Source organism: Mesorhizobium comanense, from assembly GCF_005503535.1.
Taxonomy (GTDB): Bacteria; Pseudomonadota; Alphaproteobacteria; order Rhizobiales; family Rhizobiaceae; genus Mesorhizobium; species Mesorhizobium comanense.
The window spans coordinates 511,320-624,238 of the sequence record NZ_SCNN01000001.1; the positions used below are offsets into that span (position 1 = coordinate 511,320).

107 protein-coding genes, 1 tRNA gene and 1 other RNA gene (2 of these 109 cut by a window edge) are annotated in these 112,919 nt (G+C 64.2%); 61 read left to right on the forward strand and 48 right to left on the reverse strand.

Annotated features, from left to right (window positions below):
• A protein-coding gene (locus tag FFS37_RS02410; RefSeq protein ID WP_137929325.1) for an HpcH/HpaI aldolase family protein crosses the window boundary here: on the reverse strand, window positions 1-530 show its 5' portion. It extends 247 nt beyond the left edge of the window; 530 of the gene's 777 nt are visible here — the first part of the coding sequence; its start codon is at window positions 528-530; its stop codon lies beyond the left edge, outside the window.
• A 122-nt stretch (window positions 531-652) separates the two neighbouring features.
• Between FFS37_RS02410 and FFS37_RS02415 the strand changes: the two genes are divergently transcribed.
• Window positions 653-1,765 carry an LLM class flavin-dependent oxidoreductase gene (locus FFS37_RS02415; RefSeq protein WP_137929326.1) on the forward strand — a complete coding sequence of 371 codons (1,113 nt, stop codon included), beginning with the start codon at window positions 653-655 and terminating at the stop codon, window positions 1,763-1,765.
• Here the strand turns inward: FFS37_RS02415 and FFS37_RS02420 are convergent.
• The 13 genes from FFS37_RS02420 to FFS37_RS02480 form a co-directional block, all read right to left on the reverse strand.
• A complete protein-coding gene (locus FFS37_RS02420; RefSeq protein WP_137929327.1) occupies window positions 1,752-2,147 on the reverse strand; it encodes a RidA family protein in 396 nt (131 codons plus the stop codon). The two genes, FFS37_RS02415 and FFS37_RS02420, sit on opposite strands and share 14 nt — an antisense overlap.
• Window positions 2,148-2,210: 63 nt before the next feature.
• Window positions 2,211-3,359, reverse strand: a complete 1,149-nt coding sequence (locus FFS37_RS02425) for an acyl-CoA dehydrogenase family protein (protein ID WP_137929328.1) — start codon at window positions 3,357-3,359, stop codon at window positions 2,211-2,213.
• Window positions 3,360-3,404: 45 nt separating this feature from the next.
• On the reverse strand, window positions 3,405-4,217 hold the full coding sequence (locus FFS37_RS02430; protein ID WP_137929329.1) for an enoyl-CoA hydratase family protein: 813 nt from the start codon (window positions 4,215-4,217) through the stop codon (window positions 3,405-3,407).
• Window positions 4,214-4,684, reverse strand: coding sequence for a MarR family winged helix-turn-helix transcriptional regulator (locus tag FFS37_RS02435; RefSeq protein WP_137929330.1), 471 nt, complete (start codon window positions 4,682-4,684; stop codon window positions 4,214-4,216). The genes FFS37_RS02430 and FFS37_RS02435 overlap by 4 nt, the downstream gene beginning before the upstream one ends.
• Complete coding sequence (locus FFS37_RS02440) at window positions 4,678-5,436, reverse strand: SDR family NAD(P)-dependent oxidoreductase (RefSeq protein WP_137929331.1); 759 nt, start codon at window positions 5,434-5,436, stop codon at window positions 4,678-4,680. The genes FFS37_RS02435 and FFS37_RS02440 overlap by 7 nt, the downstream gene beginning before the upstream one ends.
• 316 nt (window positions 5,437-5,752) lie before the next feature.
• On the reverse strand, window positions 5,753-8,047 hold the full coding sequence (locus FFS37_RS02445) for a bifunctional salicylyl-CoA 5-hydroxylase/oxidoreductase (protein WP_137929332.1): 2,295 nt from the start codon (window positions 8,045-8,047) through the stop codon (window positions 5,753-5,755).
• Window positions 8,048-8,191: 144 nt separating this feature from the next.
• Complete coding sequence (locus FFS37_RS02450; RefSeq protein WP_137929333.1) at window positions 8,192-8,791, reverse strand: VOC family protein; 600 nt, start codon at window positions 8,789-8,791, stop codon at window positions 8,192-8,194.
• Window positions 8,792-8,867: 76 nt separating this feature from the next.
• Entirely contained in the window at window positions 8,868-9,704 is an 837-nt protein-coding gene (locus tag FFS37_RS02455; RefSeq protein ID WP_137929334.1) for an ATP-binding cassette domain-containing protein, read from the reverse strand.
• A complete protein-coding gene (locus tag FFS37_RS02460) occupies window positions 9,697-10,575 on the reverse strand; it encodes an ABC transporter ATP-binding protein (protein WP_137929335.1) in 879 nt (292 codons plus the stop codon). Before FFS37_RS02460 ends, FFS37_RS02455 begins: the two co-directional genes overlap by 8 nt.
• Window positions 10,572-11,420, reverse strand: coding sequence for an ABC transporter permease (locus FFS37_RS02465; RefSeq protein ID WP_137929336.1), 849 nt, complete (start codon window positions 11,418-11,420; stop codon window positions 10,572-10,574). The genes FFS37_RS02460 and FFS37_RS02465 overlap by 4 nt, the downstream gene beginning before the upstream one ends.
• A complete protein-coding gene (locus tag FFS37_RS02470; protein WP_137929337.1) occupies window positions 11,413-12,420 on the reverse strand; it encodes an ABC transporter permease in 1,008 nt (335 codons plus the stop codon). Before FFS37_RS02470 ends, FFS37_RS02465 begins: the two co-directional genes overlap by 8 nt.
• Window positions 12,421-12,510: 90 nt before the next feature.
• Entirely contained in the window at window positions 12,511-14,040 is a 1,530-nt protein-coding gene (locus FFS37_RS02475) for an ABC transporter substrate-binding protein (protein WP_137929338.1), read from the reverse strand.
• 110 nt (window positions 14,041-14,150) lie between these two features.
• A complete protein-coding gene (locus tag FFS37_RS02480; RefSeq protein WP_137929339.1) occupies window positions 14,151-15,725 on the reverse strand; it encodes a phytoene desaturase family protein in 1,575 nt (524 codons plus the stop codon).
• 119 nt (window positions 15,726-15,844) lie between these two features.
• Here FFS37_RS02480 and FFS37_RS02485 point away from each other — a divergent pair, with 119 nt between their 5' ends.
• The 7 genes from FFS37_RS02485 (at window position 15,845) to FFS37_RS02520 (ending at window position 27,139) form a co-directional block, all read left to right on the forward strand.
• Window positions 15,845-16,636, forward strand: coding sequence for a cyclase family protein (locus tag FFS37_RS02485; RefSeq protein ID WP_137929340.1), 792 nt, complete (start codon window positions 15,845-15,847; stop codon window positions 16,634-16,636).
• Window positions 16,637-16,926: 290 nt separating this feature from the next.
• Window positions 16,927-18,498 carry a phytoene desaturase family protein gene (locus FFS37_RS02495; protein ID WP_137929341.1) on the forward strand — a complete coding sequence of 524 codons (1,572 nt, stop codon included), beginning with the start codon at window positions 16,927-16,929 and terminating at the stop codon, window positions 18,496-18,498.
• A complete protein-coding gene (locus FFS37_RS02500; RefSeq protein WP_137929342.1) occupies window positions 18,498-18,980 on the forward strand; it encodes a MarR family winged helix-turn-helix transcriptional regulator in 483 nt (160 codons plus the stop codon). Before FFS37_RS02495 ends, FFS37_RS02500 begins: the two co-directional genes overlap by 1 nt.
• Before the next feature lie 53 nt (window positions 18,981-19,033).
• Entirely contained in the window at window positions 19,034-21,187 is a 2,154-nt protein-coding gene (locus tag FFS37_RS02505; RefSeq protein WP_137929343.1) for a thiamine pyrophosphate-dependent enzyme, read from the forward strand.
• Window positions 21,180-22,760 (forward strand): indolepyruvate oxidoreductase subunit beta family protein, encoded by a 1,581-nt coding sequence (locus tag FFS37_RS02510; protein WP_137929344.1) that lies wholly within the window; start codon window positions 21,180-21,182, stop codon window positions 22,758-22,760. Before FFS37_RS02505 ends, FFS37_RS02510 begins: the two co-directional genes overlap by 8 nt.
• Window positions 22,761-22,844: 84 nt before the next feature.
• Window positions 22,845-23,111: a GCG_CRPN prefix-to-repeats domain-containing protein gene (locus FFS37_RS02515; protein ID WP_137929345.1), complete on the forward strand. Its 267-nt coding sequence runs from the start codon at window positions 22,845-22,847 to the stop codon at window positions 23,109-23,111.
• Window positions 23,112-23,734: 623 nt separating this feature from the next.
• Window positions 23,735-27,139 (forward strand): acyl-[ACP]--phospholipid O-acyltransferase, encoded by a 3,405-nt coding sequence (locus FFS37_RS02520; RefSeq protein ID WP_137929346.1) that lies wholly within the window; start codon window positions 23,735-23,737, stop codon window positions 27,137-27,139.
• A gap of 145 nt (window positions 27,140-27,284) precedes the next feature.
• Here the strand turns inward: FFS37_RS02520 and FFS37_RS02525 are convergent, their stop codons facing one another.
• The 9 genes from FFS37_RS02525 to FFS37_RS02565 form a co-directional block, all read right to left on the reverse strand.
• A complete protein-coding gene (locus FFS37_RS02525; protein ID WP_137929347.1) occupies window positions 27,285-28,523 on the reverse strand; it encodes a DUF1501 domain-containing protein in 1,239 nt (412 codons plus the stop codon).
• 49 nt (window positions 28,524-28,572) lie between these two features.
• Window positions 28,573-30,099, reverse strand: coding sequence for a DUF1800 domain-containing protein (locus tag FFS37_RS02530; protein ID WP_137929348.1), 1,527 nt, complete (start codon window positions 30,097-30,099; stop codon window positions 28,573-28,575).
• 117 nt (window positions 30,100-30,216) lie between these two features.
• A complete protein-coding gene (locus FFS37_RS02535; RefSeq protein ID WP_137929349.1) occupies window positions 30,217-30,504 on the reverse strand; it encodes a GCG_CRPN prefix-to-repeats domain-containing protein in 288 nt (95 codons plus the stop codon).
• A 110-nt stretch (window positions 30,505-30,614) separates the two neighbouring features.
• Entirely contained in the window at window positions 30,615-31,076 is a 462-nt protein-coding gene (locus FFS37_RS02540) for a periplasmic heavy metal sensor (RefSeq protein WP_137929350.1), read from the reverse strand.
• Complete coding sequence (locus FFS37_RS02545; protein ID WP_137929351.1) at window positions 31,073-31,525, reverse strand: hypothetical protein; 453 nt, start codon at window positions 31,523-31,525, stop codon at window positions 31,073-31,075. Before FFS37_RS02545 ends, FFS37_RS02540 begins: the two co-directional genes overlap by 4 nt.
• A gap of 119 nt (window positions 31,526-31,644) precedes the next feature.
• Window positions 31,645-32,181, reverse strand: coding sequence for an RNA polymerase sigma factor (locus FFS37_RS02550; protein ID WP_137929352.1), 537 nt, complete (start codon window positions 32,179-32,181; stop codon window positions 31,645-31,647).
• Window positions 32,182-32,226: 45 nt separating this feature from the next.
• On the reverse strand, window positions 32,227-32,664 hold the full coding sequence (locus tag FFS37_RS02555) for an acid-shock protein (RefSeq protein ID WP_137929353.1): 438 nt from the start codon (window positions 32,662-32,664) through the stop codon (window positions 32,227-32,229).
• Between the two features lie 229 nt (window positions 32,665-32,893).
• Window positions 32,894-33,073: a YodC family protein gene (locus FFS37_RS02560; RefSeq protein WP_137929354.1), complete on the reverse strand. Its 180-nt coding sequence runs from the start codon at window positions 33,071-33,073 to the stop codon at window positions 32,894-32,896.
• A gap of 145 nt (window positions 33,074-33,218) precedes the next feature.
• Window positions 33,219-33,294 (reverse strand) — tRNA-Thr (locus FFS37_RS02565).
• A 337-nt stretch (window positions 33,295-33,631) separates the two neighbouring features.
• On the opposite strand from FFS37_RS02565, the gene FFS37_RS02570 reads away from it, so the two are divergent.
• Window positions 33,632-34,771, forward strand: a complete 1,140-nt coding sequence (locus tag FFS37_RS02570; RefSeq protein ID WP_171026144.1) for a hypothetical protein — start codon at window positions 33,632-33,634, stop codon at window positions 34,769-34,771.
• A 27-nt stretch (window positions 34,772-34,798) separates the two neighbouring features.
• Entirely contained in the window at window positions 34,799-35,203 is a 405-nt protein-coding gene (locus FFS37_RS02575; RefSeq protein WP_137929356.1) for a YybH family protein, read from the forward strand.
• A gap of 144 nt (window positions 35,204-35,347) precedes the next feature.
• On the opposite strand, the gene FFS37_RS02580 is transcribed toward FFS37_RS02575, so the two are convergent.
• Window positions 35,348-36,952: a cisplatin damage response ATP-dependent DNA ligase gene (locus FFS37_RS02580; protein ID WP_137929357.1), complete on the reverse strand. Its 1,605-nt coding sequence runs from the start codon at window positions 36,950-36,952 to the stop codon at window positions 35,348-35,350.
• An 85-nt stretch (window positions 36,953-37,037) separates the two neighbouring features.
• A complete protein-coding gene (locus tag FFS37_RS02585) occupies window positions 37,038-38,048 on the reverse strand; it encodes a ligase-associated DNA damage response exonuclease (protein ID WP_137929358.1) in 1,011 nt (336 codons plus the stop codon).
• 150 nt (window positions 38,049-38,198) lie between these two features.
• Here FFS37_RS02585 and FFS37_RS02590 point away from each other — a divergent pair, with 150 nt between their 5' ends.
• From FFS37_RS02590 to FFS37_RS02605, 4 genes are all read left to right on the forward strand, one after another.
• The gene (locus tag FFS37_RS02590; RefSeq protein WP_137929359.1) at window positions 38,199-39,116 is read left to right on the forward strand and encodes a methyltransferase domain-containing protein; all 918 of its coding nucleotides are present in this window, start codon (window positions 38,199-38,201) and stop codon (window positions 39,114-39,116) included.
• A 112-nt stretch (window positions 39,117-39,228) separates the two neighbouring features.
• On the forward strand, window positions 39,229-39,588 hold the full coding sequence (locus FFS37_RS02595) for a hypothetical protein (protein ID WP_137929360.1): 360 nt from the start codon (window positions 39,229-39,231) through the stop codon (window positions 39,586-39,588).
• A gap of 360 nt (window positions 39,589-39,948) precedes the next feature.
• Window positions 39,949-40,575: a transglutaminase-like cysteine peptidase gene (locus tag FFS37_RS02600; protein WP_137929361.1), complete on the forward strand. Its 627-nt coding sequence runs from the start codon at window positions 39,949-39,951 to the stop codon at window positions 40,573-40,575.
• 100 nt (window positions 40,576-40,675) lie between these two features.
• Complete coding sequence (locus tag FFS37_RS02605; protein ID WP_137929362.1) at window positions 40,676-41,203, forward strand: P-loop NTPase family protein; 528 nt, start codon at window positions 40,676-40,678, stop codon at window positions 41,201-41,203.
• 1 nt (window position 41,204) lies between these two features.
• Here FFS37_RS02605 and FFS37_RS02610 read toward each other — a convergent pair whose 3' ends face one another.
• The 7 genes from FFS37_RS02610 to FFS37_RS02640 form a co-directional block, all read right to left on the reverse strand.
• Window positions 41,205-42,146 carry a 2-hydroxyacid dehydrogenase gene (locus tag FFS37_RS02610; RefSeq protein WP_137929363.1) on the reverse strand — a complete coding sequence of 314 codons (942 nt, stop codon included), beginning with the start codon at window positions 42,144-42,146 and terminating at the stop codon, window positions 41,205-41,207.
• A 28-nt stretch (window positions 42,147-42,174) separates the two neighbouring features.
• Entirely contained in the window at window positions 42,175-43,806 is a 1,632-nt protein-coding gene (locus FFS37_RS02615; RefSeq protein ID WP_137929364.1) for an ABC transporter ATP-binding protein, read from the reverse strand.
• Complete coding sequence (locus FFS37_RS02620) at window positions 43,803-44,948, reverse strand: ABC transporter permease (protein ID WP_137929365.1); 1,146 nt, start codon at window positions 44,946-44,948, stop codon at window positions 43,803-43,805. Before FFS37_RS02620 ends, FFS37_RS02615 begins: the two co-directional genes overlap by 4 nt.
• Complete coding sequence (locus FFS37_RS02625; RefSeq protein ID WP_137929366.1) at window positions 44,948-46,042, reverse strand: microcin C ABC transporter permease YejB; 1,095 nt, start codon at window positions 46,040-46,042, stop codon at window positions 44,948-44,950. Before FFS37_RS02625 ends, FFS37_RS02620 begins: the two co-directional genes overlap by 1 nt.
• A 30-nt stretch (window positions 46,043-46,072) precedes the next feature.
• Window positions 46,073-47,950 carry an extracellular solute-binding protein gene (locus tag FFS37_RS02630; RefSeq protein ID WP_137929367.1) on the reverse strand — a complete coding sequence of 626 codons (1,878 nt, stop codon included), beginning with the start codon at window positions 47,948-47,950 and terminating at the stop codon, window positions 46,073-46,075.
• Window positions 47,950-49,827: an extracellular solute-binding protein gene (locus tag FFS37_RS02635; RefSeq protein ID WP_137929368.1), complete on the reverse strand. Its 1,878-nt coding sequence runs from the start codon at window positions 49,825-49,827 to the stop codon at window positions 47,950-47,952. Before FFS37_RS02635 ends, FFS37_RS02630 begins: the two co-directional genes overlap by 1 nt.
• A 169-nt stretch (window positions 49,828-49,996) precedes the next feature.
• Entirely contained in the window at window positions 49,997-50,665 is a 669-nt protein-coding gene (locus FFS37_RS02640) for a c-type cytochrome (protein ID WP_137929369.1), read from the reverse strand.
• Window positions 50,666-50,858: 193 nt separating this feature from the next.
• Here FFS37_RS02640 and FFS37_RS02645 point away from each other — a divergent pair, with 193 nt between their 5' ends.
• The gene (locus FFS37_RS02645; protein ID WP_137929370.1) at window positions 50,859-51,587 is read left to right on the forward strand and encodes a 3-deoxy-manno-octulosonate cytidylyltransferase; all 729 of its coding nucleotides are present in this window, start codon (window positions 50,859-50,861) and stop codon (window positions 51,585-51,587) included.
• 9 nt (window positions 51,588-51,596) lie between these two features.
• A complete protein-coding gene (locus tag FFS37_RS02650; protein WP_137929371.1) occupies window positions 51,597-52,460 on the forward strand; it encodes a prephenate dehydratase in 864 nt (287 codons plus the stop codon).
• A gap of 36 nt (window positions 52,461-52,496) precedes the next feature.
• On the opposite strand, the gene FFS37_RS02655 is transcribed toward FFS37_RS02650, so the two are convergent.
• From FFS37_RS02655 to FFS37_RS02665, 3 genes are read right to left on the reverse strand one after another with little or no spacing between them, the layout of a single operon-like run.
• Window positions 52,497-52,799 (reverse strand): Dabb family protein, encoded by a 303-nt coding sequence (locus tag FFS37_RS02655; RefSeq protein ID WP_137929372.1) that lies wholly within the window; start codon window positions 52,797-52,799, stop codon window positions 52,497-52,499.
• 9 nt (window positions 52,800-52,808) lie between these two features.
• Complete coding sequence (nudC, locus tag FFS37_RS02660; protein WP_137929373.1) at window positions 52,809-53,750, reverse strand: NAD(+) diphosphatase; 942 nt, start codon at window positions 53,748-53,750, stop codon at window positions 52,809-52,811.
• Between the two features lie 51 nt (window positions 53,751-53,801).
• Entirely contained in the window at window positions 53,802-54,221 is a 420-nt protein-coding gene (locus FFS37_RS02665; protein WP_137929374.1) for an HIT domain-containing protein, read from the reverse strand.
• Window positions 54,222-54,366: 145 nt separating this feature from the next.
• On the opposite strand from FFS37_RS02665, the gene ffs reads away from it, so the two are divergent.
• The 13 genes from ffs to FFS37_RS02730 all read left to right on the forward strand — a co-directional run bounded on the left by ffs (window position 54,367) and on the right by FFS37_RS02730 (window position 66,268).
• Window positions 54,367-54,463, forward strand: an RNA gene (ffs, locus tag FFS37_RS02670) — signal recognition particle sRNA small type.
• Between the two features lie 104 nt (window positions 54,464-54,567).
• The gene (locus tag FFS37_RS02675) at window positions 54,568-56,400 is read left to right on the forward strand and encodes a DNA polymerase III subunit gamma/tau (protein WP_137929375.1); all 1,833 of its coding nucleotides are present in this window, start codon (window positions 54,568-54,570) and stop codon (window positions 56,398-56,400) included.
• A 31-nt stretch (window positions 56,401-56,431) separates the two neighbouring features.
• Window positions 56,432-56,755, forward strand: coding sequence for a YbaB/EbfC family nucleoid-associated protein (locus tag FFS37_RS02680; protein ID WP_137929376.1), 324 nt, complete (start codon window positions 56,432-56,434; stop codon window positions 56,753-56,755).
• Window positions 56,756-56,775: 20 nt separating this feature from the next.
• A complete protein-coding gene (locus FFS37_RS02685) occupies window positions 56,776-57,183 on the forward strand; it encodes a hypothetical protein (protein WP_137929377.1) in 408 nt (135 codons plus the stop codon).
• Window positions 57,184-57,404: 221 nt separating this feature from the next.
• On the forward strand, window positions 57,405-58,403 hold the full coding sequence (locus FFS37_RS02690; protein ID WP_137929378.1) for a cell wall hydrolase: 999 nt from the start codon (window positions 57,405-57,407) through the stop codon (window positions 58,401-58,403).
• Between the two features lie 90 nt (window positions 58,404-58,493).
• On the forward strand, window positions 58,494-59,099 hold the full coding sequence (gene recR, locus FFS37_RS02695; protein ID WP_137929379.1) for a recombination mediator RecR: 606 nt from the start codon (window positions 58,494-58,496) through the stop codon (window positions 59,097-59,099).
• Window positions 59,100-59,181: 82 nt separating this feature from the next.
• Complete coding sequence (locus FFS37_RS02700) at window positions 59,182-60,411, forward strand: lytic murein transglycosylase (RefSeq protein WP_137929380.1); 1,230 nt, start codon at window positions 59,182-59,184, stop codon at window positions 60,409-60,411.
• Between the two features lie 254 nt (window positions 60,412-60,665).
• Window positions 60,666-62,309: an ABC transporter substrate-binding protein gene (locus tag FFS37_RS02705; protein ID WP_137929381.1), complete on the forward strand. Its 1,644-nt coding sequence runs from the start codon at window positions 60,666-60,668 to the stop codon at window positions 62,307-62,309.
• Between the two features lie 18 nt (window positions 62,310-62,327).
• Entirely contained in the window at window positions 62,328-63,395 is a 1,068-nt protein-coding gene (locus FFS37_RS02710; protein ID WP_137929382.1) for an ABC transporter permease, read from the forward strand.
• The gene (gene nikC, locus FFS37_RS02715; RefSeq protein WP_137929383.1) at window positions 63,392-64,312 is read left to right on the forward strand and encodes a nickel transporter permease; all 921 of its coding nucleotides are present in this window, start codon (window positions 63,392-63,394) and stop codon (window positions 64,310-64,312) included. Before FFS37_RS02710 ends, nikC begins: the two co-directional genes overlap by 4 nt.
• Before the next feature lie 10 nt (window positions 64,313-64,322).
• Window positions 64,323-65,156 (forward strand): ABC transporter ATP-binding protein, encoded by an 834-nt coding sequence (locus FFS37_RS02720; protein ID WP_137929384.1) that lies wholly within the window; start codon window positions 64,323-64,325, stop codon window positions 65,154-65,156.
• Entirely contained in the window at window positions 65,153-65,902 is a 750-nt protein-coding gene (locus tag FFS37_RS02725) for an ABC transporter ATP-binding protein (RefSeq protein WP_137929385.1), read from the forward strand. The genes FFS37_RS02720 and FFS37_RS02725 overlap by 4 nt, the downstream gene beginning before the upstream one ends.
• Before the next feature lie 51 nt (window positions 65,903-65,953).
• Complete coding sequence (locus FFS37_RS02730; RefSeq protein WP_210240428.1) at window positions 65,954-66,268, forward strand: hypothetical protein; 315 nt, start codon at window positions 65,954-65,956, stop codon at window positions 66,266-66,268.
• 12 nt (window positions 66,269-66,280) lie between these two features.
• On the opposite strand, the gene FFS37_RS02735 is transcribed toward FFS37_RS02730, so the two are convergent.
• Genes FFS37_RS02735 through FFS37_RS02745 form a run of 3 tightly spaced genes read right to left on the reverse strand, consistent with a single transcriptional unit; the run spans window position 66,281 to window position 71,585 of the window.
• Window positions 66,281-69,379, reverse strand: a complete 3,099-nt coding sequence (locus FFS37_RS02735) for an efflux RND transporter permease subunit (RefSeq protein ID WP_137929387.1) — start codon at window positions 69,377-69,379, stop codon at window positions 66,281-66,283.
• Window positions 69,376-70,455, reverse strand: a complete 1,080-nt coding sequence (locus FFS37_RS02740; RefSeq protein WP_137929388.1) for an efflux RND transporter periplasmic adaptor subunit — start codon at window positions 70,453-70,455, stop codon at window positions 69,376-69,378. Before FFS37_RS02740 ends, FFS37_RS02735 begins: the two co-directional genes overlap by 4 nt.
• A complete protein-coding gene (locus tag FFS37_RS02745; protein ID WP_137929389.1) occupies window positions 70,452-71,585 on the reverse strand; it encodes an efflux RND transporter periplasmic adaptor subunit in 1,134 nt (377 codons plus the stop codon). The genes FFS37_RS02740 and FFS37_RS02745 overlap by 4 nt, the downstream gene beginning before the upstream one ends.
• 241 nt (window positions 71,586-71,826) lie before the next feature.
• Between FFS37_RS02745 and FFS37_RS02750 the strand changes: the two genes are divergently transcribed.
• Complete coding sequence (locus tag FFS37_RS02750; RefSeq protein ID WP_137929390.1) at window positions 71,827-73,104, forward strand: 4-aminobutyrate--2-oxoglutarate transaminase; 1,278 nt, start codon at window positions 71,827-71,829, stop codon at window positions 73,102-73,104.
• A 48-nt stretch (window positions 73,105-73,152) separates the two neighbouring features.
• On the opposite strand, the gene FFS37_RS02755 is transcribed toward FFS37_RS02750, so the two are convergent.
• The 3 genes from FFS37_RS02755 to FFS37_RS02765 are packed head-to-tail and all read right to left on the reverse strand — an operon-like array spanning window position 73,153 to window position 75,006.
• A complete protein-coding gene (locus tag FFS37_RS02755) occupies window positions 73,153-73,479 on the reverse strand; it encodes a type II toxin-antitoxin system RelE/ParE family toxin (RefSeq protein WP_137929391.1) in 327 nt (108 codons plus the stop codon).
• Between the two features lie 5 nt (window positions 73,480-73,484).
• A complete protein-coding gene (locus tag FFS37_RS02760) occupies window positions 73,485-73,715 on the reverse strand; it encodes a type II toxin-antitoxin system ParD family antitoxin (RefSeq protein ID WP_137929392.1) in 231 nt (76 codons plus the stop codon).
• 37 nt (window positions 73,716-73,752) lie between these two features.
• The gene (locus tag FFS37_RS02765; protein WP_137929393.1) at window positions 73,753-75,006 is read right to left on the reverse strand and encodes an NAD(P)/FAD-dependent oxidoreductase; all 1,254 of its coding nucleotides are present in this window, start codon (window positions 75,004-75,006) and stop codon (window positions 73,753-73,755) included.
• Between the two features lie 544 nt (window positions 75,007-75,550).
• Between FFS37_RS02765 and FFS37_RS02770 the strand changes: the two genes are divergently transcribed.
• From FFS37_RS02770 to FFS37_RS02835, 14 genes are all read left to right on the forward strand, one after another.
• Window positions 75,551-76,840 (forward strand): imelysin family protein, encoded by a 1,290-nt coding sequence (locus FFS37_RS02770; RefSeq protein ID WP_137929394.1) that lies wholly within the window; start codon window positions 75,551-75,553, stop codon window positions 76,838-76,840.
• Between the two features lie 60 nt (window positions 76,841-76,900).
• Window positions 76,901-77,212, forward strand: coding sequence for a (2Fe-2S)-binding protein (locus FFS37_RS02775; protein WP_137929395.1), 312 nt, complete (start codon window positions 76,901-76,903; stop codon window positions 77,210-77,212).
• Window positions 77,178-77,663, forward strand: a complete 486-nt coding sequence (gene bfr / locus FFS37_RS02780; RefSeq protein WP_137929396.1) for a bacterioferritin — start codon at window positions 77,178-77,180, stop codon at window positions 77,661-77,663. The genes FFS37_RS02775 and bfr overlap by 35 nt, the downstream gene beginning before the upstream one ends.
• A 12-nt stretch (window positions 77,664-77,675) precedes the next feature.
• A complete protein-coding gene (locus FFS37_RS02785; RefSeq protein WP_137929397.1) occupies window positions 77,676-79,277 on the forward strand; it encodes a di-heme oxidoreductase family protein in 1,602 nt (533 codons plus the stop codon).
• Complete coding sequence (locus tag FFS37_RS02790) at window positions 79,277-80,356, forward strand: imelysin family protein (protein WP_137929398.1); 1,080 nt, start codon at window positions 79,277-79,279, stop codon at window positions 80,354-80,356. Before FFS37_RS02785 ends, FFS37_RS02790 begins: the two co-directional genes overlap by 1 nt.
• Before the next feature lie 3 nt (window positions 80,357-80,359).
• Window positions 80,360-81,463: a DUF1513 domain-containing protein gene (locus FFS37_RS02795; RefSeq protein WP_137929399.1), complete on the forward strand. Its 1,104-nt coding sequence runs from the start codon at window positions 80,360-80,362 to the stop codon at window positions 81,461-81,463.
• Window positions 81,464-81,561: 98 nt separating this feature from the next.
• The gene (gene tsaB / locus FFS37_RS02800; RefSeq protein ID WP_137929400.1) at window positions 81,562-82,239 is read left to right on the forward strand and encodes a tRNA (adenosine(37)-N6)-threonylcarbamoyltransferase complex dimerization subunit type 1 TsaB; all 678 of its coding nucleotides are present in this window, start codon (window positions 81,562-81,564) and stop codon (window positions 82,237-82,239) included.
• Window positions 82,240-82,734 carry a GNAT family N-acetyltransferase gene (locus FFS37_RS02805; protein ID WP_137929401.1) on the forward strand — a complete coding sequence of 165 codons (495 nt, stop codon included), beginning with the start codon at window positions 82,240-82,242 and terminating at the stop codon, window positions 82,732-82,734.
• Between the two features lie 30 nt (window positions 82,735-82,764).
• Window positions 82,765-83,565, forward strand: a complete 801-nt coding sequence (locus FFS37_RS02810) for a lysophospholipid acyltransferase family protein (protein ID WP_137929402.1) — start codon at window positions 82,765-82,767, stop codon at window positions 83,563-83,565.
• 120 nt (window positions 83,566-83,685) lie between these two features.
• Complete coding sequence (gene miaB / locus FFS37_RS02815) at window positions 83,686-85,050, forward strand: tRNA (N6-isopentenyl adenosine(37)-C2)-methylthiotransferase MiaB (RefSeq protein ID WP_232375570.1); 1,365 nt, start codon at window positions 83,686-83,688, stop codon at window positions 85,048-85,050.
• Window positions 85,051-85,186: 136 nt separating this feature from the next.
• Window positions 85,187-86,179, forward strand: coding sequence for a PhoH family protein (locus FFS37_RS02820; RefSeq protein WP_232375571.1), 993 nt, complete (start codon window positions 85,187-85,189; stop codon window positions 86,177-86,179).
• 17 nt (window positions 86,180-86,196) lie between these two features.
• Window positions 86,197-86,700, forward strand: coding sequence for an rRNA maturation RNase YbeY (ybeY, locus tag FFS37_RS02825; protein WP_137929405.1), 504 nt, complete (start codon window positions 86,197-86,199; stop codon window positions 86,698-86,700).
• Between the two features lie 27 nt (window positions 86,701-86,727).
• Window positions 86,728-87,822, forward strand: a complete 1,095-nt coding sequence (locus FFS37_RS02830) for a hemolysin family protein (protein WP_137929406.1) — start codon at window positions 86,728-86,730, stop codon at window positions 87,820-87,822.
• 10 nt (window positions 87,823-87,832) lie between these two features.
• Window positions 87,833-88,303 (forward strand): VOC family protein, encoded by a 471-nt coding sequence (locus FFS37_RS02835; RefSeq protein ID WP_137929407.1) that lies wholly within the window; start codon window positions 87,833-87,835, stop codon window positions 88,301-88,303.
• A 28-nt stretch (window positions 88,304-88,331) separates the two neighbouring features.
• Here FFS37_RS02835 and FFS37_RS02840 read toward each other — a convergent pair whose 3' ends face one another.
• Entirely contained in the window at window positions 88,332-88,916 is a 585-nt protein-coding gene (locus FFS37_RS02840; RefSeq protein ID WP_137929408.1) for a hypothetical protein, read from the reverse strand.
• Between FFS37_RS02840 and lnt the strand changes: the two genes are divergently transcribed.
• The 4 genes from lnt to trmB all read left to right on the forward strand — a co-directional run bounded on the left by lnt (window position 88,915) and on the right by trmB (window position 93,229).
• Window positions 88,915-90,507 carry an apolipoprotein N-acyltransferase gene (gene lnt, locus FFS37_RS02845; RefSeq protein WP_137929409.1) on the forward strand — a complete coding sequence of 531 codons (1,593 nt, stop codon included), beginning with the start codon at window positions 88,915-88,917 and terminating at the stop codon, window positions 90,505-90,507. The two genes, FFS37_RS02840 and lnt, sit on opposite strands and share 2 nt — an antisense overlap.
• Window positions 90,508-90,645: 138 nt before the next feature.
• Window positions 90,646-91,065, forward strand: coding sequence for a helix-turn-helix domain-containing protein (locus tag FFS37_RS02850; protein ID WP_137929410.1), 420 nt, complete (start codon window positions 90,646-90,648; stop codon window positions 91,063-91,065).
• A 169-nt stretch (window positions 91,066-91,234) separates the two neighbouring features.
• Window positions 91,235-92,500: a methionine adenosyltransferase gene (gene metK, locus FFS37_RS02855; RefSeq protein WP_137929411.1), complete on the forward strand. Its 1,266-nt coding sequence runs from the start codon at window positions 91,235-91,237 to the stop codon at window positions 92,498-92,500.
• A gap of 27 nt (window positions 92,501-92,527) precedes the next feature.
• Entirely contained in the window at window positions 92,528-93,229 is a 702-nt protein-coding gene (gene trmB / locus FFS37_RS02860) for a tRNA (guanine(46)-N(7))-methyltransferase TrmB (protein ID WP_137929412.1), read from the forward strand.
• A gap of 37 nt (window positions 93,230-93,266) precedes the next feature.
• Here trmB and FFS37_RS02865 read toward each other — a convergent pair whose 3' ends face one another.
• Window positions 93,267-93,431, reverse strand: coding sequence for a hypothetical protein (locus tag FFS37_RS02865; RefSeq protein ID WP_137929413.1), 165 nt, complete (start codon window positions 93,429-93,431; stop codon window positions 93,267-93,269).
• A 341-nt stretch (window positions 93,432-93,772) separates the two neighbouring features.
• On the opposite strand from FFS37_RS02865, the gene rimP reads away from it, so the two are divergent.
• The 10 genes from rimP to FFS37_RS02915 all read left to right on the forward strand — a co-directional run bounded on the left by rimP (window position 93,773) and on the right by FFS37_RS02915 (window position 106,120).
• Window positions 93,773-94,420, forward strand: coding sequence for a ribosome maturation factor RimP (rimP, locus tag FFS37_RS02870; RefSeq protein WP_137929414.1), 648 nt, complete (start codon window positions 93,773-93,775; stop codon window positions 94,418-94,420).
• A 49-nt stretch (window positions 94,421-94,469) separates the two neighbouring features.
• Window positions 94,470-96,065: a transcription termination factor NusA gene (gene nusA, locus FFS37_RS02875; RefSeq protein ID WP_137929415.1), complete on the forward strand. Its 1,596-nt coding sequence runs from the start codon at window positions 94,470-94,472 to the stop codon at window positions 96,063-96,065.
• Between the two features lie 38 nt (window positions 96,066-96,103).
• Window positions 96,104-96,754, forward strand: a complete 651-nt coding sequence (locus FFS37_RS02880) for an RNA-binding protein (RefSeq protein ID WP_137929712.1) — start codon at window positions 96,104-96,106, stop codon at window positions 96,752-96,754.
• On the forward strand, window positions 96,751-99,342 hold the full coding sequence (gene infB / locus FFS37_RS02885; protein ID WP_137929416.1) for a translation initiation factor IF-2: 2,592 nt from the start codon (window positions 96,751-96,753) through the stop codon (window positions 99,340-99,342). The genes FFS37_RS02880 and infB overlap by 4 nt, the downstream gene beginning before the upstream one ends.
• 126 nt (window positions 99,343-99,468) lie before the next feature.
• On the forward strand, window positions 99,469-99,879 hold the full coding sequence (rbfA, locus tag FFS37_RS02890; protein WP_137929417.1) for a 30S ribosome-binding factor RbfA: 411 nt from the start codon (window positions 99,469-99,471) through the stop codon (window positions 99,877-99,879).
• Entirely contained in the window at window positions 99,879-100,892 is a 1,014-nt protein-coding gene (gene truB / locus FFS37_RS02895; protein WP_137929418.1) for a tRNA pseudouridine(55) synthase TruB, read from the forward strand. Before rbfA ends, truB begins: the two co-directional genes overlap by 1 nt.
• 46 nt (window positions 100,893-100,938) lie before the next feature.
• Window positions 100,939-102,033, forward strand: coding sequence for a magnesium/cobalt transporter CorA (corA, locus tag FFS37_RS02900; protein ID WP_137929419.1), 1,095 nt, complete (start codon window positions 100,939-100,941; stop codon window positions 102,031-102,033).
• Window positions 102,034-102,111: 78 nt separating this feature from the next.
• Entirely contained in the window at window positions 102,112-102,486 is a 375-nt protein-coding gene (rpsO, locus tag FFS37_RS02905) for a 30S ribosomal protein S15 (protein WP_269750770.1), read from the forward strand.
• A gap of 409 nt (window positions 102,487-102,895) precedes the next feature.
• Window positions 102,896-105,043 (forward strand): polyribonucleotide nucleotidyltransferase, encoded by a 2,148-nt coding sequence (gene pnp / locus FFS37_RS02910; protein WP_137929420.1) that lies wholly within the window; start codon window positions 102,896-102,898, stop codon window positions 105,041-105,043.
• Window positions 105,044-105,109: 66 nt separating this feature from the next.
• Complete coding sequence (locus tag FFS37_RS02915; protein WP_137929421.1) at window positions 105,110-106,120, forward strand: class I SAM-dependent methyltransferase; 1,011 nt, start codon at window positions 105,110-105,112, stop codon at window positions 106,118-106,120.
• A gap of 17 nt (window positions 106,121-106,137) precedes the next feature.
• Here the strand turns inward: FFS37_RS02915 and FFS37_RS02920 are convergent, their stop codons facing one another.
• The 4 genes from FFS37_RS02920 to fabA all read right to left on the reverse strand — a co-directional run bounded on the left by FFS37_RS02920 (window position 106,138) and on the right by fabA (window position 110,460).
• Window positions 106,138-107,682: a putative bifunctional diguanylate cyclase/phosphodiesterase gene (locus tag FFS37_RS02920; protein ID WP_137929422.1), complete on the reverse strand. Its 1,545-nt coding sequence runs from the start codon at window positions 107,680-107,682 to the stop codon at window positions 106,138-106,140.
• A gap of 146 nt (window positions 107,683-107,828) precedes the next feature.
• Window positions 107,829-108,641: an enoyl-ACP reductase FabI gene (gene fabI / locus FFS37_RS02925; protein ID WP_137929423.1), complete on the reverse strand. Its 813-nt coding sequence runs from the start codon at window positions 108,639-108,641 to the stop codon at window positions 107,829-107,831.
• Window positions 108,642-108,671: 30 nt separating this feature from the next.
• Window positions 108,672-109,892: a beta-ketoacyl-ACP synthase I gene (fabB, locus tag FFS37_RS02930; RefSeq protein WP_137929424.1), complete on the reverse strand. Its 1,221-nt coding sequence runs from the start codon at window positions 109,890-109,892 to the stop codon at window positions 108,672-108,674.
• 49 nt (window positions 109,893-109,941) lie between these two features.
• Window positions 109,942-110,460, reverse strand: coding sequence for a 3-hydroxyacyl-[acyl-carrier-protein] dehydratase FabA (fabA, locus tag FFS37_RS02935; protein WP_137929425.1), 519 nt, complete (start codon window positions 110,458-110,460; stop codon window positions 109,942-109,944).
• 242 nt (window positions 110,461-110,702) lie between these two features.
• Between fabA and irrA the strand changes: the two genes are divergently transcribed.
• Together irrA and FFS37_RS02945 are read left to right on the forward strand one after the other, a co-directional pair.
• A complete protein-coding gene (gene irrA, locus FFS37_RS02940) occupies window positions 110,703-111,134 on the forward strand; it encodes an iron response transcriptional regulator IrrA (RefSeq protein WP_171026165.1) in 432 nt (143 codons plus the stop codon).
• Window positions 111,135-111,198: 64 nt separating this feature from the next.
• Complete coding sequence (locus FFS37_RS02945; protein ID WP_137929427.1) at window positions 111,199-111,558, forward strand: DUF4260 domain-containing protein; 360 nt, start codon at window positions 111,199-111,201, stop codon at window positions 111,556-111,558.
• A gap of 54 nt (window positions 111,559-111,612) precedes the next feature.
• Here the strand turns inward: FFS37_RS02945 and FFS37_RS02950 are convergent, their stop codons facing one another.
• Complete coding sequence (locus FFS37_RS02950; protein WP_137929428.1) at window positions 111,613-112,173, reverse strand: SH3 domain-containing protein; 561 nt, start codon at window positions 112,171-112,173, stop codon at window positions 111,613-111,615.
• A 148-nt stretch (window positions 112,174-112,321) separates the two neighbouring features.
• Between FFS37_RS02950 and FFS37_RS02955 the strand changes: the two genes are divergently transcribed.
• Window positions 112,322-112,919, forward strand: partial view of a 2-hydroxyacid dehydrogenase gene (locus FFS37_RS02955; protein ID WP_137929429.1) — the 5' portion only. It continues 404 nt past the right edge of the window; 598 of the gene's 1,002 nt are visible here — the first part of the coding sequence; the start codon lies at window positions 112,322-112,324; the stop codon falls past the right edge of the window.

Genomic DNA, 112,919 nt, shown 5'->3' on the forward strand with positions numbered 1-112,919 from the left:
GATACGGAAAGGTCGCCGGGGCCGACGAAGATCACGTCGATGCCTTGGACTGCGGCGATTGCCTCGATATTGGCCAGGCCCTCCGCGGTCTCGACCTGGACCGCCACGACGACCCTGTCATTGGCGCCGGCAAGATATTCGGGAATGCGATAGCCATAGCCCGCCGCCCGGCCCGGTCCGACGCCGCGCTCGCCCAGCGGCGGATAGCGTGATGCCTTGACGGCCATGGCCGCCTGGGCGGCGGTCGAGACGCGCGGCACGAGCACCCCTTGCGCGCCGCTGTCGAGCGCCGCCTGGATGGCTTCGGGCGCGTGGCCGGGAACGCGCACCATCGCCGGAACGCGATGGACGTCGGCCGCCCGCACCATGGCCTCGATCGTGTCGCGCGAAATCTGGGCGTGTTCCCAGTCGATGCAGAGGAAGTCGAGGCCGGCGAGCGCCATCACCTCGACCGCGACCGGGTGAGGAATGGCTGCGAAGGAGCCGACGAGGCTGGTCTTGCCGATGCATTTCTGACGGAATTCGCTCATGCCGGTCCTCTTTGCGTCTGGTCGCAATTCATATCCGCAATCGGCGACGGGGCGAAGCTATTTCAGGCTTGAAATATTTTTGGGCGAGCCTAGCGTGCGAGTATCCCGCCGCGAGTTCCCAAATGATCAAAGCCCACCCCCTGCACGGCCCCAACAAACTGAAGCTCGGCGTCTTTTCCACCAACGCCGATGGCGGCCTTGCCATAACGGATGTGCCGGAGCGCTGGACGGCAGGTTGGCAGGATAATCTGACAGCCGCCCAGATCGCCGATCGCGCCGGGCTGGAGTTCATGTTGCCGATCGCCCGCTGGCGCGGCTTTGGCGGCCGCAACAAGGTGCGCGAATGGTCGTTCGAGACCTTCACCTGGGCGGCGGCGCTCAGCGTGGCGACGCAGCGGATCGGCCTGTTCATGACCGTGCATGTGCCACTCGTGCATCCGCTCTACGCCGCCAAGGCGCTGGCCACGGTGGATCACATAAGCCAGGGGCGCGCCGGCCTCAACATCGTCTGCGGCTGGAACCCGAAGGAATTCGGCATGTTCGGCACGCCGCTGGTCGAAAAGGGCTACGAGCAGGCGGCCGAATGGATCGAAATCCTCGAACGGCTTTACGCGTCGAGCGAACCCCTCGACTACGAGGGCATCTATTATCGCCTGAAGGAAGCGGTCAGCCGGCCGGCCAGCCTGCAGGTCCCGCGTCCGGTGACGATGAACGCCGCCTTCGGCGGCCCGGGCCGCGATTTCGCCGCTGCCCATTGCGACTACCTGTTCACGACTTTTTCCGAGATGGGCGATGCCGGCAAGCACGTCGCCGATATCGGCGAGCGCGCCGACAAGGCTGGTCGCAAGGTCGGTGTCTACACCGTGGCACATGTCGTTTGCCGCCCGACCATGGAAGAGGCGCAGACTTACTACAAACGCTATGCCGTCGATCTGGCCGATCACGAGGCGGTCGATGCCCACATGGCCGGCAAGAAGGAATTTTCGCAGTCGCATGACGCGCATGCCTATGATCGCTATCGACAACGTTTCGCCGGTGGCGCCGGCACCTATCCGCTGATCGGAACCCCGGAGACGATCGCCGCCGACATGGCCGCCATATCAGGGCATGGCTATCAGGGCATCGCGCTGTCCTTCGTCAACTACACGCAGGAGCTGCCCTATTTCTGCGATCATGTGCTGCCGCTGCTCAGGCAGGCGGGGCTTCGAGGTAGCGGGCCGCCTATTCCGGTATAACCGCGGTGGCCTGGATCTCGATCTTGGCGCGATCCTCCACCAACGCCACCACCTGCAAGGCGGCCATGGCCGGAAAGTGCCGGCCGATCACCTCGCGATAGGCTTCGCCTATACCCTTGAGGTTACCGAGATATTCGGCCTTGTCGGTGAAGTACCAGGTCATCGATGTGATGTGCTGGGGCTTGGCGCCCGCTTCGGCAAGGATCGCCACGACGTTCTGAAGCGTCTGCCGTACCTGGCCGACGAAATCATCGGTCTCGAACTTGCATTGCCCGTTCCAGCCGACCTGGCCGCCGACGAACACCAGCCTGCCATGCGCCGCGACGCCGTTGGCGTAGCCGACCGGTTTTGCCCAGCCTTCCGGCTGCAGGATCTCGTGCATGTCACTCTCCAATATCGGTCCGCAATATCCGCGTTCGAAACAGTTCAACCTTCAAGTGGCCGATCAGGCCGCGCCCATCACCTGCCGTGCGATTACGACCTTCTGCACGTCCGATGCGCCCTCATAGATGCGCAGCGCGCGGATCTCGCGATACAGGCTCTCGACGATGTGCCCCTTGCGGACGCCGTCGCCGCCATGCAGCTGGACGGCCTTGTCGATGACCTCCTGCGCCTTGTCGGTGGCGAACAGCTTGGCCATCGCCGCCTCGCGCGTCACCCGCGCGGCGCCCATGTCCTTGGTCCAGGCGGCGCGGTAGACCAGCAAGGCCGCGGCATCGACATCCAGCGCCATATCGGCGACATGGCCTTGCACCATTTGCAATTCGCTCATCGGCGCCCCGAACAGCCTGCGCTCGGCAACCCTCTTGATGCTTTCATCGAGCGCGCGCCGGGCAAAGCCGAGGGCGGCGGCACCGACCGTCGAGCGGAACACGTCGAGCACCGACATGGCGATGCGAAAACCGTCGCCGGGCTTGCCGATCAGCGCAGAGGCCGGCAGGCGCACCTTGTCGAAGGAAAGCCGCGCCAGCGGATGCGGCGCGATCACTTCAAGGCGTTCGGCAATGCCAAGTCCCGTAGCGTCCCCGGGCACGATGAAGGCGGAAAGCCCCTTGGCGCCCGGCGCCTCGCCGGTGCGGGCGAAAACGATATAGAGATCGGCGATGCCGCCATTGGAAATCCAGGTCTTCTCGCCCGTCAGAACGTAGTCGTCGCCGTCGCGCATGGCCGCCATTTCCATATTGGCGACGTCGGACCCCGAGCGCGGCTCCGAGAGCGCAAAGGCCGAGATCGCCTTGCCGGCCCGCGTCCTTGCCAGCCATTGCTGCTGCGCCGGCGTGCCGAACAGGCTGAGCGCGCCGGTACCCAGCCCCTGCATGGCAAAGGCGAAGTCGGCGAGCCCGTCATGGCGCGCCAGCGTTTCGCGCGTGATGCACAAAGCGCGCACGTCGAGGGGGCCGGGATTGTCGGCGTCAACGGCGGTCGGTTTCAGCCAGCCGTCGCGGCCGAGTTTCTGCACCAACTCGCGGCAGGCAGCATCGACGTCGTGGTGATCGACGGGGAGGTTTTGGGCGCACCAGGTTTCGAGCTGGTCGGCGAGTTCGCGGTGGCGGTTCTCGAAGAAGGGCCAGTTGAGGAAGGAACGGTCAGGCATGGAGGCAACCTCCCGCATGCTGGTGCGAGCAAAAACCAACCATCCTCAATTCCCCTCGAACACCGGCTTCTCCTTGGCCACGAACGCCTTGTAGGCGCGCTCGAAATCGCGCGTCTGCATGCAGATCGCCTGCGCCTGCGCTTCTGCCTCGATTGCCTGGTCCAGCCCCATCGACCATTCCTGGTTGAGCTGGGTCTTGGTGATGCCATGCGCGAAGGTCGGCCCCGAAACGATGCGCGCCGCCATGTCGAGCGCGTCGGCCTCGAGGGCCGCCGCATCGACCAGCCTGTTATAAAAACCCCAGCGCTCGCCTTCGGCGGCCGTCATGGTGCGGCCGGTGTAGAGCAGTTCCGCGGCGCGACCCTGGCCGATGATGCGCGGCAGGATCGCGCAGGCGCCCATGTCGCATCCGGCAAGGCCGACGCGTGTGAACAGGAACGCCGTCTTGGCCTCCGGCGTCGCGATGCGGATGTCGGCGCTCATGGCGATGATGGCACCGGCGCCCACCGCCACGCCGTCGACCGCCGCGATGATCGGCTTGCCACAATTCAGCATTGCCTTGACGAAGTCGCCGGTCATGCGGGTGAAGGCGAGCAGTTCCTTCATGTCCATCCTGACCAGTGGCCCGATGATATCGTGGACATCGCCGCCGGAGCAGAAATTGCCGCCATTGGACAGGAACACCACGGCGTCGATATCGTCGGCGTAGACCAGGTCGCGAAACGTGTCGCGCAACTCCGCATAGCTGTCGAAGGTCAGCGGATTCTTGCGCTCCGGCCGGTCGAGCCGGACCTTGGCGATCCTGCCTTCAACTTCCCAGAGAAAATGCTTCGGCTTGAGGCCGGCCATTTTTGTCATTCGCGTCCCTCCCAGTTGCTGCGGAACGAGGTCAGCATGCCGGTCAGCCGGCGGGCGTCCTCCTCGCTGACCTTGCCCAGCAATTCACCGATCCAGCCCTCATGCGCGGCGGCGATCGTGGCAAAGGACTGGGAGCCTTCCTCGGTCAGCCGCACCATCGAGGTGCGGCGGTCGCCATTGCGCCGGGCGCGCGTTACCAGCCCTTCCGAAACCAGCCGGTCGACGATCCCGGTGACGTTGCCGTTGGACACAAGCAGGAAGCGGGAAAGGTCGCTCATCAGCATGCCTTCGGGCGCGCGGTAGAGCGCGGCCATCACGTCGAAGCGCGGCAGCGTCGTGTCGAATTCCTTCTTCAGGCGCTCGCGCAGTTCGGCCTCGATCGTGCGCGAGGCGCGCAGCAGCCTGATCCACAGACGCAGCCGGTCCTTGCCGGGTCCTGAAGGGGCGGGCAGGGGGCCGGCTACCATGTCTCGCCTCCCGAGATCGAAATTGCCTGTCCGGTGATCGATGAAGCGGTGTCGCCGCAAAGCCACAGCACGGCGGCGGCTACTTCCACCGGCTGGATGAAGCGGCCTTGCGGATTGGTGGAGGCCAGGCTTGCCCGTGCCTCGCCGGAAGAGCGGCCTGTCTTTTCGACGATGCGCTGAATGGATTCCTCCAGCATTTCCGTTTCCACGAACCCAGGGCACACCGCATTGACGGTGACGCCTGACTTCGCCGTCTCGGCCGCAAGCGCCCGCATCAGCCCGACGACGCCATGCTTGGCGGCGACATAAGGCGCGACATAGGCATAGCCCTTCAATCCCGCCGTGGAAGCGATGAACACGATGCGGCCCGCCTTGCGCGCGGCCATGCCGGCCAGCGCCGGCTTCACCGTCAGGAACGCACCGGTCAGGTTGACGTCGAGCGTCCGCTGCCAGTCGGCCAGCGAGGTCTTGTGCGCCGGCGTGCTGCCCGCCATGCCGGCATTCGCGACGACGATATCGAAAGGCCCGCGCGCGGCCTGCGCGGTCTCGTAAAGGCCGGTCATCGCCGCCTCGTCGGTGACATCGGCGACCATGGCGAAGATGCGATCACTTTCGCCGGTTACTTTGGCAAGCTCCGCCTCACGGCGGCCACAGATAGTCACTTCGACGCCGGCCTCGGCCAGCGCCAACCCAATGGCCCGGCCAACGCCTGAGCCGCCGCCGGTGACCAGCGCATGCTTGCCCGCGATCATGCGGGAACCCTCGAAGCATTGTCTTGCGCCGCGCCGGTCGACCCCCACTCCGTCTCGGCTTCGCCGAGCCACCTCTCCCCCGATCGACGGGGGAGAGGAAGGGCGCGAACGTCTTGGCGGCAAGGCTCACCGAACGAGGCTCCTTTCCTTTCCCTCCGGAGGGGGGAAAGGTGGCGCTGCGAAGCAGTGACGGATTGGGGGAACCACCTCGAAATCATGCCCAGGGCTAATCCACCCATTCCAGTCCCAAACATCTCTGCACACCGGGAGGAGACAGGGGTGGGACTACAGTGCCGACGTGAAAAACGGGACGCGCTCATACTTTCAGCCCCGCAGCCGCATCGCGTTCGGCCAGCCTGTAGAGCTGGTCGCGTCCAGGCAGATAGGGATCGGGCCATCTGACGCCGCGGTCGCCAAGTGTCACCGCCGCATGCAGCGTCCAATAGGGATCGGCGAGGTGCGGCCTTGCCAAGGCCACCAGGTCGGCGCGGCCGGCCATCAGGATCGAATTGACATGATCCGGCTCGTAGATGTTGCCGACCGCCATCGTCGCCATGCCGACCTCGTTGCGGATGCGGTCGGAAAACGGCGTCTGGAACATGCGGCCATAGACCGGCTTGGCGGCGATCGAGGTCTGACCGGCCGAGACGTCGCATATGTCGACGCCGGCCTCGTGCAGCATGCGCGCGATCTCGACCGCGTCGGCCGGCGTCACACCTTCGATGCCGACCCAGTCATTGGCCGAAATGCGTACAGAGATCGGCTTGCGCGCCGGCCACACCGCGCGCACCGCATGGAAGATTTCCAGGGGATAGCGCATGCGGTTCTCGAGCGAACCGCCATAGGCGTCCGTGCGCCGGTTCGTCACCGGCGTGATGAAGGACGACAGCAGATAGCCATGCGCGGCGTGGATCTCCAGCATGTCGAAGCCGCAGCGGTCGGCCATCTCGGCGGAAGCGACGAACTGGTCGCGGACCAGATCCATGTCTGCACGGTCCATGGCCTTCGGCACCTGGTTCTGCGGCGACCACGCGACGGCAGACGCCGCCATGATGGGCCAGTTTCCCGAGGAGAGCGGCACGTCGGTGCCTTCCCAGCCGACACGGGTCGAACCCTTGGCGCCGGAATGACCGATCTGGGCGCAGAGTTTCGCCTCGGTCTCGGCATGGACGAAATCGACCAGCCGCTTCCACGCCACCTCATGTTCGGGTGCGTAGAAGCCGGGGCAGCCGGGAGTGATGCGTCCTTCGGGACTGACGCAGGTCATCTCGATATAGACGAGCCCCGCGCCGCCCTTGGCGCGTTCGGCATAGTGGGTGAAGTGCCAGTCGGTGGGGCAGCCGTCGACAGCCTTGTACTGCGCCATCGGCGAGACGACGACGCGGTTGGCAAGCTGCATGTCGCGCAGCCTGAACGGCGCGAACATCGGCGCCCGGCGCAGCCTGTTGCCGCCGGCGCCGGCCTGGCGCTGGAACCATTCTTCTGCGCCGCCCAGCCACTCGGCATCGCGCAGCCGCAGATTCTCATGGCTGATGCGCTGCGACCGCGTCAGCAGCGAATAGTTGAACTGCACGGGATCGAGACCAAGATAGCGCTCGACCTCCTCGAACCATTCCAGCGAATTGCGCGCCGCCGATTGCAGCTTCAGCACCTCGGTGCGTCTGGCGTCCTCGTATTTGCGGAAGGCTGCATCGAGATCCGGCTCGGTCTCGACATACTCGGCCAGCGCCACCGCGCTTTCCAGCGCAAGCTTGGTGCCCGAGCCGATCGAGAAATGCGCCGAGGCGGCGGCGTCGCCCATCAGCGCCAGATTCTCATACGACCAGCGTTCGCACAGCACGCGCGGAAAATTGATCCAGGCCGACCCCCTGATGTGGTTGGCGTTTGTCATCAGCGCATGGCCGCCGAGATGTTTCTGGAAGATGCGTTCGCAGACGGCGATGGAGTCCTGCTGCGACATCGCCCCGAAGCCGAACGCTTGCCAGGTCTGTTCGCTGCACTCGACGATGAAGGTCGCGGTCTCGCTGTCGAACTGGTAGGCGTGCGCCCACACCCAGCCATGCTCGGTCTTCTCGAAGATGAAGGTGAAGGCGTCGTCGAATTTCTGGTTGGTGCCGAGCCAGACGAATTTGCATTTGCGGGTGTCGATGTCGGGCTTGAAGATGTCGACGAAAGTGTTGCGCGCCCTGGAGTTCAACCCGTCGGCGGCGACGACCAGATCGTGCGTCTCCATATAGGGGCGAGGGTCGGCGATGTCGGTCTCGAACATCAGCTTGACGCCAAGCTCTCGCGCGCGCCGCTGCAGCAGGATCAGCAGCCGCTTGCGGCCGATGCCGCAAAAGCCATGCCCGGACGAGACCGTGCGCACGCCATCATGGATGACGGCGATGTCGTCCCAATAGGCGAAATGCTTCTTGATCCAGACGGCGCTGACCGGATCATTCTTCGCGAGATTGTCGAGCGTTTCGGCTGACAGCACCACGCCCCAGCCGAACGTGTCGTCCGGGCGGTTGCGTTCGAACACCGTCACCTCGTGCGCGGCGTCCCTCAGCTTCATCGAAATGGCAAAGTAGAGGCCGGCTGGTCCGCCGCCGAGAACCGCAACCTTCATCCGTGCGATCTCCTCTTCGCTTGCTGCATCTTCGAGTATCGCGCCGGAAGCAAGATATTTCAAGCTTAAAGTTTTATGCCGGAATGATCGCAGCGGGTCGGTGCGGCGCGCTTGCGTGTCCGTCCGCGAGCGCGCCTGAAACACTTACTTGTCAGGGTTCTTCGGGCTCCACAGCACCGTCTCGGCGCCCTTCTCATAAGCCATGCCCTGGGGATAGCTGATCGCCTCCAGTTGCAGCCCCCACGGCGCCTGGAAATAGAGGATGGTCTGGCCGCCGGCGGGACCTTCCTTGACCGGCAGCGGCCCCATCCGGGTCTTCACGCCCTTGCCGTCGAGATAGGCTTTCGCGGCGGCCACGTCGTCGACATAGAAGGCAATATGAAAGCCGCCAATGTCACTGTTCTTGGGCGTCAGATCCTTCTGGTCAGGAGCGGTGTATTTGAACAGCTCAATGTTCGATCCGTAGCCGCAGCGCACCATGGTGATCTGCTCGATGACAGCCTTCGGGTCGACGCCAAGCACGTCCTGCATGAATGTGCCCTTGTCGTCGGCGAAGGGGCCGAACGACATCGCCTTCTTGCAGCCGACGACCTCTGTGAAGAAGTCGACCGCCTGTTTCATGTCAGGCACGGTGATGCCGGTGTGGTCGTGGCCGCGCATGCCGGGGATCGAATCCGCCGAAGCCATGCCGGCGCTGCCAAGCACAGCGGCGGCAAGCGTTGCAAGTGCGATTGTGGTCTTCATCTCAGTTCTCCTCCTTGGCGGGGCCTGGTCATTTGCCGGTCGCACGTCCGAGGCCCGCTTCGGCGTGCGTATGCATTCATGGTGCCGGCTTGCCGGCGGAAGGGATGTCCAGCCAACCGGCATCGATTTCTGGCAGCGGAATGGCTGCGATGAGGTCGCGCGTGTAGTCCTGTCGCGGGTTGTCGAACAGCGCATCGGTCGCGCTGGCCTCGACGATCCTGCCCTCGCGCATGACAATCACCTGCTGGCAGAGTCGCCGGATGACCGACAGGTCGTGACTGATGAAGGCGACGGTGAGGCCCATCTCGGCCGCCAGTCTCTCCAGAAGGGTAAGGATCTGCGCCTGGGTCGACACGTCGAGGCCGGAGACGATCTCGTCGGCCAGCACGAATTTCGGCGACAGTGCCAGCGCGCGCGCAATGCCGACGCGCTGGCGCTGGCCGCCCGACAGCTGGTGCCGGTAGCGGCCGGCAAAGCTTTGCGGAAGGCCGACCCTTTGCAAGGCTTCGGCGACGCGGTCCCTGAGATTGTCGCCGAGTCCGTTCTGCTTGAGCGGCGCGGCGATGATGCTGGCGATGGTGCGGCGCGGGTTGAGCGACGACATCGGATCCTGAAAGATCATCTGCAGGTCGCGGCGCAGCGGCCGCAACTGCGCCTCCGCCAGATAGGTGATGTCGCGGCCCGCGAAGCTGATGCTGCCGACGCTCGGCTCCAGCAGCCTGACCAGCGCGCGGCCAAGCGTCGATTTCCCGGATCCGGATTCGCCGACAATGCCGGTCACCGAGCCCCTGGGCAGGTCGAAATCCAGGCCTTTCAAGATCTCGGCCAAGGGCGCGCGGCCGATCAGCGGCTTGCGCGTCATATCGGGCAGCGCCACCTTCAACCCGCGTACGGAAAACAGCGGCTCAGCCATGGGGTCGGCTCCAGGCCTGGTCCGCAGCCGCGATCTCCGCCGCAAGTCCTGCCAGTACGGTTTCGTCAACGGGCTTCAGCGAAGCGAAAGGATCGGTGTAACGCGGCGTCGCTGCCATCAGCGCGCGTGTATACGGATGCTGAGGAGAGGCAAACAGTGTCGCAGTATCGGCCTCCTCCACCACTTTGCCGGCATAGAGAACGGAGACTTTCTGGCTGATCTTGGCCACGACGCCGAGATCATGGGTGACGAACAGGATTGCCGTGCCATGTTCGCGCTGCAGTTCGGCGATCAGCCGCAGGATCTGCTTTTGCACGGTTACGTCGAGCGCCGTGGTCGGTTCGTCGGCGACGATCAGCCGGGGCTCGGCGGCAAAGGCGGCGGCGATCAGCACGCGCTGGCGCATGCCGCCGGACAATTCATGCGGATAGCTTCTCAGCACCCTGTCGGGCTCGCGAATCTGGACCTCGTCGAGCAACTGCCTGACGCGCTTGTCCGCCTTGTCGCCGCTCCAGCCCAGGATGCGCACCAGCCGGTCGGTCATCTGCGGGCCGATGCGGCGCGAGGGATTGAGCGCGGTCAGCGGATCCTGCGGGATCAGCGCCGTGCGGGCGCCGATCAGCGTGCGCCGCGCCTTGGGTTGCAGCCTGCCGAGGTCTTCGCCTTCGAGCCTCATATCGCCTTCGACGATGCGAACGCTCGACGGCAGCACGCCAAGCACGGCCTTGCCGATCATCGTCTTGCCGGCACCGCTTTCACCGACCAGCGCGCGGACCTCGCCGGGCTGAACGGTGAGCGACACCGAGCGCAGCACGCGCTGGCCGTTCGCCAGCACGGCGCTGAGATCGATGATGTCGAGGCAGGCGCTCATCGCAGCACCGGATCGAAGCGCGTCTTCAGCGCCTCGCCGAACTGACTGAAGGAGAGCACGGTGAGGATCAGCGTGATCAGCGGAAAAACCAGCACCCACCAGGCCTGATGGATCGACAGCCGGCCCTCGGCGATGATGCCGCCCCAGGTCGGATCGTCGGTCGAGATCGACAGGTTGACGAAGGACAGGATCGCCTCGACGATGACGGCGATGCCCATCTCCAGCGACAGCAGCGCCACGATCGACGGCAGCACATTGGGCAGCACCTCGCGCAGCATGATGCCGATGCGGCCATAGCCTGCGATGCGGGCGTTCTCGACATAGTCCATGCGCGACTGCCCCATCGCTTCGGCGCGGATCACCCTGCAGAAGCGCGTCCAGTCGATGATGGCGATGGCTAGGATGACGGAACTCAGGCCCGTGCCGAGCACGGCGACCAGAAGGATGGCGAACAGCACCGGCGGAAACGCCATCCAGATATCGACGATGCGCGAGATGATGCGATCGGCCCAGCCGCCGAAATAGCCTGCGATCAGCCCCAGCGTCGAGCCGACGAGGCAGGCTGCGATCGCCGCGGCGAAGGCGACGATGAAGGCGATGCGGCCGCCGAAGATCAGCCGCGAAAGCAGGTCGCGCCCCAGGCTGTCCGTGCCCAGCCAGTAGCCGGGCTCGGCGCCATCGAGCCAGAAAGGCGGCAGCCGCTCCAGCATCAAATCCTGCGCAAGCGGATCCTGCGGCGCGACCAGCGGCGCGAAGATCGCCGCCAGCAACACCAGCAGCAGCCAGCCGCCGGCCAGCCAGAGGCGCGGGCCCGCGCCGCGCCTGACGATGCGCGCCTCATCCATGGCGCAGCCTCGGATTGAGCAGCGCATACATCATGTCCACCGCAAGGTTGATCAGCACGAACAGCAGCGCGAAGACCAGAACGATGCCCTGGATCAACGGCAGGTCGCGGTTGATGACGGCATCGATCGCCATATTGCCGAGGCCCTCGTAGGAAAACAGCCGCTCGACAATGACCGTGCCACCGATGAGGAAAGTGAACTGCACGCCGACCAGGGTCAGCGTCGGTAGCGCCGCGTTCTTCAGCGCCTCGCGCAGGATGACCTGCGTCTCGGAAAAACCCTTCACCCGCGCCTGCACGACATAGTCGAGGTCGAGCACTTCCTTCAGCGACTGTTTCAGCAGCTGCGCGATGATCGCCGCCAGCGGCAGCGCCAGCGCGACCGCCGGCATGAGCATATGTTTCAACAGATCCCAGGTCAGGTCGAAGCGCAGCCGCAGCACGCTCTCGAACAGATAGAACTGGGTGACGAAGGGCAGGTCGAGCTGCGGCGACACACGTCCGGAAATGTCGAAGATCGGCACCAGCACGCCGAACAGCAGGATCAGCACCAGGCCCCACAGGAAGTCGGGAATGGAAAGTGCTGCCCCGCTGGCGATGTCGATACCGGCCTCCACCGCGGTGCCGCGCTCCCGGGCGCCGAGGATCGCCATCGTGCCGCCGAGCAGCACCGCCATGATCAGTGCGACGATGGCCAGTTCCAGCGTCGCCGGCAGCCGGTTGAAAACGAGGCCGAGCACGTCTTGCCGCAGTGAGATCGAAGTGCCGAAATCGCCCCTGACGACGCCGGACAGCCAGATGAAGAATTGCTGCACGATGGTCTTGTCCAGTCCGTAGAGCGCGCGCAGCCGCGCGATGTCGTCATCGGTCGCGCCGGGCGGCAGCATCATGGCGATCGGATCGCCGGGCGCGACGCGGATCACGACGAAGACGACGACGGCCACGCCGAACAGCGTGATCAGCATCGTCAAAAGACGGATCAGGAATCGTTGCAGGAGCATGTAAATCTTCGCAGGAGCCCGTGGGCTCGTATGCCCGATGGAAAATGCGCGCCGTCATTGGCGACGGCGCGCGGCAATTCCAGGCCGATATCAGGCCGGGGTCATCAGGGCCGGCAGCAGCGCGCCGGAAATATGCTGCACCACCTTGACGCCCTTGGCGTGCACGATCGGCTGGGCGAACTGCATCAGCGGCAGCACATAGGCCTGCTCGGCGATGTACTTGTCGACTTCTTTCCAGCCGGCAATGCGCTTGGCCTCGTCCTTCTCGCCCCACAGCGGGCCGATCTTGGCGTCGAGGTCGTCGGTCTTCCAGGACGAGTGCGGCGAAGGGCCGAACATGGCGAAGCCGGTCGACGTCGTCGGATCGCCGATGGCGTTGCCCCAATTGTAGAAGGCCGCCGGCGCCAGCTTGTGCGCGGCGCGCAGTTCGTAGTGCTTGGCGATTTCGTAGACCTCGATGGTCGCTTCGATGCCGACCTTGCGCCACATGCCGACGATCGCCTGCACCATCTCGTAGTCCTTGGGCTTGAAGCCCTTGGTGGTCTGGATGGTGATCTTGGCCGGCTTTTCGGGCGAGTAGCCGGAAGCCTTGAGCAGTTCCTTGGCCTTTTCGGGATTGTGCTCGACCTTGATCGACGGATCGTAGGCCGCGTATTCCGGCGTCTCCAGCGTGTCGATCGGCTGGCCGTAGCCGCGCAGCAGCCGCTTGACCAGCAATTCCTTGTCCACCGACATCACGGCAGCCTGGCGGACATTCTTGTCCAGCATGGCGTCCTTGTTGTTGAAGAAGATCATGCCGATGTCGGAAACATTCTTGATCGAGCCGGCAAGGCCGTCCTTGGCGATCAGGCGGTCGTACTCCTCATAGGGGATTTCGAGCGTGACCTGCGAAGAGCCGGATTCGATCTCGGCGACGCGGCTTGCCGCATCGGTGACGAACTTGATGGTCACGTTCTCGAAAGCAGGCTTGCCGCCCCAGTAATCCGGATTGGCCTTCAGCCGCAGGAAGGCGTTGCGTTCGAATTTCTCGACCATGTACGGGCCGGTGCCGATGGGCGCCTTTTCGAAGCCTTCAGCACCTACCTTCTCGTAATAGGCCTTGGGCATGATGTAGCCGGTGAGGAACGACATCCACTTGAAATAGACCGGATCGAACTGCACCACGTCGCCAGTGATCCTGTTGCCGTCGATCTTGAAGTTGTTGACGTTCTTCCAGACGAACTGGATCGGGTTGCCAGTCTTCTCGTCGCCCGCGCGCTGCAGCGACCAGACCACGTCTTCCGGCGTGAAGGGCGAGCCGTCATGCCATTTCACGCCCTCGCGCACGGTCATCATCACCTTGGTGCGGTCGTCGTTCCAGCCCCATTCGGTCAGCAGGCCCGGCGCGAACGACAGGTCGGGCTTTTGCGGGATGAACTGGTCGAACACCGACTGGTAGAGACCCTGGATGGTCGGATTGACCGCCGACGGTCCGGTGGTCGGGTCCCAGGACGGCAGATTGACATTGTAGGCGATGGTGAGTTCGCCGGCCGCGGCCCTGGCGATGCGCGGCAGGCCAATAGCGGCCACGCCGAGCGCGGCGGCACTGTATCCCAGCAATTCACGTCTGTTGATTGTCATGGTCGTTCCCCTTGTTGGTTATTGTCTCTGCGCGGCACTGTCACTTTGTTGGTTCGGGCTTCGTGGGCAGCAGCGCGTTGCCTCTCGTCGCCTCTGCGAAAATCGTCGGGTTACCTCCCGCCAAGCTGTTGCGCGAGCATGAAACCCGAGGCGGCACCGGTGCCGGCGCCCGGCCACGTCGCTGCGCCAGTGAGATGCAGATTGGCGACCGGCGTGTTCCAGCCGGCATAGCCGCGCGCCGGGCGGAACAGAAAGTTTTGCGCCAGATGGTGGCTGCCGCAGACCTGGTCGCCGCCGACGAGGTTCGGGTTTTCGCGCTCCAGGTCGATTGGCGAGAACACCGACCGGCCAAGGACCTTGCCACGCAGGCCGGGCGCATAGGTTTCGATGATGTCGAGCACGCGCTCCGCATAGGCGTCCTTGATCTCATCCCAGGGCGCGGGCGCGATCTTGCCGGCGGCATCAGCGGCGATTTCGGCAGGCAGCATGCGGACCTGCACCCAAAGCACGTGCTTGCCTTGAGGCGCGCGCGAAGGATCGATCGTAGTCGGCTGGCCGACGACCAGCACGGGTTGGTCGGGCAGCATGCCCGCCATCGCCTGCTGGTAGGTGCGCGACATGGCGTCGAGCGACGGCGACAGATGCACATAGGCGAATTGCCGAAGCTCGGCCCCCGCGCTCCAGTCCGGCAGATCGTCGAGCGCCAGATGGATCATCATCGTGCCTGGCGCGTAGCGGAATTTCCGCATCGCCGTGTCGAAGCCGGCATCGCCGGACCCGTTGGGCAGCAGCTTGCCGGCCAGTGTCCGGGGCGCGACGCCTGCGATGACCGCCTTGGCGGCGGTATGCGTCTCGCCGGAAGCCAGCCGCACCCCCATTGCCTTGCCGCCGGATACGGTGATCTCGGTCACTTCGGCGCCAGTGACGATCTGGCCCCCGGCGGATGTCACCATGCCAGCCAGGGCCCGGATGATGGTATCGGCGCCGCCCTTGCCCAGCACCATGCCGAAACTTTGGTTCGCCATCGATTCCAGGTAGGGGAACACCGCGCCGCCGGCGATATCGGGCGCGAAGTCGAGATGCATGCCCCAGGTGGCAAGCGTTGCCCGCACATATGGGGACTCGAAAGTCTCCTCCAGCCACGCGCGTGGCGACGACAACAGCAGCCGACCGGTGTCGAGTGCGCCGGTGACACCCTTCTTGCGCCACAGGTTCCACGCCGTGCCGGCAAGCGCGCGGGCGCCCATCGGCGAGCCGAGCAGCCGGAACAGATGCTCGGCCTCCGTCGGGAATGCGGCGACCAGTCTGCGCCATGTCGCGGCGTCCGCAGCGGAGAAAGCCGCCATGCGCGCCGCTGTCTTTTCCAGATCGTTGCTGACGCCGAACCAGCGCCCATCCGGGAAGGCGCTGGCGAAACAATCGGCGACCGGCGCGAACTCCAGACCTTGGCGGTTCAATTCATTTGCATATTTCCGATGGAAGGCGGAGCCCGCAAACAGGCTCAGATTCATCGCGCCGAAATCGTGGCGGAAGCCGGGAAGGGTGAATTCGCGGGTTTGCACGGCGCCGCCAATTGTTGCACTGCGCTCGAAAATCCCGGTTTTCCAGCCTTTGAGCGCCAAATGCGCGGCGCATGCCAGACTGTTGTGGCCCGCCCCGACAAAGATGGCGTCGAACTCGCTCACGCCCCGTTCCCATTTCCTTTATGCTTAAAGATAATTGCAGATGCATATGTTTTCGTCTAGTAGGATATTAAGGGCCGAGACGAGCCTTCAGCATCAGCAAGAAAGAGGGAACAGACACCATGGACACGCAAAAACTTCTCGGTGAAGTCGCCGGCCAGCTGCTTTCGGGCGCCATCAGGGTGGTCGACCTGTCAGCGCCGCTCGGACCCGACACGCCGCTGATCAAGCTGCCGCCGGAACTTGCCGTGGACACGCCGAAGGTCGAGATCCACAACATCTCCCGTTACGACAAGAACGGCCCCTGGTGGGCCTGGAACTGGCTGAAGCTCGGCGAGCATTCGGGAACGCATTTCGATGCGCCGCAGCATTGGATCAGCGGCAAGGACTATCCGGACGGGGCCACCGACACCATTCCGGCGCAGAATTTCGTCGGCCCGGTCAATGTCATCGACTGCTCGAAGGAAGCCGCCGCCGACCACGATTTCCTGCTCACCGTCGACCACATCAAGGCCTGGGAAGCCAAGCATGGCGCCATCAACGCCGGCGAATGGGTGGTGATGCGCACCGACTGGTACAAGCGCAATGGTTCGGAAGCCGAATTCCTCAACGCCAACGAAACCGGCCCGCACACGCCCGGCCCGACCGCCGAGGCCATCCAGTTCCTGATCAGCAAGGATATCAAGGGCTGGGGCTCGGAGACGATCGGCACCGATGCAGGCAAGGCCGGCGGCATGGAGCCGCCATTCCCGGCGCACACGCTGATGCACAAGGCCAATCGCTACGGTCTGGCCAGCCTCTGCAACCTCGACCAGTTGCCGCCGAAAGGCGCGATCCTGATCGCGGCACCGCTCAAGATCGAGCACGGCACCGGCAGCCCGATCCGCGCGCTGGCGCTGGTGGCGGGCAAATAGAGCGAGGTGGGTCTTCGGGAGAAGATCATGCGGGTTGGCGAGGCGATAGGGAAGCAGGTTGACGGCGGGCGAACTCCACGGCGCCCCCCTCTGCCCTGCCGGGCATCTCCCCCACGAGGGGGGAGATTGGCTGTCATCACGACCTTCGCCAGTTTTCAACGTCGCATGAAAAGAGTCGGCGCCGAAGCTGCCAATCTCCCCCCTCGTGGGGGAGATGTCCGGCAGGACAGAGGGGGGCGCCATAGAGCGCTGACCTCGCAAGGCTACCCGCTGCCCGTGAGAACCCGCCAATGAGCGCCCCCGATCACATCATCGTCGGCAGCGGCATCAACGCGCTGGTCTGCGCGGCGATGATGGGCGGCAAGGGCGCCAAGGTACTCCTTCTTGAACGCAACGACCGCATCGGCGGCTGCATGCGCACCGAGGAGATCACCGCGCCCGGCTTTATCCACGACGTGATGGCGACGACCTTCGTGCTCTTCATCACGTCGCCGGCCTTTGCCGCGCTTGGCAGCGATCTCGCGCGCCACGGGCTGGAGTTCTGCCACACCGGCACGCCGACCGGCGTGCTGCGGCCGGATGGCAGTCATGCGGTGCTCACCACCGATCGCGCCGTCAATGTCGCCGCGCTGAATGCAATCGCACCCGGGGAGGGCGATCGGCACGCCGACGACGTCGGCGGCATCGAGCGCAATGCCGGCCTGCTGTTCGGCTTGCTCGGCGGCGCGCTGTGGTCCTATCCCACGGCGAAGCTGCTTGCCGGCGATGCCTGGCGGCGCGGCCCGCGTAACCTAGCGGCTTTCCTCGGCGACGCGCTGGTGCCGGCGCGCGGCTGGCTGGAGAGCACTTACCAGTCCGAGACTGTCCGCGCCCTTTGGGCGCCCTGGGTGCTGCATGCCGGTCTCGGGCCGGAAGATGCTTTTTCCAGCCAGATCGCCAAGGTCATCGCCTTCGCGCTGGAGGCGGCCGGCGCGCCGATCGTCAAAGGTGGCGCCAAGAACCTGCTCGCCGCCTTCGAGGCTCTGATCCGGGAACGTGGCGGGGAAATCCGCACCGGCGCCGATGTCGCCTCGATCATCCAGAGCGGCGGTCGCGCGACAGGCGTGCGGCTGGCTTCGGGCGAAACCATTACGGCGGGCAAGAGCGTTATCTGCTCGGTCACGCCAACGCAGCTTTACGGCCGCCTGCTCGGCGCGGATGCTCCAAAAGCCGATGTCGAGGCGACGCGGAACTATCGCTACGGCAAGGGCAATTTCCAGATCCACTACGCACTGGACAAACCACCGGCATGGCGCGGCGAAGGCCTCGACAAGGTTGCGTTGCTGCATCTGACGCCGGGGCTCGATGGTGTCTCGAAGGCCTGCAACGAAGCGGCGCGCGGCATGCTGCCCGAAGTGCCGACCATCTGTGTCGGCCAGCCGCACGCGCTCGATCCGTCACGCTGCCCGCCGGGCAAGGCGATCCTGTGGCTGCAACTCCCCGAGGCGCCACGCCACATCAAGGGCGATGCGGCCGGCACACTGCAGGCGCCGGCCGATGGGCGGTGGACCGAGGCACTGCGCGAAGCCTACGCCGACCGCGTCGAGGCGATCCTTGCCAGCCATATCGACGGCTTCAAGGACAGCGTGATCGCGCGCCGCGCGTATTCGCCGGCCGATCTCGAGGCGATGAACATCAATCTGGTCGGCGGCGACCCCTATGGCGGGTCCTCGACCATCGACCAAGCCTTCCTGTGGCGGCCATTCAAGTCCAGCCGCAACCATCAGACCGGCATCAAGGGCCTTTATCATATCGGCGCCTCGACGCATCCGGGCGCGGGCCTCGGCGGCGGCTCCGGCTTTCTCCTGGCGGGGAGGCTGTGATGGAGCAGAAGGTGGCGGAAAAGCGCCAGCGCATATCGACGCTCGGCCAGATCGGCCTGCAGCAGTTCGCGCCCTATCTGATGAACCGCATCATGGGCCGCTACAACGCCACCTTGCGCGACGATTTCCGCAAGCAAGGGCTGACGATTTCGCAGGTTCGCACGCTGGCCGTGCTCTCGGTCACCGACGGTGTCACCGTCAATGATCTTTCGGTCTATACGGTCATCGAGCAGTCCACACTCAGCCGCACGCTCGATGCGCTGGAAGGGCAGGGGCTGGTGCGGCGCGAGCAGGGCGTCACCGATAGCCGCATACGCCATGTGTTCCTGACCGATGATGGGCGCGCGCTGTTCACGCGCGCCTGGCCGGCCATGCACGATGCCTTCGAGGCGATGTTCGACGACATCGACGATGCCGAATATTCGGCGCTCATCGCGACATTGCAGAAGATGCTTAAGAACATCCGCAAGCACGACATCTAGACGTACGCGCCGACTCTCGGGCGACGGGAAGGCGGCAACGGAAGGAGGCAGAAATGGCCGAACGGTCTTTCGCCAGGGAAGTCGAAAAGCTGAGGCTCGGCGCGGGCGAGGAATTCGCTGGCGAGGGCATCCTCGCCATCACCAAGGCGCTGCTGCAATGCGGCGTCGGCTATGTCGGCGGCTACCAGGGCGCGCCGATCAGCCATCTGATGGACGTGCTGGCCGACGCGCAGGACATTCTGGGCGAACTCGGCGTGCATTTCGAGGCCAGCGCCTCGGAAGCGACCGCCACCGCCATGCTGGCCGCCTCGGTGCATTATCCCATTCGCGGTGCCGCGACCTTCAAGTCGACCGTCGGCACCAATGTCGCTTCCGACGCGCTCGCCAATCTTGCATCCGGCGGCGTCACCGGCGGCGCGTTGATCATCGTTGGCGAGGACTACGGCGAAGGCTCCTCCATCATGCAGGAGCGCAGCCACGCCTTCGCCATGAAGAGCCAGGTCTGGCTGCTCGACCCGCGCCCCAACCTGCCCTCGATCGTCAAGGCGGTGGAGGATGGTTTCGAACTGTCGGAGATCTCCAACACGCCGGTCATGCTGCAGGTGCGCATCCGCTGCTGCCATGTGCACGGCCACTTCATCGCCAAGGACAACAAGCGACCGCCGATGACGGTTGCCGATGCGCTGTCGGCGCCGCGCCGCGACACCGGCCGTATCGTGTTGCCGCCCGCTTCCTTCCTGCACGAAAAAGAGAAGGTCGCGAAACGCTGGCCGGCGGCGGTGGACTTCATCAGAAAGAACAAGATCAACGAGTTCTTCGGTTCGGACCACGGTTCGGTCGGCATCGTCATGCAGGGCGGCATGTACAATTCCGTTATCCGCGCCTTGCAGAGGCTTGGTCTCGCCGACACCTATGGCGAGACCGATGTGCCGCTCTACGTGCTCAACGCCGTCTACCCCCTGGTGGACGATGAATTCCTGTCCTTCTGCGAGGGCAAGCAGGCGGTGCTGGTGGTCGAGGAAGGCCAGCCCAATTACATCGAGCAGGCCTTTGCGGCGATGCTGCACAAGGCCGGGCGCGGCACCAGGCTTGTGGGCAAGGAATATCTGCCGATGGCCGGCGAATATACCGGCCAGGTCATGCTCGACGGCATCGGCGCCTTCCTGCGCGCCGAGGCGCCGCATCTGCTGCCCGGCGAGGTCCGCGCGCCCAACAAGGTCGGCGACGGCATCGACACGGCGGACCTGATCAATGTCGTGCCCGGTCGGCCGCCGGGCTTCTGCATCGGTTGCCCGGAGCGGCCGATCTTCGCCGCAACCAAGCTGGTCGAGCAGGAACTCGGCAAGCACCACATCGCTTCCGATATTGGCTGCCATTTGTTCTCGATCATGCCGCCCTTCGAGCTCGGCGCGACCACCATGGGCTACGGGCTTGGGCCGGCATCGGCATCGGCCTTCAATTCGCCTGATGCAAAGCGTCGTTCGATCTCCTTCGTCGGCGATGGCGGCTTCTGGCATAACGGCCTGACGTCTTCGATCGGCAACGCGGTTTTCAACAAGAATGACGGCGTGATCGTCATCGTCGACAATTTCTATTCGGCCGCCACAGGCGGCCAGGACATCCTATCGTCGCGCGCCTCCAACCGGACCAAGTCGACAAAGCACCCGATCACCGAGGCGGTGAAGGGCATGGGTGTCAAATGGCTGCGCCACATCGACCGCACCTACGATGTGGGCAAGATGCAGGACACTTTGCGCGAGGCTCTGACGACGGAGGAGAAGGGACCGAAGGTCATCGTCGCCTCGTCCGAATGCATGCTGAACCGCCAGCGCCGCGAGAAGCCGCTGGTCGACAAGGCGATCAAGGGCGGCGAGCGCGTGGTGAAACCGAAGTTCGGCGTCGACGAGGACATCTGCACCGGCGACCACGCCTGCATGCGGCTCTCCGGCTGTCCGTCGCTGTCGGTCAAGTCGCTCGACGATCCCCTGCGCGATGACCCGGTGGCCTCGATCGACCAGAACTGCGTTGGCTGCGGCAATTGCGGCGAGGTGGCCGACGCGGCGGTGCTGTGTCCGTCCTTCTACCGTGCCGACGTCGTGCACAATCCCGGCCGCTGGGATCGCTTCCTGGAAAATGCGCGCCGCGCGGTGATCGGCCTCTTGCAGCGGCGGCGCGAAAGCCGGCGCCTGACATTCGCCGATGCTTGACCAGAGCTCGCCCGTGCGTCCGAAATCCGGCGGCGCCGATGCCGAACGGGTGATCAAGCTGGCGGTGCTGGCCGTCGGCGGCCAGGGCGGCGGCGTGCTGGCCGACTGGATCACCGATGTCGCCGAGCGCAACGGTCACGTCGCGCAGTCGACGTCCGTCGCCGGCGTCGCCCAGCGCACCGGCGCGACGATCTACTATATCGAAATGGCCCGTGACACGGGCCGGCTGCCGGTCTTTGCCCTGTCGCCCTCGCAGGGCGACGTCGACATACTGATATCAGCCGAATTGATGGAAGCCGGCCGCGCCATCATCCGTGGCTTCGTCACGCCGGAACGCACCACGCTCATCACCTCCTCGCACCGCATCGCCGCCGTGTCGGAAAAGATCGAGCCGGGCGACGGCCGGGCCTCGTCCGCCAAGGTGCATGCGACCGCGCAAGCCGCCTCGAAGCGCTTCATCGCCTTCGACATGGAAAAGATCGCCGCCGACAACGGCACCATGATCTCGGCCAGCCTGCTCGGCGCGCTGGCCGGTTCGGACGCGCTGCCGTTCACGCGCGAAAGCTACGAGCAGGCGATCAGTGCCGGCGGCCGGGGCGCGAGGGCCAGCCTCGCCGCCTTTGGCGCTGCTTATGATCGCGCCCGCGGCGCTGCGGTGCCTACGCCGGTCCCGGCGGAGCCGGCCATCGTCGAATCCGCCCTCGGTGCCGGACGTGTCACCGGCCCGCAAAACCTGCTGCAGGGCTGGCAGGCGCAGGCGGCCCGCATCGATCTGATGCCTGTGGCCGTGCGCGACATGGCGCTCAGGGGGCTGAGAAAAGTCGTCGACTACCAGGACATCGCCTATGGCCGGGAGTATCTCGACAGGCTGGACAAGGCCGTGGCGCAGGATGGCGCCGAGCATGCCCATGCGCTGTCGATCGCGGCCGCCAAGCATCTGGCCAACGCCATGTGCTACGACGACATGATCCGCGTCGCCGATCTGAAGACGCGCTCGACGCGTGACCGGCGGGTGCGCAAGGAGGTTGGCGTCAAGGACGGCTCGATCCTGCAGGTGACCGAGTATTTCCACCCCCGCATCGAGGAGTTCTGCGGCACATTGCCGGCGGGGTTGGGCAACTACATCGAGAACCGGCCGAGATTGGCCAGCTTTCTCGACCGCCGCATCAATCGCGGCCGACGCATTCGCACTGACAGTTTTGCAGGCTTCGCTGCCCTCTGGTTTATCGGCGGCCTGCGCCGCTGGCGCCGCCGCCTGCTGCGCCACCGGGTCGAGATGGTGCATCTGGAGCGCTGGTACGCGCTGGCGCTCGGCCATGCGCCGCAAGACTATGCGCTCGCCGTCGAAATCCTCAATTGCCGCCGGCTGATCAAAGGCTACAGCGATACGCACCTGCGCGCCCAGTCGAAATTCGACCGCGTGCTGTCGGCGCTGCCCATGCTGAATGGCAGGCAGGACGCCGCCGACTGGATCCGACGACTGCGCGAGGCCGCGCTGAAAGACGAGAAGGGCGACATGCTCGACGGCGCGCTGAAGACGGTCGCGACGCTGAACGACAGCAACGCCGTATAACGAAGATGTGATGCTGCCCGCTCCGACGGGATTCACGCCGTTCCTCCGTTCTATGGAGGTAGGGATGGTTCACGGAGACAACGCATGTTCACAAGGTATTTTCTGCCCCTGGCTTTGGCCGCGGGGACGCTGGTGCTGTCCGGCGCCGGCTCGCAGGCCATGCCGCTGGCCAAGCCCAGTGCGGCGACGTTGCCGATCGAAACCGTCGGCTGGCGCTGCGGCCCCGGCTGGCACATGAACCGCTGGGGCAATTGCGTGCCGAACCGGCGCGTCATCATCCGCCCGGCGCGTCATTGGCACCCGGGTTTCTGGGCATATGGACGCTGGCACCCCGGCCATTGGGGCTGGTGATCCGCATGTAGCGGCGCCCGCGTTCAAGCAGCGCGGGCGCTTTTGACCGCTCTCGGCATGTGCCGCCCGCCGGGCGGCACATGCCGCTTGAGGGCGGCTCTCCATCGTATGAAGCAAGGCAGCCCGGCGTGAAGAGCGGGCCGCCACGAGATGACGCGCCGGCGCGGATGCGTGGAAACCTTGGCCCGATCCACAGACCCTGATCCGCAGCCATGGAATGCGCAGCCCGGCGGCCGGGCAGGCGCGGCAGACCGACTCTCACGGTCGAGATGGGTCGCCCGGTCCCCGATCACCGCGCCACCTCGGCAGGCCTGCCTCCAAGGCCTGCGTGGCCTGCCTTCGGCCTCTTTCAATTTGGTCGTTTGAAGACATTTTTGAACGTCGTTCATTATTCGCTTGAACGTCGTTCAAAAAGTGCTATGTTGCGGCAATGAACGATGTTCATAAGTGCGTCGAAGCATACCGACCGTTGTCGGCGACACTGGAGCGCCGCACTTGGGAGGCAATGGAGAAAGCAGCAAGAAGTTTAACCAGCTTACGGATACGACTGGACTGAAACAGCGCATTCAACCCGCGCGACCGTCGGCCTGATGCCGGACGGAAACCGCAGAATGGAAATCGCCATGAATACCCATCTCATGCTGTCGCGACGTTTCGCACCGCTTTTCTGGACGCAATTCCTGTCCGCGTTCAACGACAATTTCCTCAAGAACACGCTGGTGTTCCTGATTCTGTTCACGCTGGCCGCCGATCAGGCGGCTTCGCTGGTCACGCTCGCCGGGGCGGTCTTCATGGCCCCCTTTCTGCTTCTGTCGGCTCTCGGCGGCGAGATCGCCGACCGGTTCGATAAGGCACTGGTCGCGCGCCGGCTCAAATTCGCCGAGATTGCCGCGGCGGGAGTCTCTGTCGCAGGCATAGCGCTGCACTCCATTCCCGTCCTGATGACGGCGCTGTTGATGTTCGGCGTCATCTCGGCGCTGTTCGGGCCGATCAAATACGGCATCCTGCCCGATCATCTCGAGCGCAAGGAACTGCCCAAGGCCAACGCCTGGATCGAGTCGGCCACGTTTGCAGCCATTCTCGGCGGCACCATCGCCGGCGGCGTGGTTTCGGCCGATGGCATCGGCGTCAAGGTGTTCGGGCCGATCATGATGGCGCTCGCCGTCGGCTGTTGGTTCGTCAGCCGCTATATCCCGTCCACCGGTTCGGCGGCGCCCGACCTCGCCATCGACAAGAACATCTTCCGTTCGACCTGGCGCCAGGTTAGCGAATTGCGCACCGACACGCGCATCTGGCGCGCCGGTTTGATGACGTCCTGGTTCTGGCTGGTCGGCGCGATCGTGCTTTCGATCCTGCCGACGCTGATCAAGGATTCCCTCGGCGGCAACGAGATCGCGGTCACCGCCTATCTAGCCGTGTTCGCGGTCTCCATCGCCATCGGCTCGGCAATCTCCGCCTGGATGTCGCAGGGGCGTATGGTGTTGTTGCCGGCGCCCGTCGGCACGGCGCTGATAGCGTTGTTCGGCCTTCATCTGGCCTGGACGGTCTGGAGCATGCAACCCTCGCCCAAGGCTGAAACCCTCGCCGCCTTCTTCGCCGGGCCGAACACGTTGCGTGTCGCGCTCGACCTTGCCGGCATGGCCATTGCCAGCGCCTTCCTGGTGGTGCCGACCTTCGCCGCCGTCCAGGCCTGGTCGCCCGAGACGCGCCGCGCCCGGGTCGTCGCGGCCGTCAGCATCGTCAGTGCCGGCTTCATGACGGTCGGCGGCATTCTCGTCGCCGCCATCCAGGCGGCCGGTGTTTCGATCGCCAGCGTGCTGTTCGGCCTTGCCGCCTTCAACGCCGTGGCCGCCTGGCTGATGCTGAAATACCTGCCGACCAACGCTTTCCGCGATTTCGTCTCCATCCTCTTCCGGGCCTTCCATCGCCTGGAAGTGGAAGGTCTGGACAATTTGAAGGCGGCCGGCAAGGCGCCCATCCTGGCGCTCAACCATGTCAGCTTCCTCGACGGCCCGCTGGCACTGACGCTGACCGATGAAGAACCGGTCTTCGCCATCGACTACGCCATCGCGCAATCCTGGTGGATAAAGCCCTTCCTGAAGCTGACGCGCGCGCTGCCGCTCAATCCGGCCAAGCCGATGTCGACCCGCACGCTGATCAAGATCGTGCAGAATGGCGATCCGCTGGTTATCTTCCCCGAAGGCCGCATTACCGTCACAGGCGGGCTGATGAAGGTCTATGACGGCGCCGCCATGGTGGCCGACAAGACCGGCTCGATGGTGGTGCCGATCCGCATCGAGGGGCTGGAAAAGAGCCCCTTCTCACGGCTGACCTCTCAACATGTGCGTCGCCGCCTTTTCCCCAAGGTCAAGGTGACCATATTGCCGCCGGTCAAGCTCAAGGTCGCGGACGAGCTGAAGGGCCGCAAGCGGCGGGCCGCCGCCGGCGCCGCCCTCTATCAGGTGATGTCGAACCTCGTCTTCCAGACCCAGGACATCGATCACACGGTGCTCGAAAGGATCATCCAGACGGCAAATGAGCGCGGCATGAAGCAGCTGGCCGTGGAGGATCCGGTTACCGGCAAGCTGAGCTACGGCAAGCTGCTCACCGGTGCCGCGGTGCTCGGCGAGAAGTTCGAGACGCTTTATGCCGGCCAGGACACGCTCGGCATCATGTTGCCCAATGCCAACGGGTCCTGCGCCACGCTGCTCGGCGTCATGTCCTCCGGTAAGGTTCCCGCGATGATCAACTTCACCGCCGGCGCCGCCAACATCCTGTCCGCCTGCAAGGCGGCTGGGGTAACCACCATCCTCACCTCCAGGGCGTTCGTCGAACAGGCCAAGCTCGCCGCGATGGTCGAGGAGATCGGCCGCTCGGTAAACATCGTCTGGCTCGACGACCTGCGCGCAACCATCGGCCTCAAGGACAAGCTGCTCGGTCTGCTGCGCAAGAGTACGCCACGGGTCGCCCGCAAGGCGACCGATCCGGCGGTGATCCTGTTCACCTCGGGTTCGGAAGGCACGCCCAAGGGCGTCGTGCTCACCCACCGCAACATCCTGGCCAATGCCGCGCAGGCCGCCTCGCGCATCGATTTCCATTCGGGCGACAAGGTGTTCAACGTGCTGCCGATCTTCCATTCCTTCGGCTTGACGGCCGGCACGGTGCTGCCGCTCGTGTCCGGCGTCCCCGTCTATTTCTATCCCTCGCCGCTGCACTACCGGATCGTTCCCGAACTGGTGTATGCGTCGAACGCCACCATCATCTTCGGCACCGATACCTTCCTCAGCGGCTATGCGCGCACCGCGCACCCCTATGATTTCCGCTCGGTGCGCTACTGTTTCTCGGGTGCAGAACCGGTCAAGGCCTCGACCCGCGAAACCTACATGGAGAAATTCGGCCTCCGCATCCTCGAAGGCTACGGCGTTACCGAGACGGCGCCGGTCATCTCCATCAACACGCCGATGTACAACAAGTCGGGTACGGTCGGAAAAATCATGCCTGGCATGGAATACCGTCTCGAACCGGTGGTCGGCGTCGAAGGCGGCGGCCGGCTGTTCGTGCGCGGTCCCAACGTCATGGCCGGCTATCTCAAGGCCGACAAGCCCGGCGTCCTCGAACCCCTGCCGGACGGCTGGCACGACACTGGCGATATCGTCAGCATCGACGATGCGGGCTTCATCAGCATCCGGGGGCGCGCCAAGCGCTTCGCCAAGATCGGCGGCGAGATGATTTCGCTTGCCGCCGTCGAGGCACTGGCCGGCGAATTGTGGAAGGGCTCGCTCTCGGCGGTCGCCACGGTGCCGGATCAGCGCAAGGGCGAGAAACTGGTCCTCATCACCGAGGCTCCCGCGGCGACGCGTGCGGACCTCGTGGCCTTCGCCAAGGCGAACGGCGCGATGGACCTGATGGTGCCCGCCGAAGTGCGCGTCGTACCGCACGTGCCGGTGCTCGGCTCCGGCAAGATCGACTTCGTCGGCGTGACCAGGCTGGTGCGGGGCGAGGACGAACCCAGGGTCAAGGCTGCCTGATGGCGCCCGAGCATGATCCCAAGAAGTGGAAACCGGTTCTCGGAAAAGATCATGCTCCAACAAGGAATTAGATTAGGGAGACGATTCAACGAAATGTCACCCTGATCTAACGGCTCCGCGACGGGATCGCGGCGCCGCTCGTCCTTCAGGCCACCAGATTGGCCATCGGCTTCACCGCGGCCGAATCCGGGAACACCTTGTCGCCGAGCACCGCGGCGGAAAGCCCGAACTGGTCGGCGAGCAGGCCTTTCAGCACCGCCCTGACATCGCTGGTCGGCGCGAGATCGCGTTGCTGATAAAGTTGAGCCGGCTTCAGGCCCGGCCAGTCGGCGATGACGCGACCGCCCTTGATCGCGCCGCCGGCCAGAAGCACCACCGTCCCGGTGCCGTGATCCGTGCCGACCGTGCCGTTGATCTGCGCCGTGCGCCCGAACTCGGTGATGGCGACGACCGCCGTGTCCTTCCAGCGCTCGCCGAGCCCTTTCTCGAATTCCTCGAAGGCGCCGTCGAGGCCGCCGAGCAAGGTGGCGAGCCGTCCGGTCGCGCCGCCCTCGTTGACATGCGTGTCCCAGCCGTCGAAGGCGAGCGCCGCGACGCGCGGTCCATCATCGGCGCTCATCAGCCTGGCTGCACCCTGGGCGGCCTGCCGCATCCCCGCGGCGCTGTCGAGACCGCCCTTGGGCTTCATCGCCTTGGCGCCCATCTGGTCGTCGAGCGCCATGCGGTCGGCATCGAGTCCCTTTTGCAGCGCGACCGCCAGAACCGGGTCTCTGTGCCGGTAGAGATTGAGAACACGCGCCGCGAGGTCGCCCGCCGGCTCCGGCAGCGATTGCGGCGCCCAGCCGAGCACCGGCGCCGCGCCGCGGATCACCAGGGGCGTCGATGGGCCGACCGCCAACCCGCCAAGGGTTGCCACCCGGTCGCCCGCCGGCAGGTTTTCCAGCGCCCGGTTGAGCCAGCCGGTAGCAACATGGCCGGGACCGGAAAAACCGCTTTCCAGCACATCCTGGCCATCGAAGTGCGAGCGTTCGCGATAGCCGGTCGCGGCCGCGTGAACCACCGCCGCCTGGTTTGCCTTGAACAGCCGTGCGAACACCGGCATCGCCGGATTGACCGCGAAGAAGCTGTCGAGCGGCAGCGCGGCATGCGGGCCGGTGAGCGACAATGCGATGTCACCGTGCAGGCCGGCATAGTCGGGGTCGCCGACCGGGCCGACCGCCGACAGGCCGTCGAGCGCGCCGCGCAGTACGACGACGATCAGGCGCGGGTCGCGATTGTCGGCCGCGCGGGCGAAGCGCGGCATGTAGGCCCAGGCAAAGAGTGCGCCGCCGGTCATCAGCACGGCGCGGCGGGAAGGGTGAGGGGTTTCGCACAGCAGGTTCATGACTTTGTCTCCACGGGCGTTCTTGGCGCGAGGACCGTCTTCGCTCGAGCTACCGTCTCTGGAATTCGGGCGCCATCAGCAGCAGTGCCAGTCCTTGCTGCTTGGATTCGGCGCGGGCGATCTCCTGCCGGGTTTCCGGCGAGGCCGAAGGACCGATCAGGGCGTCGAGCATGTCGTCCGGATTGCCGATGTCCTTGACTTGCCGGGCGGCCTGCCAGGCGATGTCGAGCCGGACTTTCATGCCTTCCGCCGACGCCCAGCTGTCGGCCTGGTCCGAAAAGCCGTTAGGGCCCGGAGGCTGCCAAAGCGGCTCGCCCAGGGCGTTGAGCCAGGCAAGGGACTGGCCCGGATCGTTCGCCGGTCCGGGGCCGGCCGCACGCCTGACGGCGGCGACATAGTCGAAGGGCGACCGCATCTTGTCGAGCGGCGTCGACCAGGCTTCCGGCATGTCGATGAGGGTCGCGGCCAGCGCCCGCAGATTGCCGTCGTTCTTGGTGAACACCTTGGCGAGGCGGGCGACCGCCGCCGCCGGGGGATCGTCCGCGATGAAATGTCGGGCGAGCTTGGTGGCAATGTGCTGGGCCGTCGCCGGATGACGGGCGATGTCGTCGAGCGCTGCTTCTGCCTGGCCCATGCCGCCGCCCGGATAGGTCTTGCCGAGCAGCACGGCATCGCCCGGCTCGTGTGCATTGGCGTTGAAAACGGAACTGCCGGGCTCGCCCAGCCGTCCTTCCCGCCCGGCCATCGTCCATCCGGTCAGGATACGCGCGAAGCTGGTGACGTCGGCCTGGGTGTAGCCACTGCCGACACCCAGCGTGTGCAGTTCCAGGATCTCGCGGGCAAGGTTCTCGTTGAGACCGCGCTGCCGGTTCTTGCCGGCACGGGAATCTGGGCCGACCGATTGCTGGTTGTCGAGATAGAAAAGCATGGCTGGATGCCGTTCCACCGCCGTCAGCATGTCGGCAAAGCGGCCGAGCACGAAGGGCCGGATCGCTTCGCGCTCGAAGGCGCCGGCGCTGGCGCGCACGACGTTGTCCTTGGCCACCGAAACGCAGAAATGGTTCGACCAGAAATAGACGAGACGCTCGACGAAGCCGACCTCGGCCTTCAGCGCCTTGTCGAAACGGGCCTGGGCCTCCGCCTTGTACAGGATGGCCTCGACGGGAGGTGTTGCCGGTTTGGTCGGCGCTGCCACTGGGGGTTGGGCCGGCGCGGGCGCCTTGGCGGGAGCAGTCGGCATGGCTCCGGCATTGGGTATGGCCGCGGTCTTCTCCATACCCGGGGCATTGATCATCGCCGGCTTGGCGGCCGCCTTCGCCATATCCTTGTCGAGCTTGCGCTGGAAGCGCGCCGCCATGCTGGCCTGGATCGCCGGCGTGCTTCCCAGGAGGTCCGCATAGGCCGGGCCGTCATAGGTGATCATGGCGATATCCGGTTGCCGGAGCTCTGCCTTGAGATAGCCGCGTGGGTCGCCGGTAAGCTTGTCGCGGTCATCGGGCCGGGCTCCAAGTCCGAAACGGTTGAACGCGATCAAGGCCGGATCGGGCGCCGTGGACACTTTGGTTGGGGCGGCCATGTCAGCGCTCCATGGTTCGGCCTCACGCGAGCAGCGCTACGTCCGATCGGGCTTTCCTGAATGCTCAAACTGGCGGTGGAGGCCGGGCCGGCGGGTGCCGCCCCGGCGCTCAAGCGCTTACCAGCGGCGCCAGCGGTGCCAGTGGTGGTGCGGATGCCAGGCATAGAAGCCAGGGCCGCCCCAATAGTAGTAGCGCGGATAGACGACGACGCGGTTGGGGACGCAGCGGCCCCAGTAGTTGGGATGCCAGCCCGGACCGCAGCCCCAGGCCACGTGCTCGACCAGGGCGGGAGCCGCCGGCTGGGCAAGCGAGACCATCGGCATTGCCGAGGATGCCGCTGCGGTCGCGACCGTTCCGCTCACCGCGAGAGCGGCGGTGATCGCGTATTTTGTCAGATGAAACATGACCATGCTCCAAGCGTTGTAGAGATTGAAAATCTGTCCGCACCCTGGCGGTCCGGCAGATCCTGCCCTTCTTCTGGTTAAACGCCGCGGCCAGTGTTTTCCGTCGGTCTTCAGGGCGTTTTTTTTGGCCCGCCGGCGGCGCGGCGCTCGATATGGCGCATCAGGGCCGATGCCAGCACGCTGCGGTTCTCCGGCGATGTGTTGGCAGCGAACTCGACGATGGCTTGCTCCAGCCGCGTCCGCACGATTATGTCGGCGTTGCGCGCCCGTTCCAGGGCGGCTGACAGCGCCGCCTTGTCCACGACGGGTTGCTGCAACAGGTCGGCCGCCTGCTGCCTTGCCTGCTGCGCATCTTGAATGACCGGGCGGGAGTCCATGCGCACCTGGCGCAGCGCCTGGCGGAACGCCTTGCGATCCTGCTCGGGGAGCCGCCCGCCGGCCGTCTCCAGGGAATAGCCGCCGCCGGCCTTGGCATTCCTCAGCCAGACGGCTCCGCCCGCGAACGCGCCGGCAAGAAAGACGTTCAAGACAACCGAAGTGATGACCAGACCACGGACCCAGCGCGCGCTCATAGGCTTTCCTCGCCATTCTCGGCTTCGGGACCCACATCGCCGAACGCCGTCGCATTGGCATCGAGCACATAGTGTTCGGACTGGGCTTCGGGGGTGACGACAGTCACCAGGGCCAGGCCGGCGATGGCTCCGGCCAGGCCGATGCCGGCGAGCCCGAGCCCGAACCACCAGACCCGTTGGCGCCGGCGCTGGACGAGGTGCCGGTCCGCGGCGCGCAGGATACTGCCGCTCAGCGCCTTGCTTGGGTGCCGGACGCGGTAGCCGTCCAGCAGCGTGTCGAGCTTGCCGGCGTGCTGCGAAATAGCCTGGCCCGCCTCGCTGGAGGCAAATGCCTCGGCGGCCGCGCGCTCGTCTTCCGGCCAGCGGCGCGGATCGCCGCCATAGGCTTGCGCGAGCGCTGCGAAACGCTTGGCATCCATTGCCGGGCCGTCCTCGATGTCTTCAGCCATGTGTTTTCCCCTTGCCCCTTGGTGCCGCGTGCCCACGCGGATTGGAAATGCCACGGACCGGTCCCTGCCGAACGCCTGCAAGGCGCGATGCGTGCTTGGCATTCATGATCGCGCTCCGCTCAGTCATGGACGCCATCCCGTGCCAGGATCATCTGCAAGGCCCGCCTGCCGCGCGAGAGCAGGCTCTCCAGCGCATCGACGCTGATCTCCATGGCCGCGGCCGCCTCGATGTTGGACATCTCCTGATAGTAGACCAGGACAATGGCCTCGCGCTGGCGTGGCGCGATCCCTTGCAAGGCCTGCTCGATCCGCTGCGTCTCTTCGCCTGCATCGGGAAGCGGGCTGGGATCGGCCACATCCGGCAAATCGTCGGTCACCCACTCGCGGCGCCGGCGCAGCCGGTCGTAGCACAGGTTGAGCGTAACCCGGTGGATCCAGGTGTCGAAGCGCGCATTGCCGCGCCGCCAGCTCGAAGCATGGCGCCAGATGCGCACGAAGGTCTCCTGGGCGACATCCTCGGCTTCCGCCGCGTCGCCCAGCATGCGCGCGGCAAGCGACAGGATGCGCGGCAGCTTGCGCGCCACCAGCGTTTGCACGGCTGCCGGATCGCCGGCGCCGACCCGACGAACCAATTCCTCGTCCGGATCGGCGCTCATCGGCGGGTGCACTCCCGAAGTTCATCGCGCGTCATGGCCTCTTGGTCATTGCTCCGGCTTGGGAGCGGATTTGTGGCCTGGCAATTCGTCGGCGGTCAGGACGCCGTCGCCATTCTTGTCCAGCTTGGCGAAGCGCTTGGCGAAGAAGGCGTCAAGCTCGGCCTTGTCGATGAAGCCATCATGGTTGGAATCGATGCGCGCGAAGGACTTGGCGGGATCGCCCTTGACGTTGCGCTTGGCCTGGAAGGCTTCCCATTCCTGCAGGCTGATCTTGCCGTCGCCGTCCGTGTCGGCGGCCATGATCGCCTTCTCCCGTCGCTTCTGGAACTTGGCCAGGGTGAGCTCGGATTTGGCCGCCGGAGCAGCGGTCGCGGGCGGCGTCGCGGCGGGTGGCGTGGGAGCCGGCGCTTGTGTCGCTGTCTGGGCCAGGGCCGTGGAGGTCAGCAGGCACAGGGCGGCGGCAAGGATCGAACGGCGTATCATGCTTTGGCGTCTCCGGTTGGCGCGCCGCCATGGCCCATGCCATGGTCACGCTTCGACCGTTAAACGCCGTGGCGCGCGAAATCCGTCGGTCGCCCACGGCGATCGCCTGGACCGCCGGCGACAAAGCATCGCCGATGCCTTTATGGAGCAGCGGCGGCGACGCCCGATCGGGCACGTTTGAATTCTTGCCAGGCGGACAGTTACTTACCGACCGCGCCAGGCCCGTCGGTCAGTCGGCGGCGACAAGCTGGTCCGGCTTGAAGCCCGCATGCTGCGGGGTCCACACGTCGCCGTCCTTGTTGAACCAGTGGCACAGATACATGCCGGAAGCGGCGCCATCGCTGACCGTCATCTTCGGCCCTCCCGACTTCAGCCTGACGACATCTCCGGTCTTGAAAGTGTTGGGCATCTTGACCTCCCATGCTGAGACCCAGTGAGTTTCACATCAAAGCCGGGCCTCGACAATGGCGGATGTGCCTCGCCGGGGCATCGATCCACCACATAGGCGGATGCCGGCAGCGGCATGCGGGAGAACGGCACGAATGGAGAGAAACTGGTGCCGCTTAGGTGACTCGAACACCTGACCCCATCATTACGAATGATGTGCTCTACCAACTGAGCTAAAGCGGCCCAAGAGGCCAAGGCCTCCAAGATGGGCTGGGTGATAGACTCAACCGGCCGCGAATTCAAGATGGGACTTGGCAAATCGTATCAGCTGTTGCGCCGGCGGCCATATCGCCCGGCAAAGCCCGGCCGGCATGGCCGGCGGTGAGATCACGCGGCCGCCTGTCTCAGACCTTTCGGCTCGCGAAAATAGATGAAAACGCGCTGATTTTGTTGACGGAATGCCGCCGTAATGGACTTTGGACGCCCTGACAGGGCAGAATGCGGCGCTCGCCCGTTGATTGATTGGTCGGCTGCGGCTAACGATCATGGCAAGTTGGGCTGGTATGCAGAGGGATCCCGCTTGGACGCGATCGAGAAAGCGATCCGGAACGCCTTGGAAAAGGGCAATGCCGAGGACCGCGCGTTTCGCGAGAGGGTCTATCGGTCGGCCTTTGCCGCGCTCGATCGTGCGCTCCAGGCCAACCCCGGCGTAACCGTGGAAGTCGCCATCAAGCGCCGCAAGGCGATCCAGGAGAAGATCACCGAGATCGAATCCGAGTTCCTGCCGGCGGTGCCTGACAGCGCGCCGCAGATCGATGCTCCGGTGGCCGGGGCGGTGACCGGCGCGGCGCCGGAGATCGAGATCGGCCAGAAGACGCCGTCGCCAACCGTTGTCGTCAACGGACCGCCCGCATCCGACGCGCCGCGCTCGCGCGTGCTGCCCGTCGTTCCCGATATCATGCCGGACGCCACGCTTCCCGGTGCGCCGGCCATCGACATGTCGGCGCCCGCCGCGCCGGGAGCCGCCGCTGAAGTGGCGCCCGATCGCGACGAGCGACGCATCCGCGGACGTCGCCTGCCGCTGACGGCCATCTTCCTCACGGTGACCCTTCTCGCGGCGATCGGCATCGGCGTGTTCTTCGCGCTGCAAACCGGCGTCTTCAAGAGCGCCGCGCAGCTCAACACGGCGCCGCCCGAGGCGCCGCCAACCGTCGAGGACGACGATTTCACTCCCGCCGATGGCGCCAATGCGCCGGCAAAGCCGGGTGCGCCGGACCAGTCGCGCGCCTGGATCAATGTGTTCTCGCCGGCCGATCCGACCCATGTCGCCGCGCCATCGGACGCCAAGGCCGAGGTGATGAAGGACGACAGCGGGCCGCTCCTGCGCATCCAGTCCGGCCCCTCCGGTTCGGCGATCGCCTTCGATGTCGGGCAGGGCGTGCTGGAGAAACTCGCCGGAAAGCATGCCGTTTTCGACATCATCGCCCGCGCCGAGGATGGCAAGGACACGCAGATTTCCGTGGACTGCAATTTCGGCGACCTCGGCGACTGTGGCCGCAAGCGCTACGCGGTCGGACAGCAGCGCAATGAATATCTGTTCGACGTGCAGTTCCCCGACAAGCATCCGGGCTCGGCCGGAACCATCGCCATCAACTCGGACTTCGACAAGCAGGGCAAGGCGGTCAACATCTACGAGATCAGGGTGTCGATCGAGCCGTGACGGCGCCTGCGGCGGAGCATTGCTGAAATGACGACCTCGCAGAACGAAGACGCCGGACAGGTTCGCGAGCTGATCGAGCAATGGGCCGAGGCGGTGCGCCGCAAGGATATTGACGGGATACTGCGCCATCATTCGCCTGATTTCGTCATGTTCGACGTGCCGCCGCCGCTGCAATGCAGGGGCATCGACGCCTACCGCGAAACCTGGCCGCTGTTCTTCGGCGCGTCCCCGCAACCGCCCGTCTTCGATATTGTCGATCTGACCGTCACCGCGGGCGCCGACGTGGCATTCGCCTTCGCGCTGATGCGCTGCGTCCTGGTGACGAAATCCGGGTCCAGCGACCTCGATTTCCGCCTGACCGTCTGTCTGAAGAAGATCGCCGGCCAGTGGACCTTCGTGCACGAGCATCATTCCGTGCCGGCCGTCGACTGAAGCAATTCCAGGAAAAGTGTGAAACGGTTTTCCGTCCGGAATTGCGCAACAACAGCTCAGCAATTCCAGGAAAAGTGTGAAACGGTTTTCCGTCCGGAATTGCGTGACCACAGCTCAGCAATTCCCTGAAAGCACCGAACGGCGCTAGCTCTCCCCAAGCAGCGCCTGCAGCGTCTCGATCCGGTCAGCCTCGTTGGCGGGCTTGTCCCAGCGCAGCCGTGATATTCGCGGGAAGCGCATGGCCACGCCCGACTTGTGCCGTGTCGAACGGTTGAGCCCCTCGAAGGCGACTTCCAGCACCAGGCCATTGTCGCGGTTGGCGCGCACCGAGCGCACCGGCCCGAAACGCTCAACCGTGTTGTCCCTGACATATTTGTCGATCTGCTTCAGCTCCTCGTCGGTGAAGCCGAAATAGGCCTTGCCGACGGGGACCAGTTCCTCCTCGCCCTCGGGCCCTGACCAGACGCCGAACGTGTAGTCCGAATAGAAGCTGGAGCGCTTGCCGTGCCCGCGCTGGGCATACATCAGCACCGCGTCCACCGTATGCGGATCGCGCTTCCATTTGAACCACGGTCCTTTCGGCCGGCCGGCGACGTAGGGTGAATCCCAGCGCTTCAGCATCACCCCTTCGATGATCGGGTGTGGTGGCTGGCGGCGCAGTGCTTCGAGCGAATGCCAGTCCGCAAAGGCGACGAAGGGGGAGAGATCGAAGCGGCTCGGGTCGAGCGTCTTCACGAAGGCTTCGAGGCGGCCGCGCCGCTCGCGGAAGGGCAGCCCGCGCAGATCCTCGTCGCCGATCTGGAGCGCATCGTAACAGCGCATGAAGGCCGGATATCGCTGCTGCATCTTCGGCGTCACCGTTTTACGGTTCAGCCGCTGCTGCAGGTCCGAAAACGTTCCCGTCGCCTCCCGGGGATCGCCCACCAGCAGCTCGCCATCCAGCGCCGCCGAAAAATTCATGGCCTCGGCAAGGTCGGGGAAGGCTCCGGAGACATCGTCGCCGGTGCGCGAATAGAGCCGGCTGACGCCGCCTTCCGCCACCGCCTGGACGCGGATCCCGTCCCATTTCCATTCGGCCGCATAGTCGGCCGGGTCGAGTTTTTCGAGATCGCCGTCGCCGACCGGGTTCGACAGCATCACCGGGCGAAACAGCGCCAGCGCGCTGCTTTTAGGCTTCTCGCTCTTGCCCTCCAGCCACGCGAACAGCGCCGTGTAAGGGGGCGACAGCCCGTGCCACAACTCCTCGATCTCGGCGACGTCGACCTTGCCGAAATCTGCCAGTGCCTGCTTGGCCAGTCGTGCCGACACGCCGATGCGCAGGCCGCCTGTGACCAGCTTGATGATGGCGAAGCGCGACGAGATGCCGGCGCTGTCGAGCAGGCCTGCAAGCACTTTCGGCCCGTCGGACCGGCTGGCCGCCTGCAGCCGCGCCACCACGTCGCCGAGCGTCGGCTCCCGGTTCGCGATCCGTCCGGGCGTCTGCGGCCAGACCAGCGATACCGTCTCGGCGAGATCGCCGACATAGTCGTAGGAATAGCCGAACAGCACCGGGTCCATGCGTTCGGTGACCAGGGCGCGCAGCATCGCCGGCTTGACCGCGGCTATTTTCAGATCGCCGGTGATGGCGGCCAGCGCCAGGCCGCGATCGGGGTCCTCGACGGTCCTGAAGTAGTCGGTGAGCAAAGTGAGCTTGCCGTTGCGCGATGGCGTCAGCACCAGCCGGTCGAGGAGTTCGGCGAAGCGGTTCATGGGCGGGTGAGCCATGCCAACAGCGAAAGCCGGCGCGAGGTGCCGCAGAACTCGGTGCTGGCGATCGGCAGGTCAAAAAACGCCATCAATCGCCCTCGTCCTCGTAGCCGACCAGGTGCAGCGGCCGGGCGGCGATGCCTTCGAGTTCGCACCAGCGCACCAGCGCTTCCTCGCGGCCGTGGGTGACCCAGATTTCCTCGGCGCCTGTTTCCTTGATGGTGGCGGTGAGTTCGTCCCAGTCGGCATGGTCCGAGATGATCAGCGGCAGCTCGACGCCACCTTGCTTGGCGCGCTGGCGGATGCGCATCCAGCCCGAAGCGAAGCACGAGATCGGATCGGGGAAGCGCCGCGCCCAGCGGTCGGCGAAGGCCGAGGGCGGACCGACCACGATGGCGCCGGCGAAATCCTGCTTGCCGCCGCTGTCGACGGTCGCGGGTTCCAGCTCTCCGAGGTCGATTCCCTGGCTCTGGTAATATTCGCTGAGTCTGGCCAGCGCGCCGTGGATATAGAGCGGCCTGTCGTAGCCGGCGTCACGCAGCAACCGCATCACGCGCTGAGCCTTGCCGAGCGCGTAGGCGCCGACCAGATGCGAACGTTCGGGAAACTGCGCCGCCGATTTCAGCAGGCGGGCGATTTCCTCGGTGTCGGGCGGATGGCGGAACACCGGCAGGCCAAAGGTCGCCTCGGTGATGAACACGTCGCAGCGTAACGGTTCGAACGGCGCGCAGGTCGCGTCCTTCTGCCGCTTGTAGTCGCCGGACGCGACGATGCGCATGCCCTGATGTTCGACCGCGATCTGCGCCGAGCCCAACACATGCCCCGCCGGGTGGAAGCTGACGCTGACGCCGTTGAGGACAATCGTTTCGCCCAGCGCCGCCGCCTGGCGGGTGCCGGCAAAATCCTCGCCATAGCGCAGGCCCATAATGTCGAGCGTCTGCTGGGTGGCCAGCACCGAGCGGTGGCCGGAACGCGCATGGTCCGAATGGCCGTGCGTGATCAATGCCCGGTCCACCGGCCGCACGGGATCGATGAAGAAATCGCCCGGCGGGCAATAGAGGCCCTCGGGCCGCGGATGAAGCAGGTCGCTGGCGCGCATCGCCTAGAAATAGGCGATAATTCGGCGGCGTGAAGCCCGTTGCCGCAGACTGCTGACACCTAGGGCACGGACTGCTCAATTCGGTTCAGCTTGCATGCGATTTGCTCTACAGAGACGGATGCCGGCTGCTCTGCCGGCGGAACCATCTTCATGAAACCGCTTCAGACCTCGTCGGGCGACCTGAACGCCGATCGCCGCGCCGACTACGCCGAGATGCTCTTTGCCTCCGGCGATCACGCCGCCGCGGCCGAACTGCTGCTGGGTGCGCTGGAACTGGCGCCGCAATGGGCAATGGGCTGGTTTCGCCTTGGCGAGATGCAGGAGGCATCCGGCAGGCTCGACCTGGCCGCGCAGGCGTGGCGGACGTCGCTGCAACTCGATCCCGCCGACCGCCAGGGCGCGGGCCTCAAATTGCAGCTGATCGGCAAGGCGCCGGCTGCGACCGCGCCGCCAAGCGCCTTTGTCGAAACGCTGTTCGATCACTATGCCGAGACATTCGAGGAGATGCTTGTCGGCAAGCTCCATTACCGGTTGCCGCAGGTTCTCGACGCCGCCATCCGCCAGGCAAGGCCGGGGCGCTTCCGCCTGGCGCTGGACCTGGGCTGCGGCACCGGGCTGATGGGCGAGAGGCTGAGGCCGATCGTCGACCGGCTGGAAGGGGTCGACATTTCCGCCAGCATGCTGAGGAAGGCGAGGGCGAAAGGTATTTATGATGCGCTGACAAAGGCGGATCTGCAGGGATTTTCCCACGCGGGCGAAAGGCCCGATCTGGTGACGTCGGCCGATGTCCTCATCTACATCGGCGGGCTTGAAGGCATCGTCCAAACGGTTGCCGGACTGCTTGCCGATGGCGGCCTGTTTGCCTTTTCCATCGAGAGGCTGGCCGACGGCGGCGATTTCGCCTTGCAGCCCTCCCGCCGCTACGCCCATTCGGATGGCTATGTCAGTCGCACGCTCCTGGCCAATGGCCTCTCGATCCTGGCCCTGGAACCGACAATCATCCGCCAGGATCGCCGCGAGCCGGTCGAAGGCCTGGCCGTCGTGGCGTGCAAGGCGCGCGCCGCCTGAACTGTGTATATCCCGCCCGCTCTGGCTTGCTGCTGCGAAAAAGTCCGATTTGCATGCGCGACTGATATTTGCGATCTGGTCGCATCAGGGTGGGATATGGGGGAGGAATGCGATGCGCTGGAACATGCTGGTCTTGGCATCCTGCCTGGCGGCAACTGGCTGCGTTGGCAATTCGACCTCCGAGCGGCAGGACGCCAACATAGAATCCTCCCTGCAATATGACACGGTGCCCTGCGATCAGTTGCTGGCGCAGCGCGACGCGTTGGCGCGGCAATACAACCTGTCGCCGACGGTCAAACCCACCTTTTCCAACCCGGCGATGGGATTTGGGCCGTTCACGCCCGATGTGCGCTCGAAGGCTCAGCGCGATACCGACAAGGCGACCGGCGAGATCGATGCCATGAACCGATCCATCGGCCGTCGCGACTGCGGCAAGCCAGACAAGCAGAAGAAATTTTCACTCCCCGGTTAGAGCCGCTTGCCGTCCGGGTTGGCCGTGACCCCCAACCGGCGTTCCAAGGTCTCCGTCAAAGCGTCTTTCCGCACCCTGGCGGCGCTCAAATTCGAAGCCGCGCCGCCGGTCGTTAAAAGGCGACGCTTTGGCGTAGCGACCGCTTGGTGTTGATTGCCTGCAATTGTCGGTATCGAAGTGGCTGGCCGTTAACCTTTTATTAAACATTTAATTGACGTGAGGCATCGCCTTGGCGTTAGCTCACTCAGGACAAGCGTTTGAGTGGCAGGAACAGTCATGTTGCGTCGGTTGGTCGCCGGGGTTTTCTCGACATTTCTGGGTTTGGCTTCGTTGGCGAATGCGGGATCGGTCGGCCCGCAAATGAGCACCGAACCCTATGCCTCGTCCTTCAGGAGTTTTGCCATCGCCTTCGAGGCGACACGGCCTCACAGTGGACCCATCGGCTCCGCGACCGCCGCCACGGTCGGCTCCAAGACGAGCATTCCCTACGGCTGGGTCGATTTCTGCGGCCGCAGGCCCGATCAATGTCGGGTCCCGGTGCTGCCGGCCGTCGACCTCAAGCTCACGCCGAAAAGCTGGGCCACGCTCGATCGCGTCAATCGCGAGGTCAACGGCTACATCGTGCCCGTCAGCAATCTGGAACACTGGGGCACCCTGCAGGATCACTGGGATTATCCGGTCGATGGCAAGGGCGATTGCAAGATCTACGCCCTCTTCAAGCGCAAGCTGCTTCTCGACGCCGGATTTCCGCGGCAGGCTTTGTTGATGACGGTTGTGTATGACCTGCATGGCGAGGGCCACGCGATCCTGACGGTGAAGACCGACAGGGGAGACTTCGTCCTGGACAATCTCGTCAACACCATCCGCTCCTGGGACGCCACTGGCTATTACTTCCTCAAGCGGCAATCGCAGCAGGACCCCAATATCTGGGTGGCGATCAACCAGCGTGGCGATGCCGCATTGAAACGTGCCAAGGCGATAAACTGATCCGTCGGGACTGGAGCCGCATCAGGAAAAGTGCGAAAGGGTTGCGGTCCGTTTCCGCGAAACGGTGAAGCCGCCCCAAATCCTTTCAAGGCACGATCTGATGAACCTCCTGGATCTCGGGGATCGCATCTGCATCCTGGGCCCGTCCAACAGCGGCAAGTCGACCCTGGCCGATGCGATTGCCCGCAAGCGCGGCCTGGAGCCCATTCATCTCGATCTGCTCTTTCACCTGCCCAACACGGACTGGGAGCAGCGTCCAAAGGATGAATTCATTGCCTTGCATGACGCCGCGATCGCCGGCGAGCGCTGGGTGATGGACGGAAACTATTCGATCGGCATGCCGCAACGATTGCAGCGGGCGACAGGACTGATCCTGCTGGATATCTCCACCCCGGCCAGCCTGCTGCGCTATTTCAGGCGAACCCTGCTCGAGAAGGAAAGACGCGGCGGCCTGCCGGGCGGACGCGACAGCGTCAAATGGGACATGATCCATCATATCGCCGTGACCACGCCGAAGAACCGCGAGCGTTACCGGATCATGTTCGAACAGCTCGACCTGCCCAAGGTGCGACTGTCGTCGCTGTGGGCAATCAAGCAGTGCTTCGCCGACTGGGACCTCGTCAGATAGCCTAATATCCCGCCTTGCGGTCCACCAGGTTGTCGAGCTTCTCGCCGCGCTCGAAGGCATCCATCTGGCGCAGCATGGTCGGCACAAGGTGCACGGGGTCGGAGGTCGCCGCCGCATGCGGCGTCACGAATACCTTGGGGTGGCTCCACAGCGGGCTGGTTTTCGGCAGCGGTTCGACCTCGAACACGTCGAGGCTCGCTTCCTTGAGCGTACCGTCGTCCAGCGCGCGCACGATGTCGGCGTCCTTCTGCAGGCGTCCGCGTCCGGCGTTGATCAGCACCGAGCCGCCGAGGCCATTGCGTTTGCGCAACTCCTTGAGCACGCCGTAATCGATGATGCCCTGCGTGTCCGGTGTCAGCGGCAGCAGCACGACCAGTATGTCGGTCGCCTTCAGAAAGGGTATCAATCCGGCATCGCCGGAATAGGTTGCCACACCCTGCATCGGCCGATCGGTGCGTGACCAGCCATTGACCGCGAAGCCGAGCGACAGAAGCACGGATGCGCTGGCACGGCCGAGGGTGCCCAGCCCCATGATGCCGACCGAAATGTCGCCAGCCGGCCTCTGCGGTGGATCATGCCAGGCCTTCTTTGTCTGCTGCGAGCGATAGAGCAGGCCCTGGCGATGATGATCGAGCACCCGCCAGACGACATACTCGGTCATGTACTGGGTGAGGTTGTCGGCGACCACCTTGACGATCGGAACGTCCGGCAGGCCGGGATCGGCGAAAACATGATCGACACCCGCGCCGATCGAGAAGATGGCGCGCAGATTGGGCAGCGACGACAACAGGTTCGGCTTCTGCTTCCACACCACCGCGTAGGTGATCGACGGGTCCTTGGCCCCGTCCGGCTCCAGCACCACCTCGCGTTCGGCCGACAAAAGTTCGCGCCAGCGCTGCGGATGAAAGCCGGTAACGGCAAGCAGGATGCGGCCTTTTTCCATCGCGGTTCGTCTAATCCCTTTTAGAAAATCACTGGCTGACAATGCCGGCCGGCGCCGTCTCGATCTTGAAGGCGGCCGAGATCAGCGCCCTGGTATAGTCGGTTTGCGGATTTCCGAAAATCTGCTCCGAAGGGCCGGCTTCGACGATCCGGCCATTGCGCATGACGATGACGTCATTGGCCAGCGCCCGGATAACCTTGAGGTCATGGCTGATGAACAGGTAGGCCAGGTCGTGCTTGGCTTGCAGGTTGCGCAGGAGGTCGACCACCTGTGCCTGGACGCTCATGTCGAGCGCCGATGTCGGCTCGTCCAGCATCACGAAGCGCGGATTCAGCACCATGGCGCGCGCAATCGCGACCCGCTGGCGCTGGCCGCCGGAAAATTCGTGCGGGTAGCGGTTGCGGCTCGCCGGATCGAGGCCGACCTCCTTGAGCACGTCGACGACCTTGTCGTCGCGCTCGTCGGGCGACAGCTTCGGCGCGTGGATCTTCAGGCCTTCCTCGATGATCTCGGCAATCGACATGCGCGGGCTGAGCGAGCCGAACGGGTCCTGGAAAACGATCTGCAGTTCCCTGCGCAGCGGCCGCATAGCGTTGAAGGTGAGCTGGTTGATGTCGCGGCCGTTGAACTGGATGGTGCCGGTCGAGGAGATCATGCGCGCCAGCGCCAGGCCGAGCGTCGTCTTGCCGGAGCCGGATTCGCCGACCACGCCCAGCGTCTGGCCGGCGCGCACGGTGACGTCGATGCCGTCGACGGCCTTCACATGGTCGACGACGCGGCGGAAGAAGCCCTGCTTGATCGGGAACCAGACTTTGATGTCCTTGCCGGTCATGACCGCCTTGGCGTCGGCATTGGCGGCCGGCGGCTTGCCCTTCGGCTCCGCGGCCAGGAGATGACGCGTATAGGGGTGTTGCGGGTTGGCGAAGATGTCCTTGGTCGGCCCGGTCTCGACAATCTTGCCCTTGGTCATCACGCACACCCGGTCGGCGATCTTGCGCACGATGCCAAGGTCGTGGGTGATGAACAGCATCGACATGCCCTTGCGGCTCTTCAGAGCGGCCAGCAGTTCGAGGATCTGCGCCTGCACGGTGACGTCGAGCGCGGTCGTTGGTTCGTCGGCGATCAGCAGTTCCGGCTCGTTGGCCAGCGCCATGGCGATCATGACGCGTTGGCGCTGGCCGCCCGAAAGCTGGTGCGGATAGGCGTCGAGCCGCTTCTCCGGATCGCGGATGCCGACCTCCTTGAGCAGGGCAAGCGTACGGGCCTTGGCCGGGCGGTCGGCCATGCCCTGATGCAGCTTCAGGATTTCGACGATCTGGTGCTCGATCGTGTGCAGCGGATTGAGCGAGGTCATCGGCTCCTGGAAGATCATGGTGATCTTGTTGCCGCGCACCTGGCGCAACTGCTTTTCGCCCATGGCCAGCAGGTCGGCGCCCTGGAACAGGATCTTGCCGGAGGGATGGCTGGCGCTGGGGTAGGGCAGAAGCTTCAGCACCGACAGCGCCGAGACCGATTTGCCGGAGCCGGATTCACCGACCAGCGCCACGGTCTCGCCCTTGGCGATATCGAAGGAGATGTGGTCGACCGCGACAGACTGGCCGCCGCCCTGGCTGAAGGCGACGCTGAGGTCCTGGACGCTGAGCAAGGGCGCTTCGCTCATTTGAACGTCTTGCGCGGATCGAAAGCGTCGCGCGTTGCCTCGCCGACGAAGACCAGCAGCGACAGCATCAGCGAGATGACGACGAATCCCGATATGCCGAGCCAGGGCGCATTGAGGTTGCGCTGCGCCTGTTTCAGCAATTCCCCGAGCGAGGCGGAGCCTGGCGGCAGGCCGAAGCCGAGATAATCGAGCGAGGTCAGCGTCGAGATCGAGCCGGAGAGCAGGAAGGGCAGGAAGGTCAATGTCGCCACCATGGCGTTGGGCAGAAGGTGCCGGAACATGATGGTGCGGTTGGGCACGCCGAGCGCGCGCGCGGCGTTGACGTACTCGAAATTGCGGGCGCGCAGGAACTCTGCCCGCACCACGCCGACGAGCGCCACCCAGGAGAACAGGAGCATCAGCCCGAGCAGGATGAAGAAGCCTGGCGGCAGGATGGCGGCAACGATGAGAAGGAGATAAAGCACGGGAATTGCCGACCAGATCTCGATGAAGCGCTGGAAAAGAAGGTCGGTCCAGCCGCCGAAATAGCCCTGAACGGCACCCGCTCCAACGCCGATCAAGGCTGAACCGGCGGTCAGGATCAGGCCGAACAGCACCGAAATGCGAAAGCCGTAGATCACGCGCGCCAGCACGTCGCGCGCCTGGTCGTCGGTGCCCAGCCAGTTCCAGTTGCCGACGATGCAGGCCGGATCGGCCGCGCCTTGCGGATACTGGTTGCAGCGCGTCTTGGCGTCATATTCCCAGGACGGCTTGGCGGGTGCCGCTTCCGGAATGGCGTTGTTGACGGTCTGGTAGGAGTAGCGGATCGGCGGCCAGACCATCCAGCCATGGGCGTTGATCTCGTCCTGGATCACCGGATCACGATAATCCGTGACGGCATAGAAGCCGCCGAACTTCTCCTCGGGATAGGCGACAAGAACCGGAAACAGGATCTCGCCCTTGTAGGAGGCGACGATCGGCTTGTCGTTGGCGATGAATTCGGCAAACAGCGACAGCACGAACAGGACCAGGAAAATCCACAGCGACCAGTAGCCGCGCCGGTTCGCCTTGAAATTGTGCAGGCGGCGCGTGTTGAGCGGCGACAGAAACGGCCGCGGCATCCGCTGCGGCACCACCCCGGCGGTAACGCTTGCCTCCGACATCAGACGTCTCTCCGCTCGAAATCGATACGCGGATCGACCCACGTGTACATCAGGTCGGACAAGAGCCCGATGAACAGGCCCAGAAGCGAGAAGATGTAGAGGTTGGCGAACACCACGGGATAATCGCGCTCCACCACCGACCGGAAACCGAGCAGGCCCAGCCCGTCGAGCGAGAAGATGTTCTCGATCAGCAGCGACCCCGTGAAGAAAGCGGAGATGAAGGCTCCGGGAAAGCCGGCAATGACGATCAGCATGGCGTTGCGGAAAACATGTCCGTAAAGCACCTGCCGTTCCGACAGGCCCTTGGCGCGGGCCGTCACCACATACTGCTTACGGATTTCTTCCAGGAACGAGTTCTTGGTCAAAAGCGTCGTGGTGGCGAAGGCCGACAGCACCAGCGCCGTCAACGGCAGCGTCATGTGCCAGATATAGTCGGCGATCTTGGCCGGCCATGACAGCTGGTCCCAATTGTCGGACACGATGCCGCGTAGCGGGAACCAGTCCCAGAACGAACCGCCGGCGAAAAGCACCATCAGAAGGATGCCGAACAGGAATCCTGGAATGGCATAGCCGACGATGACGACGCCGCTGGTCCAGACGTCGAACGGCGTGCCGTCCTTGACCGCCTTGCGGATACCGAGCGGGATGGAAATGAGATAGGAAAGCAGCGTGATCCAGAGCCCGATCGAGATCGACACCGGCATCTTTTCCAGGATGAGGTCGAGCACCGAGATATCGCGGAAATAGCTGTTGCCGAAATCGAACCTGGCGTAGTTCCACAGCATCATGCCAAAGCGCTCGAGCGGCGGCTTGTCGAAGCCGAACTGCTTCTCCAGCTTCTTGATGAATTCGGGGTCGAGCCCCTGCGCGCCGCGGTATTTCGAACTGACGTCACCGGCGACGTCGAAATTGGAGCCGCCCGCGTCGCCGCCACCGCCGCCGAGACGGTCGTTGCCGCCCTGGTTGGTCAGCTTGGCGATGACCTGCTCGACAGGGCCGCCGGGCGCGAACTGGATGACGGCGAAAGAAATTGCCATGATGCCGAACAGCGTCGGGATCATCAGAAGGATGCGGCGCAGTATATAGGCGCCCATCAGGCTTCAGGCCCCTGTTGGACTGACATCTCAGCCTTTGCCAATTTTTGCCGCCTTGCCCTTATCGACCCACCACAGCCCCTCGACCGGAAAGCCGAAATCGGGTTTCTGCTCGGGAAAGCCGAACATGTCCCAATAGGCGCTTCGGTGATTCGCCAGGAACCAACTAGGAATCCAATCGCAGCGCGCGCGCAAGGCCCGGTCGAGCGCCCGCATCGCCACCGTCAGGTTTTCACGGTCCTGTGCGGCTCCCACCGCGTCGATCAGCGCGTCGATGGCGGGGCTCGATATGCCCGGCAGGTTGCGCGAGCCCGAAAGGTTGGCGGTGCGCGAATGGAAGAAGCCCTCGAGGTCGTCGCGCGTCGGTGTAGCGCTGAAGGAAAACGCCGCCGACAAAAGATCGAAGTCGAATGTCGCCTGCCTGGACTGGTATTGCGCTGAATCCACCAGCCGGATCGTTGCGTCTATGCCGATCGCCTTCATATTGGCGACCCAAGGCGAATAGACCTGCACGAAAGTGTCGTCATCGACCATGAACTCGGCCGACAGCCTGCCGCCCTTGTCGTTGACGACAAAGTCGCCCGAGCGCTTCCAGCCGGCGGCCGCCAGCAGCTTGACCGCCTGGCCGAGCAGCTTGCGGTCGCGCCCGGAGCCATCGGAGGCGGGCTGGGTCACCGCCTCGCCGAAGGCTTCGGCGGGAAGCTGGGCGCGCAGCGGCTCGAGCAGCGCCAGCTCTTGCGGCGCCGGCAGCCCTTCGGCGCGAAAGTCCGATTTCTCGAAGCAGGATTGCGAACGCTCGTAGGAGCCGTAGAAGAAGTTGCGCCGCGTCCATTCGAAATCGAAGCAGAGCGCTATCGCCTGCCTGACCCTTGGGTCGCGAAACTGTTCGCGCCGCTGGTTGACCGCGGTGGCCTGCATGGTTGGCCGCTTCTCGGCCGGGAATTCGTGCTTCGCCACCTTGCCGGCGGTCAGTGCAGGGAAGTCGTAGGCGGTTGCCCAGACGCGCGACACGAATTCCTCCCGGTAAGTGATCTCGCCCTTCTTGAAGGCCTCGAAACCGGCGTTGCGGTTCTGGTAGAATTCGATGCGGATGGTGTCGAAATTGTTCTGGCCGCGATTGACCGGAAGGTCTCGGCCCCAATAGTCCGCCACCCGATCATATTCGATCCAGGAGCCGGCCGAGAAGCGGCCGACCTTGTAGGCGCCTGAGCCGAGCGGCGCATTCAATTGCGAGCTGTCGAATGGATTGGCCGTATAGAAAGCCTTCGACAGGATCGGAAATTCCACGACGTTGAGCACGGTGCGGGCCGACTGCTTGCCGGAGAAGGTAAGCTGCAGCGTATGATCGTCGACGGCAACGGCGTCGACCATGTGCGTCAACGACAGGGACAGGTCGGGATGGCCCTTGTCCTTGTAGAGCTTGAAAGTGAAGGCCGCATCCTGCGCCGTCAGCGGCGAGCCGTCGTGGAAGCGCGCTTCGGGCCTGAGCGAGAAGGTGAAGGTGTTGCGGTCGTCCGACAGCGTCACGCCATCTGCGATCTGGCCGTAGACGGCGTCAGGCTCGTCGAGCGCCCGCACCATCAGCCCGTCGAAACACATCTCCATGCGCGGCGGCGCGTCGCCCTTGTCGACGAAGGCGTTCAGTGTATTGAAGGTCTGCGTATTCTGGTTGTAACCCCAGTTAGGCGGCGCGAAATTGAAGGTGCCGCCGATCGGCGCGTCGACATTCACATAGTCGAAATGCGTGAAATCAGGCTTGTATTTGAGGTCGCCGAAGGCCGACAGACCGTGCAGTTTCGTGCCGGTGGCGATCTCGGCGAAAGCTTTGCCCGGCAGCAGGGCGGCGGCCGCAGCGGCGCCGCCAAGCACCAGGAAATCGCGACGAGGAAGCACCGACTGCCGCCCCATCAATTGAGGCCCTTGTACTTGGCGGACAGCGCCTTTTCCTTCGTCGTATCGATCCACCAGGAATCGATGTCGGCGCCCCTGTAGCTCGGTTGCTTGTCGGGAATGCCGAACTTGTTCCAGTAGGCCAGCCACACCACCGCCCGGTAATATTGCGGCACCGCATAGTAGTTCCACAAGAGCACCCGATCGAGCGCATGCGTGGCGGCGACGAGGTCGTCGCGGTCGGTGGCGAAGATGATGCGGTCGACGAGCGCGTCCACGACAGGGTTCTTGATGCCGGAATAGTTGCGCGATCCGGGCGAGTCGGCTGCCTTCGCGCTCCAGAAGTCGCGCTGCTCGTTCCCCGGGGATTCCGACTGCTGAAGGATGCTTATGATGACATCGTAGTCGAAATTGTTGCGGCGGTTGATGTACTGGCTGGGATCGATGATCCGCAGTGTCGCGTCGACACCGATCTTGCGCAAATTGGCGATGTAGGGACTTGAGATCACCTGGTCGGTGTCGGAAGTGCCGAGGATCTCGAACTTGAACGGCTCGCCCGTCTTGCCGTTCACCATCTTGCCGCCCTTGATCACCCAGCCCGCCTGGGCGAACAGGTCGACAGCCTGCTTCAGATACTTCCGTTCCGCCTGCGGCGAATCATAGACCGGCAGCTTGAATTCCTGCGTGAACAGTTCGGCTGGCAGCTGGTCGCGGTATTTATCGAGGATTTCAAGCTCCTTGCCTTGCGGCAGTGCGCTCGACGCCAGTTCGGTTCCCTCGAAATAGCTCTGTGTGCGCGTGTTCGAATTGTAGAACAGCGTCCGGTTCATGCTCTCGAAATCGAAGGGAAGCGTGAGCGCCTCGCGCACGAGACGATCCTGGAATTGCGGCCGCCGCTGGTTGAGCATAAAGGCCTGCATGGGTTCCGGCGATGTGGTCTTGAAAACCTGCTTGATGACGTCGCCCGCGCTCGCGGCGGGAAAATTATAGGCCGTGTTCCAGCGTCTCGAGCTGTTTTCCGGCTTGATGTCGTCGAAGCCGCCCTTGGTGAAGGCCTGCCAGGCAGCGTTATCGTCGAGGATGTAGGTGAAACGCTGGGTGTCGAAGTTCTCGCGGCCGATCTTGACCGGCAGCTTGGCGCCCCAATAGTCCGGCACGCGTTGCCAGACGATCTCCGAGCCCGGTTTGAAACTGGCTATCTTGTATGCTGCCGAGCCCAGTGGTGGTTCGAGCGTCGATTTGGTGATGTCGCGCTTTTTGCCGTTGGCGTCGGTGCCTTCCCACCAGTGCTTCGGCAACACGACAAGGTCGCCCAGGATCTTCGGCAGTTCGCGGTTGCCCTTCTGGTTGAAATGGAACTCGACCTCGCGGTCCGAGACGGCCATAGCTTCGGTCACGTTCTCGAAATAGCGGCTGTACATCGGGCTGTTGGCCTTCAGCACATGAAACGACCAGATCACGTCTTCGACGGTAATCGGCTGGCCGTCATGCCATTTGGCACGTGGGTCGAGCCTGTACGTCGCGGACGAATAGTCGGCCGGATATTTGTAGGCATCGGCAATCAGCGGGTGGCTGACGCTGCCCTCGTCGGTCGCCTGATCCATGAGCGTATCGTAGAGCAGCCCGCCGCCGAATTCGACCAAGCCCGCGGCCGGCGATCCCTGTACGATGAACGGGTTGAAGCTGTCGAAGGTGCCGACCACTACGTTGTTGTAGGTGCCGCCCTTGGGCGCGTTCGGGTTGACGTAGTCGTAGTGCTGGAAGTTGTCGCCATATTTGGACTCGCCGATCAGCGAGGAGGTGGTGCGCCATTCATCTGCCCGGCTCGCCTGCAGTCCCGCCGCCAGCAGGGCCGCCGCCAGCAGCGGCTTGAGAAGCGTTCGGCCAACCGTCATGCATTCTCCTCTTCGCGATGCGCGCGGATCATCCAGAAGCGCGATCCTAGATGATTTGGCGCCCGTGAAAACCGCAATGCGCCGGCTTTGTCGCCGCAACATGCGTTTTTTCCAACAAAAAAGCCGGGCAGAACCCGGCTTTTTCAAGATTGTGGAGATTACAAATTTTTCACTGGGCGGGCGCCGGCGCTGGAGCGGCGGGCTTGGCCGGTGCGGCAGCGTCAGCCGGCTTCGCTGGTGCTGCTCCGTCAGCCGGTTTCGCGGGTGCGGAGGCGTCGGCGGCAGCACCTGGCGTCGGCAGAGGCTTGGGATTGTCCGACAGCGTGCGCAGATAGGCGATGACGTTGGCACGGTCCTCGTCCTTGGGCAGGCCGGCGAAGCCCATGGCGGTGCCCTTCACGAACTTCTTCGGCGAGGTGATGAAGTGGTTGATGTTGTCATAGGTCCACTTCTCGGTGCCGCCCTTGGAAAATTCCTTCATGCCGGCCGAATAGGCGAAGCCTTCATGCTCGGCGACGGGACGATCGACGAGATCCCAGAGATCCGGGCCGACCTTGTTGGGGCCGCCCTTTTCGCCGGAATGGCAGGCCTGGCACTTCTTGAATACGGCCGCACCAGCCTCGGCATTGGCAGTCTGCAGGAGATCGGCGATCGGCTTGGCTTCGGCGGCGGGCGCTGCCGCGCCGCCTTCGGCGGGCTCAGCGGCCTCGATGGCGAAGCCGGGCTTTTCCGGGGCCGGCGAGGCAAACAGCGCGTCCGACACCAGGCCGACCGAGAAAACGACGAAAACGGTTCCGAGCAATCCGGCGAGCAGTTTGTTGACTTCGTTGGAATCCATTCGCCCCTTGCTCCCTTTTCCGGCGGACTGATCCGTCCACTCCGTCCGTCGGTATCGAGACCTGCCCTCCAGAGCCGGTCAAATCGGGCGGAAACTAGGTCTTTTGCTCGGGCGTTGCAACACCTATAAGGGCGCTTCCAGTGAGACCTTTTGCCACTTTTCCCCTCCTCTTTCGCAACGCCTTGCCAGACCGATGTCCACCCTGATCCTGATCCCGGCCCGCATGGCCTCGACCCGCCTCCCGGGCAAACCCCTGGCCGACATCTCCGGCGCGCCGATGATCGTCCATGTCGCCCGCCGTGCCGCCGAGGCGGACCTTGGCCGGGTTGTGGTGGCGACCGACACGCAAAGCGTGGCGCAAGCGGTGCGAGCGTATGGTTTCGAGGCCGTCATGACCCGCGTCGACCATGAATCGGGGTCCGACCGCATCCACGAGGCCCTCCTGGCGCTCGATCCCCGTGGCCAGGTCGAGACCATCGTCAATGTGCAGGGCGACCTGCCGACCATCGATCCCGCGATCATCGCCGCTTCGCTACGGCCGTTCGAGGACATCGGGGTCGATATCGCCACGCTTGGCGTCGAGATCGTCCGCGACGAGGAAAAGACCAATCCCAACGTCGTCAAGATCGTCGGCTCGCCGTTGTCGGCCACCAGGCTGCGGGCGCTCTATTTCACCCGCGCCACCGCGCCGTGGGGCGAGGGGGCGCTTTACCACCATGTCGGCCTCTACGCCTATCGCCGCGCGGCGCTCGAGCGCTTCGTCGCCCTGAAACCGTCGCCGCTCGAACGCCGCGAACGGCTGGAGCAGTTGCGGGCGCTGGAGGCCGGCATGCGCATCGATGCCGAGATCGTCCAGTCGCTGCCGCTTGGCGTCGACACGCCGCAAGACCTGGAGCGCGCCAGGGAAATCCTTTCAAACTGAGACATCAGCATGCCTGACAAGACCAACAGAATATCCTTCCAGGGCGAGCCCGGCGCCAATTCCGACACGGCCTGCCGCAACGTCTATCCTTCGATGGAGCCGTTGCCGTGCCCGACCTTCGAGGACGCGTTCAACGCGGTCGAGACCGGCAAGGCCGATCTCGCCATGATTCCGATCGAGAACACGATCGCCGGACGTGTCGCCGACATCCACCATCTGCTGCCTGAGTCGCGGATGCACATCGTCGGCGAATATTTCCTGCCGATCCATTTTCAGCTGATGGTGCTGCCCGGCGTCAAGCGCGATGAAATCAAGACCGTGCACACGCACATCCATGCGCTTGGCCAGTGCCGCAAATACATCCGCAAGAATGGCTGGAAGGGTGTGGTTGCCGGAGATACGGCGGGTGCCGCCAAGATGGTCTCCGAGGTCAAGGATCGCAGCATGGCGGCGCTGTCGCCCGCGCTGGCCGCGACGCTCTATGGGCTCGATATTATCGAGGAGAACGTCGAGGATACCGATTCCAACGTCACTCGTTTCGTTGTCCTGACCAAGAGCAAGCAGTGGGCGGAACGTCCGTCAACGGACGTCAAGATGATGACCACCTTCATCTTCCGCGTTCGCAACGTGCCGGCCGCGCTCTACAAGGCCATGGGCGGCTTCGCCACCAACGGCATCAACATGACCAAGCTGGAGAGCTACCAATTGGGCGCCTTCACCGCGACGCTGTTCTACGCCGACATCGAGGGCCATCCCGATGACCCCCTGGTCAAGCTGGCGCTCGACGAACTGCGCTTCTTCTCACGGGAAGTGCGCATTCTTGGCGTCTATCCGGCCAGCCAGTCGCGCGAGCAGTGGAAGGTCGCGGATTAGCGCCGGCCTAAATTCAGCTGAAACCCACCTGAACTTTCAGCCGAATCCCAGCGGTACATAGTCGATCTCCATGAATTTCTCGACTTCGGGCACCCAGCGGTCCCGCACGAAGGCGACGTGGTCCGGATGGTCGTTGTACTTGGTGTAGGCGGCCTGGTCGGCGAACTCCATGGAGAAGCCGAACTGGTAGTCGTTCTTCGGGCTTACCTGGCGCAATTGCTCGAAATGGGTGACGCCCTTGATCGCGGAAAGGATCTTGCGCGCATCGTGCAGGAAGCGTTTCGTCTCCAGCGAATGCTGCGCATGCTTCAGTGTGAACACGACGGTGTGGCGGATCATTTCCTGCTCCTATTCGCTGTCGACCCAGGCACGGATGAGGTGATGCGCGATAGCCCCCTTTGGCGGTGTGATCAAGCCATCGGCGTGCTCACGGGTCAGCATCAGTCGCACCTCGTCGCGGAAGAACCAGCGGCAGTCTTCCAGCTCGTTGAGATCCGCCTGGATGTCTTCGTTGAGCGGCTCGCCGAAGCAGCCGATCATTAGCGAATAGGGAAACGGCCAGGGCTGGCTGGCATGGTAGACGACGCGGCCGAGCCGGATGCCGGCTTCCTCCAGCGTTTCGCGCCGCACCGCCGCCTCGATCGTCTCGCCGGGCTCGATGAAGCCTGCCAGCGCCGAATACATGCCCGGCGCGAAATGCCGGCCGCGCCCGAGCAGGCATTTCTCCCGTGTCGCCGTCAGCATGATCGCCACCGGGTCGGTGCGCGGAAAATGCTCGGTGCCGCAATTGGGGCAATGCCGCTTGTAGCCGCCGGCGCGCATCTGCGATTGCGTGCCGCATTTGCTGCAGAAGCGGTGGCTGGCATGCCAGGCAAGCAGCGCCGCCCCTTGCGCCATGGCACCGGCCGCCGCCTCGTCGATAAGGCCTTGCATGTAGACCGAACGGTAGTCGATCGCCTTGGCGGTTTCCGGCAATTGCTCGGCATCGACGCCGGCCACAACCGCCAGCACCGGCCCCTGTTCGGAAAAACCGAGCAGCACGCTCTGCTCGAAGGACGGCTTGAAAGGGGCGCTCTCGGCGATATCGTACCAGGGGTCGAAAGCGCCGTCGGCGAGCTTCAGGTAGAGCCGCCCGCCATTCATCAGAAGCAACCGCGTCGTTGGATCGGCCAGCGCCTTGTCGACTGAATCGTCAGCCCGGTTCTCGGATTGTCGGTCGATCCTGTTGCCGGCAAAACCGACGAACTGGCTCGGCTCGCGCAGCGGCGCGTCAAACAGGCGGAAGCTCATGCGGTCTCTGGTGCTTTGGATGGACATGTTCGGGATGGACACGGCGAAGGCTTATAGCGCCGCCCGGATCGTTTCGGCAAACCGGTAGAGGTCGGATCGCTGATAGGGCTCGCGCAGGCCATGGCCCCATACGGGGCCGGGCCAGCCGGGATCGTGCTCGGAGCGGGCGATGACATGGATGTGCAACTGACGCACGATGTTGCCCAGCGCCCCGGTATTGATCTTGGTACAGCCGGTAACCTTCTTCAGCGCCTGCGCCACCATATTGGTCTCGAAGGTCAGCATGGCCTGGTCGAGCGGCGTCATGTCGTGGATCTCTTCAGCGCCCGGCCGTTGCGGCACCAGAAGCAGCCATGGCCAGCGGCGATCGTTCATTACCCGCAATTCACACAGCCCAAGCCACATCAATTGCTCGCTGTCCGCCTCCAGCCGGGCATCCAGCGTGAATCCGGCCTTCAGGCCCGGCAGCATCGGCGTTTCCTTGCTTTTCTTGGTTTCCTCAAACTCATGAACGCTAGAGCGGCAATGCCGGGGCTGCAAGCGAATCTCGTGCCTTGCGATGCCGATTTGCCCGGCGCACTTGCATTTCGTCGCGCAATTGCCGATATGGACGGCGGGAGGTTGGTGGTGGACGATCCACTCGCCAACCGGGTCAGGTCCGGAAGGAAGCAGCCCTAACGAGCCCGGAACGGGTCATTGTTCCAGCCTCCCACCTCATTGGCCACCCCGCGACATTGACGGCGCATTGCTGCGCGGGCGAGACTATGCGCAGGAATGGGCCGCTTTCGGGCGCGGTCTTTGGGAGCTTTACGGGCGAATGAGCGAAGCCGGGAATTCGGGACCAAAAAGCCTGGAGCCAAAAGGTCCGGAGAATGGCAAGACCGCCGCCTATCGCGTTCTGGCGCGCAAATACCGTCCTTCGAATTTTTCCGAGCTGGTCGGCCAGGAGCCGATGGTGCGCACCCTCACCAACGCCTTTGCCTCCGGCCGCATCGCCCAGGCCTGGATGCTGACCGGCGTGCGCGGTGTCGGCAAGACGACCACGGCGCGCATTCTGGCGCGTGCGCTGAACTACAAGACATCAACGGTCGATCAGCCTTCGGTCGATCTCTCCGTGCCGGGCGAGCACTGCCAGGCGATCATGGAAGGCCGCCATGTCGATGTCATCGAGATGGATGCCGCCTCGCACACCGGCATCGACGACATCAGGGACATCATCGAGCGTGTCCGTTACGCGCCGGTCTCCGCGCGCTACAAGGTCTATATCATCGACGAAGTGCACATGCTGTCGACGCAGGCCTTCAACGGCCTGCTGAAGACGCTGGAAGAGCCGCCGCCGCATGTAAAGTTCATCTTCGCCACCACCGAGATCCGCAAGGTTCCGATCACCGTCCTGTCGCGCTGTCAGCGTTTCGACCTGAGGCGCATCGATGCCGGCGCGCTGGTCGCGCATCTTTCGGCCATCGCCGGCAAGGAAGGCATTTCGGTCGACGACGACGCGCTGGCGATGATCGCGCGCGCCGCCGAAGGCTCGGCGCGTGATTCGCTGTCCATTCTCGATCAGGCGATCGCCCACGGCGCCGGCTCGGTCAGCGCCGAAGCGGTGCGCGCCATGCTGGGCCTCGCCGACCGCGCCCGCATCGTCGATCTGTTCGAGCATGTCATGAAGGGCGACGTGGCGGCGGCACTCGCCGAATTCCGCACCCAGTACGACACCGGCGCCGATCCGGCCGCCGTGCTGACCGATCTTGCCGAATTCAATCATCTCGTCACCCGGCTGCGCTTCGTGCCGACCGCCATGGACGATGCGTCGCTGTCGCAGGACGAGCGCCAGCGCGGTGCCGATTTCGCGGCCAGGCTGTCGGTGCGCGTGCTGTCGCGGACCTGGCAGATGCTGCTCAAGGGTATTCCCGAGGTACAATCCTCCAACCGTCCTGTCAGTGCCGCCGAAATGGTGCTGATCCGGCTGGCGCACGCCGCCGACCTGCCGACGCTGGACGAGGCGCTGCGGTCGCTCGAAGGCGCAGCGCCGGTTCAAGGCGGTGCGCCGCGCCCCAACGGGACGCCGACCGGGCCTGGCGGTGGCAACGGCGCCAGCGCGGTGGCGCAGACGCGCATGCCCACCGGATCGGGCGGTGCACAGACCATGCGCCTTGTCGAGGCTACATCAGCCCCGGCCGCCTTCGTCGCGCCGCCGCAGCCGGCGGCTGAAGTGCAGCAGGTCCCTCTGAAATCGCTGGCGGACATTGTGGCGCTGGCCGACGCCCAGCGCGACATCGCCTTCAAGGTTCTGGTCAAGCGCTGCATCCGCCCCGTGCGCATCGAACCGGGCCGTATCGACGTCAGCCTGACCGACGACGCGCCCAAGATGCTGCTCAACGAGCTGACGACCAAGCTGCGCGCCTGGACCGGCCGCAGCTGGCTGGTGTCGTTGTCGAAGGAAGAGGGCGGCCAGACGCTGGCCGAGATGGAATCGACCAAGCGCGAGAACGCCTTCCTCGATGCCAAGAGCGACCCGACCGTTGCCGCCATCCTGGCGCGCTTTCCCGGCGCCAAGATCATTGATGTGCGCATTCCCGACGCGCCGGAGGCAGATGCGGCCGAAGCCGAAGTGCCGGTCGAGCCGCCAGCCGACGACGACGAACCCTGACATCCAGCACCAATCCGCAAAGGATCCCACCATGAAAGATCTTCTCGGCCTGATGGGCAAGGCGAAGGAAATGCAGGCCAAGTTCCAGGCCATGCAGGACGAGATCGCCACGGTTGAAGCCGTGGGGCAGGCCGGCGGTGGGCTGGTCAACGTGACGCTGAGCGGAAAGTTCGACATGAAGTCGCTCAAGATCGACCCGTCGCTGTTCAAGGAGGACGATGTCGAGATTCTCGAGGACCTGCTGCTTGCCGCCCACAACGACGCCAAGGCCAAGGTCGAGCAGATCATGCAGGAGAAGACCAAGGCGCTGACAGCAGGCCTGCCGATTCCTCCGGGAATGAAGCTGCCGTTCTAGCCCCCAGTGGCAACGCGCCCATGATCGATGAACCGTCTGAAAGATTGATCGAGCAGCGTATTCGCAACAGGATCTACGAGATCCTGGAAATCCTGGCCGATTGTGACGCCGGCGTCGATATCGTCGGCATCAAGGGCTACTTCAATCTGTTCGAGGACTTTGTGCACCGCCCGTCGATCGAGGCCGGCTCCTCCGCGCTTTCGAAAGAGGAACGGGAGATCGTGCTGGAGATCGCCGAGTTCCTTGAGGCGGCCTCCGAGACCAATCCCGATTTCACCAAGGCCGAGTTCATCGACAGCGACTGGCCGGGCAAGATCGGCCCGACGGCAAGGGCCGCGCGCGCTGTTTTCCTCAGGCGCGGCCTGTTCTCAGAGAAAGTCGAAGAGACCGAGCCCGGTCAGCCGGTCGCGATCGCCGCCGGGCGGTAGGACTGTTCCAGGAAGAACCGGACCGGTTTCCGCAATTACGGCGAAACAAAGAGAGAGCCATCATCGCCTTTGTGAGACGATGGCGCGATCTATCTGGAAAGTCACGATTTGTGTCTATTCGGTAACAGTTCATCACTAATAACGTTTTAGCCATCATTTTGCCCGAAAGTGTCTCATTCTTGCCGCAACCTGGGGCGGGCATGAAGTGAGAGGGTAGCCTGTTGATCGTCACACGATGGAAGATGCCGCTGTTGCTCGGCGTCGTTACGTCTCCCTTGTTCCTGGCCGCCTGCAGCCAGACGACCTCGCATGGTATGTCGGTCTCCAGCCTGACCGATGCCATCACGCCGAGTTTCCTCACCTCGCGCGCCTCCAGCCACACGCCGAAGGACCGGGAATGCCTGGAACGGGCGATGTTCTTCGAATCCAACCGCTCGAGCCGCGACGGCATGATCGCCGTCGGCACGGTGGTGATGAACCGTCTGCGTTCCGGCAATCATGGCACCACCATTTGCCAGGTGGTGGGTGAGCCGGGCCAGTTTGCGCCCGGCGTCATGACCCGGCCGATGAATTCTCGCGCCATGCCCGATGTCGAGGAAGCCGCCGACGCCGTGCTCAGGGGCGAGCGCAAGGCCAAGCTCAAGAACACCATGTATTTCCACACCGCCGGTTTGCGTTTCCCCTACAAGAACATGCACTACACGATGGTTGCGGGAGGCAATGCCTTCTACGAGAAGCGCGGCCGCAACTGGCAGCCGCTGCCGGATGAGCCGATGGTCGCCGTCGCTTCCGCCGGATCGGAGATCGTCAAGCCGGCCGCACCGGTCATGATGGTTGCCTCCGCGGCGCCCCTGCGCCCAGCCAAGCCCGCTGCCCGCAATGTTGCGGGACAACAGGTCTTCATGACCGCCGCAGCCGAGCCGGCACCCGCGCCGGCCAGGACGAAGGTCGTCCCTGTACAGGATACCTATGCGACGGCCTCCCTGGCGCCGCCAGCCAAATCCGGTCGCGTCCAGGCAAAGCAGACGCTGGTTGCAATGCAGGAGCCGATGGAAGAGCCCGATGCCGCCCGCTTTGGCGGAACCTTGAACACGAAGGTCATCTCGTCGGTCCAGGGTCAGCCGCAGGAAGCGGCGATGGGCTTCCAGTCTACGCCTGAGAACACGGATGCCATCGGCGCCATGATCGTCAGCCAGGGCCGCCCGCTCGAGGCCAACTGATCCGTTCCCAACGATCCGCCATGGCAGCATGGTGGCTCGTGACTGGACGGAAGATGTTCCAAAGCGCTCTGAAAAATCCTAGATCAGGCGATGTCCAAGCGAATCGCCGGCCCCGAGATCGAACGCCTGATCCAGCTCCTGGCCAAGGTGCCGGGGCTCGGGCCGCGTTCGGCCAGGCGCGCGGCGCTGCATCTGATCAAGAAAAAGGAACAACTGCTGTCGCCGCTGGCGGCCGCGATGGGAGAGGCCGCCGACAAGGTGCGCATCTGCTCCACCTGCGGCAATGTCGACACATCGGATCCTTGCATGATCTGCACCGACCCACGCCGCGATGCCGCGACACTGATCGTCGTCGAGGACGTCTCCGACCTCTGGGCGCTGGAGCGGGCGGCGGCGATGAACGTGCGCTACCATGTGCTGGGCGGCACGCTGTCGCCGCTCGACGGCATCGGTCCCGACCAGCTCAACATCCGCTCGCTGATCGACCGTGTCGCCGGCGGCGAGGTCAAGGAGATCATCCTGGCCGTCAACGCCACCGTCGAGGGCCAGACCACGGCGCACTACCTCACCGATCAACTGTCCGGTTTCGAAGTCAAGGTGACGCGCCTTGCGCATGGCGTGCCGGTGGGCGGCGAACTCGACTATCTCGATGAAGGCACGTTGGCAGCGGCGCTGCGCTCGCGGACGGCATTTTGACAAGATTGGCGGGAAGGGTGCGGTCATGAGCGGTTTTTTCCGAGCGATTGCACTCCGTGTGAAGGAACGCAAACTTCAACAAATGGCGGCAGCAATTTTTCTTGCCGCCTTGGCGATTTTGGCATTCGCCGCTCCTTCCCGCGCCGCCAAGGTCGACGATCAGTTCCAGGCCTGGCTGCAGACCGATCTCTGGCCCGAGGCCAAGGCGAAGGGCATATCCAAAACGACCTTCGACGCGGCCTTCAAAGGCATCAAGCCCAATCTGAAGCTGCCGGACCTGGTCATGCCCGGCGAGAAGCCGAAGACGCCGCAGAAGCAGCACCAGGCCGAGTTCGGCTCGCCCGGCGCCTATTTCGCCGAGAAGACCATCGGGGCCGTAACAGCCGGCGGTCGCACACGCGAAGCGGCCAACGCCAGGACACTTGCCGCGATTGAAAAGCGTTACGGCGTGCCGGGCGAGATTGTTCTGGCGATCTGGGGCCGCGAGACCGGCTTTGGCGCGGCGAAAATGCCTTACGATGCCTTCGAGGTGCTGGGCACCAAGGCCTTCATGTCGACCAAAAAGGACTTCTTCCGCACCGAACTGCTGGCGGCGCTGGAAATCGTCCAGCGCGGCCTGGCTCCGGTCGGCGCCATGAAATCCTCCTGGGCCGGCGCGCTCGGCCAGCCGCAATTCATGCCGACGTCGTTCCTTAAGCACGCGGTCGCCTTCGACGGTGGCGGCCGGCCCGACATCTGGAACTCTACCCCCGACGTGCTCGCCTCGATCGCCAACTATCTCGTCCACTATGGCTGGGTGAGGGGGCGTGGCTGGGGCTTCGAGGTGACCGTGCCGCAGAGCGTGTCCTGTTCTCTAGAGGGACCGGACCAGGGCAAGACGATCTCGCAATGGGCGGCAATGGGAATAAAGCGCGTCGGCGGCAAAGCGTTTCCGGCGAGCGAATTGAAGGCGGAAGGCTTCCTGCTGATGCCGGCCGGACGCAGCGGTCCAGCCTTCATCGCCACGCCCAATTTCTACGTGCTGAAAGAATACAACACCAGCGACCTCTACGCGCTGTTCATCGGTCATGGCGCCGACCGCATCGCCCATGGCGATGCGAATTTTTCCGGCAAATGGGGTCCGGTCGGCGATCTCCACCGCTCCGATATCGCCGCCTTGCAGCGGACGCTGGAAGCCAAGGGCTATGATGTCGGCAGCGCCGACGGACTGCCCGGCTTCAAGACACGCCGCTCGATCGGCAAATGGCAGGAGAAGAACGGTCAGGCCGCGACCTGCTTTCCCGATGCCGGCCTCGTCGCCACGCTGAAATAGCGCTGCACCCAGCCAGGATTTTCCCGATCGGCGGCCTTGATCGGCATGCCCGTGCGTCGACTGGCAACCGGCCCGCCTGCTCACATAAGCCATCGCCGAAATGCTCGTTGCCGGCTGCGGGGCCGCCGGATATGCTGTTGACCAATTGGACAAAAACCACGACGCTACGTGGTCAATGGGCCCTTGCCGGCCTTGAAAAGAATACTGCAATCCTGAGCCGGGAACTCAGGTCAACAAAACAGGGAACGATCACCATGATGATGGAAAAGCTTGCTCTACGATCCCGCATGTTGCTTGCGGGTGCAGCCATGTCCGCCTTGCTTCTGGCCGGCGCGCCGGCAGGCGCGGTCACGCCCGCCGACACGCTGGTCGAAGGTTTTGCGATCGACGACATCATCTCCATGGATCCGGGCGAGGCGTTCGAGTTGTCGACAGCCGAGGTCACCGGCAACACCTATGATCTGCTGGTCCGGCTCGATCTCAGCGACACCTCCAAGGTCAAGGCCGACCTCGCCGAAAGCTGGAAGGTTTCCGACGATGGCCTGACCTACACCTTCAAGCTCAAGCCCGGCCTCAAATTCGCCTCGGGCAATCCGATCACCGCGGCGGATGTCGCCTATTCCTTCGAGCGGGTCGTCAAATTGGACAAGTCGCCGGCCTTCATCATCGAACAGTTCGGCATCAGCGGCGACAATGTCGCCGAAAAGGCCAAGGCGGTTGACGACACCACCTTCCAGTTCACCGTGGACAAGGCCTATGCGCCAAGCTTCGTGCTGAACTGCCTCTCCGCCACGGTCGCCTCGGTGGTCGATTCCAAGCTGGTCAAGGAACACGTCGTCAAGGCAGAGCCCACCGCCGACTACAAATGGGACAATGATTTCGGCAATGCCTGGCTCAAGACCGGCTATGCCGGCTCGGGTGCCTACAAGCTGCGGGAATGGCGCGCCAACGAGGCGGTGGTCATGGAACGCAACGACAATTATTACGGCGAGAAGGCCAAGCTCGCCCGCGTCATCTACCGCAACATGAAGGAAAGCTCTGCCCAACGCCTGGCGCTCGAAGCCGGCGACATCGACGTTGCCCGCAACCTCGAGCCGAACGACCTCGACGCCATCGCCAAGAACGCCGACCTCACGACCACCAGCGCGCCGAAGGGCACGGTCTATTACATCAGCCTCAACCAGAAGAACCCGAACCTCGCCAAGCCCGAGGTCCGTCAGGCCTTCAAATACCTGGTCGACTATGATGCCTTGAGCACCACCATCCTCAAGGGCATCGGCGAGATCCACCAGACCTTCCTGCCCAAGGGCGTGCTGGGCGAACTGGACGAGAATCCGTTCAAGCTCGACGTCGCCAAGGCCAAGGAATTGCTGGCCAAGGCCGGCCTGCCCGACGGCTTCAGCGTCACCATGGATGTGCGCACCGGCCAGCCGACCACCGGCATGGCGGAATCGATCCAGCAGACGCTCGGACAGGCCGGCATCAAGCTGGAGATCATCCCCGGCGACGGCAAGCAGACACTGACCAAATACCGCGCCCGCAACCACGACATCTATATCGGCCAGTGGGGCCAGGACTATTTCGATCCGAACTCCAATGCCCAGACCTTCGCCTCGAACCCCGACAATTCGGATGCGGGCAAATCCAAGACGCTCGCCTGGCGCAATGCCTGGGACATTCCGGACCTGACCAAGGAAACGGAAGCGGCGCTGCTGGAAAAGGATTCGGGCAAGCGCGCCGACATGTACAAGGATCTCGAGAAGAAGATCCTCGACACCAGCCCCTTCGTCCTCATCCATCAGCAGCTGGAAGTCGCCGGCCTGCGCAAGAACCTCAAGGGCTTCGCCCTCGGTCCGAGCTTCGACACCAATTTCGTCGGGCCGGTCTCGAAGGAATAGCATCGGCGGACGCCGCGCGTGAGCGTAGCTGACAATCAGGTGGCGGCAGGGCGCGGCAGCGCCCGTGCCGTTGCCATCCTTTCCGCGATCGGCCGCTTCCTGGTGATCGCGGTCACGACCTATCTTGGTCTGCTCGCGGTCACCTTCTTCATCGGACGGGTCATTCCGATCGACCCGGTGCTGGCGGTGCTTGGCGACCGGGCTCCCACCGCGGTCGTGGAACGCACACGCCGCGAAATGGGGCTCGACCTGCCATGGATCGAGCAGTTCTACATCTATGTCAAAAACGCCCTGAGCGGTGATTTCGGCACCTCGGTGCTGACCACCAATCCTGTCATGACCGACATTCGCCGCGTCTTTCCAGCGACCATCGAACTGGCGACGCTGGGTACCATCATGGGGGCGGTCATCGGTGTGCCGCTGGGCGTGCTCGCCGCGGTCAAACGCGGCAGTCTCATCGACCAGATCGCGCGCATCGTCGGCCTGATCGGCTATTCCGTGCCGATCTTCTGGCTCGGCCTGCTGGGCCTGGTCCTGTTCTACGCCAAGCTGCAATGGGTCGCCTTCCCGGCGCGGCTCGACGTCGTCTATGAATACACCTTCACGCCGATCACCGGCTTCTACCTGCTCGACGCCGCCATGCAGGGCCAGTGGGATGTCTTCTGGGACGCCTGGCGCCACATCGTGCTGCCGGCGTCGCTGCTCGGCTATCTTTCGCTCGCCTATATCAGCCGCATGACGCGCTCCTTCATGCTCAACGAGCTGTCGCAGGAGTACATCGTTGCCGCGCGCGCCAAGGGCCTGTCGGAGCGGCGCATCATCTGGGGTCACGCGCTGCGCAATGCCGCGGTGCCGATGGTCACCGTGATCGCCCTTTCCTATGCCAATCTGCTCGAAGGCTCGGTGCTGACCGAGACCGTCTTCTCCTGGCCGGGCATCGGGCTCTACATCACCAATTCACTGCAGAATGCCGACATGAACGCGGTGCTGGGCGGCACCATCGCCATCGGGTCGGTGTTCATCGGCATCAACCTCTTGTCCGATCTTTTGTACCGGTTGCTCGACCCGAGGACGAAATCGACATGAGCGCCGGCGCCGTCCAGAGCCGTCGCGACTGGCTGCTCAGCGAGCGGCCGGCCTCGCGCGTCCAGGCAAGGCTTGGCCGCGCCTATGTCGCCTGGCGGCGCTTCACGGCCAACCGGCTGGCTTTCGTCGGCTTGCTCATCATCCTCGCGCTGGTGGTGGTTGCCGCTCTTGCCGACGTGCTGGCGCCCTATTCTCCGACTATCGGCGACCTCAAGAATGCGCGCCTCATGGCGCCTGGCGCCGCGCACTGGTTCGGCACCGACGACCTTGGCCGCGATATCTATTCGCGCATCGTCTACGGCTCGCGCTGGACGCTTTATGTCGTCATCCTCGTCGCCATCATCGCCGCCCCCATCGGGCTACTGGTCGGCACAGTTGCCGGCTACGCCGGAGGCTGGACCGATGCCATCCTGATGCGGATCACCGATATCTTCCTCGCTTTTCCCAAGCTGGTGCTGGCGCTGGCCTTCGTCGCCGCCCTTGGCCCCGGCATTGAGAATGCGGTGATCGCCATCGCCATCACCTCCTGGCCGCCTTACGCCCGCATTGCCCGCGCCGAAACGCTGACCGTGCGCAACTCCGACTACATCAAGGCGGTGCAATTGATGGGCGCTTCGCCCTTCCGCATCGTGCTGCGCCACATCATGCCGCTCTGCATCTCCTCGCTGATCATCCGGGTAACTCTCGACATGGCCGGCATCATCCTCACCGCCGCCGGCCTTGGCTTTCTCGGGCTCGGCGCGCAGCCGCCGCTGCCCGAATGGGGCGCCATGATCGCGTCGGGCCGCCGCTTCATCCTTGATCAATGGTGGGTAGCCGGAGCGCCTGGCGCCGCGATCCTGATCGTCAGTCTGGGTTTCAACCTGCTTGGCGACGGCCTGCGCGACGCGCTCGATCCCCGGAGCGGCGACCAATGAGCGGCGACCGATGAGCACGCTTCTTGACGTACAGGATTTGCGCGTCACCTTCCCGACCCGCATCGGGCTGGTCGAGGCCGTGCGCGGCGTCTCCTTCTCGCTCGGCCGCGAGCGGCTGGGCATCGTCGGCGAGAGCGGCTCGGGCAAGTCGCAGACCGGCCGCGCCATCATGGGCCTGACGCCGCCACAGGCGAGGATATCGGCGACAAAGTTGACTTTCGACGGCATCGACCTGCTCGCCGCCTCGCCGCGCGAACGCCGGGCACTGCGCGGCAACCGCATCGCCATGATCCTGCAGGACCCCAAATACTCGCTCGATCCGGTGATGAGCATCGGGCGCCAGATCGTCGAGACTTTGCGCACGCATGAGAAGGTCTCGAAGGCGCAAGCCCGCGAGCGGGCGCTCGCCATGCTGGAAGCGGTGCAGATCCGCGACCCCAAACGCGTCTTCGACCTGCACCCGCACGAAGTCTCCGGCGGCATGGGCCAGCGCGCCATGATCGCCATGATGCTGATCGCCGGACCGGAAATGATGATCGCAGACGAGCCGACCTCGGCGCTCGATGTGACGGTGCAACTCGAAGTGCTGGGCATTCTCGACCGGCTGGTCAGCCAGCGCGGCATGGGGCTGATCTTCATCTCGCACGATCTGCGCCTGGTCTCTTCTTTCTGCGACCGGGTGCTCGTCATGTATGCCGGCAAGGTGGTCGAGCAGCTCAAGGCTTCCGAGCTCAGCCAGGCGCAGCACCCCTACACGCGCGGCCTGCTCAATTGCATGCCCAGGATCGATGCCGACCGGCATCCGCTGCCGGTGCTGGACCGCAAGCCGGAGTGGGCGGCATGACATCAGCGATATCAGTCGACAGGCTGGAAGTGATCTTCGACCGCTTTCGCGCGTTGAAGGGTGTCAGCCTCGATGTCGAGCCCGGCGAATCCTTCGGGCTGGTCGGCGAGAGCGGTTCCGGCAAGTCGACGCTGCTCAGGGCGATCGTCGGCCTCGCACCGGTTGCCTCGGGCAGCATCGCCGTCAATGGCAAGACGCTCGGGCCGCGCCGCGACAAGGCGTTCTACCGGGAAGTGCAGATGGTCTTCCAGGACCCCTACGGCTCGCTGCATCCGCGCCAGACCGTCGATCGCCTCCTGCAGGAGCCGCTTGCCATTCACGGTTTCGCCGACAGCGAAAAACGCATCGAGCGGGCGCTGGACGAGGTCGGCCTCGGCAAGGGCTTCCGCTTCCGCTACGCGCATCAACTGTCGGGCGGCCAGCGCCAGCGCGTGGCGATCGCGCGGGCACTGATCCTCGAGCCCTCGATCCTGCTGCTCGACGAACCGACCTCGGCGCTCGATGCCTCGGTCCAGGCCGAAGTGCTGAACCTCCTGGAAGAGGTGCGCCGCCGCCGCAAGCTCACCTTCCTGATGGTCAGCCACGACCTCGCCATCATCACCCACATGTGCGGGCGGCTGATGGTGATGCAAGGCGGCGAAGCGGTGGAGAATCTGGCAGCGAACGACCTCGTCGAGCGCCGCGTGACCAAGGATTATACGCGCAACCTGCTCAAGGCGAGCGAGGGGTTTGTGAGAACCACTTGAATACCGTTCTCTTTCTCGTGCGCAGAACCAACCAATTTTCAGAGGATTCCCATGGAGAACTGGGCGTTTTCAGATCCACCCAATGTCGCGGTGTTTGTGGATCGGGGCATAGTTACCCGAGGCGATTGGATCGCATATGTCTCGCATGACGATGACGACGGCAGCTGGCAATTTCACAATAGCGGGGCAGGCCCTGTGGACGATGGTGATATAATGGTCGTCAGCTTGCAAAACGTTGTGAAGCGGGATGAAAGCATTTCAGCTTTGGCCGACTTGCCGGAAGGCTGGCATGCTTGGCGCAACTCAAAATCATCGCCTTGGCAACGCGCCAAATCACGCCCTGCACCCTCCAACGACAACGAGTGATGCCGCAGGCACCTAAGTCGAACTTTGCGCCAGTTCGCCTTTCTCTGCGACGGATAGTTCGCCACCTTCCTTCGGTTCCTTGATCCTGAACCACGTCACATAAAGCGCAGGCAGGAACAGCAGCGTGATCGCCGTGCCGGCGATGATGCCGCCCATCATGGCGTAGGCCATCGGCCCCCAGAACACTTCTCGCGCGATCGGGATCAGCGCCAGACTGGCGGCCGCCGCCGTCAGCGCGATCGGCCGCATGCGGTGTTCGGTGGCCTCGATGACCGCTATCCAACGGTCCTTGCCCTCGCGCACGAGATCCTCGATCTGCACGATCAGGATCACCGAATTGCGGATCAGGATGCCGATCAGCGCCAGTACGCCGAGGATGGCGACGAAGCCGAGCGGCGCGCCGCTCGGCACCAGGGCCGCCACCACGCCGATCAGGCCGAGCGGAGCAACCGCCACCACCAGGAACAGCCGCTGGAAGCTCTGCAACTGCACCATCAGGATGGTCGCCATGACGAACAGCATCAGCGGCACCACGGCGGCGATCGGCCCCTGGCTCTTGCCGCTTTCCTCCACCGAACCGGCCGTCTCGATGGAATAGCCCGGCGGCAACTTGGCGATGAAGGCCTCGACCGACGGTTTCAGCTCGTTGACGACGGTGGCAGGCAGCACGTCGCCGACCAGCCCGGCGCGTACTGTGATGGTCGGGATGCGGTCGCGCCGCCACACCGTGGGCTGTTCGAGGTCGTAGCGGAAATTGGCGACCGCGGCGAGCGGGATCGCCTCGCCGGTGCTGGTCGGGAGCTGCATGTTCTGCAGCGTCTCGATCGAGCCGCGCTCGGCATCGCGCGAGCGCGCCACGACGTTGATGAGATAGGTCGCGTCGCGCACCTGCGTGATCGTCGCGCCGCCCACCGTGCTGTTCAGTGCGCTGGCGATGTCGGAGGACGTGATGCCGAGCTGGCGCGCCTTGTCCTGCAGCACGTCTACCCTGAGCACCCGCTGCGGCTCGTTCCAGTCGAAGGTCGGCGCGGCAAGCTTCGGATTGGCCGAGATGATGCCGGCGAATTGCTGCGCCAGTTCCCGCACGGTCTGAATGTCGGGACCGCCGACGCGGTACTGCACGGGGCGGCCGACCGGCGGCCCGAGCTCGAGCGGCTTGACGAAGGCGTCGGTGCCGACGAATTCTTCGCGCAGCAGCTTCTCCAGCGCCGGCTTCACCCGGTTGCGCGCCTCTATGCTCTTGGTGACGATGACGGTCTGGCCGAAATAGGGATTGGCCGGCTGCACGTCATAGGCCAGCACGAAGCGAACCGCGCCCTGGCCTATGTAGGACGAGAAGTGGTCGATGTCGGGATTGCCGACCAGCGCGCGCTGCTCGAAGCGCTCCATCTGGTCGCGCGTTTCGGCAATCGAGGAATTCTGCGGCAGGTTCCAGTCGACGATCAGTTCCGGCCGGTCGGAAGGCGGGAAGAACTGCTGCTGGACGAGGCCGAAGCCGGCGATCGAGGCGGCGAAGAGGAGCACCGTCACGATGATCGTCAGCCAATGGCGGCGCACGGACAGGACCAGTATGCGCCGGAACAGCGCGGTGAAGCGTCCCGGCTGGTCGTGATGCTTGGTCTTCATCGTCGCCGGCAGGATGGTGACGCCGAGCAGCGGCGCGAACAGCACCGCCACGATCCACGACACCAGCAGCGAGACGGCGATGACGACGAACAGCGTGAATGTGTATTCGCCGGCAGCGCTCGAGTTGAGGCCGATCGGAATGAAGCCGGCCACCGTCACCAGCGTGCCGGTCAGCATCGGGAAGGCGGTCGATGTGTAGACATAGGTTGCCGCCTTGCGCAGGCTGTCGCCGACCTCCAGCCGCGCCACCATCATCTCCACCGCGATCATCGCATCGTCGACGAGAAGACCGAGCGCGATGATCAGTGCGCCAAGCGAAATGCGCTGCAGCGAGATGCCGAGATATTCCATGACCGTGAAGGTGATGGCCAATACAAGCGGGATCGACAGCGCCACCACGAAACCGGCGCGCATGCCGAGGCTGATGAACGACACCGCCAGGACGATGGCGACGGCCTCGAACAGCGCGCGCGTGAAGCCCGAGACGGCCTCTTCGACGATGACGGGCTGGTCGGCGACCAGATGCACGCCGACACCGACCGGCAGGTCGGCAAGCACCTTGTTCATCTCGTCGTGCAGGGCTTCGCCGAACTGCAGGAGGTTGGCGTTGGGCTTCATGCCGATGGCGAGCCCGATCGCGTCCTGGCCGTTGAAACGGAACAGCGCCGTCGGCGGATCCGCATAGCCGCGCGTGATCGTCGCCACGTCGCTCAGCCTGAAGAAGCGGTCGTTGACGCGCAGGTTGATGGCGCGCAGGCTTTCCTCTGATGTGAACTGGCCGCCGACCCGCACGCTGATGCGTTCGGGTCCGGACTGGATGACGCCCGAAGGCGTGATGGCATTCTGCGCCTGCAGGCTGGCGACGATCTGCTGCTGGTTGAGGCCGAGAGCCGCGATCTGGCGCGTCGAGAATTCGAGATAGATCGCCTCGTCCTGCGCGCCGACCAGATCGACCTTGCCGGCGTTGGGCACCGTCAGGATCTTGGTGCGGACATCCTCGACATAGTCACGCAATTGGCGTGGCGTCAGCCCGTCTGAGGTGAAGGCATAGATGTTGCCGTAGACATCGCCGAAGCGGTCGTTGAAGAACGGCCCCTGGACGCCTTGCGGAAACTGCGCCTTGATGTCGTTGACCATATTGCGCACCTGAAGCCAGTTGGGCACGACGTCGCGCGCCTTGGTGGTGTCCTTCAGGTTGACGAAGATGACGGTCTGGCCGGCTGTCGTGACCGATTTGGTGTAGTCCAGGCTGTCGAGTTCCTCGAGCTTCTTCTCGATGCGGTCGGTAACCTGTTGCACGGTCTCCTTCACCGAGGCGCCGGGCCAGTTGGCCTGGATGATCATCGTCTTGATGGTGAAGGCCGGGTCTTCTTCGCGGCCGAGATTGAGGTAGGAGAACACGCCGGCCACCACGAAGACCAGCATGAAATACCAGACCATGGAGCGGTGGTTGAGCGCCCAGTCGGAGAGATTGAAGCCTTTCATGAGGCCCCTCCCTCGGGCACTTTCACCTTCTGTCCCTCACTCAGGCTGTGGACGCCCGCGGTGACGACGCGCATGCCGGCCTCCAGCCCCTGCGCCACCGTGAAAGTGCCGCCATTCTTCGCCGCGACAGTGATGTCGCGCGTGCTTACGCTCGATGTCTGCGGATCGACGATCCACACCTTGGCCGAGCCGTCCTTTTCGAGCAGTGCGGACATCGGCAGTTCGATCGTGGGCGTGACCTTGGTCATGCGGGTGGCTGTCACCGTCGAGCCCAGCCTGAAGGCCTGCGGCGGATCGGTCAGGGTCAGCTTCACGCGGCGTGTGCGGGTCGAGCCTTCGGCTTGCGGCGCGATCTCGCGCAGCTTGGCCTCGGTCTGGATCGTTGGTAGCGATTGCAGGATGACCTCGAACGGCGTGCCGACCGGGAGATCGTCGGTCAGCTGGTCTGGAATGTCGACCACCGCTTCGCGCAGGTCCGAGCGCGCCACGGTGACGACCGTCTGGCCAGCCGAGACCGTTTGCCCGACCTCGGCGCCGACAGCGGTGACGACGCCGTCGAAATCGGAAAACAGCCTGGCATAGCCCAATTGCTCCTGCGACTTGGCCAGTGAAGCCTTTGCTCGCTCGACGCTGGCTTCGGCTGCCTTGCGTGCCTGTTGTGCGGCGTCGAATGTCGATTGCGGCGTGTTGGCCGAGGCAAGCAACTGGCGTTGCCGCTCCTCGCTGGCGGCGGCATTGGCGAACTGGGCCTCCGCGTTGGAGAGCTCCGCCTTGGCTGCCTGGACGGCCAGCTCCAGCGCGGTCGGATCGAGTGCCGCGATCGTCGTGCCCTTGCTGACGAGATCGCCGACCTTGACGTCGCGCGAGACGACACGGCCGAGCAGCCTGAAGGCAAGGTCGGCGCTGACCTGTGGCTCGACGGATCCGGCAAAGCCGAAGGTCTGGGTGGTACGCGGCTCGACCACGACCGAAAGCACCGGGCGGATGATCTCCGGCGGCTTTTCGTCCGACTTCGAACAGGCGGCAAGCGCGCCAAGAGCGGCAAGGCCAAGCAGCATCGAGGGCAGCCGGTTCATTGCGCCGCTCCCGATATCTCGACCGTCTGGCCGGGGCTGAGCAATTGCCCGCCCGCGGTGACCACGCTCTGCCCCTCGTTCAGCCCCTTGGCGATGACGACGGTGCCGGAATCGAAAGCCAGCACCTCGACCGGCGCCGTCGTCACCGCCTTTGTCGAGGGATCGACGACCCAGACCGCCGGCTTGCCGGCGCTGGATGTCAGCGCCTGCCAGGGCAGCAGGATGGCCTTCGCCGGCTTGGCGCTGACCGAGCCGATGACGGCCGCCCCCAGCGGCATGCCGGCGGGCGTGTCGGGAATGCCGACCTTGACCCGTATCGAACCGGAGGCCTGGTCGACCGCCGGCGAGATTTCGCGCACCTTGCCCGTCGCCCTGACCTGCGGATCCGACAACAGCGTGATCGTCACCGCCGGCGACGCCGGCGTCTTGGCGACAAGCGTTTCCTGCACGTTGAACACCGCGTCGCGGTCGCCGTCCTCGGCGACGGTGAAGACGGTCTGCGCGGCCTGCACCACCTGTCCAGCTTCGACCTGGCGGGCAGTGATGACGCCCGGGGCACCTGCCGTAAGCTCCGTGAAGGACAGGTTCTGCTGTGCGTTGGCGAGCGCGCTCTGCGCGGCATCGACGCTGCCTTGCGCCACTTTCAGCGCCTGGTCGGCCGAATCATAGTCGCGCCTTGTGGTAAAGCCTTGCGCGAGCAGCGTCTTCTGCCGCTCGAAAGTGGCCGCGGCCTGGGTCAGTTGCGCCTGCGCGGCATCGAGATCGGCCTGTGCCGAGCGCAGATCGGATTCCTGTTCCTGCGGGTCGATCCTGGCAAGCACAGCGCCCTTGTCGACATGCTGGCCGATATCGACGAGCCGCTCGGCGACGCGGCCGCCGACCCGGAACGAGAGATTGTTCAGCGTGCGCGCCGCGATCACCCCGGTCAGCGAGGTTCGCGGGGCATAGTCGGCCACCGCCACCGTTTCGGTGCGCACCATGATCGGCAGTTTCTTGGCCACGGCTTCCTGCTTCTGGCAACCGGCCAGCAGCAACAGCGCCACACAGGCGCACATTGCGATCGGAAAGGGCAAAAGGCGGGAGGTTCTGACGGATGGCGGCGAGACGGACGATGTCGCGTACCTGCTCATGGACTCCCCCAGCCGCGGGCTTCTCGCTGGTCGCGATGCCTCGCGAATATCCTGAGGATAATCGATCCCGGGAAAAAGGAAACCGTTCTCGTACGCGTACCGCCCGACTGGTTAAGGCGGGATCGCCGTCAGGCCCAATCGACCCGGCGATGGTGCCGGCTTGAGGAAAATCTGAAATAAGGCCAGAAGGGCACTCAATACCGTCAAACCAGAACGGGCGCCGGCCCGAAGAGGGATTACCATGAAGAATTCAGCCATTTCCGAACGCAAGAACCAGTCGATCTCACGCGGCGTCGGCATGACCACGCAGATTTATGCCGACCGGGCTGAAAATTCGGAAATCTGGGATGTCGAAGGCCGCCGCTACATCGACTTCTCCTCGGGCATCGCCGTCGTCAACACCGGCCACCGCCACCCCAAGGTGATCGAGGCGGTCAAGGCGCAGCTCGACCGCTTCACACACACCTGCCACCAGGTCGTGCCTTATGAAAGCTATGTGCGGCTGGCAGAACGGCTCAACGCCATGCTGCCGGGCAAGTTCGAGAAGAAGACCATCTTCGTCACCACCGGCGCCGAAGCCGTCGAGAACGCCATCAAGATCGCCCGCAACGCCACTGGCCGCCAGGCCGTGATCGCATTCGGCGGCGGTTTCCACGGCCGCACCTTCATGGGCATGGCGCTGACCGGCAAGGTCGTCCCCTACAAGGTCGGCTTCGGCGCCATGCCGGGCGACGTCTACCACGTGCCGTTCCCGGTTTCCCTGCACGGTGTCTCTGTCGCCGATTCGCTTGCCGCGCTCGACAAGCTGTTCAAGGCCGATGTCGATCCGGCCCGCGTCGCCGCCATCATCATCGAGCCGGTCCAGGGCGAGGGTGGCTTCTACGACGCGCCGCGTGAACTTCTCACCGCGCTGCGCAAGCTCTGCGACCAGCACGGCATGCTGCTCATCGCCGACGAGGTGCAGACCGGCTTTGCCCGCACGGGCAAGATGTTCGCCATGGACCACCATGAGGTGGCCGCCGACATCACCACCATGGCCAAGAGCCTGGCCGGCGGCTTCCCGCTGTCGGCTGTCACCGGCCGCGCCGAGATCATGGATGCGCCTGGTCCCGGCGGGCTCGGCGGCACCTATGGCGGCAGCCCGATCGGCGTCGCCGCCGCGCATGCCGTTCTCGACGTGATCGAAGACGAAAAGCTGTGCGACCGCGCCAACACGCTCGGCGCGCGGCTGAAGCAGCGCCTGGAGTCGATTCGCGATGACGTGCCCGAGATCGTCGACATCCGCGGCCTCGGCTTCATGAACGCCGTCGAGTTCAACGACGTCAAGAAGGGCCTGCCGTCGGCCGAGATCGCCAATGCCATCCGCTTGAAGGCGCTCGACAAGGGCCTGATCCTGCTGACCTGCGGCGTCTACGGCAACGTCATCCGCTTCCTGGCGCCGATCACCATCCAGGACGGGGTCATGAACGAGGCGCTCGACATTCTGGAAAGCTCGATCCGCGAAGTCTGCGCTGCCTGATTGGACGTCGCCCAATTTTCCTGACGACCTGGCCTCAAACGGGTGCCGTCAGGAATTTGGATTCTGTAGCCAGGCGGGAATGTCCCGCTTGGCGTGCAGCACCCGCCACACATCGATATGGTCGAGCTGCTCCAGATAGAAGACCAGATATGGATAGCGCTCGAGTTGCACGCTGCGCAGACTCGGCAATCCAATTTCGTAGGCAAATCGAAGAGAGCCAAATCCCGGATGGCTTGCTATTAACTTGTAGGCGTTTTGAAGTTCCTCAACGTAGCCCAATGCCACATGCGAACCAACTTCGCGCACATAGTAGTCAACAGCGTCCTCAATATCCCGTAGAGCAAGACTTCGAGGAATAATCGCCTTTGTGGCCACTTGAATTATTGGCCCTGCGCTCGTTTTCGCAGTGCGGCGAAATAATCATCATCAACGGGAGTACCCGGCGCTGATGATGCGCCCTCAAGAAGCAATCCGCGCAGAAGTTGACGATCCTGATCGCGGCGGATCAGTTCACGCACATATTCACTGCTCGTGCCATAGCCGCGATCCGCCACTTGCTGATCGACAAAATGCTTCAAGCTTTCGGGCAGTGAGATATTCATGGTGCTCATTCAGGCATTTTATGGCTTATGGCAAAAATTGGCAAGCCTACGCTCTGGCTTTGGCTGGCTCCATGGTCTGAAAAGCCGCTAGCGCGGCTTTCAGCCCATCCGGTCCCGCCGCCACCGTCTGCGGTGTCGGTGAGAAGCCGGCGCCGAGCATCTTGCGGCCAAGCATGTGATCTCCAGGGCGGTTGACCGATTCGATGCCGAGCAGCCGGTCGCCGGCATAATGGTAGATCGAGAACTTGTTGTCCGGCAGGTCGCCGACCACGACATGGCTGTCGCCGCCTGATGTCAGCCCGACCATCTGCAGCTTCATGTCGCCGATGTCGGACCAGAACCACGGCACCGCCGAATAGGCGTCCGCGTGACCGGTAATCGTGCGGGCGGCGAGGCGTGCCTGGTCGGTGGCGTTCTGCACCGATTCCAGTCGCACGTCGGCGCCGGTGAACCAGTGCCGGTAGGAGGCGGCGTCGCCGATGGCGAGAATGTCGGGCACCGAACTGCGCATCTGGTGATCGACACGGATCCCGTTGGCGATATCGAGGCCGGCTGTTTGCGCCAGTTCGACATTCGGCACGGCGCCGATGCCGACGATGACCATGCGCGCCGGCAACCGCTCGCCCGATGAGGTGATTGCAGCGACGACATGGCCGCCTTCGCCTTCGAGCCTTGCGATCGAGGTGCCGGTCAGGATGCGCACGCCGGTCGCTTCGAGCCTTTGACGGACATGGCTCGCAACCACCGGCGCGACGGCGCGGCCGAGCAGCCTGTCGACCGCCTCGACGACCGTGACTGTGCGGCCGGCCGCACGCAGCGTCGCGGCTACCTCCAGCCCGATGAAGCCGCCACCAAGGATGACGACATCTTCGCTGTGCGCGCTGAGTTCACGGATCCGCCGTGCGTCGGCCAGCGAGCGCAGCGACAACACGCCGGAGAGAGCGGCGCCCGGCAGCGGCAGGGCGCGGGGGCGCGAGCCGGTCGCCAGGATCAGGTGGTCGAAGGCAAGCGTGCCGCCTCCCGATATCTCCAGGCGGCGGCCTGCGGTATCGATGCGGTCGATGCGGATGCCCGGCCGGTAGTCGATCGCGCTGCCGCTGTAAAAGGCTTCACCGCGCAGCGGTTGCGGCTTGGCCTCGGCATCCTTGATGAACGTCTTCGACAGCGGCGGCTTGTGGTAGGGGAGTTCGGCTTCGTCGCCAACGAGGATCACCGGCCCCTCGAAGCCGTCCTCGCGCAGGCTTGCCGCCGCCTGCACGCCCGCGTGACCCGCGCCGATAATGACCACACCGTTCTTCATTGCGTTTCCATCCCGATTCCATCCTGGAGCATGATGCCGAAAAGTGTGAAGCGGCTTTCCGACGACATCATGCTCCATCTCTTTGATTTAGAGGCGGATTCAGATTTCAGGTCGAACAGACCTGAAATCATCCGACTCTAGGGCGTTCCACCAAGTGGCGATTGTCTGTCGCCGCCGCAAGCGAGCTTTGCGGGTCGCACCCGGAATGGCGCCTGTCAATCGGCCAACGCGGAGGCAATCCGTTATGGCTGGATCGCTTAAAGTTGACCATCCTAGTTTAGAATAATTCTAAACTATTGTTTCAATTGGCTTTTCCGGTCGATTTTCATTGACTTCCAACCGCGCCGAAGCTTTATGGGAGCCTGCGCGTTGGCGCATCCCTTTGATGTCTGGGCCTTGAACCCGTTCGATTGGAGGCATTTTGGTGTCTTTCTTCCGCGAACCGCGCGATGGCGCGGCAAGTCTAGCGCCTTATGGCATCGACGCCTGGCGCCTGCCGCCGCGCGCGCCGTATTTAGAATTCCCGAGAAACTGGAGAGCGATAATGACAGCACGATATGGCGGCCGGCTCGCCGCGATCGGCGCCACGGCCCTGCTGACGGCGGCGGTGTTTGTGCTCCCCGCCAAGGCTGAAACCGATGCCAAGGCGGTCATCAAGACCTATGCCGATATCGGGCTGGCCAAATATGAGGATTCGCTGACCACGGCGCAGGCGCTGGACAAGGCGGTCGACGCGCTGCTGGCGAACCCGTCGGCCGAGATGCTGAATGCTGCCCGTGACGCCTGGAAGGCGGCGCGCGTACCCTACCAGCAGACCGAGGTCTACCGCTTTGGCAACAAGATCGTCGACGACTGGGAAGGCAAGGTGAATTCCTGGCCGCTGGACGAAGGCCTGATCGACTACGTCGCCAAGAGCTACGGCACTGAATCGGACACGAATTCGCTCTATACGGCCAATGTGATCGCCAACAAGGAGATCGAGATCAACGGCAAGAAGGTCGATGCCTCCAAGCTGTCGCCGGAATTCCTGTCCGGCACGCTGCAGGAGGCCGGCGGCATCGAGGCCAATGTCGCCACCGGCTATCATGCCATCGAATTCCTGCTCTGGGGCCAGGACCTGCACGGTACCGGCCCGGGCGCAGGCGAGCGTCCCTATACCGATTATGATCTCAAGAATTGCACCGGCGGCAATTGCGACCGCCGCGCCGAATATCTGAAGTCGGCCACCACCCTTCTGGTTTCGGACCTGCAGGAAATGGTCGGCAACTGGAAGGAAGACGGCGCCGCGCGCAAGAACCTCGTCGATGGCGAGCCGAACACCGCCATCTCCGTCATCTTCACCGGCATGGGCTCGCTGTCCTACGGCGAACTGGCGGGCGAGCGCATGAAGCTCGGCCTCCTGCTGCATGATCCGGAAGAGGAACAGGACTGCTTTTCCGACAACACCTACAACTCGCACCTCTATGACGCCGTTGGCATCCGTGCCGCCTATCTCGCCGATTACACGCGCCCCGACGGCACCGTGATTTCCGGACCTTCGGTGCACGACATGGTGAAGGCGGTGGACCCGGCGATCGACAAGGAACTGTCGGACAAGCTCGACGTCACCGTCGCCAAGATGGAAGCGATCAAGGCGCGGGCTGAGGCGGGCGAAGCCTATGACCAGCAGATCGCCGAGGGCAACACAGAGGGCAATGCCACCGTGCAGGCGGCGATCGACGCGCTGGTCGACCAGACCAAGTCGATCGAACGCGCTGTCGGTTCGCTGAAGCTCAACGCCATCGCCTTCGAGGGCTCCGACAGCCTTGATGCGCCCGACAAGGTCTTCAAATAACCATCGGGCCAACCACCAGCCAAACGGCGCCGGACCGGCGCCGTCAGCCAGAGCAATGAAATGCTGATCTGCCATTGCAACATAATCACCGAGAGGGAGATCGAGCAGACGATCATCGGACTGCTGGACCAGGATCCCTGGCAACTTATCGTGCCGGCAAAGGTCTATCACTCGATGCAAAAGCGCGGTCGCTGTTGCGGCTGCTTCCCAAATGTGGTGGAAACGATCATTCGGGTCACCGAAAACTACCACGCCCGCTCGGAGGCGAGCGGCGTGGATATCGTTTCACATCTGGATCGCGTCAGAGGCCTGCGCGTCCAATACGGGAGCAGAACCCATGAAAGGCGAAAAGCAGATCATCGAGCGGCTTAACGAGGCTCTTTTCCTGGAGCTCGGCGCCGTCAACCAGTACTGGGTGCATTACCGTCTCCTGGAGGATTGGGGATACGCCAAGCTGGCCAAGAAGGAGCGTGCGGAATCGATCGAGGAGATGCAGCATGCCGACAAGCTCGTCGCCCGCATCATCTTCCTCGAGGGCCATCCAAATCTTCAGTCCGTGGCGCCGCTGCGCATCGGCCAGAATGTCAAGGAAGTGCTCGAATCCGATCTCGCCGGCGAATATGACGCGCGTACCGCCTACAAGCGCTCGCGCGAAATCTGCAACGAAGCCGGCGACTACGTGACGATGAAGCTGTTCGAGGAATTGCTGGCCGATGAGGAAGGCCATATCGACTTCCTCGAGACGCAGCTCGACCTGCTCGCCTCGATCGGCGAGGAAAAATACGGCCTGCTCAACGCCGCGTCGGCGGACGAGGCGGAGTAAGGACATGCGGGAATGCGGCGCGCCATAGAACTCTTGCGCCGCCCGTGGCGGGCCGCCGGCCCGCCGCTCCTGCCCGGAAGACCGGCCAGACCGGCGGGCCGGCGTTGCGCCATTCTCGTGCTGGCGCTCACATCCTCCGCGCTGGCCGGCGAGCTTGAACCAGCGGGCCTTGCCACCACCCGTGCCGACCTCAATGCGAAGGATCAGGCGCGCGTCACCGCCGTCACCAGACCGGCCACGGATTTCTCCAGAGCCGAGCCCTTCGAGCGGATGCAGGGCGGCGCCGGCACGTCGCAAAAAGCCGTCAGCCGAGATTCCTTTTCGCAATCCTCGGCCAACCTCACCTTCGAACAGGAAGGCACCTTCAAGCTCGGCAACGCGCTGTTTCGCAAGAACTGGGTGTCGTCACCGTCGTCGACACAGGCTTCGGACGGGCTTGGTCCGCTGTTCAACGAACGTGCCTGCCAGAACTGCCATCTCAAGGACGGCCGCGGCCGCCCGCCGCAAGGCGATGCCGGCACCACCTCGATGTTCCTGCGGCTGGCGCGCGATGCCGCCACCGCCGAGGAAAAAGCCGCTGTGGCGAGCCGCCAGGTGCTCAATTTCCCCGATCCGGTCTACGGCGCGCAATTGCAGGAACTGGCCGTGCCTGGTCTCGAGGGCGAAGGCAGGATGCGTATCGACTATCAGGAGCGTAAGGTAGAGCTGACGGATGGCACTGTGGTCTTCCTGCGCAAGCCGGCCTATTCGGTTGCCGATCTCGGCTACGGACCGCTCGATGCGCGCACCACACTGTCGCCGCGCCTGACGCCGCCGATGATCGGCCTCGGCCTGATCGAGCAGGTCGCGCCGGCCGATATCCTGGCCCTTGCCGACCCGGACGACCGCGATGGCGACGGCATTTCGGGTAAACCCAACATCGTGCGCGACAGCTTGAGCGGGAAATTGACGCTCGGCCGTTTCGGCTGGAAGGCGCAGACCGCCTCGATCCGGCAGCAGGCCGCGGACGCCTTCGCCGGCGACATCGGCATCTCGACGCCGGAAGAGCCGAAGCATTGGGGCGACTGCACCGCCGCGCAGACAGACTGTCTTGCCATGCCCAACGGCGTACAGGAGCGCCTCGGCCCGGCAGAGGCGCCCGCGCCGGTGTTGGATCTCGTCACCTTCTATTCCCAGAACCTCGCCGTTCCGGCCCGCCGCGATTTCGACAAGCCTGATGTTCTGGCCGGCAAGAAGGTCTTTTACGAAATCGGCTGCGTTGCGTGCCACACGCCGAAATTCGTCACCCGCCGCGACGCACCCGACAAGGCGCAGGCCTTCCAACTGATCTGGCCCTATTCCGATTTCCTGCTGCACGACATGGGGCCTGGTCTGGCCGACGGCCAGTCCGTGGGTGACGCTACCGGCGTGGAGTGGCGCACCCCGCCGCTGTGGGGCATCGGGCTGACCGAAGCCGTGAACGGCAATTCCTTCTATCTGCACGACGGCCGCGCGCGCTCGCTGGTCGAGGCGATCCTGTGGCATGGCGGCGAGGCGCAAAAGGCGCGCGACCGCTTTGCCGCCGCCGACGCCGGCGAACGCGATGCGCTGGTCAAATTCCTGGAGTCCCTATGATGCCGAAGCGTTCCTCGCTGTTTCTCGCCCTTCCGCTGGTGCTGCTCGGCGTCTTGCCCGCCTCGGCATCGGTGAAGGCCTCCGATATCATCCAGCGTGCGGTCGAGGGCTTCGTCCGGCCGGCCTATGCGGGCCTGCACGAACATGCGCAGGCCCTGGCAAAAGCGCTGCACAAGCTCTGCGAGGCGCCTTCGCAAGCAGCGCTCGAGGCGGCGCGGGTTGAATTCTCCGCTGCTGTCTACGCCTGGTCGTCAGCCGAGATCATCGGCTTCGGGCCGATCAAGGAAAACAACAGGCTGGAACGGATGCTGTACTGGCCGGATCGCAAGGGCCTCGGCTTGAAGCAGGTGCAGGCCGTGTTGTCCGCCAAGGACCCTTCTGCCACCGATCCGGCGCAACTGGCGGGCAAGAGCATTGCCATGCAGGGGCTGGGCGCGCTGGAATTCGTCCTTTACGGCGATGGCGCCGAGGCGCTGGCTGCCAAGGACGATCCCTACCGCTGCGCCTATGGTGCGGCGGTTGCGGGCAACATCGAAACCATCGCCAGCGAGGTTGCCGATGCCTGGAACAAGCCGGACGGCTTTGCCGCGCTCTGGGCAAACCCCGGGCCGCAGAACCCCCTCTATCGCGACGGCAACGAGGCCGTGACCGAACTGGTCGGTGTCCTGATCAACGAGTTGGAGATGGTCCGTGATGTCCGCCTCAAAGGCTTTCTTGGCACAAAGCCGGACGGCGACAAGCCGAAGTTGACGATCTACTGGCGCTCGCAAAACACCACCAATGCGCTGGCCGGAAATCTTGCCGGCATCGACGCCTTGTTTCAGGTCTCGAAACTTGGTGATGCCCTGCCCGAAGAGGCGCGCTGGATGGCAGAGTCGATCCACATCCAGCTCACGAACGGGGTCTCGACCGCCAAATCCGTCCAGGGTCCGATCGACAAGGCGCTTGCCGATCCGGCGCTGCGCCAGAAACTGGAGCATTTCAGGCTGATCACCTCCAGCCTGTCCACCCTGATCGGCACCAGGCTGACCCAAGAATTCGGCCTGACCGCCGGGTTCTCCTCGCTGGATGGGGACTGATCCTTGAGAACACCGCTCATCGACCGCCGCGATTTTCTGAGGGCCGCCGGCCTCGGCTTTGCCGCCGCCATGGCGCCGTCCGCCTGGGCGGACACGCTCGCGGCGGACGCTGTCTTCGCCACTGCTTTCGTCAAGCGTGACGGCAGCTACGGGGCGGCCGTCCTGTCGGAGGCCGGCAAGGTGCTGCATGCGGTCGACCTGCCTGACCGGGGGCACGACGTAACCTTCGACCCGATTTCCAAACGGTCGGTCGTCTTTGCCCGCCAGCCCGGCACATTCGCGGTCGTTTTCGATCATACCGGGCGAGAGGCGCCGCAGACCATTGCCAGCATCACCGGCCGTCATTTCTTCGGGCATGGCGTCTTTTCTCCCGACGGCGCGCTCCTCTATGCCACCGAGAACGACTTCGACAACGCCGCCGGCGTGGTCGGCGTCTATGATGCGCGGGCGAAATTTCGCCGGATCGGCGAATTCCCCACTTACGGCATGGGGCCGCACGAGTTGTTGCTGATGGCCGACGGCAGGACCATTGCGGTCGCCAATGGCGGCATCGAGACCCATCCCGACTACGGCCGCGCCGAGCTCAACATCGCCACCATGCAGCCGTCCTATGTGCTGGTCGACCGCGTCACCGGCGACCTGATCGAAAAGCACGAACTGCCCCCGGCGCTCCATCAGCTGTCCATCCGCCACATGGACACCGACCAGACGGGCACGGTCTGGTTCGGCTGCCAGTACCGGGGTCCGGGCACGGATCGTCCGCTGCTCGTCGGGCGTGCAGTGCGCGGCAAGGAGTTGCAGCTCATCGAGATGCCGCCGGATGTGTTGTCCGGTTTCCGCAACTATATCGGTTCGGTCGCCGCGAACCCGGCCGCCGGCACGGTCGCCGTCTCGTCGCCGGAAGGCAATGTTTTCGTGATCGTCGACGCCGGGAGCGGCAAGGTCGTTTCGGCCAGCACGCTGATCGAGGTCTGCGGTCTGGCGCCCGACGCTGCCGGCTTCATGGCGACGACCGGGGCCGGGATTATCGTCGATGGCGCCGGCACGACACGGTCCGAGCCGGACTACGTCTGGGACAACCACATGCTGCGCATCGATCGGACCTGAGTGACCGAAGCGAAGCCGCTTAACAAATTATGCACTATCCTCTTGCGGTGGCGCGCCGTGGCGGGCACAGGGAAAGTGTTTTTCGAACCGGTCTTTTTATGAAACTGCTCGCCATCGACTGTGCCGCCAGCCTCTGCGCTGCCTGCGTCTACGACGCGGCGGGCGGGCAGGAGCTTGGCCGTTCGGTGCTCGATCTCGGCAAGGGCCATGCCGAACACCTGATGGCAGTCATCGCCGAGGCGCTGAAGGCAGGCGCTACGGGCTATGCCGGCCTCGGCGCCATTGCCGTCTCAGTCGGCCCGGGTTCCTTCACCGGCCTTCGTGTCGGCGTATCGACCGCGCGTGGCCTGGCGCTGGCGCTAAAAATTCCGGCGATCGGGGTAACGACGCTGGAGGCGCTGGCCGCCGAGGCGGCGACGCAGTTCCCCGGCCGTTCCGTCCTGGCGGCGCTCGATGCCGGCCGGGAGGAAATTCATGCCGCTCTTTATGATAAAATGTCAGTTTTGACTTACGGTCCAGCGGTGACCACGCTTGCCGAAGCCGTAGCCATGGCGACGGACCATTCGTCGGTGCTGGCCGGCACCGCTGCGACGCTGATCGCCGGGCCGGCCGGTCGCGCCTTCGACATCGGGCCCCGGGCGGCCACCGCCGACATTCTCACCTACGCCCGTTTGGCCGCGGCCAAGGGGGTGAGCGACAAGCCGAAACCGCTTTATTTGCGCGGCGCGGACGCCAAGCCGCAGGCCGGATTTATTCTTTCGAGGCAAGAAAATTAGATGCGCATACCTTTTCTGCAATCACGGCGCCGGGATTACGCGCTCGAACCGCTCAGGATCACCGACAGTCCGGCAGTCTCGGTGCTGCATCGCGAGGATTTCGTCCGCCCATGGACCGACGGCGAGTTCGCGGCCCTGCTCGAACAGGACACCGTGTTCGGCTATGCCGCGCGCGAAACCGGGCAGGGCTCCAAGCCGCCTGTCGGCTTTGTGCTGGCCCGGCTGGCCGCCGGCGAGGGGGAAATCCTCACCGTTGCCGTGGCGCGGTCGCACCGCCGCCAGGGATTGGGCTGGCAACTGATGGATGCGGTGCTGCGCGAACTCCATGCGCAGCGCGCCGAAGCCCTGTTCCTCGAGGTCGACGAGACCAATGCCGCAGCGATAGGCCTCTATCGCCGGCTGGGTTTCCGGGAGGTCGGCAAGCGCCCGGATTACTACAGGTCACCCGATCGCGGTCCGACGGGCGCGCTTGTCATGCGCCGCGATCTTCGCTAGCCAAGCGCCGGGGTTAGGGCCAAGGACAGCATGATCGCAAAAATCAGGATCTTCCTGGCGCTGGGCCTCGTCGCTGCCGGCACGCTGGTTCTGGTGCCGCTGCAGCTCCTGTCGATGAAAACCGGCTGGTGGCCGGAAACCGTTATCCTCAAGATCTGGCACAGGTTGATCCTGCGCGCGCTTGGCATGCGCGTCCATGTCAAAGGCGCGTTGTCCGACAAACGGCCGCTGCTGGTGGCGTCGAACCACATCTCCTGGACCGACATCATGGTGCTCGGCTCCTTTGCCGACGTGAAGTTCATCGCCAGGGCCGACATGGAAGGCTGGCCGCTGATCGGCATGCTGTCGAAGCTGCAGCGCACCGTCTTCATCGAACGCGAACGCAAGCGCACTTCGGGTGACCAGGCGAGCGAGATCGCCAACCGCATGTCCAGGGGCGACGCGATGGTGCTGTTCGCGGAGGGGTCGACCGGCGACGGCAATGCTGTCCTGCCCTTCAAGAGCACGCTGTTCGGGGCCGCCTCCATGGCGATCTCGGAAGGAGCCGCGCAGGAGGTGTTCATCCAGCCGGTGGCCATCGCCTATACGCGCCTGCATGGCGTGCCGCTTGGCCGCCGCCACCGGCCGATCGCGGCCTGGATCGGCGACGAGGACCTGATGCCCCATCTCAAGGTGCTGATGGCCGGGGGCGCGCTCGACGTCGAGGTGCATTTCGGCGAGCCGATCGCCTTTTCCAAGGGCTCCAACCGCAAGGAGACCGCCCGGTTGATGGAAAGCCGGGTGCGCGAAATGATGGAGGCGGCTCTCGCCGATCCCATGCCGAGCCGCTAGCCCGGCAGGCTCTGGCCGAGAATCGTCTGTTTTTTGTCACGGAAAGGCGTTAGAAGCCGCCGGATGGACTTGAACACGATCGAAAACGACGACATCGGCACGGTGGCCGGGCAGCCTGCCATGCACCCTGGGGCAGAGAAAAAGGTCTTCATCAAGACCTATGGCTGCCAGATGAACGTCTACGATTCACAGCGCATGAGCGATGCGCTGGCCGCCGACGGCTATACCGCGACCGACACGATCGGCGACGCCGATCTGGTCCTGCTCAACACCTGTCATATCAGGGAAAAGGCCGCCGAGAAGGTCTATTCCGAGCTCGGCCGCATCCGCGACATGAAGGCTGAACGCGCCGGTAGCGGCCGCGAGATGCTCATCGGCGTCACTGGCTGCGTGGCTCAGGCCGAGGGCGCCGAGATCATCAGGCGTTCACCCGCCGTCGACCTGGTGGTCGGGCCGCAGACCTACCACCGCTTGCCGGACGTGCTGGCGAAGGTCCGTGGCGGCGAGAAGATCGTCGAGACCGAATACGCCATCGAGGACAAGTTCGAACACCTGCCGCAGCCCAAGCGCGCCGAAGTGATCAAGCGCGGCGTCACCGCCTTCCTCACCGTGCAGGAGGGCTGCGACAAGTTCTGCACCTTCTGCGTCGTGCCCTACACCAGGGGCTCCGAAGTCTCGCGGCCGGTGGCGCAGATCGTCGCCGAAGCCGAACGCCTGGCGGATGCCGGCGTGCGCGAGGTGACGCTGCTTGGCCAGAACGTCAATGCCTGGCACGGCCAGGGCGAGACCAAAGGGGGCGGGACTGAGGAATGGGGCCTTGGCCGCTTGCTGTTCAGGCTGGCCGAAATCCCCGGGCTGGCGCGGCTGCGCTACACCACCAGCCATCCCCGCGACATGGACGACGAACTCATTGCCGCCCACCGCGACTTGCCGTCGCTGATGCCCTATCTGCATCTTCCGGTTCAGTCCGGTTCCGACCGCATTCTGAAGGCAATGAACCGCAGGCACACGGCCAGGGACTACCTTGGCCTGCTCGACCGCATCCGGGCCGCTCGGCCCGATATCGCGCTGTCGGGCGATTTCATCGTCGGCTTCCCCGGCGAGACCGAGGCCGATTTCGAGGCGACCATGGATCTGGTGCGCCAGGTGAATTACGCCTCGGCCTTTTCGTTCAAATATTCGCCGCGCCCCGGCACACCGGGCGCGGACATGCCCGATCACGTGCCGGAGGCGGTCAAGGACGAGCGCTTGCAACGTCTGCAGGCATTGCTCTTGAAACAACAGCAGGATTTCGGCTCGAGCCTGGTCGGCCGCATCATCGATACGCTGATCGAGAAGCCGGGCCGCCAGACTGGCCAGAAGGTTGGCCGGTCGCCGTGGCTGCAGCCGGTTATTGTTGATGAAAAGGCCGGCGAAATCGGTGACATTATCAAGGTGCGAATCACAGGGACGGGCTACAACAGCCTGTTCGCCGAATTGGTCTGATGCATGTCGCTCAAAAGTGCCCGCGGTTTTGGGGCAACGACATGCATAACCATAAGCCTCGGCAGATGAGGAGAGACGGTTGAGCGCAGCTGAGCTGAAGAATCTGCCCCCGGTACCGGCATCCGGGGCTTCTGACATGGCGCACATCGTTCTGACTTTCGACAACAACAAGCTTGCCAGCGCCCTTTACGGCCAGTTCGACGAGAACCTCGCCAGGCTGGAGCAGAAGCTTGGCGTCGACATCCGGTCGCGCGGCAACCAGCTGACCATCAAGGGGTCGGCATCTGCCGCCGAACAGGCGCGCCGCGCCTTGGACAATCTCTACGGCATCCTGCAGAAGGGCGTGGATATCGGCCAGTCCGACGTCGACGGCGCCATTCGCATGGCTGTCGCCGCTGATGACCAGCTGACGCTGCCGACGCTGGAGCGCAAGGGCAAGGTTTCTGCTGCCCAGATCGCGACCCGCAAGAAGACCATCTATGCCCGCTCGCTGACCCAGGATGCCTATATGCGGGCGCTGGAGCGCTCGGAGCTGGTGTTCGGCATCGGTCCGGCCGGTACCGGCAAGACCTATCTTGCCGTGGCTCATGCCGCGATGCTGCTCGAACGCGGCATGGTCGAGCGCATCGTGCTGTCGCGGCCAGCCGTCGAGGCCGGCGAGCGGCTCGGCTTCCTGCCGGGCGACATGAAGGAGAAGGTCGATCCCTATCTGCGGCCGCTCTATGACGCGCTCTACGACATGATGCCGGCCGACAAGGTCGAGCGCGCCATCGCGGCGGAAGTGATCGAGATCGCGCCGCTCGCCTTCATGCGCGGCCGCACGCTGGCGCATGCCGCCGTCATTCTCGACGAGGCGCAGAACACCACGCCGATGCAGATGAAGATGTTCCTCACCCGCCTGGGCGAGAATTCTCGCATGATCGTCACAGGCGATCCGACACAGATCGACCTGCCGCAGAACACCAAGTCCGGCCTGGTCGAGGCGCTGAGAATCCTGGACGGCGTCACTGGCATGGTGACGGTGCGCTTCAATGAGGGCGATGTCGTCAGGCATCCGCTGGTTGCTGAGATCGTCAAGGCCTATGACCGTGACGGCAAGCTCGCGCGCGGCCTGGGGACTGAAAGCTGATTTGACCATGCCATTCCATGACTGAGCAGGGCAGGCCGAGCGGGTCGGCGACGCTGCCCGTCGACGTCGATCTGATGGTCGAAGCGGGAAACTGGCCCGAAGAGGCGTCGCTTTTGCGCCTTGTCGAGGCCGCGGTTGGCGCCGCCTTCGCTGAAATCGGCGCGCAGGGACATTCCGAGCTCAGCGTCGTCTTTTCCGACGACGCCCATATCCGCACGCTGAACGCCGGCTGGCGCGGCAAGGACAAACCCACCAACGTCCTGTCTTTCCCGGCCTTTGCCTATGCCAAGGCTGGTCCGCTGCCACCCATGCTGGGCGACATCGTGCTTGCCGCCGAGACCGTGGCGCGCGAGGCGGCACTGGAAGACAAGCCGCTGGACAACCATATCTCCCATCTCGTCATCCATGGCCTGCTGCATCTCCTGGGCCATGATCACGAGACCGACGCCGAGGCCGAAGAGATGGAAGCCATCGAGCGCGCCGCGCTGGCAAGGCTTGCCATTCCCGATCCCTACGCGTAACTAAAAAGATCAATTGACCGGACGACGATGACCGACAAACCAGAAACTGCCGCCCGCCCCGACGCCGGCAGTACGCCCAAGGCTTCCGATACGTCGGAAGAGGGATCAAGTCCGAGTACCATTACTGCCGGTGCCAACAGCGCCGGCAGCGCCGCAGCCGAGCCCTCGCCTGCCGGACCTTCCTTGTTCAACCGCGTGCTTGGTCTCTTCCGGCAGCGCAATGGAACCAGCCTGCGTGAGGAAATCGCCGGCGCGCTTGCCGAGACGACGACCGACGCCGAATCCTTCTCGCCTGGCGAACGCGCCATGCTCAACAACATCCTGCGGCTGCGCGAAGTGCGCGTCGAGGACGTCATGGTGCCGCGCGCCGACATCGAGGCCGTGGAGATCGCCACGACACTGGGCGACCTGCTCGGCCTGTTCGAACAATCCGGCCATTCGCGCATGCCGGTCTATTCCGAGACGCTCGACGATCCGCGCGGCATGGTCCATATCCGCGACGTGCTGGCCCACATCACCAAGCTTGCACGTGTCAAGAAGGGCCGCGCGACCAGGAAGACGCCGGCCGCCACCCAGCTCGATCTCGCGCAGGTCGACCTGGCGCGCACCATCGGCGATCTCAATCTGATCCGTCAGGTCCTGTTCGTGCCGCCATCGATGCTTGCTTCCGACCTGATGGGCCGCATGCAGACCACGCGCACGCAGATGGCGCTGGTTATCGACGAATATGGCGGCACGGATGGCCTCGTCTCGCTGGAAGACATCGTCGAGATGGTCGTCGGCGACATCGAGGACGAGCACGATGATGACGAGCCGATGATCACCCAGGCGGGTGATGGCGTGTTCATCGTCGACGGCAAGGCCGAGATCGACGAGGTGGCCAGGATGATCGGCGAGGATTTCGCCGCCGGCGAACATGGCGAATATGTCGACACCATCGGCGGCATGATCTTCAACACGCTCGGCCGCGTGCCGGCGCGCGGCGAGGTCGTGCAGGCAATCCCCGGCTTCGAATTCCATGTGCTCGATGCCGATCCGCGCCGCGTCAAGCGCGTGCGCATCGTGCAGAGCCAGAAGGGTGAACGCCGCCGGCGCGCCACGGCCCGCACCGAACAGGCCTGAAGACCCCGCCATGACGATCGAGGATCCGTTCAAGCATTCGGTCCTCGGCTCGGGCATCTTCTACAGGAACCCGCGCGCCGCGCTGGACTGGCTGGAGGCAGCCTTCGGTTTCGAGCGCAGCATGGTGGTCAGTGACGCCGACGGGAAGCTGGTCCATTCCGAGATGCGGTTCGGCGATAGCTACATCATTGTCGATTCCGAATGGACCGATCATATCGCGAGCCCCGCATCGATAGGGGGCAAGAACACGCAGTCGGTCTATGTCAGGCTCAAGGATGCTCTCGATGAACATTGCACGCGGGCGAGGGCGGCGGGCGCCGAGATAATCCAGGAGCCGGCGGACCAGTTCTACGGTGAACGCCAATACCGGGCGCGCGATCCCGAGGGCCATGTGTGGACCTTCACACAGCCCATCCGGTCCGTCGCCCGTGAAGAGGCGGAGCGGCTGGGCGGCCTCAAGATCGAGGGTTGGCACCGGTAGGAGGCGTCTCCGCCATTGCCTTTGCCAGCTAGTCTGTCGCGGCTTGCGTTGCGAACAATCTGCCGAATAGAACACCGGCGATCGCCGATACGGCTACGCTCGGTATCGCTGCCATCGCCAGAACGCCCCTCAGGTCGAAGTAACTGTGGCGTGCGTCGGGTGGCGGCGCCGACAAGAACGCCACCGCACTCCACAACGCAACGTTAAGGGCGGCGCAACCGGCAAAGCCGGCTGCCCATGCCCATCCGGCGCGCGGCTTGAGGGAGAAAACCCACGCGAAAACACCCAGAACGAGCAATCCCGGACCGTGACTTACACCGAAGAACAACAAGAAATCCGAGATACCGCCTTTCCAGGGCTGAACCAGCACGGCCAGAAGGATTGCGCTGGGGACGCAAACCATGGTCATGCCGAGCAAACCGCGCAGAATCGTATGTGGCTTCAATCGCGTCATGCTCCTGCGATGATCGACCATCATGGCATTGCCGTCGGCAACCGCAAGGGCGGTGGTCGAACTCAAGCTTTTGCCGGTGCTTTGATTGGCGGCGTTTGGAGCGCGCGGCGCGGCCTGATAAATCTTGGTTCCTGATTCGCGCGACTCGGAAATACGCATGGAGCGCCTTGCCGGCCGGATAATTCTGCTTTGGGGTTGGCGGCGCGCGCTCGTGGCGTTCCTCGCCGGTGCGCTGGCGGTGCTTGGTCAGGCGCCCTACGATTTCTTCGCCGCCTGTTTCATCTCCTTTCCGCTTCTGGTCTGGCTGCTCGACGGGGCGACCGGAGAGGCCTCGGGCAGCCTGTTCAGGCGCCTGCGGCCGGCTTTCGCCGTCGGCTGGTGGTTCGGCTTCGGTTATTTCCTCGCCGGCCTCTGGTGGATCGGGTCGGCGCTGCTGGTCGAGGCCGACAGCTTCGCCTGGGCGCTCCCCTTCGCCGTCGTCGGCATCCCCTTCGCGCTCGCCTTTTTCTACGGCTTCGCCACGATGGTCGCCAGGCTGCTCTGGAGCAGCGATATCGGCCGCATCGCCGCCCTTGCCTTCGGCTTCGGGCTGACGGAGTGGCTGCGCGGCTTCCTGTTCACCGGTTTTCCCTGGAATGCCATCGGCTATGCGGCGATGCCCGTGCCGCTGCTGATGCAGAGCGTCTCGGTGACCGGCATGATCGGCATGAATGTGCTTGCCGTGTTTCTCTTCGCGCTGCCGGCCCTGCTGGCGGCGCGCCGGCATCTTCGCCTGGGCGCGGCGTTGTTTGTGCTGCTCGCGGCGGCTCATGTCGGCTTCGGCTATGTCAGGCTCGCGGCTCCCGAAAAGCCGGCGGCGCACAGCCTCGACGTGCGCATCGTCCAGCCGGCGGTCGACCTGTCGGAAAAATGGGATGCTTCGGTGCGCGACCGCATCTTCGCGACCTTGCTGGGCCTGTCAGGCAAGGCGCCGGACCCCGGCCACGAAAAGCCGCAACTGATCCTGTGGCCGGAAACCTCGGTCCCCTTCCTTTTCACCGAGCGGCCCGATGCGCTGACGGCGCTGGGCGACATGCTGACGGACGGCCAGATGCTGATCGCCGGCGCCGTGCGCGAGGAGGGCGGCTCGGCCTCGAGCGCCGACAGCCGTTATTACAATTCCGTGGTGGCCATCAATGACAAGGGCGAAATCGCCGACGCCGTCGACAAGGTCCATCTGGTGCCGTTCGGCGAATACCTGCCCTTCGCCGACCTGTTCAACCGTTTCGGCATCGCGCAGCTTGTCGCCGGACCGGTGACGTTCGCCGCCGGCAACGAGCGCCATGCGATCACGCTTCCGGGCGGCATTCGTGCCCTGCCATTTATCTGTTATGAGGTGATCTTTCCCGACCTGGTGGCGGTTGACGCTACGTCAGCGCAGCTTATTGTGAACGTTACCAATGACGCGTGGTTCGGCGATACGCCCGGACCGTACCAGCATTTCAGGCAGGCTCAGATTCGCGCTGTGGAGAACGGATTGCCCTTGCTGCGGGCGGCCAACAACGGCATCTCGGCCGTTGTCGACCCACACGGGCGCATTGTCGATGCGCTGGCGATCGACGCGCGCGCGGCCATCGATGTGAAGGTGCCCCTTTCCGGACAGGCGGTCGTTTCGCCTGACCAGCGACGCATTAACGGAATGCTGATCATGTTGCTGTTTGCACTGGTCGGGGCGCTTTTGAATGTAAGGCAACGGCTACGGGTGAATTGACAGTCGGCACATTAGAAACTCATACTGTACCGCCTGAAAATTTCTCGAAGCCGGTGGATCGTTCTGTTGGGGCAGTCGCCCCCGGCTGTTTTTGGGCGGGAAAAAATCACAAAGCCGAAAAAATTCGGCGAGGAAAAAATGACAGAAGAAAACAAAAAGAAGCCCAATCCCATCGACATCCACGTTGGAAGCCGGGTCCGGCTTCGCCGCAATATGCTCGGAATGAGCCAGGAAAAGCTGGGTGAGAATCTCGGCATCACGTTCCAGCAGATCCAGAAATATGAAAAAGGCACCAACCGCGTCGGCGCCAGCCGCCTGCAGGCGATTGCCTCCATCCTGGGCGTCCCCGTAGCGTTCTTTTTCGAGGATGCGCCCGGCCAGGAGGCCGCCGCCAGCCGTGGCTTTGCCGAGGATGCCTCCATGGCCTTCGCGGTCGAATTCTGCGGCAGTCCCGAAGGGCTCCAGCTCAACCGCGCCTTCGTCAAGATCGCCGACGTCAAGGTGCGTCGCAGGATCATCGACCTGGTGAAGTCGCTGGCCGCGGACGATCTCGACTGATCCGTCAAACGCTCCCGACTGGCGGCATCCTGCCGCCGGTGGCACAAGATACCGACATCGACAGTCGTGCCAGAATGGCGGCAACGCTTGACGAGCGGCGCTCCGCCCCGCTAACACGTGGCGCGCCAAAATCGGCAGCCTGCCGATCGTTTTTCAAGAGGGGACACCCGTGACGCGGCAGAACTACTTCTTTACCTCGGAATCCGTGGCCGAGGGCCATCCCGACAAAGTCTGTGACCGGATCTCCGACGAGATTGTCGATCTGGTCTACCGTGAAGCCAAGAAGACTGGCATGGATCCGTGGAAGGTCCGTGTCGCCTGCGAGACCTTGGCGACCACCAACCGCGTCGTCATCGCCGGCGAGGTGCGCGTCCCCGAGACCCTGTTGAAGAAGGACAAGGCCGGCAACATCCTCAAGGATGCCGCGGGCCACCCGGTCGTCAATCCGGCGAAATTCAAGTCCGTCGCCCGCAAGGCGATCCGTGAAATCGGCTACGAGCAGGCCGGCTTCCACTGGAAGACGGCCAAGATAGAGGTTCTCCTGCACGGCCAGTCGCCCGACATCGGCCAGGGCGTCGACAACGCCGCCGACCGTCAGGGCGAGGAAGGTGCCGGCGACCAGGGCATCATGTTCGGCTATGCCTGCCGCGAGACGCCGGACCTGATGCCGGCGCCGATCTACTACAGCCACAAGATCCTTGAACTTCTGGCAGCCGCCCGTCACGAAAACAACGGCGAGGCCGGCAGGCTCGGGCCTGACGCCAAGAGCCAGGTCACTGTCCGCTACATCGACGGCAAGGCCGCCGAAGCGACGCAGATCGTCCTGTCGACGCAGCATCTCGACGCGACGTGGGACTCCAAGAAGGTCCGCAAGGTCGTGGAGCCCTATATCCGCGAGGCCCTGGGCGACCTCAAGATCGCGGATGATTGCATGTGGTACATCAACCCGACCGGCAAGTTCGTCATCGGCGGACCGGACGGCGACGCGGGTCTCACCGGCCGCAAGATCATCGTTGACACCTATGGCGGCGCGGCACCGCATGGCGGCGGCGCCTTCTCCGGCAAGGACACGACCAAGGTCGACCGGTCGGCCGCCTATGCCGCGCGCTACCTGGCCAAGAATGTCGTGGCCGCGAAACTCGCCGACCGCTGCACGATCCAGCTTTCCTACGCCATCGGCGTCGCCCAACCGCTGTCGATCTATGTCGACCTGCACGGCACCGGCAAGGTCGACGAAGCCAAGCTCGAGGACGCGCTGCGCACCGTGATGGACCTGTCGCCATCCGGCATCCGCCGCCACCTCGACCTCAACAAGCCGATCTACGCCAAGACATCGTCCTATGGCCATTTCGGCCGCAAGGCCGGCCGCGACGGGTCTTTCTCCTGGGAGAAGACCGATCTCGCCAAGGCGCTCAAGGATGCCGTCGCGGCCTGACGGCGGCGACGTGGCCTGCGCCGGGAGATGAACGCCGAAGAGAGGCCGAGCCGGACGACCGAAGCCTTCTTCGGCCGTCGGCGCGGCAAGCCCGTCCGTCCGCAGCAGGCAGCGGCGTTGGAAAGCGGGCTCGGCGCCTTCGGCCTCGACCTGACAGCCGCGGCCCCGGCCGACCTGCGGTCCCTGTTTAAGGCTGGCGTGTCGGCTGTTCGCCTGGAGATCGGCTTCGGCGGCGGTGAACATCTTCTGCACCGCGCAGCCGAAACGCCGGCGACCGGCTTTATCGGCGTCGAACCCTTCGTCAACGGCATGGCCAAGATGATGGCCGCGGTGGCGCGGACGCCGCTGGCCAATCTGCGTGTCTTCGATGACGATGCGACACGGCTGCTCGACTGGCTGCCGCCGGCCTCGCTCGACGGCATCGACCTGCTCTATCCCGATCCCTGGCCGAAGAAGAAGCACTGGAAGCGGCGTTTCGTCAGCCCGGTCAATCTCGAACGCTTCGCGCGCGTGCTGAAGCCCGGTTCGAAATTCCGGTTCGCGTCCGATATCGACACTTATGTGAACTGGACCTTGCTTCACTGCCGGGCCCATGGCGCCTTCGTTTGGCAGGCCTCGCAGGCCGCCGACTGGCATCACCCTTACGAGGGATGGCCGGGCACGCGATACGAAGCCAAGGCAGTTCGCGAAGGCCGCCGGCCAGCCTATCTGACGTTCGTCAGGTCATAGGCCTGGCCGCATCGCTTCGGGAGCCTGACCTGAAACGTCAGAAACGGCCGATTCGGTTGAAGACGACCGGATCCATGCCGAGTTTGCGCAGGTCGTCGGCGCGCGGCTTGCGCCCGGCTTCCACGGCTCGCGATGCGGCAACGGCGCTGCCGAATGTGGTGAAAATGTCGCCTATGGCGGAAAAAACCCTGCGGCCAGTCATGATGTATCCTTTCGCGCGCCACCGCGCGCCGGTCGTGTTCGCTTGATGGTCCGGACGTAGGAATGCGCGGCCGCCTGTCACAGGGGTGCCGGCGCATGGCCGCCATGCGCCGGGCACAACCCTGACGCCGCCCGTCGCGTTTGGACTGCGGGCTTGAAACGCGTGACCGGATCGTTTATATCAGCCTCAAATTCTTGGTCGGTATGACGAAGAGTGGGTCCACCCGGTCCCGCTCTTTTTTATTACCTGCCGGGTGCATCGGACCGAAAAGTGCGAAGCGGTTTTCGGATGATTCCGATGCACAAACCAAAGAACATTGCGAAGCGCACGACAGGTATTTGATGACTGCAACGGCAAGCGAAGGTGACGACCGCATCATCCGCGAAAGCGGCATCGATGCGCGCATCGCGCTGATCATCCAGCCGGTGCTGCGCGGCATCGGCTTCCGCCTTGTGCGCGTGCGGCTGTCCGGCCAGAACGGGCTGACGCTGCAGATCATGGCCGAGCGCGAGGACGGCACCATGACCGTCGAGGATTGCGAAGAGGTCAGCCGCGCGGTGTCGCCGGCGCTCGACGTCGACGATCCGATCGAAAAGGCCTATCACCTCGAAGTCTCTTCCCCCGGCATCGACCGGCCGCTGGTCCGCAAGTCGGATTTCACCACGTGGACGGGGCATCTGGTCAAGATGGAGACGTCCGTCGTCGTTGCCGACCGCAAGCGCTTCAAGGGCAAGATCGCCGAAGCCGGCGAGGCCGACGTGCTGATCGAGCGCGACAAGGCGGCCTATGGCGAGGAGCCTACGGTTCGCGTGCCTTACGACACGATCTCCGAGGCGCGCCTGATCCTGACCGACGACCTCATCCGCGACGCGCTGTCGAAGGACAACCGGGCACGCAAGGAAGCCAAGAAACGCCGCGGCGAACCGGACGATGACGTGCCCGAGGGTGCGGAAGCGGACGCTACGGAAGAGCACGAACAGGAAATTTGATTGAGCTGCCGGCTGCAAAGATCCGGCAAACAGGCTCGGGAGAAAGAACATGGTTGTAAGCGCCAACAGACTTGAACTGCTGCAGATCGCCGATGCGGTCGCCCGTGAAAAGTCGATCGACAAGTCGATCGTCATCGCCGCCATGGCTGATGCGATCCAGAAGGCGGCGCGCTCGCGTTATGGCCAGGAAACCAACATCCGGGCCGACATCAACGCCAACACCGGCGAGATGAAGCTGCAGCGGCTGATGGAAGTGGTCGAGAAGGTCGATGACTACGCCACGCAGATCGCCATTTCATCGGCCCGCGAGCGCAACCCCGACGCCCAGCTCGGCGACTTCATCGCCGAACAGCTGCCGCCGATGGATTTCGGCCGTATCGCCGCCCAGTCGGCCAAGCAGGTCATCGTGCAGAAGGTGCGCGAGGCCGAGCGCGACCGCCAGTATGACGAATACAAGGACCGCATCGGCGAGATCGTCAACGGCACCGTCAAGCGCGTCGAATACGGCAACGTCATCGTCGATCTCGGCCGTGGCGAGGCGATCATCCGCCGCGACGAGCTGATCCCGCGCGAAAACTACAAGTACGGCGACCGCGTCCGCGCCTATGTCTATGACGTGCGCCGCGAGCAGCGCGGTCCGCAGATATTCCTGTCGCGTACCCATCCGCAGTTCATGGCCAAGCTCTTCACGATGGAAGTGCCGGAGATTTACGACGGCATCATCGAGATCAAGTCGGTCGCACGCGACCCTGGCTCGCGCGCCAAGATCGCCGTCATTTCGCGCGACTCTTCGATCGATCCCGTCGGCGCCTGCGTGGGTATGCGCGGCAGCCGCGTCCAGGCCGTCGTCGGCGAACTGCAGGGCGAGAAGATCGACATCATTCCGTGGTCGCCTTCGGCCGCTTCCTTCATCGTCAACGCGCTGCAGCCGGCGGAAGTCGCCAAGGTGGTGCTCGACGAAGATGCGGAACGCATCGAGGTGGTGGTTCCCGACGACCAGCTGTCGCTGGCCATCGGCCGCCGCGGCCAGAACGTGCGTCTCGCCTCGCAGCTGACCGGCTGGGATATCGACATTCTGACCGAGGCCGAGGAATCCGAGCGTCGCCAGAAGGAATTCGTCGAGCGCTCGTCGCTGTTCATGGAAGCGCTCGACGTCGACGAGATGGTCGGCCAGGTGCTGGCCTCCGAAGGCTTCACCAACGTCGAGGAAGTTGCCTATGTCGATGCGAGCGAGATCGCTTCGATCGACGGCTTCGATGATGACACCGCATCGGAAATCCAGACCCGTGCGCGTGAGTACCTGGAGAAGATCGAGGCCGAGCACGACGCCAAGCGCAAGGCGCTCGGCGTCAAGGACGAGCTGCGTGAAATCCCCGGCATCACCACCGCAATGATGGTGACGCTCGGCGAGGATGGCGTGAAGACGATCGAGGATTTCGCCGGCTACGCCGCCGACGACCTGACCGGCTGGAAGGAACGCAAGGACGGCGAAACCAAGAACTATCCGGGCGTGCTGGCCAGTCACGGTGTTTCGCGTGCCGATGCCGAGCAGATGGTGCTGGCCGCCCGCCTGAAGGCCGGCTGGATTTCCGAGGAAGAGCTTGCAGCCGAAGAAGCTTCGGCCGACGAAGCCGTCGGTGCGTGAGGTGAAACCGCATCGCACAGAACCCGCCCTTGGACGAGATGAACGATCGCACCTGCATCGTCACCCGCAGGCAGGCCGAACCGGATGAACTGATCCGGTTCGTCGTCGGCCCGGATTCGGCCGTCGTTCCCGATCTCAAGAGAAATCTGCCCGGCCGTGGTTGCTGGGTGAGCGCCGACCGCCTACATATCGACAAGGCGGCGGCGAAGAACCTTTTCGCCCGAGCCTTCAAGGCACAGGTCGTGGTGCCGCCCGATCTCGGCGGCATGGTCGACGGGCTGCTCGTCAAATCCGCGCTGGGCATGCTGGGGCTCGCCCGCAAGGCGGGTGTCATCGCACTGGGAGCCACCAAGGTCGAGAGCGCGGTGCGCGGCGGCCTGGCGCTTTTCGTGCTTCACGCAACCGAAGCGTCCGACGACGGGGTGCGCAAGATCAGCCAGGCGCGGCGGGCCACCGTCCACATCGGCGGTCCTTCCATCCTTGCCTACAAACTTTTCTCCGAGGCCGAGTTGAGCTTGGCATTGGGGGGTACAAATGTGATACATGCTGCCGTCCTCGCGGGAGACGCGGGTAAGGCGGTTGAAAAGCGCATCGTTGCGCTCGACCGATATCGGGGCGGCACCCCGGACGATCTGGCAATGCTTGCGGCCGTTGCTGACGAAGATGAGACCGCAGAGGATATGGAATGAGCGATACGAAATCGGGCGACGACAAGACGTTGAGCGTTACGCCGAAGAAGACCTTGACGCTGAAGCGCCCCGGTACCGAACAGGGCGTCGTGCGCCAGAATTTCTCGCATGGCCGCACCAAGCAGGTCCAGGTCGAGATCAAGAAGCGCAAGTTCTCCATGCCAGGCGAAAAGCCGGAGCCGGTGGCAGCCCCCGTGTTCACGCCGAAGCCCGCGGTCGTGGCCGCGCCTGTCGTGCAGCAGCCGGAAGCGCCCAAGGCTCCGCCTCCGCCTCCGCCACCCCAGGTCGAGCGCAGCGGCATGGTGCTGAACGAACTGTCGCGCAGCGAAATGGAAGCGCGCCGCAGGGCGCTCGAAGGCTCCAAGGTCCGTGAGGTCGAGGACCGTCAGCGCGCCGCCGACGAAGCCAAGCGCCGTGCCGACGATGAAGAGCGCCGCAAACGCGAACGCGATGAATCCGCTCGCCGGCAGGCCGAGGAAGAGGCTCGCCTGCAGACCGAGGCGGAATCGCGCCGTCGCGCCGAGGAAGAAGCGCGCCGCCGTGCGCCGCAGGCCGCCGAACTGGCGACCCCCGACGACGAGGAAGAAGTCAAGCCGAGGCGTACAGGCAGTGGTGCTAGCCCCGCCGGCGCGCCGGTTCGCCGCCTTGTCACGCCCGAAGTGGCGCGTCCGGCCAAGCCGACCAAGGGCGAGGAAGACCGTCGCCGTGGCAAGCTCACGCTCAATTCCGCGCTTTCCGACGAGGACGCGCGGGCCCGTTCGCTGTCGTCGATGCGTCGCCGCCAGGAGAAATTCAAGCGCGCGATGCATAATGAGCCGCGCGAGAAAGTCATGCGCGAAGTGATCCTGCCGGAGACCATCACCATCCAGGAACTGGCGCAGCGCATGTCCGAGCGCGCGGTCGATGTCGTCAAGTTCTTCATGAAGCAGGGCCAGATCCTGAAGCCGGGCGACGTCATCGACGCCGATACGGCCGAGCTGGTCGCCACCGAGTTCGGCCACACGGTCCGCCGCGTCGCCGAATCCGACATCGAGGAAGGCCTGTTCAACATCGCCGACCGTCCCGAGGACCTCGTCTCGCGTCCGCCGGTGGTCACCATCATGGGCCACGTCGATCACGGCAAGACCTCGCTGCTCGACGCGATCCGCAATGCCAACGTCGTGTCCGGCGAGGCCGGCGGCATCACGCAGCATATCGGCGCCTATCAGGTCGAGAAGAACGGTCAGAAGATCACCTTCATCGACACGCCCGGCCACGCCGCCTTCACGGCGATGCGCGCCCGCGGCGCCCAGGCCACCGACATTGCCATTCTGGTGGTGGCGGCCGACGACAGCGTCATGCCGCAGACGATCGAATCGATCAGCCATGCCAAGGCGGCCGGCGTTCCGATCATCGTGGCCATCAACAAGATCGACAAGCACGGCGCCGATCCGCAGAAGGTCCGCTCGGAACTGCTGCGTCACGAAGTGTTCGTCGAATCGATGGGCGGTGAAGTGCTCGACGTCGAAGTCTCGGCGACCAAGGGCACCAATCTCGACAAGCTGCTCGAGGCGATCCTGCTGCAGGCTGAAATCCTCGACCTGAAGGCCAATCCGGACCGTACCGCCGAGGGTGTCGTCATCGAGGCGCAACTCGACAAGGGCCGTGGTCCCGTTGCCACAGTGCTGGTGCAGACCGGCACCTTGATGCCAGGCGACATCCTCGTCGCCGGCAACGAATGGGGCCGGGTGCGCGCGCTGGTCAACGATCGTGGCGAGCAGATCAGGGAAGCGCCGCCGGCAATGCCGGTCGAGGTGCTCGGCCTTCAGGGCACGCCTCAGGCTGGTGACCGCTTCGCCGTGGTCAACAACGAGGCGCGCGCCCGCGAGATCACCGAATATCGCCAGCGTCTGGCGCGCGAGAAGGCGGTGGCCAAGCATGCCGGCCAGCGCGGCTCGCTCGAACAGATGATGTCGCAGTTGCAGACGAGCGGGCTGAAGGAATTCCCGCTGGTCATCAAGGGCGACGTGCAGGGTTCGATCGAGGCGATCAACGCCGCGCTCGACAAGCTCGGCACCGACGAGGTGCGTGCGCGCATCGTCCATGCCGGCGCCGGCGCCATCACCGAAAGCGATGTCTCTCTGGCCGAAACCTCGGGTGCGGCGATCATCGGCTTCAACGTCCGTGCCAACGTGCAGGCGCGTGCCGCGGCTGCCGCTGCGGGCATCGAAATCCGCTACTATTCGATCATCTACAACCTCGTGGATGATGTGAAGGCGGCTCTGTCGGGCCTGCTCTCGCCGGAGCGTCGCGAGACCTTCATCGGCAATGCCGAGATCCTCGAGATCTTCGACATCACCAAGGTCGGCAAGATCGCCGGCTGCCGTGTCACCGAAGGCAAGGTCGAGCGTGGCGCGGGCGTGCGCCTGATCCGCGACAACGTCGTCATCCACGAAGGCACGCTGAAGACGCTGAAGCGCTTCAAGGACGAGGTTTCGGAAGTCCCGGGTGGCCAGGAGTGCGGCATGGCCTTCCAGAACTACGAGGACATGCGCGTCGGCGATGTCATCGAGTGCTTCCGCGTCGAGATGGTGACGCGGACGCTCTGAGTTCGAGTGATTTATCGGTGTCGGGCGGTGGTCGAAAGACCGCCGTCCTCAGCCCGTTGAGAATGACTGTTTGAGACATGCGGCACGGTCCTATCCCGCGCCTCACGCTTTCAGGATTTGAGAAAAATGCCCCGTTCCACCACATCCGGCCCATCCCAGCGCATGCTGCGCGTCGGCGAGCAGGTGCGCCATGCGCTCTCCGAAACACTACAGCGCGGCGAAATCATCGATCCGCTGATTGAAAGCTCGGTCGTTTCGGTCTCGGAAGTGCGCATGTCGCCCGATCTGAAGATCGCCACCGCCTTTGTCTCGCCGCTCGGCGCAAAGGATGCCGATGCCGTCATCGAAGCGCTGAACAAGCACGCGAAATTCATCCGTGGCCGTGTCTCCGGCGCGCTCAGGCAGATGAAGTACATGCCGGAATTCCGCTTCCGGCAGGACACGTCCTTCGACAATTTCGCCAGGATCAACGACCTCCTGAAGTCGCCCGAAGTAGCGCGCGATCTCGATGGCGACGACAACAAGGAAGAAGAATAATGGCGCGCCGCGGCAAGAAGAAGGGCAGGCCGGTCTCCGGCTGGGTGGTGCTGGACAAGCCGGTCGGCATGGGTTCGACCGAAGCCGTCTCCAAGATCAAATGGCTGTTCCAGGCGGAGAAGGCCGGCCACGCCGGCACGCTCGATCCGCTGGCGTCCGGCATGCTGCCGATCGCGCTGGGCGAGGCGACCAAGACCGTGCCTTACGTGCAGGATGGCGCCAAGATCTATCGCTTCACCGTCGCCTGGGGGCAGGAGCGTTCGACCGACGACCTCGAGGGACCGGTGACGAAGGAGTCCGACCGGCGTCCCGCGGAGGCCGAGGTCAAGGCGCTGCTGCCGAAATACACCGGCGTCATCATGCAGACGCCGCCGCAATTCTCGGCCATCAAGATCGCGGGCGAGCGCGCCTACGATCTCGCCCGTGAGGGTGAGACGGTCGACATTCCCGCGCGAGAGATAGAGATCGGGCGTCTCGATATCGTCGAGCACGGTGCCGACCATACGGTTTTCGAGGTCGAATGCGGCAAGGGCACCTATGTGCGCTCGCTGGCCCGCGACATGGGCCGCGACCTCGGCTGTTTCGGCCATATATCGGAATTGCGCCGCGTCGAGGTCGAGCCGTTCACTGCGGAGGACTTCGTCACCATCGCCGAACTGGAAGCGGCGCGCTTCGGTGCGCCTGGCCAAGACAAGCTGGAACGCGAAGGCAAGCCGGAACGCGAAGACAGGCCGGAACCTGCCGACGACGCCGATGCGATTGAAGTGCCGGTGGACTTCGGGGCGATCGATGCGCTTGTCGTCGATACGTCGGCCGCCCTCGATTGCCTTCCGCAGGTCGCCATTAGCGACGATGCGGCGACAAAGATCCGCCTCGGCAATCCGGTCATCATCCGCGGCCGCGACGCGCCGGTGGAAGCGGAAGAAGCCTGTGCCACCGCGCGCGGCAAGCTGGTTGCCATCGGCGCCATCGAACAGGGCATGTTCAAGCCCAAGCGGGTCTTTGCCGGCTGACCGCTCTCGCTTAGTCTAGTTTGGCGGACCTGGGTTCGAGGGGCAGATGGCAAAGGCCGAGGCAGTGAAAAAGCGGGCGCCGGTGAAAACGCGGCGGCCGCCGGTGGGGGCGTCGCCGGGCACGCTGATCGCCGATCCCGCCGCGCGGCGTTCGGAACTGCGGCTGACCCTGATCTCGCCGCAGAAGTTCAAGACGATCGACAACGCCAGCATCGACGACGTCGAGGCCAATTGCCGCAAATGGCCCGTCATCTGGCTCGACTGTACCGGCCTTGCCAATATCGCGCTGATCGAGCAGATCGGCCGCATCTTCAGCCTGCACCCGCTGGCGCTCGAGGACGTCGTCAACACCGGCCAGCGGCCGAAGGTCGATTTCTTCGAGGATCACGCCTTCGTCGTCGTGCGCATGATCGACGATGTCACCTCCCACCGCTACGAACAGATCGCCCTGTTCCTCGGCGAGAACTTCGTCGTCACTTTCCAGGAGCGCGAAGGCGATCCCTTCGACCCGGTGCGCAAGCGCATCGAGAGCTCGGCTCCCAACCGGCTGCGCACCCGCGGCGCCGACTATCTGGCCTATGCGCTGATAGACGCCATCGTCGACAGCTATTTCCCGCCGATCGAGACGGCCGGCGAACTGGTCGACAGCATCGAGGACGAGATGCTGCACTCTCCGCACAAGCATCAGATGCGGCAACTGCACGAGTTGCGGCGAGACGCCAACGTGCTGAAAGGCGTGCTGTGGCCGATGCGCGATGCGCTGGCGACGCTTATCCGCAACGACGTGCCCTATGTCAGGGCCGAAACCAAGGTCTTCCTCAACGATACGCTCGACCACTCGCTCAGGCTGATCGAACTCGTCGAGACCCAGCGCGACATGCTGACCGGCCTGATCGAAATGCATCTGTCGCTGAGCCAGGCGCGCACCAACGACGTGATCAGCTACCTCACCATCGTCTCGGTCATCTTCATGCCGCTGACCTTTCTTGTCGGTGTCTGGGGAATGAACTTCGACCACGAATCCTCGCCGTGGAACATGCCGGAGCTGAAAGCCTACTACGGCTATCCGGCATCGCTCTTGTTCATGGCAGCCGTCGCGGTCGGGCTGATTGCCTTCTTCAAATGGAAGAAATGGCTTTGACGGGGCCAAATCTTGCCGTTCCCGCGTGAAAAGCCGGCTTGGTGAATTGGGCTGGTGTTTTGCGGGGAATTGCACTATATGCGCCGCAGCATAGCGCCTAGACGCTTTGCTTGCACCGGCCCCTGCTGGACGACATCCCGGCTGAGGGCGACCCGTTTCCTCGAACAGATAAGGAAAAGCACGATGTCGATTACTGCCGAGCGCAAGAAGGAATTGATGACTGAATTCGCCACCGCCAAGGGCGACACCGGTTCTCCGGAAGTCCAGGTGGCCATCCTTTCCGAGCGCATCAAGAACCTGACCGACCACTTCAAGGACCACAAGAAGGATAACCATTCCCGCCGTGGTCTGCTCGCTCTCGTGTCCCAGCGCCGCAGCCTGCTTGATTATCTCAAGCGCAAGGACGACGCGCGCTACCAGACACTGATCGAGAAGCTCGGTCTGCGCCGCTGACGAATTGACCGGCGGGCTCCTTCACGGAGTCCGCCGGTCGCGCATTCGGAACCCGGACCAATCCGGTCCCGAATGCAGGAATGGAGCACCGCGCACCCTGTCTGGGTGCCGGACGGACGCTCCGAAAAGTTGAATTTGCGCATGACGCGTTCCGCAAGCCGTGGTTTTCGGGGTCGTGCGCAGGCCGGTCGGTCGATCGGCATATCCGGTTTCGAGCGTGCAGAGGGCCACTCGAAGCCGCCCATGGACGGTCATGGGGCAGGATTGCAGGACGCTCGTTTGGCCACCGCGCCGATCACAGCCGAGCTTCCCGTTGTCTTGCCCGTGGCTGCCCGAGAAAGGAAGCCAGAGGAAGGGGTACCCGCGCACGCTGAGACGGCGCGGCCCTTGCTCATACAAAGGACAAGACATGTTCAATCACCACAAAGTGGAAATCGAATGGGGCGGTCGTCCGCTCATCCTCGAAACCGGCAAGATCGCGCGCCAGGCTGACGGCGCCGTGCTCGCCACCTACGGCGAGACCGTGGTGCTCGCCACCGTCGTTTCGATGAAGGAGCCCAAGCCCGGCCTCGATTTCTTTCCGCTGACCGTCAACTACCAGGAAAAGACCTATGCCGCCGGCAAGATCCCGGGCGGCTACTTCAAGCGCGAAGGCCGTCCGAGCGAGAAGGAAACGCTGGTTTCGCGCCTCATCGACCGTCCGATCCGTCCGCTCTTCGCCGACGGCTACAAGAACGACACGCAGATCGTCGTCACTGTCGTCCAGCACGACCTGGAGAATGATCCGGACATCCTGTCGATCGTCGCCACCTCGGCTGCCCTGACGCTGTCGGGCGTTCCGTTCATGGGCCCGATCGGCGGCGCGCGCGTCGGCTACATCAACGGCGAATACGTGCTCAACCCGCATATCGACGAGATGCAGGAATCCAAGCTCGATCTCGTCGTCGCCGGCACCACCGACGCCGTGCTGATGGTCGAGTCCGAGGCCAAGGAACTTTCCGAAGAGCTGATGCTCGGCGCCGTGATGTTCGGCCAGAAGGGTTTCCAGCCGGTCATCGACGCCATCATCAAGCTGGCCGAAGTCGCCGCCAAGGACCCGCGCGACTTCACCGCGCCGGATCATTCCGAACTCGAAGGCGAGATGCTGAAGATCGTCGGCGATGAACTGCGCGACGCCTACAAGAACGTCGACAAGCAGAAGCGCTACGCTGCCGTCGATGCCGTCAAGGCCAAGGTCAAGGCGGCCTTCGCGCCGGCCGAGGGCGAGGAGGCCAAGTACGCTTCCGAGCAGATCGGTTCGGTGTTCAAGGAACTGCAGGCCAAGGTCGTGCGCTGGAACATCCTCGACACCGGCTCGCGCATCGATGGTCGTGACCTGAAGACGGTCCGCAAGATCGTGTCGGAAGTCGGCGTTCTGCCGCGCACCCACGGTTCGGCGCTGTTCACCCGAGGCGAGACGCAGGCTCTGGTCGTCGCCACGCTCGGCACCGGCGAGGACGAGCAGTATGTCGACTCGCTGACCGGCATGTACAAGGAGAAGTTCCTCCTTCATTACAACTTCCCTCCCTACTCCGTCGGTGAGACCGGCCGCATGGGTTCGCCGGGCCGCCGCGAAATCGGCCATGGCAAGCTCGCCTGGCGCGCCATCCGTCCGATGCTGCCCTCCGCAGACCAGTTCCCTTACACGCTGCGCGTCGTCTCCGAGATCACCGAGTCCAACGGTTCGTCCTCGATGGCCACCGTCTGCGGCACCTCGCTGGCGCTGATGGATGCCGGCGTGCCGCTGGCCAAGCCCGTCGCCGGCATCGCCATGGGCCTGATCAAGGAAGGCGAGCGCTTCGCCGTGCTCTCCGACATCCTGGGTGACGAGGATCATCTCGGCGACATGGACTTCAAAGTCGCCGGCACCGCCAATGGCGTCACCTCGCTTCAGATGGACATCAAGATCGATGGCATCACCGAGGAGATCATGCAGATCGCGCTTGGCCAGGCCAAGGATGGCCGCCTGCACATCCTGGATGAGATGGCCCATGCATTGTCCGGCGCCCGCGCCGAGCTCGGCGAGTTCGCGCCGCGCATCGAGGTCATGCACATCCCGACCGACAAGATCCGCGACGTCATCGGTTCCGGCGGCAAGGTGATCCGCGAGATCGTCGAGAAGACCGGCGCCAAGATCAACATCGAGGATGACGGCACGGTCAAGATCGCTTCGTCGAACGCCAAGGAAATCGAGGCGGCCAAGAAGTGGATCCACACCATCGTCGCCGAGCCGGAAGTCGGCGAGATCTACGAAGGCACGGTCGTCAAGACCGCCGACTTCGGCGCTTTCGTCAACTTCTTCGGCCCGCGTGACGGCCTCGTCCACATCTCGCAGCTGGCCAACGATCGCGTTGCCAAGACCTCCGATGTCGTCAAGGAAGGCGACAAGGTCTGGGTCAAGCTGATGGGCTTCGACGAGCGTGGCAAGGTCCGCCTGTCGATGAAGGTCGTCGACCAGGCCACCGGCAAGGAAATCGCCCGCGAGAAGAAGGCCGAAGGCGAAGAAAACGCCGCCTGATCGGCCCGACATGAAATCGAAACGGGCGCGGCTTATGTCGCGCCCGTTTTGTTTGGAGACCAGGCAATGTCCGCTGAGGCGCTGAAGACGCTCTTCCACCCATTCGAGGCCGAGGCACTCTCCTCGCCGCGAAAGGGCGAGCGGGTCCTTTTCCTCGGCGCCGAACCAGGCCTGCGCCTGCCGCATGGTTTCGAGGCCGCGCTCCATCTGGTGCAAGGCTTCAGGCCGTATTTCCGCGCCTTGCAGACGACGGGATTTGCCGTCACCCCACAACCCGAAGGCAATGCTTTTGATGCCGGTCTCGTGCTTGCCGGTCGCCATCGGGGCCAGAACGAATTGCGCGTTGCCGAGGCCCTCGAGCGGGTGGTGCCGGGCGGATTGATCGTCGTTGCCGGCGGCAAGGATGACGGCATCGCCAGCCTGCGCAAGCGCATCGACGAGCTTGTGCCGCTCGATGGCCATCTGCCGAAATACCATGGCACGGCCTTCTGGTTTCGGCGGCCCGCCGATGCGGACGCCGCGGAAAAACTGCGTGCCGCCAATCCTGGTTTGCTGGTCGATAGCCGCTTTCAAACCGCGCCCGGCATGTTCTCCTTCGACAAGGTCGATGCCGGTTCAAGACTGCTTGTCGACAACCTGCCCGGCGAGCTGCGCGGCAGCTTTGCCGATTTCTGCGCGGGCTGGGGTTATCTGGCGGGCGAGGTTGCCAGGCGCTTTCCCGACCTGTCGGGTCTCGACCTCTACGAAGCGGACTTCGCCTCGCTGGAAGCGGCAAGGGGCAATTTGGGTGGCACAGCGGCCACGGGCTTCTTCTGGATCGACCTGCTGGCCGAAGCGGTGGAACGCCGCTACGACGCGGTCGTCATGAATCCGCCCTTCCATCGCGGCCGCGCTGCCGAACCGGAAATTGGCGCAGCCATGGTCCGCGTTGCCGCCAAGGCTCTCAAACCCGGGGGCCGGCTGTTCATGGTTGCCAACCGTCAGCTGCCTTATGAGGCGGCGCTTTCCGCGGTCTTCTCAAGCCACACGGAAATTGCCCGTGACGGCATGTTCAAGGTGTTCGCCGCGCGGCGCTGATCGAGCGGGACGCCCTATCAATGCAAATTGGCGACGAGCCGCATGTCCTCGGTGGCAGGTGCCTCGCCAAGCCTGATCTTGAGCGGCGCCGGGCGGCCGAACAGGTAGCCCTGCACGACTTCGCAGCCGGCGGCCCTTAGCAGCGTTGCCTGGCTCTCTGTCTCGACACCTTCGGCAATAATGCTGACGCCGAGCGCCCGCGAGAGCCCGACAATGGTCGAGACGACGGCGCCGGAGCTGGAGTCGGTATCGATGCGGCTGACGAAGGAGCGGTCGATCTTCAGCTTGCCGAACGAGAAATCGATGAGGTAGCTGAGGTTCGAATAGCCGGTGCCGAAATCATCGACGGCGACCGAGATGCCCATCTCGGCAAGCTCCTTCAGGATGGCGGCGGCACGGTCGCGGTCCTGCATCATGGCCGTCTCCGTCACTTCCAGCTCCAGCCGTGATGGCTTGATGCCGGTGGTCCGCATCGTGTCGCGGACAATGCCGACGAAGTCCTTGGTCATGAACTGGACCGGCGAGATGTTGACGGCGACGAAGCAGTCGTCCGGCAAATGGCGGGCGTCGCTGCAGGCCTTGCGCAGCACCCATTCACCGATCGGGTTGATCATGCCGGTTTCCTCGGCGATCTGGATGAATTCCATGGGCGGGATCATGCCGCGCTCGGGATGTTTCCAGCGGATCAGGGCCTCGTAGCCGACGACGCGGCCGGTCGGCAGGTCGAGCTGCGGCTGATAATGGAGGTCGAAGTCGCCCCGTTCGAAAGCGGTGTGGAGCTCGGATTCGACCCATTGGCGATGTTCGGCCACGCGGCCCATCTCGCTGTCGAACACCGACCAGTTGCCAACCCCGCCCGCACGCGCATTCTGCAATGCCAGATTGGAACGGCGCAGGATGAGGACGGGATCGATGCCGTCCTTTGGCATCGCCACGATGCCCACCGAAAGGCTGACCGATTGCTGGTGGCTGCTGAGTTCATAAGGCTCCATCATCTCATCGATGAGCCTCTCCACCATGCCTTCCATCGTTCCATGGATCTGGTGGTCCGGCAGCAGCACCGCGAACTCGCCGGCGCCTATCCGCCCGATCAAGGCGCGCTCGGGCACGCAGGCCTGCAGGCGCTTGGTGAAGGCGCGGATGAGTTCGTCGCCCTGGCTGTAGCCGATCGCGTCGTTGATCTGCTTGAACCGGTCGATGTCGATATCGATCAGGAACACCGGTTCCCCGGTGCGGCTTGTCGCGCACGCGGCCTCGGCGATCTTGCCGACCATCGCCGGGCGCGCCAGCAGTCCCGTCAGCTTGTCGAAATGGGTTTCCTTGAAGACGAAATCGGCGGATTCATCGACGCCGGCGAAGAAGGACATTGCCGCCACCGAAGCCGCCAACGCGCAAAGCGCGGCCAGGATCGCGACCATCATGTCGGCCGGTATGCCGGCAAACCCGGCTCCGAGACCCTGTTTGAGACCCCAGAGACCGAGCACGAAACTGCCAATGCCCGAACTTGCTATCGTGAGCAGTCGGAACACCGGTGTTCGCTTCGGATTGCTGACGGCAGGCATGTAAGGGTCCCCAGATTGCGGGACTCTATAGCGGAAATCTTCTTAAAATGAGTTTCCGCGAATGCATCCAATTTTACTGGAGAGGATAATTTCTTTACTGCAAAGTACCTGCCGCCCTATGCCCGAAGCGGGGCGAGGCCACCTCCTCAGTCGCGAGCCCCATCGGTCTGCTTCAACTCTTCGAGCGCCGGCATCGAGACGATGTGATAGCCGGAATCGACGTAGTGGATCTCACCGGTGACGCCCGAGGCAAGGTCCGAGAGCAGATAAAGCGCCGAGCCGCCGACCTCGTCGATGGTCACTGTGCGGCGCAGCGGCGAGTTGCGCTGCTGGTAGGAGAACATGTGGCGGGCGTCCGAAATACCGGCGCCGGCAAGGGTGCGCACCGGTCCCGCCGAAATGCCGTTCACCCGGATGCCGCGCGGGCCGTAGTCGTTGGCAAGGTAGCGCACGCTGGCTTCCAGGCCGGCCTTGGCGACGCCCATGACATTGTAGTTCGGCATGACGCGCACGGAACCGGCATAGGTCAGCGTGACCATGGAGCCGCCCTCCTTCATCAGGGGCGCCGCATTGCGGGCGACCTCAGTGAAGGAATAGCAGGAGATCACCATGGTGCGGACGAAATTGTCCCGGCTGGTGTCGGCGTAGAGGCCCCTCAGCTCGTTCTTGTCGGAAAATCCGATGGCATGGACGACGAAGTCCAGCCCGCCCCAGGCCTTGCCCAGCGTTTCGAACGTGGCGGCCACGGAAGCGCTGTCCTCGACATCGCAGGGAACGACCAGCGAGGCGCCGAGCTTGTCGGCGAGCGGCTTGACCCGCCGGCCGAAGGCCTCGCCTTGATAGCTGAAAGCCAGTTCCGCCCCGTGTTCGGACAATTTCCGGGCGATGCCCCACGCAATGGAATGGTCGTTGGCAACACCCATGACAAGCCCGCGCTTGCCCTTCATCAATCCGTCCATGGCCGGCAATCCTTGTTGAAAAAATTGGCCTTATGCGGAATAGCGCTGGAAAACGAGCGTGGCGTTGGTGCCGCCGAAACCGAAGGAATTCGACAGCACCGTGTCGATCTTGGCGTTGTCGATGCGCTTGCGCACGATCGGCATGCCTTCGAACTCGGGGTCGAGCGTCTCGATATGGGCGCTTTCGCCAATGAAACCGCCCTGCATCATCAGGATCGAGTAGATGGATTCCTGTACGCCCGCCGCGCCCAGCGAGTGGCCGGTCAGCGACTTGGTCGAGGTGATGAACGGCATCTTCTCGCCGAAGACTTCGCGAATGGCGCCCATTTCCTTGGAGTCACCCACCGGCGTGGACGTGCCGTGGGTGTTGATATAGTCGACCGGCGTGGAAACCGTGGACAGCGCCTGGCGCATGCAGCGGATGGCGCCTTCGCCCGAAGGCGCCACCATGTCGTAGCCGTCCGACGTCGCGCCGTAGCCGACGATCTCGGCGTAGATCTTGGCGCCGCGCGCCTTGGCGTGCTCCAGCTCTTCCAGCACCAGCACGCCGGCGCCTCCGGCAATGACGAAGCCGTCGCGGTTGGCATCGTAGGCGCGCGAAGCGGTCGATGCCTTGTCATTGTACTTAGACGACATGGCGCCCATGGCGTCGAACAGGTCCGACATCGTCCAGTCGAGATCCTCATGGCCACCGGCGAACACGATGTCCTGTTTGCCCCACTGGATCAGTTCATAACCATTGCCGATGCAATGCGCCGAGGTCGAGCAGGCCGAGGAGATCGAATAGTTGACGCCGTGGATCTTGAACCAGGTGGCAAGCGTCGCCGAAGCGGTCGAGGACATTGCCTTCGGCACGGCGAACGGGCCGATGCGCTTGGGGCTGTTGTTCTTCAACGTGGTTTCAGCCGCTTCCACGATGGTGCGGGTGGACGGGCCGCCGGAGCCCATGACGATGCCCGTGCGCTCATTGGTGACGTCGCTTTCGCCAAGGCCGGCATCGGCGATCGCCTGGTCCATGGCGACATGGTTCCACGCGGCGCCCTGCGAGAGGAAGCGCATGGCACGGCGGTCGATCATCGGCGTCGGGTCGAGCGTCGGCGCGCCCCAGACCTGGCAGCGGAAGCCATGCTCGGCGAAGGAATCCGAAAAGCTGATGCCCGATCTGGCGTCGTGCAGCGAGGCCTGCACCTCGTTGGCGTTGTTGCCGATCGACGACACGATGCCGAGGCCTGTGACTACGACACGTCTCATTCGCAACTCCTTCCAGGAATACTGGCCAACGGGCCGGCCGGGGCTGCGGTCAAGCGACCGCCGACTGCTTGGACAGACCGACCTTCAGGTCCGTCGCCGCATATATGGGCTCGCCATCGGCCTTCATCCAGCCATCGGCGATGCCCAGCACCAGGCGACCGCGCATCACGCGCTTGAAATCCACGCCATATTCGACCTTCTTGACCGATGGCGTCACCATGCCTTTGAATTTGACCTCGCCGGTCGACAGCGCCATGCCCTTGCCGGGTTCGCCGAGCCAGCCGAGGTAGAATCCGGTCAACTGCCACAAGGCGTCGAGGCCGAGACATCCCGGCATGATCGGGTTGCCGATGAAATGGCAGGCAAAGAACCACAGGTCCGGCTTGATATCGAATTCGGCGCGAATGAAGCCCTTGTCGAAGGCGCCGCCGGTCTCGCTGATCTCGGTGATCCGGTCGAACATCAGCATCGGCGGGTAGGGCAGCTGGGCATTGCCCTCGCCGAACAGTTCGCCGCGGGCGCAGGCCAGCAATTCGTCGTAGTCGTAGCTGGATTTCGAACCCGCCATCAATCTTTCCCCATATCGTCCCGGGCGGTAGCGCGCCCTTGTCGTTGGTGTCCTAACACAATCTGTTTCAGGCCGGAAACCGGCGTTTGCGCTTAACCCGCCAGCCTGCCGGGGTCAATGCGCGCTATTGATCGCATTCCGACGACAGAATATATGTCAGCAGGGGTCCGGTTTCGGCAGACATTCATCTTTTTGCCATTCTGGGCGTGTCTTGAGGCGGAACTGTGAGCTTGGACGACCAGATGGACCGGGGCTGCCCGAAGGAATATGTCGCTGTGGACAAGCGTGTACGTGATGCCGGCCTGAGGCCGACGCGTCAGCGCATTGCGCTTGCCGACCTGCTTTTCGCCAAGGGCGACCGCCATTTGTCGGCTGAGGAACTGCACGAGGAGGCGCTCGCCGCCGGCGTGCCCGTGTCGCTGGCCACCGTGTACAACGCGCTCCACCAGTTCACCCAGGCGGGGTTGCTGCGCATTCTGGCTGTCGAGGGTGCCAAGACCTATTTCGACACCAACACTTCCGACCACCATCATTTCTATGTCGAAGGCGAGAACCGGATTTTCGACATCGCCAATGGCCCGGTCACGGTCACCAACCTGCCGGATCCGCCCGAGGGGATGGAAATCGCCAATGTCGATATCGTGGTGAGGCTGCGCCCCAAGCGTCAGGAATGACCGCCGAGGCGAGAATGATCTGCGGGGCCGCAATACGCGGCCATGCCGAAGCAATTAGTCAGGAATGAAACCGCTCGACCTGATGATCCGCCTCGAATGGGCTGCCGTCGCGGCCGCCGCTGTCGTCTTCTACGCTTCGTCAGGCGTTTCCTGGTGGCTCTTCGTGGTGCTTATCCTGGCGCCGGACCTGTCGATGTTTGGTTATCTGGCAGGGCCGCGCATCGGCGCCACTGCCTACAACGCCTTGCACATCCTGATCGTACCGGTGTTGCTGCTGCTCGTCGGGTACCTGTCAGGTTATGCTGTGGCGATCGCGGTGGCGCTGATCTGGATCGCCCACATCGCCATCGATCGTGCGCTGGGCTACGGCCTCAAATTGTCGACCAGCTTCCAGGACACTCATCTCGGCCGTATCGGACGTTGATGCGTCATCGCCGGGCTTCGGCCCGAACGGTCCTTGGTCGACGCTGGTCGGGGATCAGTCCTTGACCCGTTCGCCGGGATAGGCGCCCCAGACCGTCGACTGGGCGAGCCAGCCCGTATGGCCGTCGAGCGTCATTTCGCACCACTGGCCGTCGCAGGTCTTGATCGTGCCCATGACGCCCGGCTCGACGATCGCCACGACCCTGGCGTCCTTGTCCGGGCTTTTCATGAGATTGATCTCGCCGCCCTTGCCGCGCTGCCAGGGGGCGATGATGGCGGTGCGCCGGCCCGAGAGCATCGACTGGTTGATCCAGCCTTCCGAACCGTCCGCATCGCGCACGCGGCGCCATGTGTCGAATTCCTGGATGACCTCCATCGGCAGGCCGGCCTTCACATACATCCAGTTGACGGAGTAGTTGGCGCCGGGGCCGACGCGCGAGTTGACGCGCGCTGGCTTCAGGCTGACGAATCGCGGCAGCGGCAGGCCACTCGGCCCGAGCGTGACGACGCCCTGGGCGGGTGCCGCGGCGCTCTGCGCGCCGGCCAGCGGAGAATAAAGGAGAGCGCCGAGAAATGCTGCGCTGAGGCTCAGGCGAAGCGACGCGAAACCAGACACTTTCGTTCCTTTCGGCGCCGACCCCATGGCTGCGGCGCCCCTTTTTCTTTGTCTTCGGCGGCACCGCTTGTTACATGGGTAATTCGGCTGCCGCGACCAGCATTCAGTTTCGCCGGTCTTGGTTAAAGAGGTCTCAACGAGGGATAAAATGGCAGGCAAAAAGAAGCCTCTCGTGGTCATCACGCGAAAGCTGCCCGACCCGGTCGAGACCCGCATGCGCGAGCTTTTCGACGCCAGACTGAATGTCGAGGACAGGCCGATGACGCAGCCCGAGCTGGTCGCCGCCGTCAAGGAAGCCGACGTGCTGGTGCCGACGGTGACCGACCAGATCGACGCGGCGCTGATCGCCCAGGCCGGCGACAATCTCAAGCTGATCGCCAATTTCGGCAATGGCGTCGACAAGATCGACGTCGCGGCGGCGGCCAAGAAGGGCATCACGGTCACCAACACGCCCAACGTGCTTACCGAAGACACCGCCGACATGACCATGGCGCTGATGCTGGCGGTGCCGCGCCGGCTGGCGGAAGGCGCCAACGTGCTTACCGGCGACAAGAAATGGGCGGGCTGGTCGCCGACCTGGATGCTTGGCCGGCGCATCTGGGGCAAGCGCCTCGGCATTGTCGGCATGGGCCGCATCGGCACCGCCGTCGCCCGGCGGGCCAAGGCGTTCGGCCTTTCCATCCACTATCACAACCGCCATCGCGTGCTGCCGGCCGTCGAGGACGGCCTGGAAGCGACCTATTGGG

Excerpts from the sequence above, each read along its gene's own strand:
- FFS37_RS02415 (WP_137929326.1), top strand. The coding sequence starts at position 653 with ATGATCAAAGCCCACCCCCTGCACGGCCCCAACAAACTGAAGCTCGGC.
- FFS37_RS02420 (WP_137929327.1), bottom strand. The coding sequence starts at position 2,147 with ATGCACGAGATCCTGCAGCCGGAAGGCTGGGCAAAACCGGTCGGCTAC.
- FFS37_RS02425 (WP_137929328.1), bottom strand. The coding sequence starts at position 3,359 with ATGCCTGACCGTTCCTTCCTCAACTGGCCCTTCTTCGAGAACCGCCAC.
- FFS37_RS02430 (WP_137929329.1), bottom strand. The coding sequence starts at position 4,217 with ATGACAAAAATGGCCGGCCTCAAGCCGAAGCATTTTCTCTGGGAAGTT.
- FFS37_RS02435 (WP_137929330.1), bottom strand. The coding sequence starts at position 4,684 with ATGGTAGCCGGCCCCCTGCCCGCCCCTTCAGGACCCGGCAAGGACCGG.
- FFS37_RS02440 (WP_137929331.1), bottom strand. The coding sequence starts at position 5,436 with ATGATCGCGGGCAAGCATGCGCTGGTCACCGGCGGCGGCTCAGGCGTT.
- FFS37_RS02445 (WP_137929332.1), bottom strand. The coding sequence starts at position 8,047 with ATGAAGGTTGCGGTTCTCGGCGGCGGACCAGCCGGCCTCTACTTTGCC.
- FFS37_RS02450 (WP_137929333.1), bottom strand. The coding sequence starts at position 8,791 with ATGAAGACCACAATCGCACTTGCAACGCTTGCCGCCGCTGTGCTTGGC.
- FFS37_RS02455 (WP_137929334.1), bottom strand. The coding sequence starts at position 9,704 with ATGGCTGAGCCGCTGTTTTCCGTACGCGGGTTGAAGGTGGCGCTGCCC.
- FFS37_RS02460 (WP_137929335.1), bottom strand. The coding sequence starts at position 10,575 with ATGAGCGCCTGCCTCGACATCATCGATCTCAGCGCCGTGCTGGCGAAC.
- FFS37_RS02465 (WP_137929336.1), bottom strand. The coding sequence starts at position 11,420 with ATGGATGAGGCGCGCATCGTCAGGCGCGGCGCGGGCCCGCGCCTCTGG.
- FFS37_RS02470 (WP_137929337.1), bottom strand. The coding sequence starts at position 12,420 with ATGCTCCTGCAACGATTCCTGATCCGTCTTTTGACGATGCTGATCACG.
- FFS37_RS02475 (WP_137929338.1), bottom strand. The coding sequence starts at position 14,040 with ATGACAATCAACAGACGTGAATTGCTGGGATACAGTGCCGCCGCGCTC.
- FFS37_RS02485 (WP_137929340.1), top strand. The coding sequence starts at position 15,845 with ATGGACACGCAAAAACTTCTCGGTGAAGTCGCCGGCCAGCTGCTTTCG.
- FFS37_RS02495 (WP_137929341.1), top strand. The coding sequence starts at position 16,927 with ATGAGCGCCCCCGATCACATCATCGTCGGCAGCGGCATCAACGCGCTG.
- FFS37_RS02500 (WP_137929342.1), top strand. The coding sequence starts at position 18,498 with ATGGAGCAGAAGGTGGCGGAAAAGCGCCAGCGCATATCGACGCTCGGC.
- FFS37_RS02505 (WP_137929343.1), top strand. The coding sequence starts at position 19,034 with ATGGCCGAACGGTCTTTCGCCAGGGAAGTCGAAAAGCTGAGGCTCGGC.
- FFS37_RS02510 (WP_137929344.1), top strand. The coding sequence starts at position 21,180 with ATGCTTGACCAGAGCTCGCCCGTGCGTCCGAAATCCGGCGGCGCCGAT.
- FFS37_RS02515 (WP_137929345.1), top strand. The coding sequence starts at position 22,845 with ATGTTCACAAGGTATTTTCTGCCCCTGGCTTTGGCCGCGGGGACGCTG.
- FFS37_RS02520 (WP_137929346.1), top strand. The coding sequence starts at position 23,735 with ATGAATACCCATCTCATGCTGTCGCGACGTTTCGCACCGCTTTTCTGG.
- FFS37_RS02525 (WP_137929347.1), bottom strand. The coding sequence starts at position 28,523 with ATGAACCTGCTGTGCGAAACCCCTCACCCTTCCCGCCGCGCCGTGCTG.
- FFS37_RS02530 (WP_137929348.1), bottom strand. The coding sequence starts at position 30,099 with ATGGCCGCCCCAACCAAAGTGTCCACGGCGCCCGATCCGGCCTTGATC.
- FFS37_RS02535 (WP_137929349.1), bottom strand. The coding sequence starts at position 30,504 with ATGTTTCATCTGACAAAATACGCGATCACCGCCGCTCTCGCGGTGAGC.
- FFS37_RS02540 (WP_137929350.1), bottom strand. The coding sequence starts at position 31,076 with ATGAGCGCGCGCTGGGTCCGTGGTCTGGTCATCACTTCGGTTGTCTTG.
- FFS37_RS02545 (WP_137929351.1), bottom strand. The coding sequence starts at position 31,525 with ATGGCTGAAGACATCGAGGACGGCCCGGCAATGGATGCCAAGCGTTTC.
- FFS37_RS02550 (WP_137929352.1), bottom strand. The coding sequence starts at position 32,181 with ATGAGCGCCGATCCGGACGAGGAATTGGTTCGTCGGGTCGGCGCCGGC.
- FFS37_RS02555 (WP_137929353.1), bottom strand. The coding sequence starts at position 32,664 with ATGATACGCCGTTCGATCCTTGCCGCCGCCCTGTGCCTGCTGACCTCC.
- FFS37_RS02560 (WP_137929354.1), bottom strand. The coding sequence starts at position 33,073 with ATGCCCAACACTTTCAAGACCGGAGATGTCGTCAGGCTGAAGTCGGGA.
- FFS37_RS02575 (WP_137929356.1), top strand. The coding sequence starts at position 34,799 with ATGACGACCTCGCAGAACGAAGACGCCGGACAGGTTCGCGAGCTGATC.
- FFS37_RS02580 (WP_137929357.1), bottom strand. The coding sequence starts at position 36,952 with ATGAACCGCTTCGCCGAACTCCTCGACCGGCTGGTGCTGACGCCATCG.
- FFS37_RS02585 (WP_137929358.1), bottom strand. The coding sequence starts at position 38,048 with ATGCGCGCCAGCGACCTGCTTCATCCGCGGCCCGAGGGCCTCTATTGC.
- FFS37_RS02590 (WP_137929359.1), top strand. The coding sequence starts at position 38,199 with ATGAAACCGCTTCAGACCTCGTCGGGCGACCTGAACGCCGATCGCCGC.
- FFS37_RS02595 (WP_137929360.1), top strand. The coding sequence starts at position 39,229 with ATGCGCTGGAACATGCTGGTCTTGGCATCCTGCCTGGCGGCAACTGGC.
- FFS37_RS02600 (WP_137929361.1), top strand. The coding sequence starts at position 39,949 with ATGAGCACCGAACCCTATGCCTCGTCCTTCAGGAGTTTTGCCATCGCC.
- FFS37_RS02605 (WP_137929362.1), top strand. The coding sequence starts at position 40,676 with ATGAACCTCCTGGATCTCGGGGATCGCATCTGCATCCTGGGCCCGTCC.
- FFS37_RS02610 (WP_137929363.1), bottom strand. The coding sequence starts at position 42,146 with ATGGAAAAAGGCCGCATCCTGCTTGCCGTTACCGGCTTTCATCCGCAG.
- FFS37_RS02615 (WP_137929364.1), bottom strand. The coding sequence starts at position 43,806 with ATGAGCGAAGCGCCCTTGCTCAGCGTCCAGGACCTCAGCGTCGCCTTC.
- FFS37_RS02620 (WP_137929365.1), bottom strand. The coding sequence starts at position 44,948 with ATGTCGGAGGCAAGCGTTACCGCCGGGGTGGTGCCGCAGCGGATGCCG.
- FFS37_RS02625 (WP_137929366.1), bottom strand. The coding sequence starts at position 46,042 with ATGGGCGCCTATATACTGCGCCGCATCCTTCTGATGATCCCGACGCTG.
- FFS37_RS02630 (WP_137929367.1), bottom strand. The coding sequence starts at position 47,950 with ATGGGGCGGCAGTCGGTGCTTCCTCGTCGCGATTTCCTGGTGCTTGGC.
- FFS37_RS02635 (WP_137929368.1), bottom strand. The coding sequence starts at position 49,827 with ATGACGGTTGGCCGAACGCTTCTCAAGCCGCTGCTGGCGGCGGCCCTG.
- FFS37_RS02640 (WP_137929369.1), bottom strand. The coding sequence starts at position 50,665 with ATGGATTCCAACGAAGTCAACAAACTGCTCGCCGGATTGCTCGGAACC.
- FFS37_RS02645 (WP_137929370.1), top strand. The coding sequence starts at position 50,859 with ATGTCCACCCTGATCCTGATCCCGGCCCGCATGGCCTCGACCCGCCTC.
- FFS37_RS02650 (WP_137929371.1), top strand. The coding sequence starts at position 51,597 with ATGCCTGACAAGACCAACAGAATATCCTTCCAGGGCGAGCCCGGCGCC.
- FFS37_RS02655 (WP_137929372.1), bottom strand. The coding sequence starts at position 52,799 with ATGATCCGCCACACCGTCGTGTTCACACTGAAGCATGCGCAGCATTCG.
- nudC (WP_137929373.1), bottom strand. The coding sequence starts at position 53,750 with ATGAGCTTCCGCCTGTTTGACGCGCCGCTGCGCGAGCCGAGCCAGTTC.
- FFS37_RS02665 (WP_137929374.1), bottom strand. The coding sequence starts at position 54,221 with ATGCTGCCGGGCCTGAAGGCCGGATTCACGCTGGATGCCCGGCTGGAG.
- FFS37_RS02675 (WP_137929375.1), top strand. The coding sequence starts at position 54,568 with ATGAGCGAAGCCGGGAATTCGGGACCAAAAAGCCTGGAGCCAAAAGGT.
- FFS37_RS02680 (WP_137929376.1), top strand. The coding sequence starts at position 56,432 with ATGAAAGATCTTCTCGGCCTGATGGGCAAGGCGAAGGAAATGCAGGCC.
- FFS37_RS02685 (WP_137929377.1), top strand. The coding sequence starts at position 56,776 with ATGATCGATGAACCGTCTGAAAGATTGATCGAGCAGCGTATTCGCAAC.
- recR (WP_137929379.1), top strand. The coding sequence starts at position 58,494 with ATGTCCAAGCGAATCGCCGGCCCCGAGATCGAACGCCTGATCCAGCTC.
- FFS37_RS02700 (WP_137929380.1), top strand. The coding sequence starts at position 59,182 with ATGGCGGCAGCAATTTTTCTTGCCGCCTTGGCGATTTTGGCATTCGCC.
- FFS37_RS02705 (WP_137929381.1), top strand. The coding sequence starts at position 60,666 with ATGATGATGGAAAAGCTTGCTCTACGATCCCGCATGTTGCTTGCGGGT.
- nikC (WP_137929383.1), top strand. The coding sequence starts at position 63,392 with ATGAGCGCCGGCGCCGTCCAGAGCCGTCGCGACTGGCTGCTCAGCGAG.
- FFS37_RS02720 (WP_137929384.1), top strand. The coding sequence starts at position 64,323 with ATGAGCACGCTTCTTGACGTACAGGATTTGCGCGTCACCTTCCCGACC.
- FFS37_RS02725 (WP_137929385.1), top strand. The coding sequence starts at position 65,153 with ATGACATCAGCGATATCAGTCGACAGGCTGGAAGTGATCTTCGACCGC.
- FFS37_RS02730 (WP_210240428.1), top strand. The coding sequence starts at position 65,954 with ATGGAGAACTGGGCGTTTTCAGATCCACCCAATGTCGCGGTGTTTGTG.
- FFS37_RS02735 (WP_137929387.1), bottom strand. The coding sequence starts at position 69,379 with ATGAAAGGCTTCAATCTCTCCGACTGGGCGCTCAACCACCGCTCCATG.
- FFS37_RS02740 (WP_137929388.1), bottom strand. The coding sequence starts at position 70,455 with ATGAACCGGCTGCCCTCGATGCTGCTTGGCCTTGCCGCTCTTGGCGCG.
- FFS37_RS02745 (WP_137929389.1), bottom strand. The coding sequence starts at position 71,585 with ATGAGCAGGTACGCGACATCGTCCGTCTCGCCGCCATCCGTCAGAACC.
- FFS37_RS02750 (WP_137929390.1), top strand. The coding sequence starts at position 71,827 with ATGAAGAATTCAGCCATTTCCGAACGCAAGAACCAGTCGATCTCACGC.
- FFS37_RS02760 (WP_137929392.1), bottom strand. The coding sequence starts at position 73,715 with ATGAGCACCATGAATATCTCACTGCCCGAAAGCTTGAAGCATTTTGTC.
- FFS37_RS02765 (WP_137929393.1), bottom strand. The coding sequence starts at position 75,006 with ATGAAGAACGGTGTGGTCATTATCGGCGCGGGTCACGCGGGCGTGCAG.
- FFS37_RS02770 (WP_137929394.1), top strand. The coding sequence starts at position 75,551 with ATGACAGCACGATATGGCGGCCGGCTCGCCGCGATCGGCGCCACGGCC.
- FFS37_RS02775 (WP_137929395.1), top strand. The coding sequence starts at position 76,901 with ATGCTGATCTGCCATTGCAACATAATCACCGAGAGGGAGATCGAGCAG.
- bfr (WP_137929396.1), top strand. The coding sequence starts at position 77,178 with ATGAAAGGCGAAAAGCAGATCATCGAGCGGCTTAACGAGGCTCTTTTC.
- FFS37_RS02785 (WP_137929397.1), top strand. The coding sequence starts at position 77,676 with ATGCGGCGCGCCATAGAACTCTTGCGCCGCCCGTGGCGGGCCGCCGGC.
- FFS37_RS02790 (WP_137929398.1), top strand. The coding sequence starts at position 79,277 with ATGCCGAAGCGTTCCTCGCTGTTTCTCGCCCTTCCGCTGGTGCTGCTC.
- tsaB (WP_137929400.1), top strand. The coding sequence starts at position 81,562 with ATGAAACTGCTCGCCATCGACTGTGCCGCCAGCCTCTGCGCTGCCTGC.
- FFS37_RS02805 (WP_137929401.1), top strand. The coding sequence starts at position 82,240 with ATGCGCATACCTTTTCTGCAATCACGGCGCCGGGATTACGCGCTCGAA.
- FFS37_RS02810 (WP_137929402.1), top strand. The coding sequence starts at position 82,765 with ATGATCGCAAAAATCAGGATCTTCCTGGCGCTGGGCCTCGTCGCTGCC.
- miaB (WP_232375570.1), top strand. The coding sequence starts at position 83,686 with ATGCACCCTGGGGCAGAGAAAAAGGTCTTCATCAAGACCTATGGCTGC.
- FFS37_RS02820 (WP_232375571.1), top strand. The coding sequence starts at position 85,187 with ATGGCGCACATCGTTCTGACTTTCGACAACAACAAGCTTGCCAGCGCC.
- ybeY (WP_137929405.1), top strand. The coding sequence starts at position 86,197 with ATGACTGAGCAGGGCAGGCCGAGCGGGTCGGCGACGCTGCCCGTCGAC.
- FFS37_RS02830 (WP_137929406.1), top strand. The coding sequence starts at position 86,728 with ATGACCGACAAACCAGAAACTGCCGCCCGCCCCGACGCCGGCAGTACG.
- FFS37_RS02835 (WP_137929407.1), top strand. The coding sequence starts at position 87,833 with ATGACGATCGAGGATCCGTTCAAGCATTCGGTCCTCGGCTCGGGCATC.
- lnt (WP_137929409.1), top strand. The coding sequence starts at position 88,915 with ATGGAGCGCCTTGCCGGCCGGATAATTCTGCTTTGGGGTTGGCGGCGC.
- FFS37_RS02840 (WP_137929408.1), bottom strand. The coding sequence starts at position 88,916 with ATGCGTATTTCCGAGTCGCGCGAATCAGGAACCAAGATTTATCAGGCC.
- FFS37_RS02850 (WP_137929410.1), top strand. The coding sequence starts at position 90,646 with ATGACAGAAGAAAACAAAAAGAAGCCCAATCCCATCGACATCCACGTT.
- trmB (WP_137929412.1), top strand. The coding sequence starts at position 92,528 with ATGAACGCCGAAGAGAGGCCGAGCCGGACGACCGAAGCCTTCTTCGGC.
- FFS37_RS02865 (WP_137929413.1), bottom strand. The coding sequence starts at position 93,431 with ATGACTGGCCGCAGGGTTTTTTCCGCCATAGGCGACATTTTCACCACA.
- rimP (WP_137929414.1), top strand. The coding sequence starts at position 93,773 with ATGACTGCAACGGCAAGCGAAGGTGACGACCGCATCATCCGCGAAAGC.
- nusA (WP_137929415.1), top strand. The coding sequence starts at position 94,470 with ATGGTTGTAAGCGCCAACAGACTTGAACTGCTGCAGATCGCCGATGCG.
- FFS37_RS02880 (WP_137929712.1), top strand. The coding sequence starts at position 96,104 with ATGAACGATCGCACCTGCATCGTCACCCGCAGGCAGGCCGAACCGGAT.
- infB (WP_137929416.1), top strand. The coding sequence starts at position 96,751 with ATGAGCGATACGAAATCGGGCGACGACAAGACGTTGAGCGTTACGCCG.
- rbfA (WP_137929417.1), top strand. The coding sequence starts at position 99,469 with ATGCCCCGTTCCACCACATCCGGCCCATCCCAGCGCATGCTGCGCGTC.
- truB (WP_137929418.1), top strand. The coding sequence starts at position 99,879 with ATGGCGCGCCGCGGCAAGAAGAAGGGCAGGCCGGTCTCCGGCTGGGTG.
- corA (WP_137929419.1), top strand. The coding sequence starts at position 100,939 with ATGGCAAAGGCCGAGGCAGTGAAAAAGCGGGCGCCGGTGAAAACGCGG.
- rpsO (WP_269750770.1), top strand. The coding sequence starts at position 102,112 with ATGCGCCGCAGCATAGCGCCTAGACGCTTTGCTTGCACCGGCCCCTGC.
- pnp (WP_137929420.1), top strand. The coding sequence starts at position 102,896 with ATGTTCAATCACCACAAAGTGGAAATCGAATGGGGCGGTCGTCCGCTC.
- FFS37_RS02915 (WP_137929421.1), top strand. The coding sequence starts at position 105,110 with ATGTCCGCTGAGGCGCTGAAGACGCTCTTCCACCCATTCGAGGCCGAG.
- FFS37_RS02920 (WP_137929422.1), bottom strand. The coding sequence starts at position 107,682 with ATGCCTGCCGTCAGCAATCCGAAGCGAACACCGGTGTTCCGACTGCTC.
- fabI (WP_137929423.1), bottom strand. The coding sequence starts at position 108,641 with ATGGACGGATTGATGAAGGGCAAGCGCGGGCTTGTCATGGGTGTTGCC.
- fabB (WP_137929424.1), bottom strand. The coding sequence starts at position 109,892 with ATGAGACGTGTCGTAGTCACAGGCCTCGGCATCGTGTCGTCGATCGGC.
- fabA (WP_137929425.1), bottom strand. The coding sequence starts at position 110,460 with ATGGCGGGTTCGAAATCCAGCTACGACTACGACGAATTGCTGGCCTGC.
- irrA (WP_171026165.1), top strand. The coding sequence starts at position 110,703 with ATGGACCGGGGCTGCCCGAAGGAATATGTCGCTGTGGACAAGCGTGTA.
- FFS37_RS02945 (WP_137929427.1), top strand. The coding sequence starts at position 111,199 with ATGAAACCGCTCGACCTGATGATCCGCCTCGAATGGGCTGCCGTCGCG.